The organism is Leptospira noumeaensis, assembly GCF_004770765.1.
Taxonomy (GTDB): domain Bacteria; phylum Spirochaetota; class Leptospiria; order Leptospirales; family Leptospiraceae; genus Leptospira_A; species Leptospira_A noumeaensis.
In genome coordinates this window covers 1-115343 of sequence record NZ_RQFK01000033.1, presented here as the reverse complement: position 1 = coordinate 115343, position 115343 = coordinate 1, and the positions used below count along the sequence as shown (strand labels likewise).

Below are 115343 nucleotides of genomic sequence, written 5' to 3'. Positions count from 1 at the left end.
GCTTATTTTTTCTACGAGTTCCCCTTCGGACAAATTAGAAAGTACTGCAATTTCATCGGAATAAATATGATAAACTTTTTCTTCGTTATGCAAATGAACAGATAGGAGCTGTAACAGTTTTTTAAAAATCTTGCGATAGACTTCGATTCCAAAGGTTTTGATGATACTAGGGAAACTCACAATTTTAATCAACAAGATGGAATATTGGATTTGGGAACTGCCATCACCTTTTAGTTGTTTCACTAAAGATTCAAAGTTAGGGTATTTGGAATCTCTATGAAAATATAATGTGTCTGCCAGTTCTTTGTTTTTTTCCTCTAGAGATTTTTCCTGAAAGTAGGCATCAATGGCTTGTTTGATGGTGAGTTCTAAATCATGGGCATCCCAAGGTTTCGATAGGTATCTATACAAACATCCGTGGTTGAGAGCATTTCCGATTGCTTGCGCCGGTGCTTGTCCCGTTAACATGATTTTTTTAGTGCGTGGATGGGTTTCTTGCATTTCGATTAGAAATTCATCACCCTTTTGGCCAGGCATTACATGATCACAAATCACAACGGCTAAATCTGCGGAAGAACCCTCAATTTCTTTCATAATCTCTTTGGCAGCCTCCGCGCTTTCGGCAGTTTCAATCGTGAAATTAGACCCAAATACTTTTTTTAATTGTTCTTTCAGGTTCCAGAGGATAAAGAATTCATCATCGATACAAAGAATGTAGGGTTTTTCGTTCAAAGGGCTACCTAGAGAGGAGATACAAATAATCCTCATCTTTAAGAATATGCAAGAAATATTTGATGTTGACATTTTCTTTCCATTGTATCTAATCGACCCGTTCCAAGAAGTTTGGAGCGTGCATTTCGTTTTACGAGGACAGGAATGGTTTCTAATAAAATATATGTGGGTAATTTGAAGTTTACCCTTAAGGAAGAAAATATACGCCAGATTTTCTCCGTTTACGGAGTAATTCAAGATCTGAAAATGATTCATGATCGCGAAACTGGTAATTTTAGAGGGTTTGCTTTTATCACTTACGCTAATCCAGAAGAGGCAGAGGAAGCTGTCACGCAAATGAATGGCCAACCTGTCGATGGAAGGAACCTAAAGGTGACTTTTGCTGAGGATAAAAGAAAAGAGAAACAGAATTAAAATTCACTTTTCTGGGATTACCCATCTCATAAAGAAGGAGGATGACTCCATCCTCCTCTCCTATCCATAAACTGGAAGACTACAAACCTAGCCCTTGGTTTACCCCCAGTGTTGAGTTGCGTTTTGATTTAGATTTACACCTTACCGTTGTTAGAGCGGAGTATGAGGTAGTCCTCCAAACACCAGAAAAAGAACCTTTGTTTCTCAATGGTGAGTCCTTAGATTTTTTATCCATCCGCATTGACGGTGCCATTCTGGATCCCAATGAATATCAGGTGACGCCTTTAGGAATCCTAATTCCTGATCCTCCCAAAGACAAATTCAAACTAATTGTCGAAAATAGAATTAATCCTGCAACGAACACTTCTTTGGAGGGATTGTATAAATCTGGTTCTATGCTCTGCACACAAAATGAACCGGAGGGGTTTCGTAAGATCGTTTATTCGATTGATAGACCAGATAATATGATGCAGTTCCGTGTGACCATTTCTGGTGATACTTCTCTTTTTCCCGTCATGTTATCCAATGGAAATCTGGTTGGTGAAAGCCAATTGGTGGAAGGAAAAAAGGAAGTCATTTGGGAAGACCCTTATCCAAAACCATCGTATCTGTTTGCTCTTGTTGCAGGAGAACTCGAGGAAACGAAAGATACATTCATTACAAAATCGGGAAGGGAAGTTGCCCTAAAGATTTTTGTGGAAAAGGGAAATGAAGAGAAGGTAGGTTTTGCTTTTGATTCTTTGAAAAAGGCAATGAAGTGGGATGAAGATACTTTTGGATTAGAGTATGATTTGGATCTTTTTATGATTGTGGCTGTGGAAGATTTTAATATGGGGGCCATGGAAAACAAAGGTTTGAATCTATTTAACGCCAAACTAGTGCTTGCTGATAAAAAATCTGCAACAGACGAAAGTTTTGAAGCGATCCTTGCTGTTATTGCCCATGAATACTTTCATAACTGGACAGGAAACCGGGTAACACTCCGAAATTGGTTTAACCTCACTCTCAAAGAAGGGCTCACCGTTTTTCGAGACCAATGGTTTACAGAAGATATGACAGACCCTGCGGTCAAACGCATCAAAGATGTTTTATTTCTAAAGGAATTTCAATTTCCAGAAGACCAGGGACCAATGTCTCATCCCATCCTTCCGAAATCATATAAAGAAATGAATAATTTTTATACAGTCACTGTTTATGAAAAAGGAGCAGAAGTGATTCGTTTGGTTTCGGAACTGATTGGCCGGGATCTATTTAAAAAAGGATTAAAACATTATCTTTCTAAGTACGATGGACAAGGTGTTACCTTTGAAGAGTTTGTTTCTTCGATGGAAGAGGTTACGGGTCATTCCATTCCTAATCTTCGGAATTGGTATCATAGAAGTGGGACTCCTCTTATTTCTGTCAAAGAATCTTTTTCAAAAGAATCGAATGAATGGATTTTTGACTTAACTGACACGGGAGGCGACGACTATCCATTAGTGTATTCCAATTCTCTTGCTGTTTTTAATAGAGAAGGATCTCTTCTAAAAGAGGAAAAAAGAATTATGGTTGGGGAAAGGGACCAAATCAGAGTTTCCGCCTTAGACCAGGAAGGAACAAAACCTATAGTTTCCTTTTTTCGTTCTCTCTCGAGTCCCATTCGTTTGGATTATAAACAAACAGAGGAAGAAACCATTGTTTTAGCTAAAATGGAAACGGATGGTGTCTCCCGGTTTTTTTCCTTTCAGAATTTGATTTTTGATTGGTTTCGAAAGTCTTTGGATTCAGGGAAAGGGGAAAATCTTTCTACCATTTTAGAAACCATAGCTGATTCTTTTGGCAGAGGTTGGGATAAAACATATCATAGTTTTTATCTTTCATTTCCTGGTTTAACACAGATTAGTGAAAGTATTGGTTGTTATGAGTTTCAAAAACTTGCATCCTTAAGAAGAGAAGCAGTCCAATCCATTGCTGTTAAATTTACAAGCCAGTTCCAAATCTTATTTGAAGAGAACCGAAAAACCATTCCCATCCAAACCAAAGAAGAAATCGGAAAACGAAGACTAAAAAATATAGCTCTGTATTACCTTCTTTATGACCCAAAAAACCAGTTCGAAAAACTGGCTGTTATGGAACAACGGGAGGCGAAACATATGAGTGAAGAAGTTTCCGCGATGAAATATTTGTTGGAAATTGATTCGAAAGAAAAAGAAAACTCAGTGCGTTTGTTTTTTGAGAAATGGAAACATGATGGTTTGGTTTTGGATGTCTGGTTTGCCGCCCAAGTGGCTTCCGGTGAGGATCGAAGTAAAATAGCAGAAAAATTAGAAAAACATCCACAGTTTAACATCCGTAATCCGAATAAAGTTAGAGCTTTGTACTTTAGTTTGGCTAGGAACCCACTCAGTTTTCATGCAGAAGATGGAAGTGGATATCAATTCATTGCAGAAAGGATCAAACGTTTGAATGAAATTAATCCACAAATGGCGGCTGCCCTCACAAAACTGTTTTCTCCTGTTTCCAAACAAAAAGGAGAACTTCCCAAAATTGCAAAAATAGAGTTAGAATCGATCGCCAATCTCCCCAACTTATCAAAAGAGTTAGGAGAGATTGTCGGAACCATTTTAAATTCTCTTTAATTATACATGGATTTGATTAGATCTTTGTATTTGTCGTGGATGACATTTCGTTTCATTTTGAAAAGATTTGTCAGTTCCTCTCCCACTTCCATGGCTTTTGGCAAAAACCGGAAGTCGGAAAGTTTTTCAAATGATTTGAAACCATTTTCGGAAGAAATTTGTTTTTTAATGATATTTTGAAAATACAACCTAACTTCTTTATTGTTGTTTATGTCTTCACCTTCTTTGACTTTGAGACCCGCTTCTGCCATTCGGTCTTTGTCCGGCCAAACAAGGGCTGTGAGCGATTTTTGATCTTGGCCCACCACTATTACTTGGTTGATGAGTGCATTTTCCAATAGTAAATTTTCTATCGGAACTGGTTCTACGTTTTCACCACCAAGTAATACGATGGTGTCCTTCACTCGACCACGAACGGAAAGTGTATCATTAAAAGATATAAAACCCAAATCTCCAGTATTCATCCAGCCATCATGGATGGTCTTCGAAGTTGCTTCTTCATTTTTATAATATCCTTTCATGACTTGAGGGCCTTTGATATGAATGACTCCCATTTTTCCTTTGGGAACGGATTCCCCTTGTTCATTCACAATTTTAACCACAGTTCCGTCGGGCCATTTTCCAACTGAACCTTGGACGACCTGACCAACAGACCGAACTGAAATAATAGGAGCACATTCTGTCATCCCATATCCTTCATAAACAGGAATGCCTATGACATTAAAGAATTCGTCCACATGGGCTGGAAGAGCACCACCACCTGAAATCGTTCCTGTTAGTTGGCCTCCTAAAACATCTCTGATTTTGGAAAACACAAGACCATCCAAAACTTTTGCGAGTAAAAATAAGTTCAAAACATAACCGAGTGATACTGTTGTATTTTTTGCTCGTTCAAATGGTGATTCTTCTTTGGTAAGAAGTCTGTTACCAGCAAGGTAATCTTGCCCATCCTTAAATTTTTTACATATATCATAGGCAAAGTCAAAAAGTTTCCTTTTGTTCTCTGGTGCTTTCTCTAACTTTTGTTTGATGCCAAGGTAAAGATTCTCCCAGAGCCTAGGCGCGGAAGCCATAAAACTAGGTTTGATTTTTTGAAAGTCGTCTCTTAAGTCGCGAATGTTTGTATAAGCGATGGAGGCCCCTTCGGCAATGATGGCGTAATCAATGGCACGTTCAAATATATGCCAGACAGGGAGGATCGATAGAGTTCTGTCTGAACTTTTTAAACCGACACGTGGTGGAACTTTGACCACATTGTACACCATGTTTTGGTGAGAAAGCATTACCCCTTTGGGCATTCCAGTTGTTCCGGAAGTGTAAATGATAGTAAAAAGATCGTCAGGTTTTACTTGTTTAGACCTAAGTTCCAGGGATGGCAGGTTTTTTCGTAGTGATTCACCATCCGCTATGAGTGTTTCCATTGCGATGGCCAGGGAATCTTTTGATTTGTATCCAGGATCTAAGATGATTACTTTTTCTACCTTTGTATTGGAAAGAATTGGTTTTAGAGCATCATAAAGTTTTTCATGTTCGACAAAACAATATTTGCTTTCGGAGTGGGTGAGGATGTATTCAATTTCTTGAGGAGTGGAATCAGATCCTCTTGGGACATTGACTGAACCGTTTAACAGAGTAGCAATGTCTGCAATGGCCCATTCGGTTCGGTTGTCGGCCATAAGACCCACTTTGTCTCCCGGTTGTAATCCCATTTGCAAAAGAGAGAGGGCTAGGTTTTCTGCTTTATGAAAAATATCTGAAAAAGTACGACCCTTAAAGTTTTTTCCTGCATCCTTTCCAAAGAACATCTCTTTGGAGCCATAAGCTCTATTGGCATAATAAAAAACATCATTCAGTGTCGTAAAATTTTTCATTGATTGTTTTAGTCTCCGTTGGAGCAGACTATCACTCTTTTTTCTGTTTATTCAAGTAATATTTTCTTTTGAGTGATTTCCCATTAGGAGAAAGAAAGAATGATTCAAAAATGGGATCGGAGTCCATTTTTTCTATCAAATCAAAATCAATGAGTAAGGCTTGGTTTGTCCAAAGGTTTCCTTCCTGTTCCCGATGGGTGGCAAAAGAGGCTCTTCCTAATTTATAATAAACCACAGGCAAAAACTCTTTTTCTCCTCCCAGGATTTGGGCCCTTTTTAAATTTGTATAAGCATCTTCGTAACGACCAAGACTAAGTTCACAAGACCCCCGATAATAAAAGAGGAAAAATCGTGGATAGGCAGTGAGCCTACGGCTATTTAGTTTGTCTAAGCTCACCAAACAGGCGCTAGGATCTTTGTCCATAAATTGTGAATAGGCTAAATTCAAAGAAATTTCCGGGCTGATTTCCCCATGGGTTTTGCGATATATATCTGCTGTTTTTTGATAACTATCTCTGGCAGATTTATAATCCCCTAATACGTATAAATAATAATAGGATCTATAAATCAGGACATCGAGAGAATCTGATTCACAAACTTTGTAGGAAAAGAATTCATCTAAGGTTTTGGTAAAAGAAGGAAAGTCTCTTTCGTTATACTCAATGTTGGCAATCTTTTTTAAGAGGGAACAGGTTCTTGAAGTACCGATGGATACTTCCTTTTTGTATTCGGATAAGGATTTACGATAAAACTTTAAGGCTTCAGGATACTTATGATTGGATTCTAAGAGAGTGGCTTCTCGTTCTTCTTTTTCTCCCACACCTTCACAATAAGATTCCTTTTCATTCTCGTAATGACAAATTCTTTCTCTAAATCCGTTTTCGTTGGAATCATATTCCACTCGAATCAGTTGGCAGTTTTTATAATACCACCATTCATCCATAGCTCCAAAATCATTTTTATCTTTTGTGATTTCTTTTGGGCAACCAGCTGATGAGTAATATGTGAAACTATCTTTTTTTCCATTTTTAGTTTCATCTTCTTCAGTTAAAAATAATTGCCCTTTCGAATCATAATAATCCCATCGATAAGGAAAAAATTCGTTTTCATTTAAAAAGAATGATAACTTTAATAGGGAATTACCATCCTTCCAACCGGAAAAACAGGAAAAAGAAAGTTTTCCACTTAAAAAATTTTGTGCGGGATCTCCGTATAACTCTGTTAGGTGAGATCTGATGTCTTGTTTTAATCTTGGGTAAGGGTAGTTTGCGTGGTATTTGTCTAAATACTTTTGGCAAAACCAAAAGATTTCATGGTTTAAGGATTCTTTATGTAATACACCAGGAATTTCGCCTCCAAATCGGAAACTAAATCGTTTGGGGCTATGGTCAGTGATATCGAATTTTTCCTTAGTGTTTTGGACTGCCTTCCAATAATCCTCTAAGAGATTGGCACTTAGAGGAGAATAGATTAGGAATAAAGATGGGAAAAATAAAAGTAAAAATCTCAAGATTTACTTTTCAGATACAAATCAAATAAAATGGGATTTTCATAGGGATTACCAACTTTTCTGATCGAAAAAAGTTGTAATAGAGGTGGCCCGTTTTCCAAATAAAAAGCCCCGTGCTCATTATTGTATCGTATAATGCCTGTATGTTGAGTGAGGTTTCCCCCTTTCGCAACAGTATGTTCTATGATGTCTTCTTCAAATAGGTCTTTGTCGTATTTGTCTTTTAGACCTGTAAAACTATTAACTATATAATTGTCTTCGTTTGTAATGGGTTGTCCAAATTTCAAAAGTTTCCCATCGAGGGTTAAACTAAAGCCTTTTTGAGAGAATTCTTTTTCTTGTTTGTCCCAAACTCGGAACCGAATCGTGAATGCCATAACTGAACCCAAATTACTGAAACCGAAGTCCTTTCCAAGGAAAATTCCAAAAAAAATCAGTGGCCAATGGGTGAATTATGAAAATTCTATGCCCCATGAAGGTCATCTCAGTTTCCAATATTAAGGGAGGGAGTGGAAAATCCACAACAGCCGCTCACTTGGCCTGCGCCCTGGCAAGGCGTGGAAAAACCCTCGTTGTGGACATGGACATGCAAGGAGATTTGACGGACTATTGTTTGCCTGATTTGGATCTTAGTTCCCTTGATGAATCCAATGTAATGACAGTCCTTCTGGGCATGAAACGAATGAGTGAGTGCATTCGAGTGACAAAACAATTTGATGTATTGCCTTCCACTTTAAGTTTAGCAAAACTCTCCAAATACAATCCTGATTCGAGTAGCCTCTGTTTACAATTCAAACGCGCTTTGGATGAAGTTCGAAACACCTATAAGTTTGTGATCATTGATACACCCGGATCTGCGAAACATGAATTAACAACTGCTATCTATAATTCAGAATTAATTTTGATTCCGGTCACTCCGAGTAAGTGGACCATCCGAGCTGTGAATTTACTTTTGGATGAAATCACACAAACAGAAACTATATTCAGTCAAAAGAAAAAAACTGCCTTTGTTCCTTCTTGGTTTGGGCCGTCCAAAAAACATAGGGAACTTCTTGAAAAATTAAAACAAATCGAAGAAATTCCTACACTTGGGGAAATTCCAAAATCAGAAACCATCAAAACCAAAACAGAAAAACAAGAACCGTTAAAAAAAGATAGCAATGCATGGCATGCCTTTGACAGGCTCGCTGATGAGTCCATTGCTCTCGTGGATCCTGAACACTCGATATTTTCTTTAAAACCGTAAGGAGGGGAATGAAAAACTACTGGTTACGTATGTGTGGGTGATTTGGTTTTTTTGTTTTCTTTTGACTAGTGGTTTGCGTTTTCCTACGTTCTTTGGCAATGGTTTCGATATGTTTTGCAAATCCAGGATGGTGTTTTAAAATTTCAGCGAACCGATCTTTCCCTAAAGTATACACATCACAATAAGAACCAGCTTTAATGGTTGCAGTTCGTAAGGAATCGTCAATCAAACTCATCTCTCCAAAAAAAGACCCAGAGTTTAGAGTTGCAAGTACATCTCCCGTTTTTTCTTTGATTACTTCCACATGACCTTTTGATAAAAAGTACATATTGTGCGGAACATCACCTTCTTTAAAGATGATATCCCCTTTCATATAGAAAGCAGGTTTTAATTCTAAAACCACTTCTCTTTTTAATTCTTCGGGTGCATTTTTGAAAAAAGGAACTACAGAAATCAAATGACTATGTAAAAACATGGATACATCAATTTTAATTCCAGAAGGAAGATTATCCCAAATTTCTGTTTCATCTATTCCATGTTTATTTTCCCAAAGATTGACGTAGTAGGAACGAATGCGATTTGCAAGATTGGGTGGTAGTTTTTTGTATTTAATGAAACTGTTAATTGTATTTAGTTTTTCTTGGAAGGTAACTCTTGATACATCTAAATTAGATAATAAAGTGGCTATATTACCAATGACGTATCCATAAATACCGACACCTAAAATCATAACACCCATTGTATAGATGGTTTGTTTATTCGTAACAGGTGTGATATCTCCATACCCAATGGTAGTGAGTGTGGTTACTGACCAGTAAAGTGCTCTAATGTATCTTGTTGCCATATCCTTATCTGGCAAAAATTCAGGACCTAGATGGATCCATCCGCAGGCGACCCAATGGGCAAAAAGACTTGTCCAATACACAAAGAAGATCAATCGAAAACTCATAGGATTGATCACTTCTATAAGTTTGAACCTGTCATCTGAATCGGCACCTAGGGCTAAAAGACGAAGGGATTTAAAAAGTTCAAAGACTCGAACCGAACGTAATAGTCTCAAAATTTTTAAACTATCGGTGATTCCAAAGTATTGGAAAAAAAATCCACCAAAAAGGTCAAAAGGAAAGGCTGATAAAAAATCGACGAGAAACCAAGAAGACAAATAGGATTTTGCAACAATCTTACGATTGTGAATGAGAAGTCGGTCTTTTAAAATCGCGGTATTAAAATTCAAAATGACATCGATTCCAAATACCACTTGGATGGCCCTTTCAAAATAATTAACCCCTGCAGTTAGTTTATAGTGAAAGACCAATCTTATTGGAACTTCGATGGCAAAGTAAGTAATACAAATAAAAACTAAAAGGTCCCAGATTCGTTTGTAAGGAGAATTGGGATGGATCATACTATGAGTATCGACACAGAGAAGTTTTATATTTGCCTTCTTTTTTTAGAAAAATAATCCTGAAAGGAAAAGAGGTGATTATGTTCGGTGGAGCAGGCGGAAACAAGTTTGATATGCTCAAACAGATGAAAAAGATGCGATCGCAAGTAAAAACCATGGAAAAGGAACTTGCCGGTCTCAATTTTGTAGGAATTTCTAAAAACAAACTTCTATCTGTGACTTTGGATGGAAAATTTCAGATGAAATCCATTCAAATCGAAGATGAATTGATTGATAAAAAGGATAAAAATCTTTTAGAAAAGTCGATCCAAGAAGCCTATACAAAGGCTCTGCAGGATGCACAAGCGGGTGCCGCCAAACAAATGCAAGCTATGGGTGGATTTCCAGGTTTAGGGATGTAAATCGAATTCTCCTGGATGCAAATAAAAAGCCTACAATGATCTGTAGGCTTTGGTTCGAAAAAGAAAAGGGACAAACTGTCCCTTTTTTTATGTCGTTCTAGTTTTAGGAAGCTGGAACGATTTCTACTTCTACACGTCGGTTGGATCCATCTTTTGGATCAACATTTTTAAGTGGAGTGGACGAACCAAGACCTTGGACTGTTCCAATTCGTTTGCCTTCCACACCGTTGGAAGTAAGAGCATTTTTTGCAGTCACTGCACGGTCTTGAGAAAGGCGTAGGTTTAGATCTTCTGCGCCAGTTCTGTTGGCATGCCCAGAGATGTTGATTTTAGTTTCTGGGTAAGCAGCAAGTGCTTCAGCCAATTTATCAATATTTTCTTTTCCTTTGCCTTTTAGGTCAGCCTTTCCATCTTCGAAAGCGATTCCCCCGTCCATAGTGGCAGTAAGAGCATTTGTTTCTCCACCTTCCATTTTTTTCTCTAGTTTGATTCCTTGTTTTTTCATCTCTTCGGCCATGTTGTCATACATAGTATTGAGATAAAATCCAGTTCCAAGACCGGCCAAACAACCAGCACCAAGTCCAACAATCTTACCTTTGTTTTGCGGTTTTTTCTTTTCCATTGCCAAAGATTCTTTGATTTGTCTTTGGAAATCGTTCTTTTTGTTTTTTGTATCTTTTTTTCTTTGTGATTCATCATAAACCGCACCAAGCGCAAGACCCACACCACATCCAATGGAAGTACTAAGAATTAGCCTTTTTGTGTTTTCTGATAACCCACAAGAGATTGTGGAAAGTAATGATAGGGAAAGAAGTCCCGAGATGATTTGTTTCAACGTAATGTCCTCGCTTACACGGTTGTGAAGTATAAGGACAAAGTTTGAAGAAATCCTCCCTGTTTGCAAGGAGGATTTCCGTTTCTTTTCGATCGGATTAGTATCTGTCCGTGAGGAGTTTTACTACGGATTCCGGTCGGAGGTTCGCTTGTGCAAGCATAGCCACACCTGATTTGGTAAGGATTTGGTTTTTAGAATACTCAACCATTTCCGTTGCCATATCCGCATCCCTTACTTGCGATTCAGAGGAAACAATGTTCACATAGTTGTTACTCAGTGATTTCAATGTTAAATCCAATCGGTTGTAATAGGCTCCGAGATCCGATCTCAGTCGGTTGACCTTGTTGATCGCATCATCCAAAACTTGGAGTGAATCGGAAGCCTTATTCGGAGTTGATAGGGTCAACTTGTTTCCAGCTGTTTTTAGTTTGAGAGAAGAACTTGTCATCGTATTGATGTAGAGTTCTATTTTCTCTGAACCGTTTGCACCCACTTGTAAGGTCATTGGATTTTTGGAAGCGCGAGAAAACCTTCCATCCAATGGTTTGATTTTGTTAAACTCAGCAGAAGTTCCGATTCTTTCCACTTCTTCCACAAGTTGAGATACTTCTAACTGAACCAGTTTTCTGTCTTCGTTAGAATAAATCCCGTTTGAGGATTGTACGGAAAGTTCGCGTAACCTCTGTAAGATCGAGTTTACTTGGTCTAAAGATCCTTCGGTAACTTGGATGAACGACATACCATCCTGGGTATTTCGTTCTGCTTGGCCAAGGCCCCGAATTTGTGATCTTAGTTTTTCTGACACTGCAAATCCCAGAGAGTCATCTCCTGCTCTGTTGATTCGCATACCTGTTGCTAGGTGCTCCATGGATTTGTCCATGTCGCGCCCCGTGTTTGTGAGCGCTCGTTTCGCAACTAGCGCGCTGATGTTGTGATTGATAATCATTGTCACACCCTCCTGTGTGTCCATGACCCGCTTGTTTCCCTACATGCGGAGAAAAGTCAAAACCACTGTCCCAGGTATCCGTACCCATCGGGAAGAGAAGGGGTTGCCTGCCCTTGGTTCTTCCGTGAATTTTGCCTTTCCAGAATATTCTATACCAAAAAACTTATGTCTGTAAAGAAATTTTAGCGGGTAGGAGCAGGAAATTGAAAATCTACACCAAATTTGGCGATGGTGGCCAGACCTATTTAGCATCTGGAATTAAGGTTTCCAAAACAGATCGTAGGGTTGACCTCTATGGAAGTTGTGATGAATTGAATAGTACCATTGGTCTTGCTCTTTCTTTTACTAAAGATTTACATTTGGAACCTGCTTTCCTAGATTATTTGAAAAGTATCCAGAGTTTCCTGTTTGAAATTGGATCCGAACTTGCGGGTTATGTGCCAAGAGATTCAAAAGAGGGAACTGTGGTTCACGCGTCTGATGTGGAAAGTTTAGAAAAAGAAATTGATCGTTTGATGGAGGTTCTACCGGAAATTAAATTTTTTATTTTGCCGGGAGGATCATCCATGGCTAGTGCCCTTCATATAGGTCGCACCATTTGTCGGCGTCTGGAAAGAGACCTACTTGTATACATTGAATCCGGTGGAGAGATCCATTCCGATTTGAGAATTTATCTGAATCGCCTTTCTGACTATTTATTTGCGGCTGCTCGTTTTGCGAATTTTTCTATCGGACAAGAGGAAACCATTTGGAAAAGCCGAACCAAATAGACCCAATAGAATCTCACATCCATCCCAAGGGAATCTCTCCACTGTTTCTCACAGAAATGTGGGAAAGGCTGAGTTATTATGGAATGAGGGCCCTCCTTGTTTTGTATTTAGTAAAGTCACTTGGATTTTCTGATGCAGATGCTGGGGCTGTGTATGCATTTTATACCAGTTTTGTTTACCTAACGCCTGTTCTTGGTGGGTATTTAACGGACAGATTCCTTAGTTATCAATTTTCTATTTATTTAGGAAGTTTTTTAATGTTATGCGGCCATATTTCTTTGGCGTTTTCTGATTTGTCCTTTTTTTATTTGGGCCTTGTTTTGTTAGCCTTAGGGAACGGTTTTTTTAAACCCAATATGTCTACCATCTTTGGTAGGTTATACGATGGAAAACCAGGTCTACGAGACAGTGGATTTACCATTTTTTATATGGGAATCAATTTGGGTGGTTTACTTGGTCCTATCATCTGTGGAAGTTTAGGGGAACGAGTGGATTGGCATTTGGGTTTTTTATCTGCCGGTGTGGGGATGGCCATTGGAATGGTGGTATTTTATTTCGGAAGTAAAAAGTTACCAACTTCCATTTGGCAAAAGGAAAAACATACGTTCTCCGCTCTCCCAGTAACAAATACCGCTGACTACCAAACGAAACCTAAAATTCTACTCATTGTTCTCTTATCCTTTTTTAGCATTTTCTTTTGGATGGCATTTGAACAAATGGGATCTTCTTTGAATTTATTTGCTCTTAGGAATACTGACCGGTTTCTATTTGGTTTTGAAGTTCCTGCTTCTGTTTTACAATCCATCAATCCTTTGTTCATTTTAATTCTAGGCCCAGTGGTTTCTATGATTTGGTCAACTCTTGCAAAAAAGAATAAGAATCCAAATCCCGTTTTGAAATTTGTGGTAAGCCTTGTTTTGTTAGGGATTGGATTTCTCGTGATGGTGGTTGCGGCAAAGTATGCGGAATCGGGAGTTGCTGTTTCTATTTTATTTTTAGTATTTGTTTATTTTTGGAATACCTTAAGTGAACTTTGCCTTTCTCCTGTGGGGCTATCCTTTGTTAGTTTTATGGCACCTGCAAAGTATGCCTCAGTTCTTATGGGAATTTGGTTTTTATCCAATGCCTTCGGTCATTATGCGGCAGGAATTCTTTCTGGGTACCAAAACCAATGGGGAAGTATGGCAAATTTCTATGGATTCTTTGTGATCTGTTCCTTTTCGGGTTCATTTCTTTTGTATGGAATTTATCTTCTAAAAAGGAAATCCATCTTAGTTTTGTTAACAGGAAAAGAAGTTCAAAATCCAATCCAAACAAATTAAGGAAAAATAAAAAATAAGCAGTTGAAATGGAAGGGAGAATTGGAACGAATCATCTATTAGATTAGGAAAATTTAATTCATTAGAGGATATGTTTAACCTTTCGTTTCTAAAACGAGGGCCTCAATTTCTTCATATTTTTCTTCGCCGGCAAGACCAATCACTTGTTCGGCGAGAAGTTTTGCTTTCCAAGTGGATATCTCCTGAACTTTTTCACCGACTTCTTTCATCAGTGGCAAAGCGGAACTCAGATCCCGAAATCCAAGCCCAATCAGAACAGCAGTAAACATGGGATCACTTCCAATTTCTCCGCAAATACTAATTGGTTTTTTTTGGGAATTGGCCACATCCGCAATGTTTTTAAGAAGTAAGAGAAACACAACTTGCCATGGGTTGTATAAATCTCCCACCAAATGGTTGTTACGTTCGACTGCTAGAAGGTATTGTAAAAGGTCATTGGTTCCCACGCTATAAAAATCCACATGATTTCCAAGAAAAGGTAAGTTTAAGGCACAAGCAGGTGTTTCCACCATAATTCCGATGGGAATTTTTTTGGTAATCACAAGGCCCGCAGTTTTAAGCTCTTCTAAACTTTCGGCAACGAGTGCCTTGGTCTGTAAAATTTCAGAGAGAGTTGTGATCATAGGAAGCATGATCCTCATGGTTCCAAATTCACTTGCACGGAGTAGTGCCCTTAGTTGTTCTTTAAAAAAATGAGGGTGTCTTAAGAGATAACGAATCCCACGATTTCCGAGAAATGGGTTGGCTTCTTCGTATCCATTTTCCATTTTATCGGCACCAATATCCCAAACTCGGAAAGTCACTGGGCGGCCTACCATCTTGAGTAAAATCCGTTTGTAGACAGCAAATTGTTCTTCTTCTGTGGGTTTGAATTCTATATATCTTATGAATAAAATTTCTGTTCGAACAAGACCAATCCCATCTGCTCCTTGTTCAAATGCCAAATCCACTTCGTCTTCGGAATCAATATTGGCACGGAGAGAAAACTTTTTTCCATCTTTGGTTTTGATCTCTCTTGGGCCGTCACTGATTTCACGAACTGGTTGTGTTTTATGGATTTCGCTTCTGATCCCAGCAAGTTTGATTTCATCAATCCCAGGGGAACGGTTTAAAATCCCTTTAGTGGCATCGAGTAAAATATAGTCGTCGTCTTCTACATGTGAGGTGATATTTTTCAAACCCACAATGGTGGGGATTCCGTAGTTTCTTGCAATGATGGCAGTGTGGCCCGTTTTCCCACCAAAGTCAGTGGCAATTCCCCGGAGTTTGCATTTGCCCAGTTGGATCATCTCGGACGGAGTGATTTCTTTGGCAATGAGGATGACATCATCTGGGATTTTAGTTTGGTCGGCTGCTTTGTCTGGATATAGGTTGGATTCTATCCTTTTTCCAATATCTAAAATATGGTCGGCACGTTCCCGAAAGAATTCGTCTGGGATGGATTGGAATTCATCGTATAAAGAACTAACGGCTGTTTCTAAGGCAAGTCCCGCCGATTCATTGTTTTGTGCGATCCTTTCAAAAACACGAGCGCGGAACAGAGGATCATTTAAAAATACAATTTGTGATTCTAGAATTTCGGAAAGTTCAATGTTTGATTTGGATTTTTGGACTAGGTCACTTAGGTCTTCTTCAGTTTTGAATAGTCCTTTTTTTAAAAGTTCGACTTCCTCTTTGATTTCGTCTGGAGATAAGTCCGTACGGTCTTCCCGTTTCCGTTTGAACTGTTTCCACCGGAAAACTTTGCCATAAACCGTACCTGGATAGGCTGAAATGCCTTTGAATGTGGTTTTTTCTTCCATCCGTCCCCTTGGCAAAAATACTTTTGGAAAGGGACTGTTTGGAAAGTAAAAAAAGCCGGATTCTAGCGAACGGCCTGTTTTTTAGAGAAAAGTGGGACTCTTTTGCTTTTGAATTGGGTGAGTTCGTTTCCTGTGACCTGGCTCATAATGCACTTAGCAAGGGAGATGTCTAGGGCATGACCCGCTTTGGATGCAATGAGGTGTCCTCGGAAAGGCCTTCCCATCACAGCCAAATCCCCGATGAGATCCAGAATTTTGTGGCGGACACATTCATTGTCATAACGCAAAGTTTCGTTCAAATACCCGTCATCTGTGAGAACTACCGCATTGTCGAGAGATCCACCCATAGCGAGGCCACGAGCTTGTAGGGCTTCCACATCTTTCAAAAACCCAAAGGTTCGAGCAGGAAGGATGTCAGTTCCTAAAATGGATTCGTCAAGAGTAGTGGTGTAGGATTGTCCTCTGAGGAGGGGATGGTTGAAATCGATGCTATAAGTGACTTTAAGTTCGTCGGAAGGTAACATGACGAGGTATTTGTCCCCGTCTACAACCCAAATCGGATTGGAAATGGTGATGGGTTCGATGGTTTCTTCCAGAACCCGGATTCCTGCAGAGCGAATTCCTTCCCAAAACGGCAGGGAGGAACCATCCATAATCGGAACTTCTACGGAATCAATTTCAAAAATACAATCGGTAATGCCTAGGGTGTGGACGGCTGCGAGAAGGTGCTCAATGGTTTGCACTCGGTTGGAACTTCCATCTCCAATGGTAGTGGCGTTACTTGTGTCGACTACATGGTCGAGGGAGATGGGAATGCGAATTTTTTGGATGCCCTTGTAAAGATAAAAGATAAGTCCTGTATTTGCTTCTGCCGGATGGAGCCGCAAAGTCACCATTTTCCCGGAATGAACCCCAATTCCCCGAAGTGTGATGGAGTTTTGGATCGTTTTTCTGTGTATCGCCGTTACCATAATCAGTTCCTACTTACAAATTTGTAGAAAAGGGGGTAGGGACAATTCCAAAACCGTAACCCTAAGTCAAAAAAATGTCTCCTTTTTACAACAGTGTGGTGGGAATGTGACGGCCCTTTTTTGTGCATCAAACCAAAGAATTTAACTACAAATGGATCCGTACTTTACGTGTTAGTGCTTAAAATGCACTGAGAGCAGAGCGAATGAAACTGGTGACGGGAGCTTGTTCTCTAGTATCTTCCAAACCTTCCCGGAGTTCTTTCAACACGATTTGCGCATCCCCAAGGGTCGTATTCACCGACTTATGAACATCGCTTTCATTGATGAGTTTTCCGAGAGTTCCCTGTCCTTCGTTGATTTTCCCTGTGATATTTGCTATGTTTTGCACGGTTTTACGAATGTCCGAGCGGTTTTCCGCAATCAGTTCAGAAAGAGAAACGAGTGGGTCTTGGGTGACCTTCCCTTGGATGGGTAAAAGTTTTCCTGACCGGGGGAAAATTTCCACTTTGGTGAGCGCAGGCTCTGTCATCATGTATTCTTTGGTTTTGGGATCCACAGGAAACTTGGAACCAGGATCGAGAGATACCACCCGACCGGAGAGAAGGCTTTCGTTTTTGATATTGATTTCGTAATTGGCGAAAAGTTGAACTTTGCCTTTGAGTAATAAGGTGAGTTCTACCTTAGTTCCAATCCCCGTTTCTCCTTCGGGAAGGAGATTCCCGTATTCATCGATCTGCACCAAACGAATTTTAGAAACATAACCAAAGGGAACCCCATGGATGGTGACCTTGTTTCCAATTTTGATCCCTTCGGCATCGGGAAAATAAACGGGAAGTTGGTATCCCGATTTTTGAAACGGTCCACCTTCTGTGACAATGGTAAAATAACCCACAGCCACTAGGGAAAAGATAAAAAGAAGACCGACGATGATAGCACGACCTATGGTAGGCATTCCCTAAAATTCTCCGAGAGTTAGTGGCAAAGTCAATTGGATTTTCCTTTTTTTAATTCAGAATGATCTAGAATCATCGGGCCCACCGTTTTTCCATGAATGAACTGTTGGATGACGGGGTTTGGTGAATTTTGGATTTCTTCAGATGTTCCGCAAAACAAAACTTTGCCTTCATAAAGAAAACTAATCCGATCCGCAATCCGATAAGCAGAACTCATATCATGTGTAACAACAACGGAGGTCAGTCCCAGTTCTTTTTGCAATCGGATCACCAGATCATTGATGACGTTGGACATCACAGGATCGAGCCCAGAGGTAGGTTCATCGTATAACACAATTTTGGGTTGTGAGGTAAGGGCGCGGGCAAGGCCAACACGTTTTTTCATCCCCCCGGAAATATTACTAGGTAACGTGTCTTTGGCGGGCACAAGATCGAGCCACTTTAGTTTTTCCATTACGATGCGGTCAAGTTCCGCACCGCTGGCAATTTTATGTTCTCGTAAGGGGAGTGCCACATTTTCATAAACGGTGAGCCAGTTGATAAGCGCCCCCGATTGGAAAAGGACTCCGAGTTTAGACCTTAGTTCTTCTCTTTTTTTTTCACTGGCAGTGACGATGGATTCACCAAAAATCTGACAATCTCCTTCATCCGGATCAAGAAGGCCTGTGATGTGTTTGAGACTGACAGATTTCCCCGTTCCCGAAGGCCCAAGAATGACCATCGTCTCTCCTTGTTTGACGGTAATATTCATCCCTTGTAAGATCTTTCGTTTGCCGAAAGTTTTATGGACGTTTTTCATTTCAATGGCAAAGGTTTCCATACTTTCCTTCATTTATAAAATAGAGCTGTCAGCACATAACCAGAAAAAATGACCATAAGAAAGGAGGTGACGACGGCTTGTCTTGTGGTTTGACCCACACCGATGGCTCCACCTTCTGTCCGTAATCCTTGGCTACAAGAAATGGTAGAGATGGCAATTCCAAAGACATACCCTTTGAGAAGTCCCACATATAAGTCCTTTAGTCCAGGGACAGAAGAAATGCGGTAATACACATCTTGGAAGTAACTGATCATATCGATTCCCAGTTGGAAGTGGCCCACAATCCCCCCACCTAAGATTCCTAAGGCGGCAGAATATACACAAAGCACAGGAACCATCAGAGAAAATCCTACAATCCTTGGCATCACAAGGTAACGAATCGGATTAATCGACATCACTTCTAAGGCATCAATTTCTTCAGATACTTTCATGGTTCCTATTTCTGCCGCCATGGCCGACCCAACTGATGCAGCCAAGATAAGGGACGTCATAAAGGGTGACATCTCGCGAGTGAGTGTGATGGTGAGTAATAGTCCAATTTGTCCCTCGGCCCCAAAGTCACGGAGACCGAGGCCGGTGTTGAGCCCAAGGATCATTCCTGTAAAAATAGAAACAATGGAGACTACAAAAAGAGAACCCACTCCAGCGATAAACATCTGTTCTAGAATTTCTTTTCGTTTAAAGAAAAGATGGTGGGACTGTCCAATCGATCGGAATAGAAGAAGAACCGTAAACCCAATGGCATAGAGCAGTGGTTCCAAGGTTTTTGAATAAATGAGTTTCATAGTTCCCACCAAAGGAGTTTGTATTTATTTTTTGTTTCCCTTGTATCAATACCTATGAGTCCGTAAACAAATTCATACCGAAACCCAGTCGGTGATTTTGAATACTCTACTAAAATTGGTATATGGATATGAGTTTCTTCGTCTGTCCAACGGTGTGAGTAAAGCCTAGTGATTAAGTGCAAACGTTTTTCTCCATTGGATGATCTTTTGTATTCAATGATGGAAAAAATAGGTTCCCAAACATCTTCCATGACTTCAAAACGAACCGGGATGATGGCAAGGGTATTCCATCCAAAATTTCCGTCGGGGTCTTTGTGATAACGAAACAGGGGCCAAAGTTTTACGTAATAATCTTCTCTACCTGTTTGGACATATTCACTTTTCATCTGGGAATAAAAAGGTAATAAAAAATGAGAGGTAGCTTTTAAGTGTGAGGTATTTTGCGACAAACGGATGTAAAATGGAGAGATAAATTCGGCTTCTTTATTGGCAAAATAAGAATATCCGTAAAAAGGAAAAAATACAAGTTTCTCAGTATCTTTTTTTTCCGAAGTTGTGTATTGGAAAAAGATAAATAGGGCAGTGTAGCTAGTTTGTCCTGTTTTTTTATCATAACCGTAAGAGAATAAAGAATTTAAAATCGGAAACCAAAGATAGGCCCGGCTTTTCATATTTCCATCTTTGGAATCCTTAGTGTTATAGAAGGGAAAAAAAATAGAATACGAAGTAGGTTCTTTTTTATCCAACCTTTCTTCTCCCCATTGAAAAAAAGGCCAAAGTAAAGACTGGCGTTTGTACTTTCCTTCGTGTTCTTTTTTGGAATAGAGCGGAAAGATTCTAAAATCACTTCTAGTTTCAGATCCACCCCACATCACCAAGGGCCAAAGGATGGATTTTGCTTCGTAAGTTTTGTATTTCCATTCGGAATATAAGGGAAATAAAACATAACCTAGTTCTTGGTAAGAAAGTTTGTTTCGAATCTTTCCATAGATGGGAAAAACACTGAAATAGTTTTCTCTTTGTGATTCTCCCTTACCCCAAATAAAAAGTGGGGTGAAAAGAATGTCCTCATCCTCGTCACCTTCCTCATGTTTGAATCCAGTCCCACTAAAGAAAAACAGAGATGACCAAGTATACCAGTAGTTGGTTTCTTCTTTATAATAAAAAGGGGAGAGGTAACTTTTAAAACGGAAGGCATAGGTTTTGTCTTGGAAACCGATGTAAAAGGGACGAAATGCTAAATAACTTTGGCGCCCTCGTTTTTCTGATTCATATAAAAACCAAAATTGATGGTAATCGGATTTGATATCTTCTGTAAAAGAACTGGGTAGTTTAGCGAATACTCCGGAACTGAGAAAGAAGAGACAAAAAACAATTCCGAATTGAATTTTAAAGCGGGAATCCACGTAATTTCAATATCTTCAAGTTTCAAGAAAAGGAATCAAGTGATTTCATGATCCAAACCAAAATCGCACTGCTTTTCGGAGGTATCTCCGGGGAACACACCATCTCCATTCGTTCTTCTCATTTCATTTTCAATACAATAGACCGGGACAAATACCAAGTTTGTCCGGTTTATATTGACCAAACGGGAAAATTTTGGATTGCGGATGGAAAAAATCCGGTGTATCCAGATCCTGCTGGCAAATCCGAATTAGAATTTTTGAATGAATTTTCTTCTTCGAACCAAATCACAAAATCCACATCTGGTGCGGGATTATTAGATCATGGATTTAAGGCCGCCTTTCTCGGATTACACGGTGGTGCTGGGGAAGATGGAAGGATCCAAGGATTCTTAGATGTATTAGGAATTCCTTATACTGGCTCCGGGGTCCTGGCCTCTGCTCTTGCCATGGACAAATACCGGGCCAATCTTTTATTCCAAACCATAGGAATCCCGGTGGCCCCCTTTGTGGATTTAGTTAAAGGAAAATCGGATGCAAGGAAAATTGTTTTAAACTTACCTTTTGAATTCCCTGTCTTCATCAAACCAACGCTTGGTGGCTCCAGTGTCAATACGGGAATGGCAAAAACCCCCGAAGAGGCCATGGTTCTTATCGATAAAATTTTTGTTTCAGAAGACCGAGTCCTCATCCAAAAACTGATTTCAGGAACCGAAGTTTCCATCGGAGTATTGGAACGTTTCGAAGGGGAAAAACGAATTCCATTTGCTTTAGTTCCGACAGAGATTCGTCCCAAATCGGAATTTTTTGATTTTGAAGCCAAGTATACAAAAGGTGGAAGTGAGGAGATCACGCCTGCGCCAGTGGGGGATGCAATCACAAAAAAACTCCAAGAGTATACTTTGTTATGCCACGATATTCTTGGTTGCAAAGGTTACTCGCGAACCGATTTTATCATCAGCGATGGAATTCCTTATGTTTTGGAAACCAATACACTTCCAGGAATGACAGGAACAAGTCTTATCCCCCAACAAGCAAAAGCAGTCGGGATAGAGATGAAAGAGGTCTTTACTTGGCTTCTGCGACTTGCTCTTTCTTAGGAAAAAAATACATTCCAACAAGTATGGCGATAAGGCTTGCTATGGTTCCATAAAAATGGCTTGTCATATCGTCACCGTAAACTTCCAGAATAAGCCATGTGGTGATTCCCACAAATAAAGAAAAAAGGGCGGACCTTTCATCTGCCTTTTGACTCATGAGTCCAAACACCATAGGGATAAATAAAGTCACAAGAGAAATTCCACCAGAATCCTCCACGAGAGCATAAATCGAAGGTTTTCCGACTGCTAGTAAAAAGGAAATCCCTGCAATGATAAGAACAGAAGTTCTAGAAAGTAGTAATAGTTTTTTATCATTCATATCCTTAAATGCGTATTTTAAAATATTCTCAGATAATATTGAAGATGGGGCCAGTATGGCACCTGATGCAGTGGAAAGAATGGCGGAGATAAGAGCAGAAAAAAATAATACTTGGATCCAAGGGCTTGAAAACTTGGCAATCATTGTAGGAATGAGAAGTTGTCCTGTTTCCGAATTTAAGTCAAAATCAGGGATTAAACTTTTGGCATGAAGACCTAAAAACAATGGGATGAGGGCAAAAAGTAAATACAAAACAGAAGAAAGGTAAGAGGCTCGAATCGCTACTTTTTCGGATTTGGCAGACATCACTCTTTGGAAAATATCCTGTTGGGGCAAAGATCCAAAACCAACCACCATCCAAGCAGATAAATACAAAGTCCAAGCATGGTAATTAGATTCAGGAAAAAAATTAAAAAATCCCTCGGGTTTTTCCTGGATGCTTGACCATATGGATTTAACACCATTTAACTCATAGATCACAAAAACAAGGCCAATGATGATGGAGATGGATTGGAAAAAATCGGTCATAGATACAGACCACATTCCACCAAGATAAGTGTAAAAAACAACAAGACAGGCTCCAATCACAATGGCTGTGAATTGGTTGATTCCAAATAGAATTTGCACCATGATTCCGAGTGCTACAAACTGGGCAGCGACCCAACCAAAATAGGAAAAGATAAGGCAGATCCCTGCGATAAACTCCATTTTTTTCCCATAGCGGTTTCTATAGAAGTCACCGAAGGTAAGGATTTGCATTCGGTAGAGATACTTTGCAAAAACAAGTCCTAGTAAAAATAAACAAAGTGCACCACCAAACGGGTCTTGGATGACGGCTAAAAATCCTCCTTTGGCAAACTCCACAGAAGATCCAAGAATGGTTTCACTTCCAAACCAAGTGGCAAATAAAGCAGCCGTGGAGATGGGAAGGGGGAGGCTTCTACCGGCTAAAATAAAGTCTTTTGAGTTTTTTACTCTTTTTGCCGCATAGACTCCAATGGCAATTGTGATGAGAAGGTAACCAATGATGAAAGCCGCTTGGAAATTCATTCTCTAAAATAAATCTTCTTCCACTGGTTTAGAAGGAGTTTCATCCTTCTTTTTTTTGACAGTTGTTTTTACAATTTCACCACTCGGAGCTTTAGATAAAAATTCAATTTTTGCTTCTGCATCCACAAGTCTTTCGGAACAAATTTTTTTGAGTTCCATTCCTCTTTCATAGGCTTTGATGGAATCTTCTAAAGAAAGAGTCCCTCTTTCCAATTTTTCAGCAATTTCTTCTAATTCGCGAAGGGCTTCTTCAAAACTAATCGTTTTTTTCTCTACCATTTTCGATTCCTATATTTTTTCTTTTACTTCCACTAGAAGTTTTCCATCAGAAAGAAAAACTTCCAAACTTTCATTTTCTTTGATTTTATGAATGGAGGATATCACTTGTTTTTCCTTGTTTCGAACCACGGAATATCCTCGTTGTAAAGTTCCAAGAGGAGAAAAGTGCACTAATCGTTGTTCTGCGAGCGTAAATTTATTTTGGATGCGCTCTAGATACGATTTCCAGTTTTGAGTTAGCGTATCAAATTTTTGAAATTCACTTTGTTTGCGTACCAAATAGTTTTTCCCGAGAAGGGAAATTTTTGTCATGAGTTCCTCAAGTGAGGTGGATCTTGTTTCTAAAAGAGATTTAGGATTTTGGAACACAGGCCTTCCTGTGATTCCTATCCACCTTTCTTTTCCCAAACGAACAACTGCATTTAGTGCCGATTTTAATCGATCTTCCATTTCATCCAAACGGATGAGTGTATCGGAAACATTGGGGACTGCGAGTTTTGCTGCAGCCGTTGGTGTGGGAGTTGTGGCATCAGCAGCAAGGTCAGTGAGCACACGATCAATTTCATGTCCTACAGCTGAGATGATGGGAATCTTAGAATTGTAATAGGCCATTACCACTGCTTCTTGGTTGAAAGCCATAAGATCTTCAAAAGAACCACCACCACGTCCTGCAATGATCACATCTACTTCCCACTTGGGATCATTGATTTCTTTGATGGCTTCAATGATGGAATTTTCAGCTCCGTCTCCTTGTACAAGGCAAGGGGAAACTAAAATTTGAATGGATGGATTGAGATCGGTGGCAATCCGAATGATGTCTTCGACGGCAGCACCTTTTGGCGAAGTCACAATGCCTAGGCGTTTCGGAAATTTTGGGAGAGGGCGTTTGCGGGTCACATCAAAAATGCCTTTTTCGTGAAGGGCCTTTTTTAGTTTTTCAATTTTTAAAAGGATGTCTCCTTCCCCAATCTCTTCTACTTTTTGAACAGTGATACTATAATACCCACCGGGTTCATACACAGAGACAGAACCGTAAACCAAAATCTCCATTCCATTGCGAAGGGGTGTGCCACGATAGTTTTTAGCCTGAAAAGAAAAGAAGGCACATTTGATCACACTTGCCTGATCTTTCAGAGAGAAATACATATGCCCGGAACTATTCGTTTGGGAATGGTTGGAGATCTCTCCCCGAATCCAAATGTTTTTAAATTCAGGAGAGTCCTGGAGTTTGGATTTGATGAGGCGGTTGACCTCACTGACACTGAGAGATGAATCTACTGTTTCCATTTAGGTATTTTGAAAACGAGTTTCTCTAAAAATTTTCCAAAAGTCCCAAAGGATGATGACAAGAGTTAAGGCCATTGGACCAATGATGATCCCTGCAACACCAAACTCCTGTAATCCGCCAATCAAAGAGAGAAAAATAAGAAAGGGATGTGTTTTTAGTTTTTTATCTAAAATTTTGGGTTTCACAAAGTTTTCTAAAATGAGATAACTTGCGCCGCCTGCGATCATAAAAAGTACACTACCAGTCCAGTTTTCTTGTACAAGGCCAATGTAGAGTCCAATCGGCAACCAAACCACAGAGGTTCCCACAACGGGAATCAGAGAAAAAATTGTGGCGATACTTGAAAGTAAAAACTTATTTGAAACTGAGGTAAAAAGTAACAAAACGTAGATGAGAGCTCCTTGCAATAAGGAAATAAAAAGGTTTCCCATCATCACTGTACGAATGGCTTCCTCAATTCGCCTTCCCAGTCTTTCCTCAATTTCTGTGGGAAAAGGGAGTAAAACAAAAAGTGCATGTTCCATTCGACTTCCTTCTTTGTATAAAAAGAAAAGCAAAATGAAGGTAAAAAATGCATTGAAGATAATGGCACCAGGTACTTCAAAAGATCCGAGTAAAAATCCAGATGAGTTTTTGAGTAAACTGTAGATGGAATCTAAATTGAGAATGTCCATATGTTGGCCCACATATTCGCGGTACATCAGAGGAAGTTTGATCCAAAAAAATTCATTCTCTGTAAAAAAGTCAGTAAGCATCGGACTATTTAATAAAAGAGAAACAATTGATTCTTCTGTGAGTTGGTTTCGGATATAACTCACTAAATTTAAGGATTCTCTGATTAAGGTAGAAAGAATTAAATAGGAGGGAACAAAAACTCCGGCAAGCATCAGTATCACCATGATGTAAGGTGACAGGCCATGGAATTTGATACCCAAAACATTCTTTAGTTTTTTATGAATTTTCCTTGTTGTGAGGTAAAATAACAATGCTAGAAAACTTGCCCAAAGAAATGGTTTGAAAACAAAAAATAACGTAAGACAAGTGCCTATAAAAATCGCCCCAAGTAGTAAGTAGACGATAGTTTCGTTTTTATTTTTAATCCAACTCATAATTAATAACTAGAATGTTTTCTAAAATAAAAGCGAATGTAATTGGAACTGCCTCCCGATTCTGAGACAATGATAGAGAGGGATTTTTTGATAAAACCTTCGAGTAGATAAGAAACCTCTCCGTTTTTTTCCGTTTTTTCTATGAGTTTCCAATCCCCTTGGGCTGCTCTTGTTTCGATTCTTTTTTGAATCGCTTGAAAACTTTCTTCTGATTCTAAAAGGAGAGAGGCTTCCTTGGTATGGATATGACTTGTTTTGAATTCGCTAGACTGAAGAAGATTTACTTTATCAGGAAAAAATGACTGAGGGAAGGCTGGCGGTGGATTCGTTGGGTATTTGGTAACCACAATATTGTCGAAGCGATAGATTTCAGTTTGGTGAATGGGTTGGCATCCCCAGAGAATCAGAAGAAAAATAGGCAAAAATCGAAGCATTACGGAAAGCAAACGCTGGAGTATCGATTCCTTCCATTCATTTTTTTAAATCTTTGTTGCCAACTGGTTTGTAAGCATTTCCTTTTCTCCTGTGCTCGATTTCCTACAGTTTGATGCTTTCTTGGCTCGGATCTTAGAGTTGCCCCCACTTGTTCTTTGGATTTTTTTCTGTTTCTCTAATTTTCTGGAGAATGTTTTTCCCCCTTGGCCTGGGGATACGGTCACAGTATTTTCAGGATTTTTATCCTCTTCACCAGGCTCTCCGCTTTCTTTGATTTCTATTGTAGCAGCGACTTACTTGGGGAATCTATTGGGAGCTCTCGTTATGTATTTTTTTGGAGAGAGATTCCTCTATTTTCTAAAACGATCACGGTTCCTTTTTTTGTCTGCATTCTACCAAGAGGAAAACTTACACAAAACTTTGGATTGGTTTCGAAAATATGAGATTGTAGTAGTGCTTTTGTCTCGGTTCTCAGCTGGGATTCGTTTTTTCGTATCCATTGTTGCCGGTATGTCCAAAATGAACGTCATTAAATTTATTACTTTATACTCTATTGCGATTTCTTTATGGTGCGGGCTTCTTCTTTTCGGCGGTTCTCTACTTGGGTCGAACTGGAACCAAATCATTGTTATATTATCTTATTATAACCAAACGATTGGAATTGTTCTCATTTGTATATTTTTGTGCTTTCTATACCAAATTTGGAAGAAAAGAAATACAAAGTTGACATGATTTCCTTATATGTTAGGGTTTTCTCGCATGAACTCTTGGGGAAATATAGCGTTTGATTTTTATACATTCGGCTCACTCGTCGGTGTCATTTTTGCTTTTTACAATGCACAATTTTTTTTGACGGTTAAAGAAAAATCCGAGGCAACATATCGATTGGGAATGGGGACTCTTTGGCTGGGTATATTCCACTTTGGCTATATGATTAACTTTTCCTTTATGGGACCTGCTGCCGCATACATGCGATGGCTTGTGATCATAGGAGCCATGGCCGGAGCTTCTTACCTAACTAGTTTTTTCTTAAGTTATCCAGAGGTTTATTTTCCTAGGTTAAAAAAATACCTCTTCTGGATTATGAATTTTATCGTTGTGACGGTAACAGGTTATTTTGTATTCATTAGTCTAACAGCCGGTAGATTGTTTTTCTTTAGTGGGCATTATTGGGATTTTCCGGTTCCTGTGTTTTATAAAGTATATGCCCTGATTGTGTTGGTATTTTTTGTTACTTTTTCTCTCGTTGCCATATTTCAGATTTTTAAAATGCCAAAGGAATCTCGGTTTGCCACAGCAAGCATTCTGATTGCTTTTAGTGCCCTAACGATCCTACCAGGAATTATGAATGCACAATCAAGAGATGGTGCCATTGGTCGTGGGCTCTACCAGACAATTACAGATCTTGTGTTGGTAGTCGGTTTATTTGTCGCAAACGTTGTTTATATCAATAATACAAAAGATAAAACAACAATCATCTCACGTATCATCGGAATCTCTCTTGCATCGTTTTTACTCGTTTTACAACTTGTAGCTTATTCCGTAATCCAACAGTCTGAATCTAACTACGATATGGTGCGTACAGCTCGGGCCAAAAACTTTATCGCAGGACTTGAAACAGACCAAACTCCGAGTTTCCATTACACGTATGATATAAATCAAAAAGAATTTGTCCGTAAAAAAGGGATGGATGAAACCTCCGTCGATCCATTCAGTTATGAATCTGAATATTGGAATTCCTGGGCGTTAGAAACCATTCTTTCTTATAAGACAAAAAGTGATTGGAAAGGAAAAACAGAGAATTTATTGCCAAAATTACCTGATACAAGCAAAGGTTATGCGGCAGAAATCAAACGACTTTTGTCCTTAGATAAAATTTCGAATCCAGAAGCTCTCATTCATGAACTGGAGTCTGAAAAACGTAAAATTCTTTACACAAGAAACAAATTACGAGAAATTCCTGCGAAGAATTTTTCCGAAGGTGCATTGTCCCTCGTTTCAAAAACAGAAGGGCCACTTTCGGGGTTTTACGGTGCTGCTCGTTCTGTTTTGGAAACCGATCTTCCTGAGGAAAAAAAGGCCGAAGTTCTAGACCAAATGTTTTCTCCTATGCCTAATCATGGAGATAGAAATTACCGAGGTCGTGTTAAGTTTGCCGAAGACAATCCTGAATATTCGTTTTACATAAGTTATCTCGTTGTAGACAAAGAAAAGGGTCTTATCCATGAAGTAGGGTATCCTTATCTAGATTATAGAGAATTCCAAGAAGAGGTCACTCTCCCTTGGATCATTGGTGTTTTGTCACTGGCAGTGCTTGTGATTTTTGGATACCGTTTGTTTTTCCTAATCGCACTTTTACGGCCTATCGAACAAATCATTGAAGGTTTGACAGAGGTAAACTCTGGAAACTTAGAACATAGGCTGACAGTTCATGTAGAAGATGATATTGGTTTTATGGCCCGTTCCTTCAACCGAATGGTGCGTTCCATCCAAGCGGCACGTAAAAAATTGGAACAATATGCAGACCAATTGGAAGTAAAAGTACAAGAACGTACGAAGGAATTAGAAAATTCCTTAAAAGAAGTCCAATCGCTCAAACACCAACAAGATGGGGATTATTTTTTGACCTCGCTTCTTTTGCAGCCATTTAACGCGAATAATGCGAATCATGACAATGTCCAAGTGGATTTTTTATTAGAACAAAAGAAAAAATTTACCTTCCGCCAATATGAAAAAGAAATTGGTGGAGATTTGAATATTGCCAACCAAATTTTTCTAAACAACCGTTCATATACAGTGTTTTTAAATGCTGATGCTATGGGTAAGTCCATGCAGGGCGCTGGAGGCGCTCTGGTGCTTGGTTCGGTTTTTGAGTCCATCATCACTCGTACGCAACTCCTAAGTGAAGCAAGGAACACTTACCCAGAACGTTGGATCAAAAATACATTTTTAGAACTGCATAAAATCTTTGAGGGTTTTGATGGTTCCATGTTAGTTTCCTTAGTCCTTGGCTTAATTGATAACGAAACAGGTTTGTTGTATTTTATCAACGCGGAACACCCTTGGATGGTTTTGTACCGAGATGGAATTGCGAGTTTTATCGAAAACGAATTGATGTTTCGAAAATTAGGAACTTCAGGAGTCCAAGGAAATTTATACATCAAAACCTTTCAGTTAGAGGTGGGTGATGTTTTACTTGCCGGATCTGACGGACGAGATGATTTACTCATTTCCCACACGGAAGATGGGAAACGTGTGATTAACGAAGATGAAAGGCTTTTCCTTCGAGTTGTGGAAGCAGGAAAGGGAGAACTCGATGGAATCTATGAAGAACTTCGAAAGTATGGAAGTTTGACAGATGATTTATCGATTTTACGAGTTTCCTTTATTGAAGAAAAAGAACGTTATAAAATCGAAAAAGAAAGGCTAAAGGAAATCCAATCGCTTTTACACAAAGCAAAAGAAGCGAGCGAATCTGCGGATCTCCAGGAAGCAGTTTCGTATTTGGAACAGGCGAATTCATTGGAAGAAAACATTCCAGAGATCAAAAAGAAATTCATCCAACTCTATTTGAAACTCAAAGACTATGGGAATGCCAAAAAAATGGCCAAAGACTATAGTTTGTTAAAACCAATGGACACGGAAATTATGTACATCACTGCTTTTTGTGCAAGAAAAGTGGCTGATATCAAAACTGCCATCGATTTTGGGGAAAGGGTGCGCCTTCGTGATCCAAACCATGTCAAAAACTTGATCAATTTGGGCCAGACCTACCTGGCAGATAAAAATCTGTCTCGGGCGGAGAACATTCTCAGTTCAGCCTTGGAGCTTGACCCAGAAAATCCTAGCTTGCAAAGGCTCCTTGATCACATTCGCAAAAAACAAAACAAACAAGATGTCGTGAATTAGAGTCTAAAGTCTACATTGAATGAAACGTTTGAGATAAAAATTTCCGATACCTTTCGGGACTTTACAAAGGAAGAATGGAATCTTTTGGTTCACCCAGATTCCGTCTTCCAGGAGTATGAATTCCTTTCGGGTTTAGAAAATACAGGTTGTATTGGAAATTCTGATTGGATACCGGTTTTAATCTCTGCTAGGCGAGAGGGGATTTTGTTCGGAGTCCTTCCGGCTTATCTTCGGAGTGATTCCTATGGCGAGTATATTTTTGATTTCCAATGGGCCAATGCCTTTCATCGGGCAGGGATTCCATATTATCCAAAACTGACTGTAGCGGTTCCCTTCACTCCAGTGACGGGGGCTCGGATTTTACTCCATCCTAATTTAAAACCTGAAGAAAGAGATATCCTTGTTTCCTCACTTTTACAGACCCTTTTAGAATTTGGAAAAGAAAAAGATACTTCTTCCGTTCATATTTTATTTTGCAAAGAAAATGAACAAAGTTTAGGGATTCAAAATTCCTTTGCTCCTAGGTTGTCTCACCAATACCATTGGTTTAACAAAGGTTTTGCGAATTTTGAAGAGTTTTTATCCACTCTTGTCAAAGACCGGAGAAAAACAATCCGCCAAGAAAGGAGAAAAATTTCTGAATCGGGACTTACCATCCAAACCCTTACGGGTGACGAGATCACAGAAGACCATGCTCATATCTTTTATCAATTTTATCAAGACACCCATTCCAAAAAATGGGGACAGCCCTATCTGAATCGGAAATTCTTTTTGGAAATGCATCAGACCTTTCGCCATCGTTTGGTTCTTGTTTTGGCAAGCGACTCTTTAGGGAAACCTGTGGGTGGGAGTTGGAATGTATTTCGGGAAGGCTTTCTTTTTGGAAGGTATTGGGGAGCATTGGAACATGTTCCCAACTTGCATTTTGAATGTTGTTATTACCGATTGATTGATTTTGCAATCGAACATAAAATGGAACGAGTGGAAGCAGGTGCACAAGGGGAACATAAATTCCTAAGGGGTTATGAAGCCGTTCCCATGTATAGTTTACATCATATTTATAATGAACAGGGAAGAGCGGCCATTGAGTCCTATTTGGAACGAGAGATTGTGATGGAAAGGGAAAATATTTCCGCTTATAATTCTCAGTCTCCTATCAAATCGCTCCGGGAGGGATAATGTCAGATCCAAAAAGAAAATCTTATACCGATATGAATGTGGAACTTCTCGAAAGGGAAAAACAGAAAAAGAAATTAAAAAAACCGGATCGGTATAAGGTGATATTGATCAATGATGATTACACGCCTCAGGAATTTGTAGTTTTTGTACTAGCCAATGTATTTCGGAAATCAATGGAAGAATCTCGTCAGATTATGTGGAAGGCGCATACTTCTGGATCAGCCGTTTGTGGGGTCTACTCCTTGGACATTGCGAGGACGAAAGTAGCAGAAGTACATAAACTCGCGGACGATGCGGGACATCCATTACAATGCCAATTGGCGAAAGAGGAGGACGAATGAACCTTTCCCTAGATTTAGAAAAAACCTTAGAACTTGCAGGTAACGAAGCAAGTAAATACCATCATGAATTTATCACCTTAGAACATTTATTATATGGTCTTACTTATAACGAAAAAACAAAAGAAGTCCTAATTAGTGTAGGTTGTGACTTGGATTTACTTAGAAAGGAACTGACCGAATACTTTGAAGAAGATCTTTCTACCATTGCCGTTCCTGATTTAAAAATCCAACCACGTTATACTGTAGGTGTACAGTTTGTAATTCAGTTTGCCGCCTTTCATGTCCAAAATTCAGGGAAAGAAGAAGTGGATGGAAACAATGTACTTGTGGCACTCTTTAGAGAAGAGGACAGCCAAGCCTATTATTTACTCGCCAAACAAGAAGTAAACCGTCTGGACGTGATCAAATACATGTCTCATGGAATTAAAAAAGAAACGGAATCTGAAGAACCTAATTTTACAGAAGAAGCAGATCCTGAAGAAGGCGAAGGAAACTCTCGTAAATCTGCACTGGAAAAATTTTGTGTCAATCTTACGGAAAGAGCAAGGTTAGGGAAATTAGATCCTTGTATTGGCCGGGAAGTTGAAATTGAAAGAACCATTCATATCTTATCTCGTCGTCGTAAAAATAATCCTATTTTTGTAGGGGAAGCAGGTGTCGGAAAAACTTCTATTGTAGAAGGAATCGCCGAACGAGTTGTTAAGGGGCTCGTCCCAAAAAGTTTGCTGGATTTAGAAATTTATTCTTTGGATATGGGGCTTGTGATGGCGGGAACCAAATTCCGTGGTGAGTTTGAGGAACGTTTGAAGGCCATCTTACAAGAAGTAGTCGGGAAACCAGAACGAATCATCTTTGTAGACGAAATCCATACCATTGTGGGAGCTGGTGCCGTATCCGGTGGGAGTTTGGATGCTTCTAATTTGATGAAACCGGCCCTTGCCAATGGAGAACTCAAGTGCATTGGAACAACCACTTACAAAGAATATAAATCAATATTTGAAAAAGATCATGCCCTTTCCAGAAGGTTCCAAAAGATTGAAGTCTCAGAACCCTCCAGGGAAGATGCGATCGAAATCTTAAAAGGCCTCAAACCCAAATATGAATCCTTCCACGGAGTCACCTACAGTGCCAAAGCCATTGAGGCTTGTGTGGATTTATCTAGCTTACATCTAAGAGATCGTTTTTTGCCAGACAAAGCCATAGATTTAATGGACGAATCAGGCGCCTATGTTAAGTTACGTGATGAGAAAAAAGAAAAGGCCAAAAAACAGGTAGGGATTTTGGAAATCGAATCACTTGTTGCTAAAATTGCCAAAATACCAGAAAAAACCGTCAAGGCCGATGATAAAAAGAAATTAGAAAATTTAGATTCTGAAATCAAATCCATTGTTTTTGGGCAAGACCATGCCATTGAACAAGTGGTAGATGCCATCCATTATTCTCGCTCTGGCCTCAGTGACGAAGGAAAACCAATTGGTAGTTTTCTTTTTGTTGGACCTACTGGTGTGGGTAAAACCGAAGTGGCAAAAACTTTGGCAGAAAAAATGGGAGTGGAGTTTCTTAGGTTTGATATGAGTGAGTACATGGAAAAACATTCCGTATCAAGACTCATTGGAAGTCCGCCGGGTTATGTGGGTTATGACCAAGGTGGCCAACTCACCGATGCCATAAATAAAAATCCCCACTGTGTTCTATTATTCGATGAAATCGAAAAAGCACATGAAGATATTTACAACATCCTTTTGCAAGTGATGGATCATGCGACGCTTACTGATAGCACGGGAAAAAAAGCAGATTTTCGTAATGTGATCCTAATCCTAACCACCAACACGGGAGCTCAGGAAAGTTCGAAACCACTTCTTGGTTTTGATACCGACAGATATGATGACCGGTCTATGAAGGCAATTGAGAGGACATTCACTCCCGAATTTCGCAATCGACTCACTGCTGTTGTGGAATTTGGTGCTCTATCAATTCAGGTAGTGCAGTTAGTTGTTAAACGAATGTTCCGCACTTTGCAAACCAAAGCCAATGAAAAAGGGATTCATTTGGAATTGTCTGAAAAAGCAGTTAGACATTTGGCAGAAACTGGTTATGACAAAACCATGGGAGCAAGGCCCATCCAAAGAATCCTCAATTCAGAAATCGGAAAACCTCTTTCTAAAAAAATCCTATTCCAAAAAGACAAAGGCTCTAAGTATATTGTGGATGTGATAGAAAAAGATGGAAAAAATGTTTTGGAAATTCTGGAAGTGAATGAGTGAAAGTATTTTTAGTTAACCGTGAGGGGATTGTATTCTCACGGTTTTTCTGACAAACTCGCAATTCGCAAGGGAAAGGATCGAAATTTGTAGATGAATGGAAAGTTTTCCAAACTTTCGTTTGGTGATCCAAGTCCATTCAAATGATTTACAATCTTCCTAAAACCTCATCTTCTTTTTTAAAGGTGAAAAATCCAAAGACAAATGCTCCTAGAACCGATCCTAAAAACAAATAGAAGGAAAGTCCAAGGCCCACTTCTTCTGGTTTGACGAAGTCATAAAAATATCGTTTAGGATCTAAATAACCCCAAATCACAAATACAATTGCAATCATTTGGCATGTAAAAAACCAAATCCTTGTCCAAGATGATTTCCAAAATCCCAAAAAGAAAAAATTAAGTAGGCTAAGTAAAATAAAAACTGAGTTTAACTTAGGGCCGAGAGAGATGGATTCTTCCGTATCAAAAAAACGAATTTGGTATGAAAACCAAGGAAGGACTGAAAAGAGAAGTTGCAAAAATAAAAAAATAAAAAATATTTTATCAAATAATAGTTTTGTATTCCAATAACTATATAACGCTAAGAAAATTCTCTTAGTTAGGTGCCACCAAGCGAAAATTAACTCTGGAACGAACAAAAACGATTCTTTTAAAAATTGAACTAAATTAAAAAATTTAGAAATAAACGAATTTGTCATTCTACTTCTGCTACCATTTCCAATTCCACACTAGCATCAAGCGGAAGAGAACTCACACCAATGGCAAAACGCGCATGTTTTCCTTTTTCGCCAAAAATGGCTGCGAGTAGTTCAGATGCACCATTGGCAACTAAGTGTTGTTCGGTGAATTCTGGAGTTCCGGCCACAAACACTCCTAATTTGACAATCGATTTGATTTTGTCTAGGGAATCGATATGTAGTAGTAATGCAGCCAAAGCATTGAGGACACATTGTTTTGCCTCTTCTTTTGCTTCTTCAAGACTTAAATCTTTTCCCACCTTTCCCGTTTTTCTTAATTTCCCGCTAACAAGAGGAAGTTGTCCGGAAGTAAAAATTAGGTTTCCGGACCTTTTCGAAGGGATATAAGCGGCAAGGGCGGCAGGAACTGGGGGAATTTCTAAACCCAGTTGTTTCAGGGTATCTTGTATGAGCATTGGATTCCAGGCTAGAGAGGAAGGCCTTTCGGGACAAAATTTTTTTTGGAAAATTGTTTAAATTAGAAAACATTCTTGACGATTGGCAGTCAAAGATGTAGATTGCTAATAAAAATAGCAGTCTATAGATACGAGTGCTAAAGAGGAGAATGAGCATGTTGTTCCGAATTCTAGACCCACAAACCAAAGCAAATCAGTTCTGGAGAGATTTTGACAGACTGAACGATGAGTTGACTCGTTCCATTTTGGACAGTCAATTTGGATCTCCGTCCAATTTCCCTCCAGTCAACGTTTATACGAAGGAAGACGAGGCCCTAGTGACTTGTTTGCTTCCTGGACTCGAACCAGACCAAATCGAAATCAATGTGAAGGACAATTTACTTTCAATCCACGGAAAGAAAAAATCAGAAGAACTCGCAGAGGGAACAGAAGTACTTCGCCGTGAAATCTTCAATGGAGAATTCCGTAGAACCTTGGAACTTCCATTCCGAGTGGATGGGGAACATGTCCTTGCTAAATTCACAAATGGAATTTTAAACATCCACCTTCCTCGTAGAGAAGAAGATAAACCTAAAAAAGTATCCATCACCATCGGGTAAGGAGATTCGATATGAATACACTCACAAAAGAAAACAAACAAGAAGTTACAGAAACAGTTGAAGGTAAAGATCAAAAATCGGCAACGAATGTTCGTGTCTATTCACCTAACGTAGATGTAATGGAAACAGAGGATGCATTTTATTTCCATGTGGAAATGCCTGGGGTAGACCAATCATCGGTAGATATCTCCATTGAAAAAGACCAACTAATTTTGGAAGGTAAGTTTGTAATGCCACAGGAATCTCGCGGCCAAGTGCGACTTGCCGAATACAAAGAAGGAAGTTACTTCCGAAAATTTACAATTGGCAAAGCAATCCATTCGGACAAAGCCACTGCCAAAATGAAAAACGGAATTTTGGAATTAACCATTCCAAAAATGGAGCCTAAAAAAACAAAAATCGAAATTCAGAAATAAATTCCCTTTTGTGTTTGGTAAATCTAAAGTGAATTTAATTTCGGACCCGGTTCATCTCTTACAGGTGTGCCGGGTTTTTTTAGATTAGGGAACGAATGGTTTCTAGTAGTTTCGTATTTTCTTCTGCTGTTCCAATCGTGATACGAATATAGTCTTTTGAAATTCCCGTAGAAAAATACCGAATGAGAATGTTTTTATTTTTTAATTGTAAATACAAACTCTCTGGTGAAACACCTGACTTAGGTTTGCAAAATAAAAAATTTGTAGAGGAGGTGGGGATAAAAAAACCGAGAGATTCCAATTCTTTTTTTAGTTTGTTTCTTTCTGAAATGACAAGAGTTCGTTTTTCCAAAAAGTATTCTTTGTCTGCATAAGAGGCTTCCGCCACAACTTGTTCCAAAATTCCTACATTATAGGAATCTTTGAGTTTACGAATCCACGATATCACTTCGAGTGATCCCACTAGATACCCCACTCGGAGTCCAGCAAGAGCATAGGATTTGGAAAAGGTGCGAGAAACCACTAGGTTCGGATGGTTTCCTATTTCTGTCATCAAACTAGAGTTTGGTTCTGTGAAATCAATATACGCTTCGTCGGAAAGAACAACCCCTTCAAAATTTTTAACTAAATTTAAAAGTTTATCCTTTGGTTCTTCCACACCAGTCGGAGCATTGGGATGAGCAAAACAAAGTAATTTTCCTTGTTCTTTTCCCAAAGAGTCAAAATCAAAATGTAAGTCTGATTTTAGTGGAACCGCTTTGTAAGTAGCTCCGACCATCATTTGTTCTGTTAACACAGGATAAAAGGAATAGGTTGGGTCTGGTGCCACAACCACATCGCCAGGACCTACTAGGGCTTGGAATAACAAACGTAAGGCTTCATCAGACCCATTTGTCACCAAAATTTGGTCCGGGTCTAAGTCATAATCTTTTGCTATGAGTTCTTGTAATTTCCGGGAGTGGTAGTTTGGGTATTTTCGCAAAACACCTGTTTGTAAGACCTTTTCCACAGCCTCTTTGATTTTAGGAGAAGGTGGGTATGGGTTTTCGTTTGTATTCAGTTTGATGGTGGAGGCACTAAGGCCTGGTTGTTCGCCAGGTGTATAGGGTTTAAACGCTGGTAGTTCCTTACGCACCAGTGCTTCCATTGAAAATTTTGTATTTGGATTAGTCACTGGGTTACAACCGGTTCAAGGCATTGATATAGGCTTTGGCACAGGCTTCAATGATGTCTGTGGAATCACCTTTCCCAACCACTCGGCGTTCCCCGTCTTCTAAAGTAACGGATGCCTCAGCCATCGCATCCGTTCCCTCTGTAACAGGAGAAATCACAAGCCTGGAAAGGAGAGGAGAAAGTCCTGTGACTTGGCCAATGGCTTTAAAGATACTGTCCACTGGACCGTCGCCATGCGCTTCGCCTTCTTTGACCTCTCCCTTGATTTGGAGAGAAATTTTGGAACTTGGAGTTTGGTTGGATCCTGTATTTTGTTCAAATGAAATAAGTCGATATTTTTCGTCCACTTGCGATCTACTGATCTCTGCTTGGAAAAGGGCTGCGATGTCCTCATCAAAGACTTCCTTTTTTTTATCAGCAATCTCAAGGAATCTGTTATAGGCATTGTCGATTTCTTCTGGTTTGGGATCAAAACCCATACGAATGACACGGTCTTTAAAACCGGCCCGACCGGAATGGCGTCCAAGAACCATACGGTTGGATTTCAGTCCCACGGATTCAGGAGTCATGATTTCATAGGTTTGTCTATTTTTGATCACACCATCTTGGTGGATTCCAGATTCATGAGCAAAGGCATTGGCACCCACAATGGCTTTGTTAGGTTGGACTACCATTCCTGTGATGGTTTTTACCAAATGGGAACCACGAGTGATGAGTGTGGAATCAATTTTTGTTTCCACACCGAAAGCATCCTTTCTAGTTTTGAGAGCCATCACCACTTCTTCCATAGCAGTGTTCCCCGCTCTTTCGCCGATCCCGTTGATTGTACATTCAATCTGACGACCACCAGCAAGAACAGTGGCGAGTGAGTTGGCAACAGCAAGTCCTAGATCGTTGTGGCAATGTGCAGAAAATATGACTTTGTCAGCACCTTTCACTTCCTTTTTTAAGAAGCGAAAGAGATCCATATATTCTTGTGGTGTGGTATATCCCACTGTGTCCGGGATATTGATGGTGGTAGCACCTTCTTCGATGACAGCTTCGACTAACTCGCGTAAGAATTCCCATTCGGAGCGAGTGGCATCTTCTGGTGAAAATTCTACATCGGTAACAAAGTCCCTTGCCATCTTTACGGCAAGTCTAGCCATCTCTAAAACTTCTGCCGGAGACTTGCCTAACTTGTGTTTCATGTGGATGGGAGAAGAGGCAATAAAAGTATGAATGCGTTTTTGTTTGGCAGGTTTTAAAGCATCGCGGGCCGCCTCTAAATCAGGACGAAGGGCACGGGCCAGTCCACAAATGACCGGGCCTTCAATTTCACGAGCGATTCGTTCGACTGCTTTGAATTGTACAGGTGAGGAAACTGGGAATCCAGCTTCAATGATATCTACCTTCATCCGGGCTAGGTGTTGGGCAATTTCCACCTTCTCATCTTCGCTCATAGCGGCCCCAGGGCACTGTTCCCCGTCCCTTAAGGTAGTATCAAATATGCGTACGTAATCTTCCATCTACTTCCAGATCATAGGTTCCCCTGACTCTGTCAAGTGCGTATGGAATGCCCCTGTGATCCAGTGGTAGGGTTTCCCATCTTTGTCTACAGGAATTGGAGTCAAGCTGCCTTCTGACCAAAACCGGATGGGTTTTTCTAAGTCATAAGGAACTTCTGTCTGGAGGATTCTAGAAAAATAGGTCTTGGTTTTCTCTCTAGGAAATGGCAACGACCAAAGAATCCCCGTAAGTAAAAAAAGGAGGGTTGTGAGAACTTTGGGATTTACGATTTTTGTGCGAGTGCCTAGAGTCCAGGTGGTTCCGAGAAGTCCGAAAAACAAAAGAGGAAACAAATACCGGATGGGGTAAGGATGGAGGTAAGTGAACCTTCCTACAAGGAGTAAAAGTCCAACAAGGACTGGAAAAAACACAATGACCAAATGGCGATTCAGTTTGGGAAACTTAGGGAATAAAAGAAGGACTAGTCCCATTAAAACAAGAATGGATTTTCCTTGGTAAAAAATATGTTTCGAAAAATCCCAAAGGTAAGTCCCCGAAAGTTGTAAGATATCCGAGACCTTTAGTCCAGTGAGATAGGCAAACAAAATCTGAAAACTGCTGGGAATGGATACGATGGTTTTTAGCCCGTGTATTAGAAGTTCAGAAAGCAGAAGAAAAAAGAAAGTGAGGATCCAAAACTTTCGATTCCGAAAGTACGAAATTCTTTCTGTGAATGGTAAGTCTCCATCCCAAATCCGAACCACAAAGAAAGATATCACCCCGACGAGAAAAGAAAATCGATCTGAAATATAAAGGAAAAGAAAACTAGTGAAAAAAAAGAAAACCAATGGGAGTGGTAAAAAGGAATTTGGATAACGATTTTTTTTATCTTTATCAATTAACAAGGAGTAAAGACAAAGAGTGAGTAGGAGTGAAAAAAAGAATCCAGTGCTATGATGAGCCCCTGTTAAAAAATATACCAAGGGGAGCGGTTTGTCTTCTGCAAAATATCCAAGGAGAGAGAAAAAAATAAAAAGGATTTCTAAGAGATAAAGAAATTGAAATGACCTTGTTTGGTCTGTATACTTTGATAGAAAAATAAAAATTCCAAAGAAAACCAAAATCATTTGTAAGGTTCCATAAACGCTCGGTAAATACAAAAAAGGAACCACTGGAAAAAGAATTAAGTAGATCAAAAGATCAGGAAAAAAATAGGGAGAGGGGGGAAGATACCAATGTCTAATCCCAAGACCTGAGACTAAATCCTTTAGAAACAAAGGAAGATACAATTGGTCTGCCGAATGAAGTAGTTCAAAATAGATAGTTTCGCATAACAAAAAATTGGCGAAACTGGAGATGAAAAAAAATATAAAATAGGAAAGAATCGATGGCGGACGGGGAAACATTGGATTTACAATTTTACTCTATCAACTTAGACGGAGGGGAAAATACTAGCCTTCCCGCTCAGTTTTACCAATCGTTTTTTGGGGGTAGACTCCTTAAAGAAAGTTTTGGTCACTCGGAATTACAACTGGATTCAGGAGAAACCATTGTATTCTCTAAAAACACCGAACATTGTCCTGTGCGCCCAGGAACCATCACCATTCGCTGTGATCACAAGGTAAAAAACCATCCGCAATTTTCCAATTTGAAGTTAGTCGAGCAAGTCCCCGGCAAAAATTATTCCTTATACGAGGATCCTTGGGGGAATTGGGTTTGGATTTATTTTACAGATTCTAAATAAGAGGCCAATTGGTCAGGAAAGTCTGTGATGAGTCCGGCCACTCCTGCTGCTAGTAACTCTTTCCATTCTTCTTCCGTATTGGTAGTGTAAGGAATCACTAGAAGGGATTTTTCTTTTAATCCTTCCACAAATTCTTTGGAACAGGCAGAAAGATGTGGCAGGATCAAATCCGGTTCATAGTCCATATAATTCTTGTTTAGTGAATCTCCCTTTTCAATGAGAAGACCTCGTAAAACTTCTGGTTCTTCCTGTCTGATGAGATCCACAAGATCCCAATCAAAACTACTCACCCAAATTCGATTGGTTAGTTTGTATTTCCGAATCAGTTTCACAAGTTCCAGAGCGAGAGCCTTTCTCTCTTCAGGGTCCCCTTCACTCTTCATCTCAATGTCAAAGACTGTGGTTTCAGGAAGGGTTTGGATCACTTGGGAAAGAGTGGGAATTTGTTCGCCTTCAAAGGCTTCCTCAAAAAAACTCCCCGCATCGAGTTCCGCTAAATCTCTATATTTATAATCTGAAACTTTTCCTTCACCGTCTGTCGTGCGATCTACTGTAAAGTCATGGATGATAACAAGTTCACCCGAAGCACAAAGCATCGTATCCAATTCAAAAAAACTTGTGAATTCTGCTCCCACTAAAAAAGAAACAAGGGTGTTTTCGGGAGCAAGGCCACGTGCACCACGGTGACCAATATTTGCCGGTTTATTTCCTAAAATGGATTTGAGTCTTTCGATTCTTGGTTGGAACATTTTGTATTACCCTGGTTGGATGGTGGATTCCAAACCTTCCTCTTCCATTGCAGCTTGAAACATTTGTTTTTTTAAACTTTCTCCTAAATAACGATCAATGTAGATATGGATGGCATAGAGAAGAGGTGTGATGAGAATGGCCACTCCCAATTTATAAAGAAAGTTGGTGTTGGCAATTGATACAAGTTTAGAAACAGGATGGTATTTTCCAAGAGCGATAAAAATCACCACATAAGAATCGATGAGTTGGGAGATGACAGTAGAACCTGTGGCTCGTAGCCAAATATGTTTTCCTCCCGTTTTTTTACGTAGGAAGTGAAAGGTATTTAGGTCAATCATTTGACCAATTACATAGGCAATGATAGAACCAAGGATCACAAGACCCGAATTGGCAAAAACACGTTCGAAGGAGGCATCATCGATGGGCGACTCAGGGCTTGCGGGAATTTGGATATCGATCACAATGAGGAGATAGGCAAAACCAATCATCACCATCCCCAGAAAGGTTGTGGCCCGAACCACTTTGCGACCATAATATTCATTCAAAAGATCCGTGATGATAAAGGTAACTGGAAAAGGGATAACCCCCATTGTCATTGTGAATCCGAAGGCAAAAAATAATTTACTACCTGTGAGTTCCGCAAGCAGAAGAAAGGTGAGAAAAAAACTGAGTAGAACCGTATAAAGAATCACCGGTTTTTGTTTGAGAAGGTGCATTGTATCTTTTTCCTTTCTTTTTAATTTCGACTAGGAGAGAATCCCTCCTAAAAAATTATGGGATGAGAAATAGGTAGTGAGTTCTTTTAATAATCTCTACTCTTTTTTTATCATACGATCGATAATCATACTAGAAGTAATTTATGTCCGAAAAAGAAAACCCATCCATACCCAAACGTCCGCTGTCGAATGCAGCTAAATACACACTACTATTTGCCTCCTGGGTATTTCTTTCCGCAATCTCCTTTTATTTAGGAATGAACTTAATCCAAAATGATGGAACTGCTCTTGTTTTAAAAGACACTGCGAAAGCGGGAAATGCCAATCCTAGCGTTGTGGAAGCATCCACTCCTTCTCTCGGAACTCCATCTGAGATGGAAACCAAGGAAAACGGAGAAACCCAAACGAACACAGAAAATCTAGAGGAATCTGTGGAACTACCAGGTTTTGTTCCTGATGATAACGTGAGTTTTCGTTCTTCCGCTTGGTCTACCGATTGGACAGCCATGAAAAAAACGGTTCATCTCTATAACGAAATCCATCCGTTTATTTATACGATGAAAGGTGGGCTTTCTAATAATGGAGAACTCATTTCAAGTTGGTCGAGTACTTCTAGAAAGGAACGAGTCCAAGAACTTCGTGTTTTGAACCCCAAAGTAAAAATCATACCTACCATCTTTCGTTGGGAAAATCCAAAAGAAAAAATCCAAGAGAACATCGGGATGGGGGGACGAAACGACATTCGTGACCACCACATCCAAGTCATTGTAAACGAAATTATGACTTATGGTTATGATGGGATTGATATCGATTACGAAGGAATGTCCTGCGACAAAAAAGAAAAGTTTGAAGAGTTCTTTGTTCTCCTCGCACGTGAAGTTCATAAAAAAGGAAAACTCATTTCTGTGGCGGTTCATCCCAAAACTCCAGCAGAGAAAAGCAAAAAGAAAGAACTCCAATGCCGTGGTTTATCGAAACCAATCGCCCTTGATTTTCGTGAAAATTGGAGAGGGCCAACCACTCATGACTATGCCTTCCTTGCCAAACATGCTGACCGCGTGAAGATTATGGCCTACGAACTCCATCCAAGAAAGTACCATAACCCAGGACCTGGTCCCCAAGCTCCCAATGTTTGGTTGAAAGACATCATCACTTACGCGAAAAAAAGAGTTCCAACTCACAAACTTTATATGGCGATCCCAACTTACGGATATGACTGGGCTCTCAATTGTAAGGCATCAGCTAAGGCCATTTACCATTCCGATGCACAAAGGATCAAAGCTGGGACTCATAAAAATCGCCAACCAACTGACATCAATCGCATCTTAAACGAAGAAAACAAAGTGGCGAATTGGAAAAACTTATCTAAGTTTGCTGACATCCATAAAAACCGTGCGTATGAAGATCCATCTCTTTGGTACACCAGTGGTGGTTGTGATCGTGTTGCTTTTTATATGAACCGCAAAGCCTTCGAAGAGAAAATGACACTTCTACGCAAATACGATTTAGGTGGATTTTCTTTTTGGCAACTTGTGACAGACAATGATCCTGAAATCAATATTTATTTGAGTAAACTTGTCCAAGGCCAACTTCCTCCTGTAGAAAAAGCAAAAGAGGAAGAAGAACCAAAAGAAGATACGGCAGTTCCTGCCAATGATACAAAAGAATCATTGAAAGTATCCGAATCGAAATCCAAATCCAAAACAAAAAAGTTTTAAAATGAAGACCTTAATCTCTTCGGATGTACGTTTGCTTGCGAACCTCATCCAAGAGGGAAAGGTGGTGATTTTTCCAACAGAAACCGTTTATGGGATTGGAGCCTCTACAAAAAACGAAGCGGCCTGTTTACGTGTTTATGAAATCAAAGGCAGACCCAAAGACAATCCCCTCATTGCCCATTTTCATTCGATTGAATCCATTGAAGAGGTTTGTACATTAAGTGAAATTGGTAAAAAATTATTAGAGAAATTTTCACCAGGACCTCTTACTCTCATCCTTCCTAAAAAAGACAAATCGTTATTCCCCAAAGACTTGGAAACACTCGCTGTACGAATTCCTAAAAATCCAGAGATTCGGGAATGGATTAGGCTTACCGGTGGGCCAGTTTCTGCGCCTTCTGCCAATTTATCTGGTAGACCTTCGCTGACTAAACTAGCGGATGTTGTGCGATATTTTGATGGGAAGGTAGAAGGGATCCTAATCGCAGAAGAACCAAGTTATGGAATTGAATCCACTGTGGTAAGCCTTGTAGGTGAACATCCCAGTTTACTTCGGCCAGGATCCATTGAATCCGAAGAGTTAAAAACTCTCCTTCCCGACCTTGTGGTTCCGAATCCTTTCGAATCTTCACCCACACTATCTATGTCTTCTGTCCCATTAAGTCCAGGAACCAAATACAAACATTACGCACCGTCAGCCCAAGTGATTTTAGCTTCGACGGAGGAATTCATTTATAGTTTAGAAACTGGCTTTGATTCCAAAGACACTGCTTGGATTGGTTTTTCCTTCTCGCAAAAAGCTCTGAATGGAAAGTTAGCACAAAATACGGAGAAAACTTCCACTAAAGAAGAAGAAGGTTTCTCGGAATTCGATCATTTCTCTATTGTTTCGACAAACGAAGAGTATGCGTCCAAACTTTATGCCTTTTTTGAATCATGTGACCTTTCGAAAATCCAAACCATCATCTGCGAAGCACCAAAACTCGGCCAGGGATGGGAAGGTTTACGAAATCGTTTGGAAAAGGCAGCCCTTAAAAAATAACGATTCGTTTACTTTCGGTTTTTCCAAACAAGGCGCACAGGGCTTAGGAGAGACACTTCGTTTAAGGATTCCAATAATTTCAGTTCTGTGAGTAGTCCTCCAAGGAGAGGAATTTTATTTTTTAAATTATAAGTTGGGAGTTCTTCGGTTAAGATGATGGGTTTTCCACCTAACCTTTTTTTGACTTCAAGAACGGCATCCAAAAGTCCACCAAGGGAATCTACAATTTTGTTTTCCACAGTGGGTAAATACACCCGGCCCATTCCAATCTTTGGAACATCTTCTAAAGGAATCTTTCGGCCTTCGGATACGCGGCGGTAAAACAAACCTTCAATTTTTTTGATCTGGGATTCCAAATACTGAACACTTTGTTTGGAGAGAGGTTGGAATTCGGAGTGGATGTCTCGGAAAGGGTAAAATCCAACGGCTTCTTTATTTAATTGGAATTTTTTATATAACTTTTGTAAGTTGGCACGAATACTCACTGCGCCAATGGAACCTGTGATACAAACAGGGGAAGCAGTGATATGGTCTGCTGCCGAACCGATGTAATATCCACCGCTTGCTACCGTATCTTTGAAGTAGGCAGTGACTATTTTGGTTTTTTTGAGCTCCATAATTTCCTGATGGATTTGTTCAGAGTAGAAGGCAGATCCACCGGGTGAGGAAATTTCCAAAATGACAGCTTTTATTTTTTTATCTTCGGCCAGGGCTTTTAAATTGGGAATGAGGGAAAAGGCTTCGATTTTACCGTTCTCTCTATTTTTATGCAAATAGTCTCCGCCGGTAATTCCTCCTTCTAAGGGAAGGATGACCACTTCGACTTTCCGTTTGGGAAAAATGCGGAATTCTTTGATGGAATGGTGTAGGCTTGGATAGTTTCCAGAAAACAACTTTCTATCTTCAGAGAAAAATTCATTTTCTGATTTGATCCCTGTAATGACACCAGCTGACAATAGTTCGTCTGCCGAAAGCATTGGTTTGTAAAATAAAGATTCTAAAGTTTTTTGTCCATTGGTAAGGGCAGAAATTAAAACTTTTCTTAAATCTAAAATAAGCGTTTCTAAATTCTTTTTTGCCTCTTTGGAAAATTCCCCTCTTGTAAAACTCTCTGCAAATGATTTGTAGGGGCCAGAGGCAAAGGCTTGGACTTCGATTCCCCAGGTTTTTAAAAATTTACCAAAAAACATTGGTTCGGCGCTCGGAAGTAAAACCATAAATTCTGATTCGGGAGCCAAATACTTTTCTGTGGCTGCTGTGAGGAGTAGCAAAGATCCAACTCCACCTTCCTTGGCAAAGATCCGCACTTTTTTTCCTGACTCTTTAATGGCGAGGATTTGGTTTCTTACTTCATAAAATTCCGAAAGAGTCCATTCGAGTGGGGGTAAAGAAATATCTAGAGTTTTGATTTTCCCATTTTTTTGGATGAGTTTTAAGAGGATGAGAAGTTCCAATCTAGTGACTGTTTCTTCTTTCCCTTGTAATTTTTTGACAAAATAGGATTTATAAGAATCTTCAAAAACTGCAGGAAATTCAATTTCATACACTTCTCGGCGTGATTGGAAGGCGAGGCTTAGACGTAGGTAAATCTGGTACAGAAGCCGGAAGGGTAGAAAAATTACCAAAAAAAGAATTCGAAACACGTGAGATCCTCTTCCGTCATTTCTTAAAATTCTTTCCAGAATGAAAGAGGAAAACAAGCTATCCGATGTGGATTCCTTTATTCGTATTCGTGGCGCTCGTGAACATAACCTTAAAAACGTAAACCTTGATATCCCCAGGGACAAACTTGTGGTCATCACTGGTCTTTCTGGTTCGGGAAAATCTTCCCTAGCTTTTGATACCATTTATGCAGAGGGGCAAAGACGGTATGTAGAATCCCTTTCCAGTTATGCCCGCCAATTCCTCGGGCAAATGGAAAAACCAGAGGTGGACCAAATTGAGGGCCTAAGCCCTGCCATCTCCATCGAACAAAAAACAACCCATAGAAACCCTCGTTCGACGGTCGGAACGGTGACCGAAATTTATGATTATTTACGACTGTTATATGCTCGTGTTGGAAAACCACATTGCCCCAAATGCGGAACCCCGATCTCTAGCCTTTCTGTAGACCAAATTACTGACAGGATCAATTTATTTCCCGAAGGAACCAAACTCCAGATTATGGCTCCTGTCATCCAAGGGAAAAAAGGGGAACACAAAGAAGTTCTCGAACGATTTAAAAAAGAAGGATTCAACCGGGTTCGTGTCAATGGGGAAGTGTATTCTTTGGAAGATGAAATTCCTTTAAAGAAAAACTTCAAAGCCGATATCGACATTGTTGTAGATCGGATTGTGATGAAACCAGGAATCCAATCTCGGTTGTCAGATTCTGTGGAAACTGCTTTAAAAACTGCCGAAGGGATTGTGGTTGTGGAAGACGGCGAAAAGGATCATCTTTTTTCTCAAAAATTATCCTGCCCCAAATGTGATGATGTCAGTATTCCGGAGCTCACTCCTAGACTTTTTTCTTTTAACTCGCCGTTTGGTGCTTGTTCTAATTGTGATGGTCTTGGTGCACTACTTGAATTTGATGAATCCCTTCTTGTGACTGACCGGGAAGCATCTCTTGCAGAAGGTTGTATCGAGGCTTGGGGTGGTTCCAAATCCAACTCTTATTGGTATATGGCCACCATACAAGCGTTATCCAAAAAACTAAAATTCAACTTAAATACAGCATGGAAGGATTTGCCGGATAAAGTAAGGAATACCATTTTACATGGAGATTCTTCCATTCATATTGATTATGATTTTCGCGGTGCCAATTCCCATTATGAATTTTCTCGTAATTATGAAGGGGTGATTCCTAACCTCAAACGCCGCTACAAAGAAACCAAATCGGATTCCATGCGCCAATGGTTTGAATCCTTTATGACCAATCATGATTGTGACGAATGTCATGGCAAACGACTTCGTCCAGAAGCACTGGCCGTGAAAGTCCAAGGTGTTGGAATCGATGCTTATACAGGATTTTCCATTGAAAAGGCATTGGCCTTTACTAAGTCTTCTGAGTACAAAGGTGCGGAAGATACCATCTCCAAACCCATCTTAAAGGAGATTTTACAAAGACTTCATTTTTTGAACGATGTGGGTGTCGGGTATTTGAATTTAAGCCGGGCCGCTGGAACTCTTTCCGGTGGAGAAATGCAAAGGATTCGGCTTGCTACCCAAATTGGTTCTCGCCTAATGGGTGTTTTGTACATTTTAGATGAACCTTCCATTGGTCTTCACCAAAGAGACAATACCAAACTCGTACAAACCTTAAAAGGCCTTCGTAACTTAGGAAATACCGTCCTTGTAGTGGAACATGACAAAGAAACCATGGAAGAGGCAGATTTCATTGTAGATATGGGGCCTGGGGCCGGAGTCCACGGGGGAGAGATTGTTTCTTTTGGAACTCCAGAACAAATCAAAAAGGACAAACATTCTGTTACAGGAAAGTTCCTTTCTGGGGAAAAACGGATTTCTATGCCGGAAACTCGCCGGGTCGGAAATGGCAAGTTTTTAAAGATCACGGGAGCCACACATAACAACCTAAAGAATGTGGAAGTGTCCATTCCTCTAGGAACACTAACGGTGGTTACGGGAGTGTCTGGTTCTGGGAAATCCACTCTTATTAATGAAATTCTTTATAAGGAACTCGCAAGTTCTGTGATGGGAATGAAACTGGTTCCGGGAAAACACAAAAAAATCCTAGGAAAAGACCAAATTGATAAAGTCATTAACATTGACCAGTCGGCAATTGGAAGGACTCCTCGTTCCAATCCAGCCACTTACACCGGTTTGTTTACCTTTGTCAGAGATTTATTTAGCGGACTGGAAGAAGCAAAGGTTCGGGGTTATGGCCCGGGACGGTTTAGTTTTAACGTAGCCGGAGGACGCTGTGAAAAATGTGAAGGGGACGGAATCCTAAAGATTGAAATGCATTTCCTTCCAGATATTTATGTGGAATGCGAAGTTTGTAAGGGAAAAAGATACAACCGTGAAACCTTAGAGGTCAAATACAAAGGAAAACATATTTCTGATATTTTGGACATGACTGTAGAGGAAGCTGTAGTTTTCTTCGAAAATATTCCGAACCTCAAACGAAAACTAGACACATTGATGGATGTTGGTCTTGGATATATCAAACTGGGACAAGCGGCCACAACCTTTTCCGGGGGAGAAGCGCAAAGGATCAAACTATCCACAGAACTTTCCAAAAGGCCAACGGGCAAAACTCTTTATATTTTGGATGAACCGACCACTGGTCTTCATTTTGAAGACATAGAAAAACTTCTCTCCGTTTTACAAGTGCTTGTGGACAAGGGGAATTCTATGGTCATTATCGAACACAACTTAGATGTCATCAAAGCCGCTGATTACATCATCGACATTGGACCGGAAGGTGGGGACGGAGGTGGCGAAGTCATTGCAAAGGGAACACCGGAAGAAGTTGTCACCGTAAAACGTTCGTTTACTGGTCAATACTTGAAAAAAGTATTGGAAGAAGAAAAGGCGCTAAATGTTAAATTTTCCAAAAAAAAATCTAAGTAAGTTTTCGTGAGTGGAACAAATGAGAATTTAATTTTAAAGTATGGGGAGCCTGGTTCGATATATCCTAGGAATTTTACTCAAAGTGCAGCCGTTGGGTTCTATCGGAGTTGGAAACCCATCCTCATTCAGGAAGGTTACTACGATTTCCTTCTTGGTTTTGAATCTTATTTAGAATTTCAAAAGAAACTTTCTGTTCTCGCAGAAGAGCCAGTCGGTGTTTCTTTGGCTCTGTCTTGTATGGTGGAAGTGAACGTGGCCGGTGGGATTTTATCCCATGCAACACGAATCCAACGGGAAGAACAAAGCGAAAACCTAAACCCAAACGCAGTTGGGGTTTTAGATTCCCTTTGGCAGGCTTTTCGCGCTGGAGGTTCTACAAAAATTTTTGCCGTCGGAGTGAGTGAACCTGGTTGGGAAACAAAACTCCGTAAGCTGAGTTCCACTGTAAAAGATGAGAAACTATCCGGAACCAAATCCTTTATCACCAATGGAGCGGAAGCGGATATCATCTTTTGGGTGATTAAATCAGAGGAAAAAAATCCTGTTTATTTGGTCCGGAGGTATCAAAACCAAACGAATCCAAACTTAAACAGCGACGCATCCGACATTTCCAACCAAATGATAGAGGAATCTTTCCATACTGATTTTACTCCCTTAGTGACTCATCTCAAACTGACGTTATGCGAATATCCGATTTCCCCAGAGGATCTAGTCTTAGAGAACTATGGAAAATTGGGAATGGAACTTAGGCTAAAAGAACTCCTTTCGCTTGTTTCCTTACTGATTGGAAAAATCAAAAAAGTTTCATTGGAAAATAAATTGGTAAATGATGAGAGGGAGAAACTTAAACTTTGGCGAGATAACTTTCTTGGCAACTGCCAAGGAAATCCCGATGCCGATTTTTTACTCTCTGGTTTTCCCTTTCCGACGGAAGACCTTCTTCTTGCGCTATGTAAACATTGGAATTTAGATTCTCCAAAAGACTTAAAGTCAATGGATCCAGATTACCAACTTTTTGTTTGGGAAGACCAGTTCACACAAATGTTGATCCAAAAGAAAAAACGAAAACTCTCTTAGTGGTGGTGGTCGTGCGCATGACCGTGGCTATGCCCATGGTGACCAAATTCACGTTCCGTTTCTCTAACAGAGATATCTTCCAATTGGCTTTTTAAGGACGAGGAAAGGATTTCTACAGAAACAAAAGGAACTCCAAATTCGGACTTAAGGACTTTATGGATTTCTAATACAATTTTGTCCCGATCTGCATCTTTTCCCACTAAAATTAAAAGTTCCACAGAAAACACACCCGAAGTGAGTTTACGAACGGTGATCCCAGGAACAGAATCAATTCCTTTTAAACTCCGAATGTGTTCTAAAAGATGTTCTTTATCAAATTCACTTGTGTCTGCTTCGATAAGGATTTCGATCGATTCTTTGACAATACCATAAGAGGTTTTTAAAATAAAAATCCCTAGGATCACACTGAGGAAACTGTCCACTTCACGAAATCCGGTAAACCGGATGATAAGAGCTCCCACAACAACCGCAAGGGTTCCTAATAAATCGCTAAGAACATGTAAATAAGCCGATTTTAAGTTGAGACTTGTTTTACTCACACCAACGAGTAAAGCTGCTGATACCAAATTGATTCCAAATCCGATGAGTGCATAGGCCAACATGGAGTTTGGTTCCACATGTGCTGTTCCCGAAAATCGTAAGTAACTTTCATACAAAATGAAAATAGCAATTCCAATCAGGAGTAAACCATTCAAAAAAGCAGCAAGCACCTCGAAACGGTGGAACCCAAACGGATGTTTGGCGGTTGGTTTTTTAGAAGCAATGAGAAGGGCAAATAAGGAAATGATATGAGCAAATACGTCTGTAAAGATATGGCCTGCATCGGCAAACAGGGCCAAACTTCCGCTCTCTCTAGAACCGATCCATTCGATAAAAAATATACCAATCGATAAAAGTCCCGAAAGGCTTAAGAAAAATACCAATCGGGATCGTTTGGGTCTTGTTGGCTTAGTCATTATTTGTGTTCAGTGACCCTGTGGCTCTTGGTACCACAACAATATCTACCCGACGATTGAGAGCTTTATTTTCTTTAGTTGAATTAGGAACAATGGGTTGATACTCACCATATCCAGCACTTGAAAAGTTCTTTGGGTTTAGGTTTCTATTTTGTAACATATATTCCAAAACAGATAAGGCTCGTTCGCTGGAGAGATGCCAATTGTTTCTGAATTTTGTTTTGATCGGAACATTGTCAGTATGTCCTTCCACAATGATATAGTTTTCAGGATAAGAAGCGAGAATATCTCGGATCTTTTCAATTGCGGGAAGGATGGCTGGTTTTAATTCAGAAGAACCACTATCGAATGAAATTTTATCATCAATATTGATGATGAGTTTGTTGTGAAACCGTTTGAGTCGAATTTGGCCCGAGGTAATTTCTTTTGCCAGTTTTTCTTCGAACTCTTTTGTTTGTTCCGCAAGCCTTTCTAATTCTCTTTTTTGCTCTTTTGTGAGTTTGCGAAGGTTTGCCAGTTCTTCTTCTAAATTACGAATCCTTTCTTTTAGTTCATCAATTTTAGATTCATAAGATTCACGAAGTTTTTGTTCCTTTTGCAAGCATTCACGTTCTTTATCTTCGAGTTTTTTCTTATAAGCATCTAAATCCGCTCGGTCTTTTTCTTCTCGTTTTCGGTTTTCGTCCGCGAGTAATCGTTCCTTATCTGTTCCTTTTTTTTCCAAACTCCGCAGGCGCATATCATAATCGCGCATTTTGTCTGAGTATTCGTTTTGTTCTTTGGCACGGTTTCGTTTTTCAAGTTCCAGATCTTCTGTAAGATTTCGATTTTGAGTTTGTAGGTCTTTTTTTTCTTCTTCCAAACGATTCAATTCGTTTTGGTGTTGTTTGCGAATGTCCGCAAGCTCCAATTCCAAAGCGTATTTTTCTTTGTAGATTTGGTTGTATTCATATGGGAAATAAACCCAGTCCGCCGAGAGAGAGGAGAACGAAAGAAATCCAAATAGAAAAAGGAAACTAAGAGATAGGAACTTATTTCGCATCGTCAAAACTATCCTCTAAATTGACTTTGGGTAAACTTGGCGCTTCCGCTTTTACCCTTTCAAAATCAGAAACACGACGACGGGCGTCCGATTTTTTCTCTGCATATTGGGTTTCATAGATTTCTTTTTTTACATATTCAGGATCTGCGGGAGTTTTTCCTTGGGACTCTTGGAACTTCACCGCAATTTCAGAGCGCACTAATTCCAGTTCGGCGATGAGTTCTCCGAGGGCTGCTTCTTTCATTTCCAAATAGGCTTTGTCTTCTTTTTCCTTTTGTACCCAAGTTTTGTATCTGGTTTCTTCTTTGGCTCTTTCTAATTCATGGGATTGGCTTTCTTCCAAATACCGTTTGGAGGCTGATGAGTCCTCTTTCAAAACGAAATATGTTTCTTTGGTACGAGCCAGTTCCTTTTGTGCACTATGTTTTGTGACTTTCGCTTGAGAGATTTTGATGGCCTGACCCGTTAGGGCATTGGCCTTTCTTTGCATGGAAACTTCGTTATTTAATTTGATGATTTTATCTGTGAGTACCCTTGTGGCATTTTTTTGTTCCGCATTCATCACTTCATCGCGGACATAGGCATCAGGAACCTTGCTGATTTTAGGTTCGAAAAGCACACATTGGGAAAAAACTAGGAGAAGAAAAAGATTCGTTTTCAAAATTCGAACTCGTGCCGACATAGGATATAGCCTATGCTCCACGTGACATAACCGTCAATTGTAAATTTCAGGAAATCCGCTGAATTATGGAAGAAGAAAGAAAGAAAGAGTCCGAATTCCGTATCAAAATCGACAGAGAAAGCGATTCCTATGATGAGTTCCTCGCTGAGATCAAAAACCTAGTTTCCTTAGAAGATTCTAAAAGACTAAAGGAAATGTTGGATGGGGCTCACCCCGCAGACATTGTTACATTATTTCGCGATTTAGAAAGAGAAGAAGAACTCTATCTTTTTCGTATCCTTCCTAAAGAAGACCAAGCCTATGCTCTCGTCAAAATGGAAGAAGAGACCTTAGAGTCTTTTTTAGAAGAACTTTCTGTTGATGAAATTTCAAATACACTCAATCATATTGAAACAGATGAAACTACTTATCTGCTCTCCTATTTACCAAGCGCCAAACGTGAGTTAGTTTTAGCTAATTTAAGTAAAACTGATAGTTTTGAAATTCGATCCCAACTTGGATTTCGGGAATCATCTGCAGGACGACTGATGTCCAAAGATTTTGCTACTGTGTCTATCACAGATAATGTCCGTAAAGGAATCATCAATGTACGAAAAAAAGCCAAAGAAATCGAAGATATTTACCAAGTCTATGTGACCGATGATGCGGGAGTTTTGGAAGGATTTATCCCTTTAAAAGATTTATTTCTCACTCCTATTAATACCAAGGTAGCAAAGATTACTAATTTCTCTGTGTTCGCCTTTCATTATGATGTGGACCAGGAAGAGGTTGCCAATACCTTTAAAAAATACGATTTATTCAGTGCAGCTGTCACAGATGATTTGGGCCGGATCATCGGTCGGATTACGGTGGATGATGTTTTAGAAATCGTAGAAGAAGAAGCATCGGAAGATATCCTCCTCATGGCGGGGGTTTCGGAAGACGAAAGGTTGTCCACACCCATTTTACAATCAGTCAAACGCCGTATTATATGGCTCAATGTCAATTTACTGACTGCCTTTGTGAGTTCCACAGTAGTTGCTTTTTTTGAAGATACCATTTCACAAATTGTTGTTCTCGCGACACTGATGCCCATTGTGGCAGGCCTTGGAGGAAATGCGGGAACTCAATCTGTAACAGTTGTGATTCGGAATATTGCTACGGGAGATCTATCTTTTTCCAATTGGTGGGAGGCCGTAAGAAAGGAAGTTACCATTGGTGTATTGAATGGCCTCGTACTTGGGACAGTCACAGGTTGTATGATTTTTTTTGTGAAGGGGAACCCTGTCCTTGGTCTTGTGGTTGGAACAGCTATGTTTGTGAATATGATTGTAGCTTCACTCACTGGTTCCCTTGTTCCCATTGTACTCAAAGCCATGCGAGTTGACCCTGCCATTGCTTCTTCAATATTTGTTACAGCAACTACAGATGTTTGTGGATTTTTCTTTTTCCTCGGACTAGCCACAGTGTTTGCGAAATATTTAATTTAGGGATTCTCCTTTTTATTTTAAATTCTTGCCAGGGCGGTAAACTGCCAAAAACTGATGTCGAAATGAAATTTTTGCATTTGTTTGTATCGGTTGTATCAGTTTCCGTTTTTCTTTTTTGTCAGTCCACACCCCAAACCAATACAAATCTTAACTCCGAATCCAATTCGGAAACACTTCCCTCAAAAGATTTACTCGCAGCACCGGGTGGCGAAGGTGAAATCATCTTAAATGAAAAAGGGGAAGAGGTGCAAAACAACACAGGAGAGATTCCCTTTTTCCAAAAAAAGAGCGATCTACCTACCGAACTATTTCGTGTTTATATAGCTTCTGATTCTTATATGGTGCGGCAAATCCGTCATACGGATAAAATCCGCAGAAAACCAGACCCAGGTGGAGATGAACTTTCCAAAGAAGAAATGAAGAAGTTCGATCTTCTTAGTTTTGTGGATGATGGAATGATTACCATTGGACTGAATACCATCACTGGTAAATTGGAATCCATTGCCTTTGATCGCAGGGTTCCAAGAATCAATGATGTGGCTAAGATCATTCAAAATGATGCTTCCCGATTTAACTATGAACATTCTTCCAAAGATGGAACACCCATCATCACAAAGTTTTTGATTAGTTACCAAATTCGACTTTATCCCGGCAAAACCAGAGACGAAATCAAACAGATGTTACAGAAGAAAAAGTAAATCGAAAATCCTCGGTTTACTTTTCCCTCTAAAAATCTACTTTTCGATTACCACTTAAAGTTTCCCTGTTTTTCATATTGGAAAGGAATGGTTTCTGCTATTGTTGGAACTTTTAGTCCCGAATTACCCTTTAAATCAAACTGTGCCGATTTGGATTGGATGGTTTTGTATAAAGAGGAACTAATGGAAGTTATGGGAAACTTTGTTGCCACTTTAACGGTAGAGGTTTTTCCGGAATTGATGATTTCTTTTGGGGTTCCGTTTAAAAACTTTTCCCCTCCTAAGTTTAAATCATAATTAAGGTTTGTTAGGTTTAAGTTGGACGCGGCTTGGTTTGCAAAAACAAAGTCAAACTCTGTATTCAAATCTAGGTTGAGGCCGGAGAGTCCCGCTTTTGCCGCAGATGTTGCCGTTTGTTTGGTGCCTCCAAGAAGTCCTTTTAAGAAACCGGTAGCTGTGTCAGCCAAGGCACCTGTATTTGAGGCACTGAGAATGTCAGCTTCCGTAGGCATTAAAATTTTGAAATTTTGAATCTCCACATTGGGGAGGACTGCCGGTATTTCTCTTTTTTTCATAAAAGGAAAACTGAGCGAATCTTTTCCCAAAAGTTGCCATTGTTTTGGAATCGGAATTTTCATATTTCCCTCTGCACTCACCTCTAACAATGGTTTGTCTGGAAATTTTTTGTAAAGATTGAGTAGATCCGTATATTTTAGTTTTACTTCCAAAGGAAGTTTTTTTGTTTTTTTTCCTTCAATGGCGCCGAGATCAGTTTTGATTTGAATGAGTTTTAATCCTTCGATTTTAATGTCCATATCCAGTAAGGAACTGGGGAGAGTGACCGGGTATGGATTTTCTACAGAGGTAACCACATTTAAAGTGATGTCTGTAAAGGTAATACTTTTGATTGAGAGAGAATCAAAATCAAAATTTGGAGTGGGGATTTTGTCTTGGATCACACCAAGGACAGAACATTGGAAAGTAAAAATAGAAAGGAGGAGAGGAAAAACCAATTTCATCCCAGAAATTTCTCCTGGAGTGAATCCTTTGTCAAGTGAATTGGAGATCCAACACTACAGGTGCATGATCAGAAAGGACAGGTTCCTTTTTGATAGAAACAGATTCTAGTTTGTATTTAGTCGATTTTGTAATGAAAAAGTAATCGATCCTCCAGCCCTTATTGTTCTTCCGAGCTTGGAACCTGTAGGTCCACCACGAGTAATCATCTCTTGTTTCTGGTTGCAAAACACGGTAACAATCTAAAAATCCAGAATCTAAAAACTTGGAAACCCAAGCTCTTTCTTCCGGGAGGAATCCAGAACTCTTTTGGTTTCCTTTGGGGTTGTGGATATCGAGATCCGTATGTGCAATGTTCACATCTCCACAAACGATGAGAGGTTTTTTCTTCTTAGTATAGGGTTTTGCTAGTTCCATGAAGGAATCTAAGAACTTGTATTTTACTTTTTGTCTTTCTTCTCCACTGGTGCCGGAAGGGAAATAGAGATTCCAAAGAAAAAAATCAGGGTATTCGATAAGAATGGACCTTCCTTCGCTGGCATAAATTCCATCTCCAAAACCCACAGAGACAGATTTTGGTTTCAGTTTGGTAAGAACTGCCGTGCCGCTGTATCCCGGTTTTTCAGCGATGCAGGTATGAACAGCATATCCTAAATTTCGAAACTCTTCTCGATCAATTTCTGATACGGGGGCCTTCGTTTCTTGGAAACAAATAATGTCAGGATTTTCGTGACGTATAAATTCGAGTAAACCTTTGCTCAAACTGGAGCGAATTCCGTTGCAATTTAACGTAATGATTTTCATCTAGAATTGAGATCGATTGAATGACGTAATTAGTCGATACTAAAATTGGTATGATAGAAATTTCCGCAGAAATACCGTTCCTACGAACGTCCAAACTAGTCTTTCTTCTCTGGGACGAATCCTTGGAGAGTTTAGAGACTTGGGATTGGAACGAGGGACTCTCTATATTTTTTCAAACGAGGCGTGCCGGGGAACTCGAGTTTCGATTTGGGCCACCACTCTGGGGAATTCCTACCGATACTAACCGTATCGAATTTCCATTTGTCTCCATTCATAATATATCCACTAATAAATACTTGGCTTCCGAATTAGCAAAGTTAGGGGAAGATAAAACCATCTATGTTTTAATCCCAAGAAGTCTTGAATTAGAAGCTCGTTCTGTTTTTGCCCGTTTGGAATACCTTTGGGATGATAAAATTTCACCAGATCGAATCACACATAAATTTGGTCTTACAGGCAAAACAAGTTCTGTTCCCGAAGTCGTTCATTCTAATGGAAATGGAATCAAAAAAAATTCAGTAAGTTTACCTCCCTTAGAAATTTTGGGGGCATTAGGTCGGAAGAAAGAAAGTGTTTTAGTTGCTTCTGGCAGTATTGGTTCAAATTTCATCGAAGAAAATGAAACTTTAGAAGATGAAAAAAGTGAAGAACCCGATTCGGAAGATGATTCACCTAACCATCCTTATGATTTGATCGAATCTTCATTTTCGGAAGCAGAAACCAATGGAAAAGAAAATTCTAAATCAGACAAAGTTTCCGAATCAAAACCAGCCGAAATAGTGGCTTCACCGAAATCGGATGAAGTTGTATCTGGATCTGAAGATCCGAGTTTAGATGGATCGTCTCATACAAAGTTTTCCCTCCAACTAAAAATGATGGGAGTGATTAGTTTTCTATTTGCTTTATCTGTTGGGGTCATTATCTTTTTTGCTTCTTTTTATTTTAAAAGATCCATCGAACTACAGTTACGTGCTAATAATATCCGAATTGCTGAAATCATTGGTTCAAAAGTAAAATCCGATATATTGGGAGTTGTGGAAAAGGGTAGACAAATTGCCATTACTCTCACTACCCAAGGTCTACCCGAAGCAGAAAGAAAACTTCTGATCAAAACTTTTTTTCAAAACGATCAAGAATTTATCTATTTAGGTATTTTTGAACGCAAAGAAAACACACTCATCATGAAACGTGAAGTTTTTAATGAGGAAGAACTTAAAAAAAGTTCCGTTACCGAAGAAGACTTTCATAATGTTGTTAACCGTAACCGCGATGCTCTTGCCGAAGCCTTCAATGGCCAAGCTGTTCTTTTAAATTCAAGCCCTGGATTCCAAGAACCATCTTTTGCGATTGCCATTCCCACATCGGAAAATGGGGAACTAGACAACGCACTTGTAATGATTGTTAAGTTAAATAAAATCATTGGTGCTTTTTCGAAAAAAGGAATCGAAACAACTTTTATGGTGAACGGGAATGGAATCGCTTTAGCTCACCCAAAAGAAGATCTAATTTTAGCCGCAACTGACCTAGCTTCTATGCCCATTGTAAAGTCGATGTTAACAAATGCATCTAATACGGGTCAGATGAGTTATTTGGATGAAGAGCTAGGTGGTTCTTATCTTGGATCCTTTCAAAAAATTGGATTTGCTGATGCTGGAGTCATAACCATCGTTTCTGAAGAAAAGGCTTTTGCCGATGTTTATAAAAGCCAAAAAACAAATCTTTATATTGCCGGGATTGGACTATGTTCGGCACTGATTTTTGTATTTTTCTTTTCCAAAACAATTACCAAACCTGTGTTACAACTTTTAACTGCTACTTTAGAAATTGCTAAAGGGAATTTTAAAATTGGGATCAAACCTACCACACAAGACGAAGTTGGACTTCTCACCAAATATTTCATCGATATGGGACAAGGTTTGGAAGAAAGAGAAAAGGTAAAAAATATCCTCGGAAGTATGATTGATCCTGTTGTGGTTCAAGAAGCCATGGTGGATCTAGCAGCTTTAAAAAGAGGTTCAGAAACTCATATCACCGCCTTTTTTTCTGATGTGGCAAGTTTTTCCACAATATCTGAACAATTAAAATCTGCTGATTTAGCAGCACTTTTGAATGAATATCTTTCTGCTATGACCCTATTACTCAAAAAACACGAAGGTGTTTTGGATAAATACATTGGGGATGCGATTGTTGGAATTTTTAACGCACCTGTTCCCGTTGTGGATCATGAACTAAAAGCAGCGCGTGCCAGTGTGGATATGGTGATGAAACTTGCGGAGTTACGAGAGTATTGGACAAACAATAATCTTTATTCGAAAGAAGCGCAAGTAATGGATGCAAGGATTGGCCTTAATTCAGGACCAGCTAAGGTTGGTTTTATGGGAACTGACGCACTCGCATCATATACAATGATGGGGGATACAGTAAACCTTGCTGCCAGATTGGAAGCCGCCGGTAAAGATTATGGGGTAAACATCCTCATTACTGACCCAATCCGTGATTCCATCCAAGGGGAAATGGTCACTCGGTATTTGGATTTAGTTCGCGTGAAAGGAAAAAACGAACCAGTTAAAATTCACGAACTCATTGCTTATCGTTCCCTCATCACTCCGAGTCAATTAGAAGCAGCTGAAATTTATGAATCCGGATTTAAAGCTTACTTAAATCGAGATTGGGCAAAAGCCATCCAATTATTTTCAAGTTCAGAAAAGGCAAAAGGACAAAAAGACAAGTCGAGCCGAATGCTCATCGAACGTTGTGAAGAGTACCAAACAAACCCACCAGATCCAAGTTGGGACGGTGTGTTCACTAGGACACATAAATAAACGATATGAGATGGTTAAACGATACAAGATTTGTAGTTTCTTTACTGATCCTTCTTATTTTTGTATTCTCATATCTTCTTTATCGAAATCTAAACAATCGTTTTAATGATTCCACAAGCCCAACCATTGGGGTCATTACTTTCAAAAATAAAACTGTACTTCGTAAATACAATGATGCAGTCGTTTGGGATTTAATTGAATCCAAAACAGAAGTAAAAAATAGAGATACAATTCGTACAGAAGGTTTATCGGACGCCGTACTCACGTTAAATGACGGTACAAAAATTAACATATCAGAGAATTCTATGATTCTTTTGGATATTTCTGATAAAAACATCAATATTAATTTTGCCTATGGATCTTTTGAAGCGGCTCGCGAAGGAACGATTTCTGGCGATATGAAGATGAACATCACTGCTGGTGACAAAACAGTCGAAGTGGCAAAAGGTGATGTGAAACTTGATAAAACTAAGTCGGAACTCAATATCAAGGTAGACCAAGGGGAAGCAAAACTCACTTCGAATGGAAAGGAAGAAACCATTGCCAAAGACCAGATTGCGAACGTAACTGAATCGGGAGTCAGAGTTGGGAAACCAGTGTATCGATTGGTTTTACCTGAGGATAGAAAAAATATACTTTCCGAATCTGGATCTGAAAAAATTCAATTTTCCGTCTCTGGTTGGAAACCCGATTCAGCAAAACAAACAAGTCCCACAATTGAAATATCCCTGTTTCCAGATTTTTCAAAATCACTAATTAAAGAAAAATTAACAACTGCTACTATTTCTAAAAAATTAAATTCTGGTTCTTATTATTGGCGCCTTTCTTATGAAGATCCAAACAACAAATCCAAACTCACTACAGAAGTCTTTCAGTTTAGGATTTTGAATGATCCGGGGCTTCGATTTTTTAGTCCAAAACCAAATGAAGTTTTTTCTTTCACAAGAGAAAATCCTGTAGTTCGATTTGTATGGAATCCTTTGGATCTTTACTCTTCTTATACCATACAAATAGCAAAAGATAACGATTTTACAGAAGGTTTAGTTTCGAAACAAACTCAAAACCAATCGTTGGCTTTTGATTCCCTAAAAGAAGGAAGTTATTTTGCAAGGATCCAAGCAAAATCAAATCTCCCGGGAATCGCCGAAAAATCTTCATCGATTCTTAGTTTTCAGGTTTTGAAAAAAACAGATACCTCACCGCCGGAATTATTGGAACCAACGAGTGGCAAAACGTTTGCAGAAGAACAAATCAAATCGCAGCTTTTCTTTTCTTGGAAAGATGATAAAGACTTTAACGGATATGAATGGGAGCTAAGTTCTGATTCAAATTTTAGATCCAAATTAAAATCAGAAAATACAAAAAATAATTTTTTAAAACTCACTGGTGGACTCGGTTTAGGCACTTACTTTTGGAGAGTAAAAGGTTTGATTGGTAATGGAAATTCCCTTGATTCAAAATCAGGTTCCTTTACCGTCATTGCCAAAGAAGAGATGGAATTAGTGGCACCAGCAAACGGAGCCGAGGTGGAAGTGGATGAACGGTCAACTGCCATCCTAAAGTGGAAAAAACTAACAGGTAAAACTAATTATGAATTGGAGATCGCAAGAGAAGCCGATTTCCAACCACTTTTGATAAAAGAAAACGTAACTGGAAATTATTTTGAATTTAAATCTAAGGATTTAGGCCGTTTCTATTGGCGAGTTCGACCTACCGGTTCGGAATCAGATACAAGTGCCTCCCGCAATTTCCAATTGATTTCCAATATGGAACCACCAAGTCTTACTTCGCCGACTAGAAATGAAACTATCGATTTGTTTACTAGAAACTCCATTCTTTTCACTTGGAAATCTGTGGATAAGGTTTCAGGATATAGGATTCGTTTGATTGATATCTCCGGAATTCGAGAGAAACAGATTTTAAATGACCGTGTCAGTGCCACCAAACTACAGTTTAGTGATATCCAGAAACTCAACGTGGGTAGGTTCCGTTGGGAAGTGGCAGCTTTATACAAACAATCAGATGGGTCGGAAAAAGAATCAGCCTACAACAAACAGGATTTTTTCATTTCTGTTCCGGAACTAAAGGTTCCGAAAATCCTCACTCCAGGAAAGATTTATGTGGAATAAATATCTCTCCAATGTAATGATTTTCTTCTTCATTATTTCTCCTGTATTCGGAGAAAATACAGGAGAGGAAGTAACCCAACACCAACTACGTTGGATGGATGTGGATGGAGCTACTGGTTATGTTTTAGAAATTAAAAATTCGAGTGGTTATCTTGTTCTTTCAGAAAGAGTCAGTGGCACTAGTTATGATTTAGTCAATTATACTTCTGGAATCTATGAACATCGAGTGGCAGTTGTGAATAAACTCGGTAAAGTAGGAAGTTATTCTGACTGGGTCAAGTTTGAGGTTGTGGTTTCCAAGGTTCCTACATTGACTAAAGATTCCGTATTTTCTGTATCGAAAGAAGAAAAGGAAAAAGTTTTTTTACTTGAGGGAAAAGATTTTATCCACCCCATGAAGGTGTATATGGTGACCGGTGGGAAAAGAATCCCAGCTAAAAAAGTGACCATAGAATCTGATTCCATAGCGAAAGCCACATTCGCCGTGGATGCTGATACAGATACAGGGATTTATGATTTAGTTTTAGAGAATCCAAGGAATAAAGTGCTTACCGCAAAACAACGAGTTGTTTTGTCTGATTCTAAAGAAAAGGCTGCGATTTTTGCAGCAAGACAAGAACGAATTGTTAGAAAGGAAATCCCCGAAGACTATTATGAAACTCCATACTATTCGACTCTTTGGCGTTCGACGGTAATGCCAGGTTGGGGTCAAAAATACATAGATGGAAAAAATTGGAAACTGTATGTATATCCCCTTGTAGCCGTGTCTGCGGTTGCTGTTTATGCGAGCTCTTATAGCAAATTTATCGCTGCTCGTTCAGATTACCAATCGGCTGTCCTTCTTGGAGCAGTCCTTGCAGAAAGACAAGATGCGCAAACTCTATGGTTAGTCAATCGATCCAATGCAGAATCTAAGTTCAATGCCGCTAAAACTGAGTTAGGTGTGATCCAGGCGGGAGCTGGGGTTTTAGGAGTGTTTTTACTCTATAACATTGTAGACTCTTATTTTTCGGCCAAACGTAACGTAGCTAATATAGAACCTGGGTTCCCTTTAGGTGAGTCAACAAAACGGATCCAAGCAAATGTAACTTCTGAAGCAGGTTGGAACCAATCCAAATTTGCCTATGAATACGGGTCAAGATACCAAATCGAATTCTCTTCTCGTTTCTGACAAAAAGCTTGTTTAGGGAAGGACTTCCCTCCAAGCTGATTTTATGCCGATTCCCATCCTTCGTTGTGACAAAAACACAAACAAAACCTTCGATCGTTTTCTTGCGGGAGCCAAAGAGGACTTAAGTTCTGCTACAGAAAAAATCCTTCCGATTTTGGAAGCTGTACGAACCAAAGGGGATAAAGCACTCGTTGAACTCACTGAAAAGTTTGACGGCATCAAACTAAGTTCGGTAACTCTCGATCCGCATTCCATCCAAACCAATCTTGATCCAAAAATCAAAGAAGCCTTCCTTCGGGCTAAAGCGAATATCGAAACCTTTCATGAAGCTCAAAAAAGAGAATCCTGGTTCAAGACTATTGATGGAAACCGGTTAGGTGTTAAATACACCGCCATTCCTTCGCTTTCTGTTTATGCACCAGGTGGTAAGGCATTATATCCATCCAGTGTCCTTATGGGAGTGATTCCTGCAAAAATTGCTGGTGTAAAAAATATCCAACTCATCACTCCACCACAAAAAGATGGACTTCCTGAAATTCTCATCTGGCTTTGTCAAATTCTGGGAGTAAACCGAATTGTAACCGTTGGTGGAGCTCAAGGGATTGCTGCTGCTGCTTACGGGACAGAAAGTATACCCAAATCAGAATTCATTGTAGGACCAGGAAACGCCTATGTAGCCGCCGCCAAATCTTATTTAGCTGGTAGTGGACTCATTGGAATTGATAGTCCAGCAGGTCCAAGCGAAGTTTGTATCATAGCCGATTCTAGTGCCAATCCGAAGTGGATTGCTTGTGATATGTTATCACAAGCAGAACATGGAGAAGATTCGTCTGCGATTTTACTAACTACAGACGAGAGTTTTGCCAAACAAGTCAGCGAGGAATTGGAAAAGGCTTTTATAGAACGTCCGAAACGTTTAGAGATGAAACAAAATTCAATCTATAAAAATTCTGCCATTTTGATTTTTGAAAGTTTGGAAGATTGTATTTGGTTTTCGAATGAACTGGCCCCAGAACATTTAGAAATTCAAACAAGGGACAATGAATTAGTTTTTTCCAAAATCGAACATGCGGGTAGTGTTTTTATTGGCCCATATTCTCCCGTGGCTATGGGTGATTATATCAGTGGAACCAACCATATTCTTCCCACTGCACGTGGAAGCCGAATCTATTCTTCGTTAGGTGTGGATACTTTTTTAAAACGAGTTACTTTTCAAGAAGTCACAAAAGAATCATTAGAAACTTTGTATCCTTTTGTTAAGTTAATGTCTGAATTGGAAGGTTTGGATGAAGAACACGGGACTAGTGTTAAAGTTCGAACTGAGGATTCTGTATGATCGTTATATCGGATATCATAGAATTAAAAAATCAAATTACCTCTTGGAAGAGGGATGGTTTGTCCATTGGATTTTGTCCCACTATGGGAAGTTTACATTCTGGTCATTTGGATTTAGTTAAAACTTCCAAAAAACAAACAGACAAAACCATTGTCTCTATCTTTGTCAATCCAACTCAATTTAATGATCCAAAAGATTTTGAAAATTACCCAATTAATACGAACACCGATTTAAAGTTATGCGAAGAGAAGGGCGTGGATCTTGTTTTTTTACCTGATGTAAAAACGATGTACCCTGAAACAAAAACTCCTATATTTTTAAGTATTCCAGAATTACAAAAAAATCTTTGTGGTCGGACAAGGCCTGGGCATTTTGAAGGTGTATTACAAATAGTTTCTAAACTTTTTCATTTAACGGAACCAACAAAGGCTTTCTTTGGACTCAAAGACTACCAACAATTCCGAGTCATTTCTGCTATGGTGGAAAATTTAAATTTCCCCATTGAAATTGTGGGAGTCCCTACAAAACGCGAAAGTGACGGCCTTGCGATGAGTTCCAGAAATGTAAGACTGTCTGAAAAAAACAGGGAAACTGCTAGCCTCATTCCTCGTATGTTTGCGCTCGCAAAAAAAACAATTTTGGGTGGTGAAAGAGATATCAATCTACTGAAGGAAATACTTCGAGATTTTTTACTCACAGGGGCTTCTCTTCGCATTGATTACTTGGAAGTAGTTGATCCAATCGACCTTCAATCCAAAGAAAAATTAACTGGTGAGATTCTACTCGCCTTGGCTGTATTTGTTGGTGAGGTGCGCCTCATTGACAACCAAATCATAACCATTCCTAATTAATCATCCATGACAAAAGAAATCGAAGATCGTAAATTCAATACTAAACAGGTAATCTCTGATTCCAAAACTTCTTTAGTAAATTTAAGCGGAATTCCGGAATCGGCTCATTCCTTTGTTGTTGGATCTTTATATGATTCACTCAAAACAGATTCTACCTTTTTAATTGTACTTCCGACAAACCAGGATGCGGAAAGTTTTTCCCGGGAACTTCTTAGTTTTTTACCACAGGATGAGATTTTTTATTTTCCCGGACCGGAAAACATTCCTTACGAATATACAAAATGGCAGGTTGAATGGAAAAGAGACCGGATCCTTACCATCAACCGAATCCTTTCTGGAAATCGTTCTCTTGTGGTTACCTCTGTATCGGCGTTATTGCGTAAACTCCCTGTTAGTGGCAGTTTAAAAGGAAAATCCATTTCTTTAAAATTAGGAAAGGATTTTCCTTTAGAAAAATTATTATCGGAACTTGTCCATTTAGGATACCACAGAGAAGAAGTTTGTGAACAATTTGGACACTTCAGTTTAAAAGGTGGAATTTTAGATATTTACACTCCTTATTTGGCAAACCCGGTACGGATTGATTTTTTTGGAGATACTGTCGATGAAATCAGAACCTTCGATCCCAATACTCAAAAATCGATAACAAAAATTGATGAGATCATCATTACCGCCGCGAATGAAACAATTGTAAGTCGAGAAGAAAAACTAAAATACAAAGAAGAGTTAGAAAAACACAAAGACAAACGACTTCCGATTGATTCAGAGTTAGAGATTATCGAAGAACATTTGCCTTTGGTTCGTGAACACGAAGGTTTTCTTAATTTTTTTAATAGAAAACCTGTTGTTATTTATCCTAGGTTTTTTGACACCAAGGAACGTTCTTATGGAATGGAGAGAGAATACAACACTCTCTATGAGAAAAAGAAGGAAGAATCTCTTTGTTTGAAACCAGAGGATTTACTTTCTTTTGGAGAAGAGTGGAGCACTCTTACTTCTGACGATACACCAGGAATTCGTTTTTCTCTTTTGCCAGATAATCAAAGAAATTATTCTTATGAACCAATCACGGAAGTGAAAGGATTTCGGGGCAAAATCCGTGAGGCAAAGGAATACTTTTTAGAGTTACTCGCAGAAGATCCAAAAAACAAAATCCTAATCACTTCCTCCTTTTCTGCCCAGATGATGCGTCTGAAAGGTTTATTTACCGAAGATGAAGTGGAAACAGTACATTCCGATTCAGAAGAACCACTTCCCATTCCCTTCGATACAATGAATCCAGGGGTTCATTTAGTAATTTCTGACCTCAAACGTGGGTTTCACGTTTTAGAAGACAACCTTTATATTTTTACGGACAATGATTTATTTGGTCGTCAGTACAAAAGAAAAACTCGTTATAAAAAACAAGCCTCTCAAATGATCGAATCTTTCATTGATTTGAAAGAAGGTGATTATGTAGTCCATGTGAATCATGGTGTGGGTCGATTTGTTAAAATTGAAAGAACTAAGGCTGATGGAAAGGAAAGGGATTTTCTAAAATTAGAATATGCTGGTGGAGATAGTTTATTTGTTCCCTTGGATCAAATTTCTCTCGTTCAAAAATACATTGGGGGTACTGATTCTCCCAAACTCGACACTCTAGGAAAAAATTCCTGGAAAAAGGCAAAAGATCGGGTTCAAGAATCTGTTGATAAGTTAGCCGAAGAACTAGTGTTACTCTATTCTAACCGTATGAAGTTGAATGGTTTTGCATTTCCGCCTGATACCATTTGGCAAGAAGAGTTTGAAGCGGCCTTTGAGTTTGAAGAAACTCCTGACCAAATTACAGCCATCGAGTCTGTGAAACAAGATTTAGAATCGGTTCGACCCATGGATCGTTTGGTTTGTGGTGACGTAGGATATGGGAAAACAGAAGTAGCCATTCGTGCAGCTTTTAAGGTGATTATGGCAGGGAAACAAGTAATGCTTCTTACGCCCACGACCATCCTTTCCTTACAACATTTTAATACATTCAAACAAAGGTATGAAAACTATCCGGTAAAAATTGCCTTTGTTTCCAGGTTTCGTTCGGCTGCTGAGATTCGGGAAGATCTAAAGAATTTTTCCGAAGGCAAAATTGATATGCTTATCGGAACTCATGCTATTCTATCATCTAAGGTGAAACCAAAAAATTTAGGTCTTCTTGTCATTGACGAAGAACAAAAGTTTGGTGTTACACATAAAGAGGCCATAAAGAAGTTTAAAAACCTTGTCGATGTTTTAACTCTAACAGCAACTCCTATTCCAAGAACTTTACATATGGCACTTACTGGAATCAGAGAACTTTCAATCATTTCCACTCCACCAAAAAACAGACAAAGTGTAGAAACTTATGTTTTAGAAGAAGATGATACTTTGATCCAAGAGGCCATCCGAAAGGAAATGGAACGAGGAGGACAAATTTTTTATCTTTACAACCGTGTGGAATCAATTGAAGAAGAGGCCGCTTATGTTCGTTCGTTGGTTCCTGAAATTTCGGTAGGGATTCTACATGGACAATTAACAGAAGATGAAATTGAGGAAACCCTTGTTGATTTTTACGAACGTAAATACGATATTTTAGTGACTACCACAATCATTGAATCAGGCATTGATATGCCTAATGTCAATACCCTAATTGTCAAACGAGCCGATATGTTTGGACTTTCGCAACTCTATCAAATCAGAGGTCGTGTTGGTCGATCTGATAGAAAGGCATATGCTTATATGTTTTATCCTTCTAAAAAACTGATGACGGAACTTGCAGAAAAAAGATTAAACACCATTTTCGAATATCAGGAGTTAGGTTCTGGGTTTAAAGTGGCCATGCGCGATTTAGAAATTCGTGGAGCCGGGAATCTACTAGGAAAAGAACAATCAGGCGATATCATGGAAGTCGGTTTTGACCTCTATGTAAAAATGTTAGAAGAAGCTATTTCTCGGATCAAAGGAGAAGATGTGCGAGTGGAAGTTCGCACAGCTGTTAATTTAAAAACAAACTTTTATCTTCCTGATGATTATATCCCTGACACAAAACAAAAAATCGAATTTTACAAACGGTTTGAGGGTTCTGCTAATTTGGACGAAATCGAGGAACTTTCTCTGGAAATGGAAGACCGGTTTGGAGAACTCCCGCAAATCGCCAAAACCTTTGTAGAATTAGAGAAAATCCGAACTCTGGCATCCAACTTAGGATTCGAATTTGTGACCGAAAAACCCGAGGAAATCTTATTCAAATGTGGAACCTATTTTCGGGGAAATCCAGACCGTGTGATCCAAGCTATGGCTAAATTCAAAGGGCTTGTTATCTCCCCGCAAGAGCCATCTGTATTGCGTTATACGATTCCGGAAAGGGAGGATTTGCAAAAAATCAAAAAACTGCTTTCCCTATTGGAATTTTTGGCCGCTTAATTTTTAAGCAGGGGAATCAAACTGGTTCCGTCAAAAAAGGATAGACATTGCGGGAATTGGCGAAACCATCATCACAAATCCTTTCAGGCACTAAAATAATATGACTAAAATCCTTCCTTTGTTTGTTTTTTTGGCATCACTTTTCCTCGTTCAGTGTTCGGACTCCTCTCCGGTCATCGAAACGTTGGATAACCATAAAATTACCGTAAAAGACTTTGAAGCGGCTTATGATACAGCTCTTGATTCTATCAGCCGATTGCAAAATATCGAAAAAAAGACCCTCTTGGAATTCATTGAAAAAGACATCGCAGAAGTTCCTCAAAACTTCCAAGATTTGAATTACCAACTCCAAAAGAAAAATTTTTACCAAACTTACAGGCAAATGATCATGACTCGCCTTGTGGCTGAGAAAAATGGTTATATTTCTCGTCCAGACGTTGCGGAAGTGATCAAACAAGTTGAGATGCAAACCATTGCTCAAATGTATGTTTCCGAACAAGTTGAGAAAAAAATCCAAATCACTGACGAGCAAGCAAAAGCAGAATGCGAAAGACTTCGCGGTTTGGATCGTAATATTGCAAACCTAACAATTGATAAATGTCTTACTTTTGCTAAGGCACAAATTAAACAATTACAAACTAGAGAACAACTTCCTTTAGTAGTAGAAAGAATCAAAGAAGAAGTAACCATCAAACGTAATGACAAATTTGATTTAGACGCATACCTTGCTCCTAAGAAAAAAGTGGAAGAACCAGCTGACGAGAAAAAATAAGTCGGAATGGACAATACTTTAAATGCGTTTCTCCGTGGCATCATCGAAGCTGCCACGGAATTCCTTCCCGTTTCTTCTACGGGACACCTTTTCCTCTTCAGTTACTTTTTCCCCTTTCAAAATCTAACAGTCGACCATGAAGCCTTTGAAGATTTATTCGATATCTTCATCCAAACTGGAGCCATCCTTTCTGTTGTTGTTTTGTATTTCCAACTACTTTGGAAAGAAACAAAGGGAGCCATTCTTTTTCTAACAAATCAATCAACTGATAAAACGGGATTTGAATTCTATCGTAATTTACTGGTAGGTATCCTTCCCATTTTGATTTTAGGTTTTGTTTTTAAAAGTAGTTTGGATCAAATCAAAATGAGATCTGATTTACTTTTGATTTTAGGTCTTTCTTGGTTAGTGGGTGGACTCGTTATGGTTTTTGTCGAATGGAAACATTACGATGAAGGTGAGGGAAAAAAAATTGGGATTAAAGAATCAATTTTCGTGGGGATTTTTCAATGTTTTGCCCTCATTCCTGGTGTATCCAGATCAGCGGCAACCATCATCACAGCACGGACTTTGGGAGTATCTAAAAAAGACTCAGCAGAGTTTTCGTTTTTTCTAGCGATTCCCGTCTTGACATTGGCTGGGATTTACAAACTCTATAAACACCGCACCATCTTAAATTCAGAAACTATCGGCCTTCTTTTGTTTGGAAGTATTGTTTCTTTTGTGATTTGTTATTTTATCATTCGACTCTTTATGGCTTTTATCCGCAGAAGGAGTTTTTTATCTTTTGGAATTTATCGAATTTTCCTTGGTCTTCTTGTGACTTTATATTTCTTTCGTGGTTAAAAAACCTAAGTAAAACTCTTTTTTATCCACATGATTCGTTTGATCAAGCAGATGCATAAATAACGTTGTGTTCTGCTTGTGGAATTTGTTTCGCAAAAATAACCTTTCAGACCATATCACAGAATCGGTATACTGTCCATTTTTGTATAATGCTCTTGCTGTCATAAAAAGATAATCTTCGCGGACAGGATTTTTCTTCGATGCTAACTTTAGATTTTCTATGGCATCCATCCAATTTTTTAATTGGTAATGAAGTTTTCCTGCCAAAGCATAGAAAGTTGGATGGGAATAGTTTTGCATCAAAGAAACCAATCGTTCTAAGGCTTCCTGATAAGCTCCTTGTTTGGTTGTCTGTTTGATTTCTAAATATTCTTTCCTTATCGTATCAGGTAGTGACATTCTTGGATATTCTGGAGAGAATTCTATTTTTAAAAAAGAAAGGTCGTCTGTAATCTCCCCGCTATTTTTTATTTCCTGAACTAGACCGGGAAGGATTGCTTCTGATCGTTCGACTAATCGTAAGATTAAGGTTTCGTCTTCATTGATGGAACGAAACTCTTCTTCTTCCTGACCAAGTCCCAAATCATCTCTCCCATCAGACCCAATGAGTAAAACATCTCCAGCTAACAAAGAAAAAGTTTTGATTTGGAAGTAATGATCGTTTTTAGGAAAACCAAGTTTTCTCATGGAAAGTTCGGTTTCAATAAAAGAGGCAACTCCATCTCGGTAAAGGATACTCCAAGGATGTTCAGCATTGATATAATAAACAAAACCATCTTTTCCTACCATACCCAGAACAACGCTCGATAACATGGAACCATCAAAACTAACAAAAACCGATTGTAGTTCTACATATAAATCTTTTAACCAAAGCTCGGGAGGCCTAGACTTTGTATAACTAGATTTTGCCCTTGAAAGAACAGCTTGAAACACAACTCCAAATACCAAGGCACCACCTGCACCTTGGATGGATTTTCCCATGGCATCTCCATTGGCAAAAACAGTATAATCACCATATTCCAATTGGACAGTACCAACAACGCAGATATCTCCTCCAATTTCGCCATCCTTTCCACGGAACTGGAATTTTTTCTTTTGGTTCACATAGGTTTCAATTTTGATTTCAGGAATGCGATTGTCGATTCTGGCTAGGGGATGGATGAGAAGTGATGTTAAAAAATAATCTCCATCTTGTTTTTCTTTTAGAATTTGTAGTTGATTGAGTGATTCGTTTAATGCATCAGTCCTTTCTTCTACCTTCTTCTCTAAGTTTTTATTTAAGTCTTCCACTTGTTCATTTAGTTTTACAAATGAGTTTGCTAATATGATGGCAAGCGAGATATTAAATACAAGAAAGGTATACCCCATAATTCTTGGGAACACCCAGTAGTTACGGTTGGTAGCTAAATCAACAATTGCAGCCATTAGAACAATGGTGATGCCTATGGTAATGTAAAAAGCTCTCCTTTCTTTCTTTCGTAAGTGTTTGATTAAAATTGCAAAAATTAATATTACATAAATCAACCAAGTAGGTTGTACAAAATTGGAAAGTAAAAAACTGAAACTTTCTATGTTCTCGGTGAATGCAAAATATAAAAAAAATCCGAGTTGTAATCCATCTAGAATTTTTCCAAAAATACTGTATCTTTCATCAAACAAAGTTCTTAGAAAATGATACATAAAAGGAATCAAAAGTAATATCGTCATGTATTCCAGTTTCTTCATTTCTAAAAATGGAAACCCAAACTCATATTTTAGTTGGTTTCTTAGAAAATTATAAACTACGAATGAAAAAGAAAATAATGCAAAAAATAGGTTTTCTCTGTCCTTTCTTCTACGAATGAACAAAAAGAGAAAATAACCTCCCACAGTGGAATAAATTGTTAAAAACAGTAGTTTTATAAATTCATCTTTATAAAACCTAGAAGTAATTTTATCTGTGGGCCCAAGGAGAGTTTCATCTTGTTCAATACCACCTGAGTTTCCGAAATAGGGTTGGATTTTTACTATGAGTAGATTTTTTTTGTCATGTTGGATGAAGTTTGATGGAACATTATAAATTCTTAATTTGTCGTAGGCCTGCGGATCTGTTGCATTCCATAATCCGGTTTGACCAATCAAATGACCATTCAGGTAAGTTATATCCCGATCATTGATGATACCGAGTCTAAGTGAATATTGTGTGGACTGGTCGTTTGGAAATTGAATCCACTTTGCTAATGTTACAATTTTTTTAGAGGAATAATCTTCCTTTTTGGCATATAAACTTCCAGGGATAAAAACCCGTGTCCATTGAAACTTAGAGAAGTTAGATTCTGAAATGGATTTGATTTCTACTTCATTCAAATCTTCTTCCAACATAAACCAAAGGGTTTCTGGATCGTTTCCCTTTGAATCGAGGGAAACCACTTCCATTACTTTTGTAGTAGAATTTGTGATTGTTTGCGAATGGAGTAGGGAAAAAGAAAAGACAAGAAAAATGAGGATCGGTTTTATCATATATAAACGGACGTTGATCTTCCTAACTCTGTAATGTTTCCAAATGGATTCAAAATGGTCATTCGATTAAAAAAGAATAAAGAAAAAGCATTATTAAATTTTCATCCTTGGATTTTCTCTGGAGCTATTGCTTCAGAAGGAGCGGGCATAAATCCAGGCTCCATCGTAAAAGTTGAATCCTCAGAACAGAAATTTTTAGGTTGGGGACATTATGATCCGAAAAGCCAAATTCGAGTTCGTGTGTTCTCTTTTGTTTTAGAAGAAGATGGAAGTGAGGAATCCTTTTGGGTGAATCGATGGAATTCTATCTTTGAATCAAAAATGAAACTACTTCCAAAAGACACAACAGGATTTCGGCTCTTCCATTCAGAGGGAGATCATGTTCCTGGAATCGTAGTTGATTGTTATGATAAAACGGCTGTTATGCAACTCAAAACTCCCGGAGCTTTGGGTTTAAAGAATTTTCTAGTTTCTTTTTTGGATAACAAAGGTTTTGAAACCATTTTTGAAAAGAGTGAGAAATCAGAAGGGAAACCCGACGTTAATTCTATATTTCATAAGGGAAATAATGACGAGCCAGTTTTTTCTGAATATGGAATCAAATTTTTCGCAGATATCACCAAAGGACAAAAAACAGGTTTTTTTCTAGACCAAAGAGAAAATCGAGCACTTCTTTCTCGTTATGCGAAAGATAAATCCATCTTAAATACATTCTCGTATTCGGGTGCCTTTTCTATTTATGCATTGCTCGCGGATGCTAAGTCTGTCCATAGTTTGGACATTTCAAAACAAGCAATCGAACTCTGTGAGAAAAATTTAAAACTGAATGGCCTGACTTCTGAAGGTGAAAATTCCAGGCATAAGGGCCTTGTTTTGGATAGTTTTGATTATTTAAAAACAATGGAATCTGGACTTTATGATTTGATTGTTTTAGACCCTCCTGCTTTTTCCAAAAGTGCGGCTACCGTCCTTCAGGCAAGCCGTGGTTATAAAGACATCAATATGCGTGCAATGGCGAAGATACAAACCGGTGGTCTCATTTTTACCTTTTCCTGTTCCCAACATATTTCATTTGATTTGTTTAAAAAAATTGTATTCGGTGCGGCAAAGGATGCGAAAAAAAGAGTAAGAATTCTGCACCATCTAACCCAGAGTCCTGACCACGGTTATTCTGTCTTTCATCCCGAAGGAGAATACCTAAAAGGACTTGTGATTCAGGTTGATGGAGATACATGATCTCATACATTGGTGAAATCTTAGAATGAAATTTACATCCCTTGGTTTTCTATTATTTTTTGTAATCGTATATTGTTTACACTGGATCTTCCGTGGCAGACTTCGATTGGGTTTTTTATTTTTGGCTTCCTTGGCGTTTTACGCAGCCTGGTCAATTCCCTTTGCCTTCCATTTTTTAGCGATTGTTGTTTTAAATCATTTTTTTAATAAACAAATTCTAAAGAACAAATCTTCCTACTGGTATCCCATTTCCTTATTTGTTAACTTTGGAAATTTATTTCTATTTAAGTATTTTTATTTTCTATGGGGAACACTTTTTCAAATTACAGGTTCTTTCTTTTTTGCGCCAGAATCCATCCAAACTTTTCTAAATTCACAGTTCGGTGTTGATTCGATTACCTTACCACTAGCGATAAGTTTTTATACCTTTCAAATGGTTGCATACACCATTGATATCAAACGAGGGAATGCAGAAGAAAATCCAAGTTTTTTGAAGTATGCACTTTTTATCTTTTTCTTTCCACAATTAGTAGCAGGTCCGATTGTCCGACATGGGGAATTTTTTTATCAGCTAGAAGTTTGGAATGCAAAAAAGGAACAATTATTTGAAGGTTATTATTTAGTTTTTTTAGGACTCTTTAAAAAAGTAGTCCTTGCTGATAACTTATCTCCAGTCATCGAACCTGTGTTTCAAAATCCGAACCAGTATGATGGAGTGACAAACCTAATCGCAATTTTCGGTTATGCGGCAAGAGTATTTTGTGATTTTAGTGGGTATACCGATTTAGCCAGAGGACTTGGTAAATTACTCGGAATCAACTTACCTGAGAACTTCCATGCACCTTATCTATCCACTTCTGTTCGTGAACTTTGGACAAGATGGCATATGACACTTGCCACTTGGATCAAGGATTATATTTACTTCCCATTAGGGGGATCTCGTGTTTCTGAATACCGAGGTTATTTTAATTTAATCGTAACTTTTACTTTGGCTGGATTTTGGCACGGTGCCAATTTTACCTTTGTCATTTGGGGATTTTTACATGGATTTATGTTGAGTTTAGAAAGAAAAATTGAACTCATTCGTAAACCAGACAAAACCATCCAAATCCCGAGATGGAAAAAAATATCGGGATTTGTTTATACATTTTTATTTTTTGTCGCATCCATTCCGTTTTTTAACGCCCCCTCTGTTCAGAATGCTTTTTCAATGTATGTAAATGTGGTCACTGGTTCTTCTGGCGAAAGGACAAATAAATCCGAACTTGTTCTTTATACATTAATTTTAACATTTTTATTAAATTACTTACAAACCAAACCTAGTTTTCCAAGAGAAAGTTGGTCTACAAAATTTTCTTTTATTTTTCTTTTGGGATTTTCCTTAATCGTAACTATTTTGTTAGGTTATCTTGCGCCAGGAGGAACGGAATTTATTTATTTCCAATTCTAATATGAACCAAAAATTTAAATTTCCTGTAGTTTTATATCCTATCGTTCTTGCTGTATCTCTTTTTCTTTTGGATAAAATCTTCTTTTTGCCAATCATAGTAGAGAACACTTACAGTTGGAAAAAAATTGAACGAAAGTTTTATGAATTAAAAGAAGATCTTTTCGAAGTGATGTTGGAGGAAAGAAAAAAGAATCCTTCAAAGGAAATTGGACTCATTCTTGGAAGTTCAAGGTCTGGAGAATTTGATTCCGAAATGTTGGAATTATTTTTTCCAAACACAAATTCCTTTAATTTTGCAGCTCCCTTTGGTCCACCTAGTTTTCAAGCCTATTGGTTAGAAAGGACATTAAATTCAAAACTTCCGCTCCGTTATGTATTGATTGAGGTAGACCCACTTCTTTTTTCACAAGCAGCCATTGATTATTCACTCAACGGTTCTTATGACAATGAATATGTACTCAGCCAAATTGATTTTTACCGAGTAAGGTCCAAAGATCCTTGGGAAAGTAATGCAAAAGGTTTTTCTACAGATGAGGTCGAGATTTATTTATTAAAAAAGTTATTCGCTCTCTATAAATATCCCTTAGATCCAACAGCTATCAAAGCCAATAACAAAGAAATTGAAGTTGGTTTTTTTCCTGGTATGTCTGTTGGAATCACTGGGAAAGATCACAAACGAAATTACATCGATAAAATCAAACATGTAAACCGAGTGAAGTTTGGAGCCTTACCAAACGAAATCAAATTTGCGAATATGGATGTTTTTTTAGAAAGAGATGCAGAAGCCATGTACAACCAGTATTTAAGAGGACAGGCACTTGCACCGACACAAATCTATTTCTTTAAAAAGATGTTAGAATTACTTAAAGGAACGGGCATTCCTGTGATTGTCTATTTTCCTGCAGTTTCTGATGCACTTCGGAGAAGGATGTCGACAGATGGCCTTTTAGATAAGTTTAACTTAGAAATCAAAAAGGCAGTTTCTATTGCTGCAGAATCTCCCCATTCGAAATTCACAGTCGTAGACCCGAATACGGATCCTCGTTGGGTTTGTAAGGATTTTGTGGACTCTCTCCATTTGAGTGGAGCTTGTTTCCCAAACTTACTACCGATTCTTTTTCCAAAAACGGTTCGTTAGGTTAGGATCTCTTTTCTTTCCGTTTTTCTAATTCTTTCTTTAGAAAGCGGAAACGAAAGACCAAATATCCTACGGCACTCAAAATAAGGAAAATTCCGGATCCCCATCCAGAGGCTGCGTCCATCCATTTTTTCTCCTGATCAGTATTTGTATTCCAAAGAGAATGGATTAAAATTAAGGCTGAATACAAAAGAAGGTTGAGAACCATATAGACCGTGGTTTTTTTTAAAACCCAAAGTGTGTCTCCCATCTCCTCGCGAAAATTAGAGAACTCAACTAAGATTTCTTGGTAGGTTTTGTTATGACCCAATCGGTACACATCATAGGCTTCTTCCATTTCAGGATCTTTTGCCTTTCCATCCAGTAAGACAAATTCAAAATCCATTTGAGAATCGTATTCCTTTCGTTTGATCGGGTCGGATAAGGTGAGATAGGCCCGCGTTAGTTCTAGGATTTTTTCCTTGGCCTCAAAGATTCCGGCGGTGTCCAGCCTCTGCCAAAACTCCAATTCCTTTAGGTAAATGGCTTCGATGGTTGCGTTCGTGGACTCTTTGGTGACCCCTAAAATCCCGTAATAAGTTTCCCGTTTTGTCCAGGCCATATACCCTTTTTAGTCCCTATCTTCTTTGCTTTACAAGGAAATTTTCTGGAAAAACATATCATTATGAACCCATCTTTGACAGAAAATCCAATTACAGAAAACCCCATCCAATTGGGAAAGGTCTATGTGGAGACCTATGGCTGTCAAATGAACGAATACGATTCGGGAATTGTGAAAGAACTATTCCGGAAAGAAAATTACGAATCAGCCGAAACAATTGAAGATAGCGACATTATATTCTTAAATACCTGTGCTGTGAGAGAAAACGCACATGCCAAAATTTATGGTAGGTTACAATCTCTCGGATACTTAAAGAAAAAAAATCCGAACCTAGTCATAGGTGTCCTTGGTTGTATGGCTCAGAACCTAGGAGATGATTTATTCCACCAAGAGCTTCCTTTGGATTTAATTGTAGGTCCTGACAACTATAGAACTCTACCTGAACTCATTCAAAAAATTAGAGGGGGAGAAAGGGATGTTCAACTAACACGTCTTTCTCGAACAGAAACTTACGATGAATTAGAACCAAAAGTGGTAAATGGAATTCAGGCTTTTGTAACCATCATGCGTGGTTGTAATAATTTTTGTACATTCTGCGTTGTTCCTTACACAAGAGGTCGGGAACGAAGTAGGGAACCGGAATCCATAGTTGCAGAAATTCTTAAATTGGAAGCAATGGGTGTGAAACAAGTCACACTACTTGGTCAAAACGTAAATAGTTATTCTTATGAAAGTACCGACTTCTGTGCATTAGTCGAAAAAATTCTCGCTGAGACAACTGTCGAAAGAGTGAGGTTTACAAGTCCCCATCCAAAAGATTTCCCTGACCATCTGATTTCGCTTATGGCAAAAGAAGAACGTTTTTCTTCCCAAATCCACATGCCTTTACAAGCAGGAAGTTCCAAAGTTTTAAGGGATATGAAACGTAGTTATACGAAAGAAGAATATTTGGATTTAGTCGCAAGTATCCAAAGCCGAATTCCTGACATTGGCATCACTTCCGATATCATAGTCGGTTTTCCAGGCGAAACAGAAGAAGAGTTCCAGGAAACCTTGGAAGTCGTTAAAAAAGTAAAGTTTGATATGTCTTATATGTTTAAATATTCGGAACGCGAAGGGACAATCGCAAAACGAAAATTCATTGATGATGTAACAGAAGAAACAAAAAGCAAACGTTTGATTGAACTTGTGGAACTTCAAACAAAAATTTCTCACGAAAAAAACCAATCCAAGATTGGGCATGAGTTTTCTGTTCTGATTGAAAATACTTCTAAAAAGTCAAAACTAGAGTTATGTGGTCGTTCCCATTGCGGTCGAATGGTTGTTTTCCCAATTCCAGAAGGAACGTCCACAAATCCTTCTGATTGGATTGGAAAAACTGTCACTGTTAAAATAGAATCAGCAACCAGTGCCACCTTAAAAGGAAAACTAGTTGTCTAAACCCGTTGATTTACGAACTGTAAGAGTTCATTCAAAATCAGACTTACCACCAGGTTTTATGGTGGATACGGATCGTTTGGGAAAGTGGAAACGTTTCAAACCATCCATTCTTCGGATTTACATTCTAAAAGAAATTTTAAGCCCCTTTCTTGTGGCTTTATCCTTTTTTACCATGATTTATATGGCAGTGGCCATCCAAAAGATGATAGGTCTCTTTGTGGGTAAGGGTGTTGATTTTTTCCGTCTCCTAGACTATATGGGTTATGTTTTTGGTAACACTTTGCCTATGACGATTCCCATGGCCTGCCTTATGTCTGGGATTATGGCTGCGGGTCGTTTGTCGGGTGATTCCGAAATTACGGCCATGCGTGCTTCTGGTGTATCTTTTCCCTATATCTATTCCAACTTCCTTGTTTTTGGTTTTTTAATGACCCTAATTGTGGGGTATTTGAATTTTTATTTAGGACCAGAAAACACTCGTAAGATGAAGGATTTTGATAACTGGATTGCCACCTACAATCCGTTACTTGCCATTCAGCCTGGCCAATTTTCAGGAGATAAAACTCAGGATTTTTTTTCAGAGAAAGGTCGTACGATGTACTCTGGTGGAATCGATGAGGACGGCAATCTGAGTAATGTCCAAATTCGAGAATGGGCAATTTCTGCCGATGGAACAGATATCATTATGGTAAACAATTTGGCAGTACCCATGGGTGGATCCAGAATGTTGCAGATCATTAACGCCAAAGAGGGACTGTTAGTTGAGAAAAAGAATTTAAGTGGTGAATACGAAAAGTCTGTTCGTTTGCGAAAGGGGTATGTGATCGAGTGGGATCCGGAAACAAGTGCCATCGGTATCACAAACTTTATGGATGGGGAAATGGATTATAATACCCCAGCGAAAAAAGATACAAAAACCATGAGTATCAACGTAAAACCGGATACCTTTTCTTTACCTATGTTGTTTGAAATTCGAAATGCAATTGAATCCGAAGGACTGGAAAAAATTCCCGGTTTGGAAATTTTGAAAGAATACGGTCTTTCCATCAAAGGTGTCGGTGGATTGAAACAAATGGTCGAGCAGTTTAAGTATGAGCTTATCGTTGGAGCCACATCAGGCAACCAAGAAGATATGGCCCAGAAATTTGCCCTTTTCACACAGCTTTCGGAACTCCTAAATGAATCAAAAAAAACACTCACCGGATTTAATGTAGAAATTCACAAACGATTCGCGACTCCTATCTCCTGCCAAATTTTCTTTTTTCTCTCATTCCCACTTGGTCTTGTTGTCAAACGATCCGGAAAAGGAATGAGTTTCACCTTGGCCGTTATCTTTCTTTTGATTTATTATACTTTTTTTATATTTGGATCTGGAATTTCCTACAAAGAAAATGTTCCCGATTGGGTGGGACCATGGTCCGCAAATATTGTGATTGCCACACTTTCCATATACATTATGATTTCACGCACTGATGCTAAGTTGCCTGAGTCCATTCGGAGTCGTTTGGGCTTTTATTACCGGTTTCTGGACAGGCTTGAAGAGAGAATTGAAATTGTAAAAAATCGGTTCCGAAAAGACAAATGAGACAAAATTTGCTAGAAAATTCCTCTTACTACAGTCATATAGAATCAGTTGGAAATACAGGAGAACTGGTTTGAAAACATCTTATATTTGGAATCTTTCGCACGGGCGCCCATTTCCGGTTGAGCTCTGGAAACATTCAAAAATCAAGATCCAAGTCAACCAAATGGACTTGAACGAGCTTGATCGCATTGCGATCACTCCCAATGATATACATATATTGTTTGTGCAAGTTACGCTAGCGGAATGGAAACAAATACAACAAACCATTACTTCTTTTGAAGGAAGTCCTTTTGTATCTCTAATTCTTGTTTCTTCTCCCGATGGAGCAGAACAAATTCAGGAACTAGTACAATCTCATTCTAAATATTTGGTTTTAGAAAATCCCCTTCATGTTCGTGAACTAAGGATGATTTTAGACAGAACCATCCAATCAGAATCTTATAAAGCAGCTGCTTTAGACATTGGTAATTCTTGTTTGGAGAACGTTGGATTTTTTGAAGGTGTATTTTCATTGGCCCACCAAGAATACGAAGAATCCAAAAAAGAAAATGAAGCCTTACGTTCTATTTTACAATACGAAGAACTAGTGAAACGTTCCCAAGCTGGAATCAGCACTGCTTTGGAAAAAGTAAACGACATGAAAAACCAAGAGTTGATTGAACTTCACGAACGAGTGAAAGCAAGCCAACAATTGGATGAACTCCGTGAAAAAGAATTGAAACAAGCTCTTGAACTACAAAAAGCAACAGAAGAAGTTTTAAACTATTCACGAATCGAAGAAATGAACTTAGACAAAATTCTACGTGCTCAAGACAGATTGTTTGAATACACGGAACAAGAGATTAAAGAACTTGTAGAAGAAAACAGATCTCTCAAAAAGAAACTTGGTTTAATCTAAAAATCCCTTCCAACCTTTTCTGCTATGGCAGTGTATTCTTTGGAATCCTGCCCATAGTGGATTTCTGCAAATCGTAATAAGTGTTTTTTCTTTAGTTCTTTAAATTCGTAATAGAGTTCTTGGTTCTTTGATTTAATGGCTGTTTGTTCCATTTTTTCATACGACAAAGCAAGGAGTCTATGAGGTTCCGCTTCCGATTCGTTTTTCGAAGATAGTTCCATATAACGATGTGTAAAATCAATGACTTGTAAGTAATTTTTAAAGGCTTCTTGGTGTTTGATATATTCTCTATAGATTCCAGATTTTAAATCTAAGTAGGGAGCACTTTCTTTTACCTTTGGATTTTCGATTTTATCCAGAAGGTTCATCCCTTTCACAAGTTTACCAACGGTTTGTGATCTTAAGTCAAAGATTTGTTTTTGAAATTCCTTTTCTTTGTTTTCCCTTCGAATCTGTTTTTGCCATTCGTAACGATCTTCGTAATACACATCTTTTTTTGAATCTTCTCTATTTTTTTCGATGTTTTTTTTTCCCAATTCAAACTGATCGATGGCACTCGCGTATTCTTTATTTGCATCTTGCCAACGTTTCTGAGAATTCTTTTCATCAATCAGATTTAAGATGGGAATGGTTTCCAGTTTTTTTGAATCTTCCCCCCAAGGTGATCCTGATTCCGGTGTGGATGGCAAAATTGATTCCACACGGGTTTCTGTGGAAACGGTTTGTTTTGTATCTTTGGAACTAAGAGAATAAGATCCTAGGAAAATCAAAGAAATCGATAAAAATAAACTAGGAAATTTCATTTACAGGGAAACTTTCCTTGAATCCTAGATATTGGCAAGAACTATCAATCTATGGTACTAATTCAACGTAAAATGGAAATCACCAAAAAGATCGTATTAATTGCTCACGACAACAGAAAGGAAGATCTATTAGATTGGGTGAAATATAATAAAGGAACCTTAAGCAAACACCATCTATCCGCCACAGGAACGACTGGAAAGTTGATTCATGAACAAATTGGCCTTCCTGTCTTTCGATTCATTTCCGGTCCACTCGGTGGGGACCAACAAATTGGTTCAAAGATTGTAGAAGACGGAATTGATTTTATGGTTTTTTTCTGGGATCCACTTTCTGCACAACCGCATGATCCAGATGTAAAAGCATTACTTCGAATTGCTGTTTTATATAATATTCCGATGGCATGTAACAGATCCAGTGCTGACTTTTTAATTTCATCGCCGTTAATGGAAACAGAATATAACAGACAACTGATTGATTATGGATCAAGAATACCTGCAAAAAATTAGAGTTTCTTTGACTCCGAAATGTTTTGCTGTTAGTCTATGTCTTCTTTTGAACATAAAGTAAAGAATGGGGAATAGAAAGTATTTGGATATTGGCCAAAGGAAAAATTGGATCTGAATTTCATCGGAAAGGATACTCGAAGTACCACCATTCTGACCGTCTAAAAAGAGATGTAAGTGTTGGAATTTATTAAAAGGTCCTTTTTCTTGTAGGTCTTGAAAGTAGTTATTTTTGCTGTAGGAAATATGTTTTGCCACCCAAACCGTTTTCCAAAAGGGAAGAACCTTCATTTCTAAAATTACTTCTTCTCCAATTTGAATGGAATTAGGAGCTTTAATGACTTTGATTCCTTTTTGTCCGCCTACCAAGGTTTGGAATCCTATTGGATTTTCATGGAACTGGAATAGAAGTTCTTTCGGAATAGGAAAACTGGATCTGTAAACAAACGTATTCATACTAATTAGAAGGAATTTAAAACAAAAGATGTGGCATCCGTTTCAAAAAAAAAGACAGAGTTTAAAGATTTCTGAAGAAACCATTGAAAAAATTAATGAAGAATCGGCTCGCATCGGGATAACACAAGTTCTTTATTTAAAAGTTTCCAGAGACAATGTAGGAATGGGTTACGTAAATATTGATTTTACAGAGAAAACAAAATTAGACAAGGGACCGATACGTTTTGCAAACAAAAACGATGAAATTCTACTTTCTCGTGGAGAACTAAGATTTGAATTTGGGAAATTTTATTTTTACCCAAATGTAGATTTAGAATGGAAAAGGACACCTAGGCCAGAAATTCATCAATTGCTTTCCAATTATACTTTTACAGAAGAACCAATTTATTTAGAATCAGAAAACTTCCTAAGTTTACGCCCGATTCTTAAGAATTGTTTTCAGAAAGAAAAAGTGGTTTCGGTATACTTTAAAAAGAACATCTGCCAGTTGGAAATTCCAATTCTAACAAAAGAAAAAGAAGTAAGGATTTCTGATGAGATCCTTACTTATCTTTCTTCTCTTTATTTAACTCCATTGGCAAAATGACATCGTCACCAGTAGCCAGTTCTTTTTCCCACCCGCGAACATTTGGTTTAACCGATGAAATTGATTTCCCAAGTTCCGTAATTTCGCCTTGAAATAAAGTTTTTCCTCTTCTTTGAAATTCTAATTTAGAATTTTTTTGCAAACCATCATCTTTTCCCAAAGAAACAATCACTTCATCTTTTTTGATCTTTAAGATTCTCCCTTCTTTGGGAAGTAAGTTCTTAATTCGTTCTCCCATACGGTGGATGACAGTTGGCAAACTATCGCGTCCCTTTTGGTTTGTTGACCAAGTGGCAATGTCTCGCAAACTATCTCTATCATACAAAGATATATCTAAACGAATGTCCCCATCTTTCAATTGGTATTTCCCATGTACAACATAGCGTATTTTGACTGCATTTCTACGTTTCGAATCTAATAAGTGCAGGTTATCCACTGTAAACGGTAAGGTTTGTGAAAAAGGATGGTAGTTAGTTTCCTTTAATAATCCTCGGATATGGCTTAATTCATTTCCATCCACAACTCGGACTGACTGTATTTGTTTAAGATTGTATCGTAATGCTTCCGCTAACAGTCTTCCGGCTTGTAAATGGTAAGGAAAAGGTAAACTGGATTCCAAATCAAATACATATACTTCTGGGCTAAAACGTATGGTATTTTCTTGGATTAAGTTAGGTTCGATTTGAAGATATCCTTCTTTAAATTCCAAAGATTCTTTGAGGTTTTTGATCGAAAATTCCAATTTGTTTTGGAGTTTAAAAGAGTTGGGATCTTCTTCTCGTAAACGTAATAGTAGATTTGTATATTTAACTGCTTCCCCTGTTTGGTTATAAAATTCAAGTAATTCCTTTCGGATAACAGGGGTTTGTGGGCTTAAATCCTTAGCTCTTTTTAAATGGAATAGGGAACTTTTGTGATAAAACGAATGTTTTTCAGAATAAAACCGATCTCTTCTATAATCTCCAAGTTCCCTTCGAAGTTTTGATTCTTCCTTTTCAGAGTTAATCGAAAATTCTTCTGCTTCAAAACGCAATATTTCATCCAAATCATCCAATTGCAAGGCGCGCCGATAGTGGTAGGTTGCAAATTTTGTTTCTCCCAATTCCCAAGCTAAGTTTGCTTCCAAACTATGGTATAATTGGTTCTCTGGAAATTCCCTGGCCAATTCATAAATGGTACGAAGTGCACGTTTTTTAATTTCTTTGTCAGTTAGAAAATTGGATAAAATGATATCATGATAAACCGAGTAAAATCTAGCTTGTTCTCCTTTGGGATCAAGATTGAGAGAATTTGACAGTGTTTCCTCAATCGCTGGTAAAGTGGATTTCAACTGGTTTGGGTAAAAATAATTTTGATACAATAACACTTTTGCTTTGAATGCAAAACCCTCTGGGTCATTTGGTTCCTTCTTAGTATAAGAATCAATAGCACTAAAGGAATCATTGTAATTTTGTTTAGTAAAATAGAGTTCAGCTAACATCCGTAATAAATCAGATGGATCACCTAATCTAGTTCCTAAAGTTTTTATTTTATAGATTGCTGAATCCAATTTACCCTGTTTTTGCAAGGACTTTGCTTCTGTGATTCGTAAGGCTGTGTGGTTTGGAAATTCGACAAGAAGTGGATCGATTAGTTTGGAAATCGAATTAAAATCAGAATCCAATAAATAAATTTCAGAAAGTCCAGTCACTGCAGCGATGTGTTTTGGCTCACGATCTAAAATTTCCAAGTAAAACTTTTTACTTTCTCGGTAGGCCCCAAGTTTAAAACTACAATCGGCAACCCCGAGTTTGGCCTCGATAGAGTTGCGATTTTTTTGTAAGGCAGATTGAAACAACTGAATGGCCTTTCTACAATTGTTTTCTGATTGGAATTGTTTTCCATCAGCAATATCTTCTAATGCATTTGGCTCGGATTTGAGTAGATTGTTTGGCAAAAAAAATCCAATCCAAATGATAAAAATGAAAATAGATTTAACGAGGTTCTGGAACAAAATATCCTCCTTCATCTCTACCTTTGACTCCTCTATGTTCCACACCAATGGCTAGTTTAATGTAACGATTGATAAGTTCCGGATTCGTATCAGTTTTGTAGGAGAGGATGTATCTATAATCTATATGAGATTTTAAAGTTTTATATAATTCTCTTTCTTCACCTTCACCATCTAATACTATGTATCTACCGTTTGTTGGTGCAGTCATGTCAGACCAAGATTCTTCAAGGGAAAGATTGGGGTTTACTGTTAAAACATAAATGGGAATTGAGTGAGCCTTCGCAAAAGCAACAATCCGCGATTTTTGGTATTGTAAAAAACTTTCTTCTTTGCTTTCTCCAGAAACTAAATAAACAAGTGCTTTTGGCCCTGTTTCTATGGATAATTTTTGCAAAGCGGCTATACTAGCCTTACCGAAGTTATATTTTTCTTCAGACACACTGTCTCGGATTTTTGCTAAGATATCTCTCAGTGAAACCGTTTCTGGTAAAATTAAATTACTATCTTTACCCGCTCGGTATAAGGAAATTTTATCTGTATCATGTAAGGAACGAAAAAATGGAAATAGTCCGTCTTCTAGAGAAAGTTTTCCCTTTTTTAATCCTTCACTATTTTCATAAACCATTGCTACTGTTAGTTTTTCGTTTAACTTATTTTTTCTAGCTAATGAAAATAGGGGTGTCATGTTATCGTTTTCGAAAATTCTAAAACTTAATCTGTCGATCCCAACAATCTCTTTTCCTGCACGATTCCGAACACGAGCATAAATGTGAATGTCTGGAAATCCAGATGTATCTACTGATTCAATTTTTAAATCCAAATTAGAAAGTAAGTGGTTCTTTTGGGAAAAAATATCAATTCGATGTTTTCCAAAATCAACAAAATACAAACTACCTGTAGAATCCATATTAGTTGCAAATGGGCGAAATAAAACTCGATACACACCTTTTTTGTCTCGGAATTTACTTTGTTTGTTCCATTCACCTTGTAACAGGGAATACGTCCAAATTCCCGTTAGCTCATCCGTTAAAAAAATTTGATTATCTAAAATTCGAATGCTTCGTGGTTTTTTCCATTCTGGTTTTTCGATTGTATTTAAAGTATTCCCATCACCATCAAAGATAACCACTCGTAAGTTGTCTTTATCCACTACATAAATTTTGCCATCATGAACAGTAATTCCTGAAGGGTTACTTAGTTTTGAATTACCTGATCCTTGAATTTCTAATACAAACTTTCCTGTAGGATTAAATTTTTGAATTCTAGCATTGCCTGAATCAGCTACATAAAGATTTCCACTTTGATCAATAAAAATAGAAGAGGGGCCTCGGAATTGGCCGTGGCCTTTTCCTGATCCGCCAAACGAAGATATGAAACTTCCAGACAAATCAAAAATTAGAACTTCATCCCGAGAAAAATCGGCAACATAGATTTTTTGATTATAATATGCTAATGAAACTGGTCTGTCTAACTTTCTAGTGATCCCACCTCTCCAATTGGAAATTGGTGTTCCAGCAGCATTAAATTTAATAATGTTCGAAGTATCGAATCCTGCTACGTAAAAATTCCCATCTTCATCAAAGGTAATGTCTACCGGATTTCGAAACCGGTAACCTCGCATCGAATCCCCTTCAATGGTTTTAAAATATACTTTTTCCTTATCAGTCACACCACCAGCAATGGCTAGTCGAAGAGCTTCAATTTTATTGATGATGAGTAGGTCATTTTTTGCTTTAGAAGTAAGAATTTCTAATTCATCCAAAGCTTCTTCCCATTCACCTAACAAATAGTAGTTATTTGCAAGTTCCAGGCGGGCTAAATGGAAATCTTTCTTTAAATTGACAGCTTTTTGAAATCGTTCCTTGGCTGCGGAATACTCTCTTAAATTTTTATAAGTAAGACCACGTTTGAATTCTTCCTTGGCATTCTCTTCGCCCAGAGAAAAATTGGGAAAGTCCAGAGGGAAAACTTGTGTGCTCACCAATAGAAAGAAAAACGATAGTAACTTTCTCAAAGACATTCCCTCCGCTCCCAATCTAATGGGACATAATCTACGAGTCAACCCCTTCCTTGGGATTCGGTCCTCTAGTTTTCTCTTTATTCTCGACAGAATGTTAAATTTAGACAACATGGAACTTAAGTTATGTCTCCTGAACTGATAGAACGCGAAGTCCGCCGCAGAAAGACCTTTGCCATCATTGCTCACCCTGATGCGGGGAAAACAACCCTCACAGAAAAACTCCTTCTTTACGGGGGTGCGATCCAACTTGCTGGGGCTGTAAAGGCCAAAAAGGAAGGAAAATCTGCCACCTCTGACTGGATGGCCATGGAGAAGGAAAGGGGAATTTCGATCACTTCTGCTGCCCTCCAATTCGAATATAAAAATAACATTTTAAACCTCCTAGACACTCCAGGTCACGAGGACTTTTCGGAAGACACATACCGCACCTTAATGGCAGCAGACACTGCCGTGATGGTTTTGGATGCCGGAAAAGGGGTCGAACCCCAAACTATCAAACTTTTCCGTGTTTGCCGTGACCGTGGAATTCCCATCATCACCTTTATCAATAAAATGGACAGGCCCACTAAGGACCTTTACGCTCTTCTAGATGAAATTGAAAAAGTCCTTGGGATCAAAGCAGTTCCTGACGTTTGGCCACTGGGAACTGGTTTTGATTTTAAGGGAGTGTATGACCTTCGCGACCAACAATTGTTTTTATTTGACCGAACTCCTGGTGGAAAACAAAAAGCTGTCTTTCGTATGGCTGGACCAAATGATCCAAGTTTAGATGAACAGTTTGATGCAGAAATTGTAACAGCTTTTCGGGAACAAATTGATCTGGTTGAAAATGGGATTGGCCAGGTTGACAAAAACAATTTTTTACTGGGAAAGGAAACGCCAGTTTACTTTGGTTCGGCGGTTAATAATTTCGGAATCGAACTGTTTCTAAATAAGTTTTTAGAACTTGCACCAGGTCCTGACCATATCCCGCTTAGGGATGGAAATTATTTAGATCCCATCAATGCGCCTTTTAGTGCCTTTGTATTCAAAGTACAGGCCAATATGAACAAGGCACATAGAGACCGAATTGCCTTTCTTCGGATATGTTCCGGTGTTTTTGAAAGAGGTTTAAACGTAAATCATAACCGCTTAGACAAACCAGTAAAACTTTCATCTAGTTTTGCTTTTTTTGGACAAGATCGTAATACAGTAGATACAGCTTTTCCAGGTGATATCATTGGGCTTGTGAATCCGGGGACTTATAAAATTGGCGATGTTCTGTCTACAGGGAACACACCACCACTTCGTCCACTCCCTAGTTTTGCTCCTGAACTTTTTGCAACCATCTCTTGTAAAGACACCTTACAATTAAAATCTTTTAAGAAGGGTCTTGACCAATTGGCTGAAGAGGGGATTTTACATCTTTTCACCTCACGAACGATTGGTGGTGGTGTTCCCATCATTGGCGCTATGGGAAAACTCCAATTTGAAGTTTTCCAACGCCGCCTTAAAGATGAATATGGATCAGATACCTCTATTCATATCCTTCCTTATGGAATTTCTCGATGGGTAAAAAAGGAAGATCGTTCCAAGATACCATCTAACGCTAATTTGGTAGAAGATTTGTTTGGAAATATGGCACTTCTTTTTGATACAGAGTGGGATATGAACTATTTTCACAAAAACAACGAAGGAATCGAACTTTTAGATAATCCTCCTTTGGAAGATTAAATAACTTGAATCCCAATCCAGGTGATATCATCTAGGAATGGGATTCCTTCGGAATAGGCTTTGATTTTAAGCTCTAACTCTTGTTTAATGAGGGACATATGTTTTGTTTCCACAGAACTAAAAAAATGAAGTAAATCAGGCTCATATAACTTTTCTCTCTTCGAATTTTCTACGTCTTTTAACCCATCCGTAAAGAGATAAAAACGGTCACCTTTTTCAAGAGGAAGTTCTAATATTTTCGGTTCTCTGTTTAATAACATCCCAAACATAGGGTTTAATTTTTCATAACATTCTATTTTTTGTTTCGAATGATGTAACATACCGGGATGGCCTGCATTACCATATTGGATTGTGTTTTTATTAAAATCAAAAAGTAAAAATAGAAAGGGAACAAAGGCGTATGGATCTGGAAAATTGGCAGATACTCCTTCATTCATTTTTTTTAAAATGAGTTTGGGATCGGATTCTGTTTTCACAATCTGATGAAATAAAACTCTTAACACTGTCATCATCATCGCCGCTTTGACACCATGGCCAATCACATCACCAAGTGCAAAAATACAACGATTGTTGCCCAAATCAATATAGTCATAGTAGTCACCTCCGACTTGGATCAGAGGTTTGTATAAAACTTCGTAATCTAGATGTGGGAGTATAATGATTTGGTTTGGGAGGTATTTTTTTTGTAAATCTTTTGCATAAGCCATTTCCATTTCAAATTCTAAACGTTTTTTGGTGATGTTTTGAATTAAAACAAGAGCGCCGCTAGCAAATTTATACTTTTGTTCCAAAAACCAAAGTTGGTATGTGATCTCGAGTGAATATACAGAACCATCCTCAGAATAAAACTCAGATTCATCTTTCCTAAGGTTCTGCGTATCACTTTGTAATTTTGAATCGTATTTTAAAAATAAACTGACTTCCTTTTCAATCCATTCTTTCACAGAGAGTTGGTCCCGGTAAAGATTCGATACAAAAAGGTTGGGTTCAATTTCTTGGTTTTCTAATAGGATTTTTCCCTTGGAATCAAAGAGTATTGCTGCATAGGGATATTCTTGTAGAAGAAGTCTAAGTTTTTGTTTTGATTCGATTTCTCGGAGAGAGATGACCGTTGAAAATAGAAAAGATAATACAAATAAAGAAATCAGTATCAAAATATTTCTATTTAAGGATTCTTTAATCGGAACTAAAACCAAATCCTTGGGACTGACAATGAATAGGTGGAGTGGTAGTTCATACATGGGAAAACTTACTACAAAATATGCCATTTCATCTTTTAAGGATTCGTGAAGAGAAGGTAAATTGGAATGAGTTTGGAGAAAGGAGCTGACATCAGACTTCCAAAAATCAGAAACCAGAAAATCATCTTCTATAAATCCTGATATTCCAAAATCTCCCGAGCTATTTAAGACAAAAAGACCTTCATTGGAATCACTATAGGGTGAATCAAGCAAAGCATCTTCCAAAAATTTTGCTGAATGGATCGAGAGAAATTTACCGTTGGATACAATTAAGTAAGAATTGATTTCCGACTCCCATTTACAACGAACAAGAATCAATTCCTGTGTTTCTAAACTATCTTTTGTGATCGGGGAACAATGAGACTGGATTTGAGGAAACTCTGATATAGGGAGGTATCCAATATTTTTTTTGTTGGTAAGGTCTGAATTGATTTGTTCCCGGATTTGGTTTTCTAAATCGATTGTCAAAAGTTGGATTCGGATGAGTTGGAATCTTTGGTTCCAGTCCAATGCTTCTCTGTACCTGGAATAAATCATCGATGAAATCAAAAGGAAATAGGGAATGATGAGAAATGCAATGATCGAAAGAAATAATTTAAGAAAGGATTTTGTTTTGACTACGTATAAGAAATTATTAGACAACTCACGGATTCTATGTCCCAAATACACGGATTAGTTTCCTTGGTTGGTTCGTTTCAGATAAATTTTATTAGGAACCTCTTCATTACCCAATCGATCGATTGCGGAAATTTCAATTTCCAAGTCATTCGGACAAGAATGGATGATACCCATCCAGGAATTTTTTGGATCCCATTCGAACCATTCTGATTGTGGATTTTTTCCACAGACTGTGCGAAACCGAATGGTATCAAGCCCCGAACCCTCATCGATAGCTTTCAGTTGTAGATTTGTATTTTTTGAAACGTATTGAATGGATGACTTTTTATATATTTCTGGCTGCCAGTGGAACTCAGTTTTTGGTGGAGTGTTGTCCACACTAAATTCCCAAACTTGCATAGAATCAGAAACTCCTAGTTCATTGGTTACTTGGTATTCTAATTTATAATCACCATCTTTGGAAAAACTGAGTTCAGGTAGTTTGGTTACCTTCCATGCACCACCGTTCAAGCGGTATCGCACTGATGTTTTCATTGGATGTGTTAGAATTGGTTTTACTTGGATTTTGTTTTCAGTCAAAAAGAAATGATTGGTTCCTTCTGAATTGCTAATCGGAACAAGCACATCCGCTGTATTGGGTTTACGTGAAACAATTTTTGTTGGTTCTTTTGGTTTGGGTTTTCCAAAAGACTTAACTGCATATAAATCCGTCCAAAATCCGCGCACTTGGCGTTTGGCGACGGCACGAATTCGAAAGTATTCGTATCCATTGGGAATAAACAGTTGGATTTTACCTGGATTGGATAGAACACGAAATGGAATTTCTAAATCAAATGAAGTTTGTTTCCATAACTCAAATTCATATTGAATGATATCCTCTCTGTCTGGTTCCAGAGAGAATTTGAGGTTTTTTGATTCGGAAAGTATAGGACTGCTAGTCACGATTAGTAAGGAGAGAACTAAAGAAAACCTCAAACGTAACAACGGATTCATTCTTCTTTTGGTTTCGGTGGGTCCGGCAAAGTAAATGGTTTTAACGGAGGTTTTCCCTTTTCTACAAAGGTAGCAAATCCCGAATTTACATTTACTGTTACATTTTCGGCAGTTACCGCCACAAGTCCCTCGTAACAACTTAAAGTTGTGTTTCCAGAAGCATCAACCTCAGTCACAAAGTCAGTTCCCCTGACTTCGGAAACTGCGGCATCTGTTTTTAATAGAAACATACGTTGGTTTGTTGATGGTTTTTTCTGAATGAGAGAACGAATTCGCCCTCTTCGTAAGTAGAGCTCATCTGGTTCCGTATCTGATTTTCCTTTTTCCATAATCACGTGGCTGTTTTCTGTGATTTCAAATCGTGATCCTGATAACAAAAGGAACTGTGCTTCTGATTCTTTGAAGGTTCTAACTTCATCCTTAGCATAAAGTCCTTCCCCAAGAGTTGCCGAAGTCCAATCAGATTTTTTTTGAGATACTTTTAGAACTTCAGTTTTTCCCGAATACCTTTGGATGTCCGCTAAGGGTTTTTTACCTAAACTTTTGGGAATCCATAACTTCATCCCAGGAATGATGAGATTGGGATTATCGATTTGGTTGGATTTGAGTAGTTCCTTCCATTTTCTCGGATCATCCAAATAAGTTTTAGAGATGATACTGAGAGTTTGGCCTTTTTCTACAACTATCGTGATCCCGTCACCTTCTGGTGGTTGGATGATTGGTTTCGATTCAGCAGAAACTGATATAGGAGAGAAATTTGCTAAAATGATAAAAAGAAAAAGATAAAAAGAGAAAGGGTAGCGGGGTGGTTCTTCAATAAAAAAGGCGGAAGTTTCCTTCCACCTTTTCCTTCTATACAGACTACTAAAGATGAGGAAATTTTGAAAATTCATACAATCCTCATCTTTAGACCTGTTAGTCGATGTTTTCGGCAACTAATTCTGCAATGTCTTTTACTTTGACAGAGTCAATTTTTTCAGCCGCTTTGACACCATCTGTAATCATCGTGATACAGAATGGACAAGCTGTTGCGATGGTTGTGGCTCCCGTATCCAGAAGTTGTCCTGTACGTTTGCTATTCACACGTGTACTTTCTGGGTTGGATTCATCCACATGTTCTTCCATCCAGTACTGCGCACCACCGGCACCACAACAAAGTCCTTTGGAGTGATGGTCGACTGCTTCTTCGATTTTACCACCGGATACTTTTTTCACAACATCACGAGGGTTGTCGTAATTGTTGTTATAACGACCGATGTAACAAGAGTCGTGGTAAGTGTATTTTCCTGTGTTTGCATCATCAGCCACTTTCACATCAATTTTACCATCTTTGGAAAGTTGGTTGATGTATTCCGAGTGGTGGATGACTTCGAAATTTCCACCAAATTGTGGATATTCGTTTTTGATTGTGTTGTAGCAGTGTGGACAAGCAGTCACGATTTTTTTAATTCCGTAACCGTTGATTGTGTCTACGTTTGTTTGTGCTAGAGTTTGGTAAAGGTATTCATTACCACCGCGGCGAGCCGAGTCTCCAGAACAACCTTCTTCGGTTCCAAGGATTCCAAAGTTCACTTCTGCTTTTTGCATGATTTTGACAAAGTCACGAGAGATCTTTTTGTTTCTTTCATCAAAAGCACCCGCACAACCTACCCAGTAGAGTACGTCGACGTTTTTGTCTTCTGCTTCTGAAAGAACTTTAACACCAAGTCCATCAGCCCAATCTGCTCTTGTATGAGCTCCCACACCCCATGGATTGGAATTGTTTTCCATGTTTGTGAAGGCTTTTTGTAGTTCTGGACTCATTTTTGATTCAGCAAGAACTAAGTGACGGCGCATTTCAATGATGGCGTTTACTTGGTTGTTTCCAACAGGACATGCTTCCACGCACGCATAACAAGTAGTACATCCCCAAAGTGCTTCTTCACTTAAACCTTCATGTGAGTTGATGACTCCTGTGTCTAAAGCAGCAACTGCTTCTGCACCTTCTTCAGGAGTTTTGCCTGCACGAGCAGCCGCAACTTCTGGCATCTTCTCTAACATTTGGTGTTTGAGTTCTACAATGATAGCTTTTGGATTTAATACTTTACCTGTTCTATTGGCAGGGCATTCCACTTGGCAACGACCACATTCGATACAAGACATACCATCAAGTAAGTTTGGCCAAGGGAAATCTTCTACGCGGTTTGATCCCCAAACGGCATTTTCATCATCTAAATTGAGTTTAGATAGTTGGCCTTTAGGAGTGTCTGTCGCAAGGAAGTAGTTAAACGGAGCAAAAATTAAGTGAGCGTGTTTTGATGTAGGAACATACAACATAAACGAGAACACAGTGATGATATGTCCCCACCACATAATTTGAAAAACGATATCTGCAGAAGAGTTCGCAACACCAATGGATTCCCAAACGGATCCGATGGCTCCATCAATGAGACCGGCATGAGTGAAGTAAGTTGCCGCAACCGTTTTGGCACCATTTCCAAGTAAGGTGGTGACCATAAGAGTGGCAATCATACTAATCACAATCGCAGAAGCTGGAGAGTGAACATCAAGGCCCTTTGCCTTTTTGATCCAACGTCTCCAAGCAAAGAATCCAAGACCTGTTAATACAAGGATGGAAACATAGTTAACTGCTTGTTCATAGATATGGTTTGCCGCTTCTCCGAATAAAAAATCAGGTAGAGCAAATTTGTATGGATCGTCCATAACATAACCAAACACACCAGCAACCATTTGGCTTGTTGTGTGGATGGTATACACGAGGAATCCGTAGAATACAAACGCGTGCATGATACCGCGCACTGGTTCTCGGAAGTTTTTCTTTTGAAGGACAACGTTTATTAAAAAACTTTTTAAACGAAATCCGATATTTAGGTTCTTTTTTGCATCTTCATTGAAGAAAGCAGGACGACCATTGAAGATCAGTCCGAGCCTGTAAAGGATGGCGCGGACAAACACAATGTTTGCTACGACGAAAAATGCTGTGAATAATAGGTGAAAGAGTATTCTTCCGATATCCATTTATGTTTATGCCCTTAAGGTGTTTGGTATTTCCTAGGATTTGTATAGAAAAATGAATGTCCAGGAAAATTCGGTTTTTACAGGGATCTATCAGGAGATTTCCTGTCCAAGTAGGTAGAGATCATGAACTTAGACTCGTTTTCATTTAGCTCAAATGACCCCGCAGATGCTGTCCTTTTGAACGCCGTAGCAGGCAAACGCATCTCTCCTGCCGAGGCCCTCATCCTCTATAAAACAGGAGATTTTTTAAAGATCCAAATGGTGGCCCGGTACCTTCGGGAGAAGGTAAGGCCACACACCCAAGCCAGTTACACGATGTTCCGGGTTGTGAATTATACCAATTATTGTAATGTGGAATGTAGTTTTTGTTCCTTTATGGATGAGATCGGGAATGGAAAAGGTTACGTCCTCTCCAAAGAAGATATCCTCCAGAAAATGGATTATGCCGTAGAAGAAGGAGCTGACCAAATGTTCCTCCAAGGTGGTGTGTATCCAAACCTTCCTTTTGAATACTATTTGGATGTGATTCGCACTGTGAAATCCAAATACCCGAAGATGCATATCCGTGCCTTTTCCCCTGTAGAAATCATCAATTTAGAAACCATCACGGGAAAACCTTTACGAGAAGTATTACTGATTTTAAAAGAAGCTGGCCTTGATTCGGTTCCAGGTGCAGGTGCGGAAATTCTTACGGAACGAATGCGCCAAATCATCTCTCCCAAAAAAGCCACAGTATCAGAATGGGTGCGAGCGATGGAAACCTGCCACGAAGTGGGACTACTCGGATCAGCAAACGTCGTTTTTGGATCGGAAGAAACGGAAGAAGAGGTGATTGAACACCTAAGTGTGGTTCGTGACCTGCAAGATCGTACAGGTGGATTTTTATCCTTCATTCCTTGGACCTTCCAACCACAAACAAAACGCTTCAAAGTGAGGCCCGTTCCAACGCATGAGTATTTAAAGGTTCTGGGAATCTGTCGGATTTTCTTAGACAATATCAAACATATTGAAACATCCGTCATGGTGCTCGGAAAAGGCGTTGGGCAACTGGCACTTTATTCTGGTGCTGATGATATTTCTTCTGTTGTGATTGAAGAAAATGTCCTCCGTTCCTTTGGATTGAAAACAGAAAAAGAAGCACGAAAATTTCTGACAGAAGGTGGGTTCCAACCAATCCGACGGAATTTACTTTATACCGAAGAATATGACTGCAACCAAGTGGGAGTGGATCTGGGCTAATCGCCAGATTAGCTTTGGTGTCCTTTCCGTTCAGTACTGGGCACAGGGCAAAAAAAAAGATGGGGGATATGCTCCCCATCTTTCGAAATTTTACACCTTATCCGTAATGGACATAAACTGAGAATCAGTCTCAATTTCAATGCTTTTGATTTTCTTTAAACTTGTCGATCATTTTTTTAAGATTCGATCAGGGTAATTCGGTTTCTGCCCTCATTTTTTGAGGTGTAAAGGGCCGTATCAATTTTGTGGTAGAGTTCGTCAAAACTTGGGTCGTCTTCGGGACGGAATAGTGTCGCACCGATGGAGACGGTTAAGGTCAGAGATTCCCCTGGTTGGTTGTGGATCGGAATTTGCAAACGTTCCAATTTTTCCCGAATGGATTCTGTAAGTATCTCCAAACCTTCTTTATCGATAGGAGATACTAATAAACAAAACTCATCTCCACCAATCCTTGCTGCAATGTCAGTGATTCTCGTTCTCGATTTTACAGTTTTGGCAAAGGCTTGGATGGCAAGGTCACCTTGTTTGTGGCCATACTTATCATTGATGGCTTTCAATCGGTCCAAATCTAAAATCACAAGTCCAATGATGAATCCTTCCCGGTTGGATCTTTTTTTATAGAGATCAAATTGTTCTAACAGATGACGCCTGTTAAAGAGTTCGGTCATAGAATCCACTCGGGAAAGGTCTTCGATTTTTTGATTGATACGAAGTAATTTACCTACGGTGATTCGTAACCTAGCTTTCACTCTGTATTCTTCGAAACGCCAATAGTTGATGAGAAGGTTTGCAACAAACCCAAAGGCAAGTAAAAAGGATACTATCAAAACATCTTGGTAAAAGATAAACCGATCAAATCCTTGGATACGTGAAAAATTTAAATGTAAGGGAATGAATACAGCTATGTACAAAGTAGAGAGTAATAAAATCCGAAAGGGCTCAATCCACAATAGAATGGATGCACTCGCAATGACAATGGCAGACCCGAACAAATAATACGCATGGTTTGGTTTATCATAAACCATCATTGGAATGTAAAGCAGGATGAGACCGATCAGAACTAAACTAGTAATTCCATAAATATGCCTTTGGAACAATCGGACTTTTTTTTTCCCGAATAAGTAGACAAAGAAACAAAGCGCAAGGGAGGAAATTCGAAAAAAAGCGATCCAGAAACTGGCTTCTTTCGTGCGAACAAGGGAATCCACAAAAAGTAATGAAATGATAGACGTAACCGCCGTCATCACACTGAAAATTTGTAAAGAAGAACCAATATCAGAAATATTTGTGGCGGTAAAGGTTGGATGGTAGATTCGTAAAAACATTTTACGAAAAACAAAAAAATACCTTTTGAATGTATGCCTACGCATATGGAACCAGTGCTAAGGATACAGAAAATCTAAGATCTGTAAACCATTTCCCGAATCAGAAAATGATTACCTTTCTTTGGGATTTGGCAAGAACCTCAGGGATGGTCAGACCGTCACTTCCTAAGGTACGAATCCTTTCTCCATTGGTATAAAGAATGACCCCTTTGATTCCAAAATTACCAACCATGGTAAAAGAAATTTGGTCCAACCTATCCTTTAAGATTTCGATACTTCCACCGTAATTTATGTCTTCGGAAACAGAAATGTGTAGGATTCCATTTTCCAATCGGTAGTTAGGTTCCATGCGAACTCGTTTGGATAGGGCTGACAATACACCCTTTCCTTTTTCCTCTGCATTCGGACCTTTTGTAAGTTCTTGGAATAAAAATGGAATGGGGTCTCCACCTGGAAATTCTCGAGAAAGTTTCACAAGTTGTGATTGGCTATTTTTACCAGTACCATAAAATTTTAAAAAATATACAGGTAAATAACCCGCCTCCGCTTGCAGGCGTTTGCCGGCGCCAGGAAACCTGTCTTCTGGAAGAGTGATTTCTGGAATGGTATCATCCACAAATTTTGACTTAGTCGTTTGTTTGGGAGCGGTTTCTGGAAAGGTTTGGGTGAGGACTTCTTCTTCCCAGTTTAAGTCATCTTCCCAAGATTGCTTGTTGTTAAAAGGATCTGAGGGTTCTGCAAATTTTGTTTTTTCTTGGGTTTTTCCAATGTTACGAAAACCCTGTTTGGGAAAGATATTTCCCGAAGTTTTGGGATCAAACCCCATTGATTTTTCTATGAGAACGAGTACAAGGAAAATCCCGCCAAGCAAATAGCGTAAAGATTTCCATTTATCTTCTTGGATTTGGGGAAGTACCGCCACACTATCAATGTCGGAGAAGTAGAGAATTTCGAATTTAAAAAAACTCTTTTAAAGTAGGTAAATCGTCGAATTTCCAATGGAAATCCGGGATTTCGCCGGGAAGGCCATGGCCATAGGTACAAAATCCAAAAGGACATCCATTTTCTTTGGCAGCTTCCCAATCGCTAAACCTGTCACCAATCATAGCAATTGCCTTGGGCTCTAAATTGTATTTACGAACGTATTCAGCAAGGATCTCTCCTTTGGTATGGATGGTGTCTTGGTTGATCACTACAATGGGTTCGAAGTATTGTAATACACCTGCCGTGTCTAAAACGGTTTCGATATAGGCTTTCCTTCCATTGGAAGCGCAAGTGATGGTATAACCTTTTTCTTTTAGGTAGTGAATGGTAGAACCAACACCAGCGTAAAAATCACCACCGCCACTTCGAATCGAGTCACAAAGCAGGTCTAGAACCCTTGCGGAAATTCCATCTCTTTCCACTTCAGGCAAACTGGGGAGAAGGTTGGCAAAAATGGTTCGCACTGGTTTCCCAATTTCATTCATGATTTGGTCATGGGTTGGTAAGGACGCAATTTTTCCTGTCTTGGAAGCAAACTCTTCGATTGCCTGCACGTACGTCTTAAAGATTATGGATTCTGAGGAAAATAAGGTTCCATCGACATCGAAGGCGACCATGCGGATTTCCCCCAGGCGGTTTTTTTGCATTACCACCAGAAAAGAATTTGGTGGTCTCTTGGCAAGTAAGGAATTGGAAGTTATGCTCGTGCAAAGCAGTTTATCAGAAGTTCTTCGGGCGCGCGAAGAGTTGTATTCCCGGACAAATTGGACGGATTATACCTCGCAGTTACAAAACCGAGTGAAGGGGGAAGACCTTTCTAGGTATTTTGTACTAACTGAATCAGAAGAAATTGGAATCCGTGAAACCATTCGTTTGCATGTTTCCACCACTCCTTATTATCTTTCTTTGTCGAGTCCCACTGACCCTAATTGTCCCATTCGAAGGATGATTGTTCCTAGGTCCGAAGAAGCGGTGTTTTCCTCGGAAGAAAGTGCAGATCCTTTGGATGAAGAAAGACTAAGTCCTGTTCGTGGGTTAACCCATATGTATCCCAATCGGGTACTTTTATTCTCCAATCATTCCTGTAGTGTGTATTGCCGTCATTGTATGCGAGGTCGCAAAGTTTCTTCAAATGAAGAACGAATGGAAAAAGGGGATTTAGAAAAGGCATTTGAATACATACGGAATCATCCCGAAATTGAAGATGTAGTAGTTAGCGGTGGTGACCCTTTAAACTTAGCAGATTCTAGACTGGAGTGGATCCTTTCGGAATTAAATTCCATCCCTCATGTTAAAATCTGTCGTTTGGGTACAAGAAATCCTGTCACTTTGCCATTTCGTATCACAGATGCACTTTGCAAAATCATAGAAACTTATAACAACGACAAACTTTCTATATTTTGTAATACCCAGTTCAATCACCCCAATGAATGTACAAAGGAAGCAAAAGAAGCCATCCTACGTTTGTTAAAAGTAGGTGTTTCTGTGGGGAACCAGTCCGTTCTTTTGAAAGGGATCAATGACAACGAAGAAACCATGCTGACTCTTCATAAAAAACTTCTGGAGATGAGAGTTCGTGCTTATTATCTTTATGACCCAGAGCTCATCCCTGGATCCCGTGGGTTTCGCACTCCTCTCGCACGAGGGATTGAAATTGTAGAGTATATGCGAGGAAAAATTGGCGGGATGGGGATCCCACAATTTGTGAATGACCTTCCAGGTGGTGGCGGAAAAATCACTATTGCACCTAACTGGTATTTGGGGTACATTCCAAAAACTCGCCAACATGTATTCCGTTCGGCGGTCACAAAAAAAATTCATTTTTCTTTTGAACCAGTAGATTCGGAAAAAGAATCCTATTATCCTGTTTTGAGTGATGAGGACTTGAGGAAACTGGGTATATGAAACGCACTGTCATTCTTGCTTGTGATGTATATGACCCAAATACACCAGAACTCTCTCAGGAATGGGAATCTTTAGACACCATTCAAAAAATGGAAACTACCATTCAAAATTTGGGTTATGAAGTTGCCGTTTTATCAAATCCTTCTGAAATTGCTTCAGTTCTATCGGGAATTCCAGTAAATGAAAGAGACCAATGGATGGTTTGGAATCTAGTAGAAGGTTATCATTCCCCAAATCGCGAGGCATACATACCAGCGTTATGCGAATATTTGGCAGTTCCTCATACAGGAAGTTCCGCATCCGTCCAAACCCTCACATTAGATAAATACAAAACCAAACTATTATTAAAATCCTTTGGAATTCCCACTGCAGATTTTTGGCTCGTGGACGCGGGGACAGAAAAACCACCGGCAGCTTTACCCTTGTTTGTGAAACCAAATGGAGAAGGTTCAAGCCTAGGCATTGGGGAAGAAAACCTCATCCAAACGCATAAAGGTTGGGAAAAAGTTGTACCAACACTCCTTAAGAAATTCCACTTGGTTCTTGTCGAATCTTACCTCTCGGGAAGGGAACTCACCATTGGAGTTCTTGGAAATAAAGGAAATTACTCGGCTACTGCTCCGGCTTACGTGGACTATCCTGGATTCGTTTATAGTAACCTTGTCAAATCCAAGGAAAGTTTTGTTGAATCCTTAGATTTTGCAGTACCAACTGAACTGACAATTTCCCTTCAAACTTATGCCATCCAAATTGCAAACATCCTTGGAAGTTCCGGTTACCTTCGCATTGATTTTAAATTAGAAAATGGATTTCCTTATTTATTGGAAGTGAATGCAACACCAGGATTTTCTCCGGTATATTCCACATTGCCTTTGTTATGGGAAAAAGCCGGAAGATCATATTCCGAACTCCTAAACCACTGTTTGGAATTAGGATTTTCAGAATACGAGCACCATCATCGTTACAATTATGCAAAGGAAAAAAACCTATGAAGATCACTGAAATCTTAAAAACGGATGTAGAAACACATCCAGTTCTCCGCTCCCAGTGGTTGTTAGAACGAAATGTAACCATGAGTTTTAATGACTTAATTTTATGGTTAAGCCAGGAATACTTTGTATCCATTGGTTTTGTGGATTGGTTTTTATTAGTAGCCGCTAAAACAAGGGATCAAAATGCAAAGATTGTCCTTGTGGAAAATATTTGGGGAGAACTCGGAGAAGGGAAAATAGAAGACACCCATGTTTCTATTTTAACGGAATTTTTAACAAAACTTAATTTTGATTTTTTGAACCATCATTTATTACCAGAAACAAAAACCTATTTAGATAAAATGGAATCCATTATTGAAAAAGGATTTTTTTATGGACTTGGTGCCTTAGGTCCGGCAAACGAATACCTTCTCAAATTAGAATATTCTCAGATTGCTCTTGCTTACAAAAAACTTAAATCGGAAATGGCTTTGCCTGAGGGGAAATTTTTTCAAGTGAATTTGGATGCGGATGAAGGCCATAGCCAACGGATGTTTGAACTCATTGAAGAAACAGCCAAATCAGAAGAATCTAAAAAACAAGTGATGGAAGGAAATTTACTCGCACTTGTAGCCCGGGAAGATTTTTACAGAGGCCTTTCCCGTTTGGACAAAGAAAGTGTTTTAAGATAGTTTCTTTCGAAATCGTTTCAACAAATACATCGTTGCCATTCCAAGAAAGGGTACAAGGGGCAAATACAAAAGAATACCAAAGTATTTGTAGATGTCCATTTTCCAGACTAGTTGTCTGACAGCAAAAAAACCTGGGTAACGATTCCCTGATGTTATGAACTGCACTTCGCCGGCACACAAATCTCGACTCAACTGTTTGTGGAGGACTTGAAGTTCATTGTCTGTGAGTTGGTGGTAGGAAACAATGGCAATTTGGTCCCTTGTTTTTTCACGAATGGATTTAGCAAGGCGAGTGCAAAACTCACAATTTCCATCATACACTAAAACTGAAGTTTGAGGTTGCATCTCTATGGTTACTTTGGAAAAAAATCTTCCGGTTGAGACTTTAAAGTTTGGATGGTTGCAGGAATGAGAGACTGACCTAGCCCAAGCCAATAATAATACCAACTATCATCTTTTTCTATCCCTTGTGCCACAGACATATACCATTTGTTGATATTATTGTCTGGTTTACTGCGCCAAAAAAGAGGTCGGCAATGTTCTAAAATTTGATCCCAAATGTCTCGACCGACACCGGCACCTCTTGCCACTCCATTGACGGCAAACTTAGAAAGTAAAAACCCTTGTTCTGTTTTTTGTAACCAAGCGCAGGCCCTATAGGATTCTTCTAAAAATAACACATCAAATTTAGTTTTGTAAAATTCAGGTTTTAAAGGTTTTCCAAAGGATTCTTCAATGAGTTGGAAAACTCTTGGCATATCAACTTCATCAGTGGAATGGCAAACTCGGATTTTGTTTTTTCGCTTAACGAGTGTTCCGCTACCTTTGACGGTAAAAAGTTCTGTAAGCAAAGTAAATGGGGAAGTGAGAACAATACTAAATTTTGGATCTTCAATTTTTGACAAAAGATCCTCAGAAAGTTGGATGAATTCATTCTGTGATCTAGATAAAGCAGTGCCCTCGGGTAAAGATAACCTAGAATCACTTTGTAAAATGGATTTTACCTTGTTTGTATTTGGATCTTTCAGTGGTCCATCAATAGAAACATAAATTACTTTTGAGGAATGGAGGATGGAACGACAACGGTCCAAAAGAGAGGAAAGTTTTTCTGAGTCATCGTCCCAAAGTAGAATCGGAATTTTTTTCTGACGAATGCTATTTGCGACTTCTTCTTTGAGTGGTTTGTTTCGGTCCACAACTTGGTAAGAAAAACCAAGACTTCTTTCTCCATCTAAATTCATTTGTTCGAGTGGGAAAAAAACTTTTAAATATTGAAAACTGTCAACCTCTAAAACAACAAAGGGAAAAAGATCCAGTTGGTAGAGAAGTTTTAAGTCAGAAAATAAGGCTTCGGAACTATTAAAAATGGTTTCTGAGTCTGCATAAAGGATGGCAAACGATTCAGGAGAAAGAGATTGGAATTCCTTTAAGAAAAGAAGTCCATCTCTTGGATCTCTAGTGATTTCAAAGACTCGGCTGAGTACGTCTTTGGAATTCATTTCCCCCCACGGATCTCATAATCCACAATTTTTGCTTTTAGGTTTGCATGTTTCAAACTTAAATGTGCATTTTCTTTCAGACCAAATTTTCCTAGAAGGGAAAAGTCACCGCTAAGGACTGTAAACTTCCAACCACCAAATTCATTTTTGATGACCTTTCCAAATTGAAAGTACATCTCTTTTAGATCTTCCATTGGCTTTCCAATCCGATCTCCATACGGAGGATTGGTAACCACATGGCCTTGGCTTCCAAAATTGTTTTTTAAGTCCAAACAGTTGCCGACTTCAAAGGTAACAAAATCTTCGACACCTGCCTCATAAGCATTTTCCTTTGCGATACGAACGGCTTCTGGGTCCACATCAAATCCAAAAAGATGGGGAGCATTTGGTTTTTCCATTTTCCTTTCAGAAAATACATAGGTAGGAAAAAGGATTTGAAAGACGGGGGATTCAGCAAATAGAAACCGATTGATTTCTCCATACAATCGTTCCCTAAGCGCCGCCTCAATGAGGATGGTTCCTGACCCACACATGGGATCTACCAAAGTATTTCCTTCTTTCCATCCGGAAATTTCGAGCATGGCCTGTGCGATCGGTTCTCTGACTGGGGCGTTTCCAGCAAAAAGTCGATATCCACGTCTTCCTACTGGATCTCCCGAGAGAGAAAGTTCAATGCTGAATTTGTCTGTATGGGATCTGACAACAATAGTTACATCTGCCATACGTTTTTCAATTTCAGGAAGGGGGATCTTTTTACTTCGCAGTCGATCTAACACCGCATCTTTCATACGATGCATAGTAAATTCTGAGTTTTTTAATTTGTCTTTGGTTTCAGCATCAATCCGAAAACTAATTTCTGGACAGATGTATTTTTCCCAAGGTAACTCGCAAGCTTTGGCGTAAAACTCGTCATAAGTATCTGCATTTTCATGTAGCAACTGTAAGTTGATGCGAGAAGCAAATTTTGTATGAATGGCAAACTGAATGACATCTTCTTTTTTTCCAGAGAAGAAAACACCACCTCGGTTGGAACTGTTAATTTTGAGATGGTGTGTTTTTAATTCAGATTCCAAAAGCGAAGAAAGACCTTCTCCGCAAATGGCATGGTAAGTGGGGTGAGTAGGTTTTATTCCGAGTCTCCTAGTTTTTGTGACAAGTAGTTTGGAAGGCTGATGGAATCAATGATGGATTTTTGTGTTTCAATCCAATCGATATGTTCTTCTTCGGAAACTAAGATTTTTTCTAGGAGTTCACGAGTTCCATTGTCTTTCGCTGCTACACAGATATCAATCCCACGGTTGAGTCTTTCCACCGCATTGTATTCCAATTGTAAATCATGATCCAACATTTCGGGAACTGTTTGGCCTACGTTTATTTTTAGATACTTTTGTAAATCAGGGATCCCATCAAAAAACAGAATCCTTTCGATGATTTCATCTGCATGTTTCATTTCTTCAATGGATTCTTTTCTAAGGTAATCGGCAAGTTCCAAATACCCCCAATTTTTACAGAGTTTTGCATGTATAAAATACTGATTGATGGCTGTGAGTTCAGCCGCTAGAACTTCCGCTAAAATGTCGATTACTTCTTTCTTTCCCTTCATATGGGTAGCCTCATTTTCTCTCTTCAATTGGAAAGATAATTGGTTTTCATAGAATAGGCAAGCCTAAACTATATTCTAATGAAGAAAGTTTACATTCACAATCCATCATTGAGTGTATTCGGAAAACACAAAGGATCACAACTAAATTTGTCCTTTGCGACCGCAAAACAATCTGTACATGAGTTTCAATCTCACAAAATTCAGTTCATTATTTACGCTAGTTTTTCGCCTGATTCTTATAACAAAGAATACCATCTTTCTGCTAAACTCCCTGGATTACTTGGCCTTCGTGATGTATATTCCATTCGTATGGAAACTGCATCTTCATCTGGTGCTTCTGCCTTTCAATTGGGAGTGAATTTGATTCTCAGTGGAAGATACGACCATGGACTCGTTGTGGCAACAGAACTTATGAGCCAGTTGAATCGGGAAGAAAGTAATCTTTTGTTAGGTTCTGTTCTTTCTGATACACAACGAAATTTGGGGATGTCCATGGCACAAGGTGGAGCCATGATCACTCGTAAGTATTTAAATGATTACGGATATAAAGATGAGGATCTTTTTGCCATCGCAAAGAAACTCCATGACAATGGTCTCTTAAATCCTAAAGCACATATCAAAAAGAATTTAACTTTGGAAGAATACCAAAACCAAACGAAAATTGCAAGTCCCTTAGGTTTGTATGATATCTCACCTTTGTCGGATGGATCGGCAGCCCTTATCCTTTCCAAAGACCCAAGTTCCATTTCAGTCAAAGGAATGGGTTCAGGAACCGCACCGTTTCTCACCTCAGCCGACCCGAGTTTTCTTGCCAATCGAATCGCTTTTGAAAAAGCCTATGCGGAGGCAGGTGTGAGTCCCAATGATATCGATTTTGCAGAATTACACGACGCATTCACTCCCTTTGAACTTGTGGGAGCCGAAGATGCGGGATTTTTCAAACGAGGAGAGGCCTTGTTTCAGGTAAAGGCTGGTCTAACACATCCCAAAGGAAAAATACCTATCAATTCCTCTGGTGGGCTTAAATCACGAGGCCATCCAGTTGGTGCTTCTGGCCTCGCACAAATTGTCGAACTTTGCCGGTTCTTTGAGGAATGGCCTGAAAAGCGGTTGGCAGTAGCACAAAGTATAGGTGGACTTGCTACAAACAACTTTGTGTCGATATTAGAACGAGACTGATGCCCGAAAAAATACTGATCATCCAAACTGCCTTCCTCGGAGATTTAATCCTATCTACTTCGTTTTTCCATGCGGTAAAAACGGAACATCCAGGAGCAGAAGTCCATGTACTTGTGAATGCAGGTACAGAATCTGTATTGGAAAACAATCCTGATTTAACTAAAGTTTGGTCATTAGATAAAAAACGGGTGAAAAAGAATTTTTTTGCGTTTTTGCATTTTGCAAATTCCTTAAAAAAAGAAAATTTTAGTAAGGTATACTCTGCGCATTTTTCCTTTCGTTCTAGTTTACTTTCTTACTTAAGTCGTGCCCCCATTCGGATTGGATATAAGGAATCAGGATTCTCATTTTTACATACAAAAACAGTTTCGCGACCAAAACAAGGTCCACATGAAGTGGAAAAACTTTTTTCCTTATTATTTGATGAATATGATTTTCCAAAAGGTAGAGAACGAAGGCCTTATTTATTTCCAGGGATACTCGAAGAAGAATCCTTTTTATCCAAAAAAAAGGGAATCCTTTCGAATGAAGAAGGATACATTTTAATTGCACCATCATCCCTTTGGGAAACCAAACGAATGCCGGAAGAAAAATTTGTAAGTGTCATCACTCAAATTTTACGCAAAAGAAAAGAAACTGTGATTCTCATCGGTAGTAAGGCAGATTTGGAAATTGAAAATACAATCTTTCGACTGATGAAAACAGAACCATTGGAACTAAAGGAAAGAGACCGATTGTTTTCTCTCGTGGGAAAAACAAATTTGAAAGAACTTATGGTTTGGATTCGAAATGCAAATGCCATCATTTCTAACGACTCTAGTCCCATTCATTTTGCCTCCGCATTTAATACTCCGACCGTGATGCTCTACGGGGCAACCATCCCAGCCTTTGGATATGGAAGCCTTTCCGATAGACATAAAATCATGGAGGTAAAAGGTTTAAATTGTAGGCCTTGTGGAATCCATGGCGGACGAATTTGTCCAGAGGGACATTTCCGCTGTATGTTGGACCAAAACCCTGTGCGGATTTTTGAAGCTTTAGAGGAAGTCATCTCAAATGAAATTACCTGATAAAAAAACAAAAGAATACAACAATAAATTATACCGCAGTCGGATTGTTAACATTCAAAAAAAGTTAAAATCTGGTGAGATCTTTCTTTTATTTGCGGCAAACCATAAAATTAGAAATAGAGATGTAGAATATAAATTTCGCCAGAATTCTGATTTTTATTATCTAACAGGGATTACAGAAGAAGATTCTATCCTTGTCATTACAAAAGATGTGTCTGGGATGTTTTGTTTGCCCAAAGACAAAGAAAGGGAAATTTGGACAGGGATCAGGCTTGGAAAAGAAAAAATCAAATCTATGTTAGGTTTGGATTTTTCTTATGACTTAACTGATTGGGAAAAAGAAAGACCTGCCATTCTGATTGGTAACCATACCTTGTATTATTTTTTCGGTGAAAATCCCGACCGCGACCGGGAACTCATCACCGAATGCCGAAATCTTTCCGAAAGGGCAAGGGAAGGAAAGTTCGGACCTCATCGCATAGAACACCCCAATTTTTTACATGAAGAAAGACTCACTAAATCCAAAGAAGAAATTGCCATTTTAAAAAATGCAGCCGAAGTCACAAAACTTGGCCATATGCGCATTATGCGAGAAAGTAAACCTGGAATGTATGAATACGAATTGGAAGCACTCCTCGACAATGAGTATTTGAAATACGGATCGATTGGTGGTGGTTATGGCCATATTGTGGCTTCTGGAAAAAATGCCTGTATCCTTCACTATGTCAGTAATGATGATATTTTAAAAGATGGTGATTTGGTTCTTGTGGATTCGGGTGCAGAGTGGAATTATTATACTGCCGATGTGACTCGTGTTTTTCCTGTAGGTAAAAAATTTACCGAGGCCCAAAAAACTATCTATGAAATTGTTTTGTATGCGCAAAAAAATGCCATTCGTAATTCGATTGCCGGAACTCCCTTCAATGAAGTTCACGAAAAAACAGTAAAATTTCTCAGTGATTGTTTAAGAGAAATGGGGTTTTTAAAAGGAAGTTTGGAAGAAATCATAGAGAAGGGTACTTACCGAAAATTTTATATGCATCGTACGGGACATTACCTGGGGATGGATGTACATGATGTGGGAAGGTATTTTTTAGAAGGAAAGTCAAGGCCACTTAAGGATGGTCAGGTGGTTACTGTAGAACCTGGGCTATATTTTGATCCAACGGACGAATCCATTCCGAAGGAATTTCGTGGAATTGGAATCCGTATCGAAGATGACATTCTCATTCATGGAAAAACACCTATCAATTTGACCGAGTCCATTCCGAAAGAAATTTCAGAAATTGAAGCATTAAAGGCATAATGTTTTTCGTTTTATTCTGTTTGCCGAAATTTTATGAGTAGAGAACTTCCCAAACGGTTTCGTTCGGTTCGGTATTTCGATCGGATTAGTTCGGAAATTGCAGAGATTGTTCGGTTGGAAATGGAAAAGTTAGGATACCCGGGACTCACCACTTCCCATTTTGAAATCCTCACATTTCTATTGCGTAGTAAAATTCCTATCAATATGACACAAATTGCCAAAACCATTGAAAAAACAAAACCGACTTGTACAGTGCTTGTGAATAGGTTAGTGAAAGAAGGTCTTGTGGAACGAAATCCTTCCCCGAGTGATGGAAGGGAGTGGGCTCTCCTTTTGTCAAAGGATGGGAAAAAAATACGAAAAAAAATTGTGACTATCTCTGCGAAACTTCTTTCATTACAAACTTGGGGAATTTCTAAAGAAAACGAGGATACTTTATATCCTATCCTCGAAGTCATTTACAAACACATTCGGAATAAAAAAGAAAATTAATCCAAAGATAGCTTATGTTTAAGAAGTAAAAACAGGCCTTCTCACTTGAACGGATGCAGAAATTCCTTCTTGTGCATCTTTTGATTGGATACTTTGAATGGTTGCTTCGATATCAGGTTTGATCAAAGCCAATATGTTTTTTTGAACATTCAAAATTCCTGATTTTGTATCCTTCATTGCAGACAAAGAATTTTTCTTTAATTTTGTTTGGAGGGATTTTGATTTTTTCTTCAAATCTTCTTCTGTTCCCGCGATTTCTTCAAACAAACTAGGCATTTCTTTTGCTTTGAATGCATCTCCAAGGAGCACATGGCGTTTGGCCGCGTCATATCCTATTGCTTCACCAAGAAGTGCATAAATAAAGGAAGGAACTTGGATTCCAATTTTAACTTCCGGTAATCCAAATCGGATGTCTTCCGTCGCATAACGGTAATCACAAACAAGAGCAAGCATAGCACCATAACCCAAAGCATGTCCGGAGATTTCTGCGATTGTGGGCACGGGAAGTGTGAATAAACTTTCTAAGTTTTCATAGAATAAACCGAGGAAAGCCGCAAGGTCTTTTGACATATCCATTGTACTGACAGTGGTAAGGTCAAGACCAAGCGAAAAACTTCCAGGAGAATCACTTTTTAAAACAATGGCTTTGGAGTTTGATTCTTTTGCTGTTTGGATGGTTTTTTTCAATTCCAAAAACGATTCGTTAGAAAAACTGTTCTTGTCATTGATGCCCAATCGGATAAATCCGATTCCGTCTATTTGTTCGAATGAAATCATTGGAATCCTCTGGAAAATGGTTAGATATCTAACTATTAAAATTGGTCAAAAAACAGGCAAGATTATTTTTTATTATTTGGAATTTAATAGGTAGGTTCTAATGACTTCTTTCATTACGGAAAGACCAACAGGAAGGGCATCTTCGTCAAAATCAAAAAAAGAACTGTGGTGAGAGTGGACAAAACCTTTGGCTTCGTTCCGAGATCCAATAAAAAAATAACAACCAGGCCGTTCCATAAGAAAGGCTGAAAAATCTTCCCCACCCATGGTTCTTGTATTTTCTTCTGTAAGACAATTTTCACCCAAAACATTTTTTGCAGCAGTTCTCACAATGTCCGCCATAGCTGGGTCATTGATGGTTGGTTTGTCAACGCGGTTGTATTCGAAATCGATACTTGCTCCAAATCCAGCTGCCACTTGGCTCACAAGGGATTCCATTCGTTTCGGAATCATTTCATAAACAGATTTTGAATAGGTTCTAACGGTTCCGTGTAGAACTGCCGTTTCAGGAATGACATTAAAAGCATTTCCCGAATGAAAGGAACCCACAGTCACCACACAAGGCTCAAGTGGATCTACATTTCTGGAAACTAAAGTTTGTAAGGAAGTCACTAAATGAGAACCAACTACAATCGGATCCACCGTATGTTGCGGGATGGCTCCATGTCCAGAAGTTCCTTTGACAGTGATTTTGAATTCATCAACGGATGCCATCATGGTTCCGTTCACAACACCAACTTTCCCTAAATCAATATGGTTCCAAACATGGAGTGCAAAAACAGAATCCACTTGGTATCTTTCTAAAATCCCGGAGGCAATCATTTTGTCTGCCCCGGAACCACCTTCTTCTGCAGGTTGGAAACAAAGTAGAACTCGACCTTTAGGAACAAAGTCAGAGAAAGCTGCTTTTAGCTCGGACGAAAGAGCCATAAGGATGCTTGTATGTCCATCATGGCCACAGGCATGCATCTTTCCTGGGTTTTTACTTTTGTATTCGTGATTGTTTTCTTCGTGGATCGGCAGGGCATCCATATCTGCGCGGACGAGGATGGTTTTTCCGGGAATCCCAGAATCAAATAAAGCCACAAGCCCAGTTTCTGCAATCCCTGATTCCACTTGGAATCCTAAAGATTCTAAATGTTCCTTCACAAATGAAGCAGTTTCCTTTTCCTCATATTTGAGTTCCGGAAACTGGTGGAAGGTTCTTCTGTAACGAACCATCTCTTCTTTTCTGTGTGAAGGAAGGGCTTTCATAATTTATCGGTTTCTAATTTGGCTCTTTTTTCGACCTCTTCCAAAATGGAATAGAGATCGAGTCCATACTTCTCAAAGAGAGAATTTTTTGCCAACTCGTAACGAACTAAATTGATATTAAAATTAATTTTTGCCTGTGTTACCGCAAGTTCCGCATTCGCCAAACTATCGAGGGCATTCTTTACGTTAACAGCCGTGTAGCGACCTTGACGAAACCTTTCCATAAGCCCATTGTAAAAAATTTCAGTTTCTTTTCTTGTTTTGATCAGATCCTTTAGGAGGGCGTGACTTGAGACAAGGGCTTCATAACGGTTGTCAATTTCTTGGGAAATTTCTTGTTCCAAGTTTTGGATTTTCATCTCGTTTACTTTGAGATTGGTTTCCGCATCCCGAATTCCTGCTTTGATTCCTAAATCCCAAAGGGGATAAGACATCTTTAGTTCAGCAAGAATTTGTGGGTAATTCCAAGATGTAATTCCTCTTTGGCGAGCAATGAAATTGTCCTGAGGAGAAATGAAATTTTGACCAATGGAACTATAAGAGAATGTAGCAAGAAGTGATGGATCGTCTTCCGCAAGGGCTGTGTTTAAAGCCAATTTTGCTATTTCCCTTTCTCGTTTTAAAATGAGATAATCGGTTCTTCTAGAAAGTGCATACTCTTTGTCTGCCTTCAGATTGATTCCAGTTGGTAAAGTTTCACTAAGATCAGTGACACCCTCAATAGAAGATCCAGTGTCTACATTGAGAATACGCACTAAATTTCTTTCTGCTTCAATCCGATCTACTTTTGATTTTGCTAAAAGAGATTGGGTTTTAAGATAAGCTTGGTTCCATTGGTTGACTTCAAATCCTTCTGAAAGGCCAAGACCTGTCTTGCGTAAGGTCAATCTACGAATTTCTTCAGTGTTTTTAGATACTTTTTCGTAAGTAGCAATTTGCGAGTCTACGATGCTAAGTGACCAATAATCCACTAGAATCTTTACCACTAGTTGCGTTAGGATATTGATATAGTTTTCACGAACAAGAAGGGTTTGGTTTTTTAAAAGTTTTTCCTTATCTTCTTCGTTTTTACCAAAACCATATTTAAGCAATTCTTGCGACAGAGTGACAGAGAGTGCTCCAGTGTACATCGGTGGAGCTGCAAGTAAACTTCCAAATCCACTTTGTGAAGCAGGATCTTCAAAGGCATTTACGTCATAACGAATCGTACTGATTTCTGTTTTGAAATAGGTTCCCGTTTTGAACTGTTTCTCAACACCTGCTGAGATTTTATCTTGGGATCGAATCGTTCCGGCAAAGATGTTGTTCCGGTTATTTGGAAAAAGTTGTTTGGAAGACTGGATACTGGCAAGAGCCTTCCAAGTGTATTTGGATTCATTTTTCCATTCGGGACTGTCTGCTTTGACAATTTCCAGTTTGGCATTTTGAACAATCGTATTGTTCTCGATGACTTGCTCAATGGCTTGGGAGATGGTGAGTCGTAGTTTTTTCGGACCATTCGCCGCCTGGAGCGATTCGGGAATGGTGTTGCCGTTTTCCCACTGGGAAAGCTGCATCCGTTTGACATCCTCTTCAAAGTCTGATTCCGCAAAAATAGGGAAACTTAAAAGACTAAAAGATATTAACCAGCTGGTCAACTTTCGAGGACTTATAAAAAAATACGGGGTAGAAATATTGTGACTGTTCAATGGAAACTTCTTAAACCCCTTACAGAAACAAGATGAAAAAATCAATCTTGTCAAGCAACCTAAAATGTAAAAAGCTACGTGGAGAAACCTTAGTTTCTGGGAGAACATTGTGGCAAATCTGTCGAAAAAACCGAATCGTCTGGTTCATGAAAAAAGTCCTTATCTGTTACAACATGCACACAATCCCGTAGATTGGTTTCCCTGGGGCACGGAAGCTTTCGAAAAAGCCAAAAAAGAAGATAAAATCATCCTTTTGTCCATTGGGTATTCGACTTGTCACTGGTGCCATGTGATGGAACGGGAATCCTTTGAAGATGATTCCACAGCAGAAGTCTTAAACCGTGATTTCGTATGCATCAAGTTAGACAGGGAAGAACGACCAGACATAGATAAAATTTATATGGACGCACTGCACGCTATGGGAACCCAAGGGGGTTGGCCTCTCAATATGTTTCTCACCCCGACAAAGGAACCTATCCTTGGGGGAACATACTTTCCTCCGGAAAATCGCTACGGAAAACGCAGTTTCAAAGAGGTTCTCCGTTTGGTATCTGAGGCTTGGAAGAACCAAAGAGAGGAACTGATTACAGCTGCTGGCGACTTGACACAGTATTTACGTGACAATGAAACAAGACCCAATGAAGGAAAAGTCCCAGCCCAAGACATTATAGATAAAAATTTTGAACGATACCTCCAAGTGTACGATAAAGAGTTTTTTGGGTTCAAAACCAATTCTGTAAATAAATTTCCACCCAGTATGGCTCTTAGTTTCCTTACGGAATTCTACTTACTTAAAAAAGATCCAAGGGCCCTCGAGATGGCTTTTAACACAGCTTATGCCATGAAATCCGGTGGGATTTATGACCAAGTGGGCGGAGGGATTTGCCGTTATGCGACAGACCATGAGTGGCTTGTGCCACATTTCGAAAAGATGTTGTATGACAATTCCCTCTATGTAGAAGCACTTTCTTTATTGTACAAGGCAACGGGAGAACCTTTCTTTTTAGAAGTGATCCGGGAGATTGTGAACTATATCCGTAGGGATATGACCTTAGAATCGGGCGGGATTGCCAGTGCAGAAGATGCGGATTCCGAAGGGGAAGAAGGAAAATTCTACATTTGGAACCACGACGAATTTTTATCTCTCGTGGCCTCAGAAGAAATCCAAGGGTTTTGGAATGTCACTGAAGAAGGAAATTTTGAACACCAAAACATTTTAAACGTGTATTGGAAGGGAAAAAATCCATATGCAGAAGGAATCCAATTCACTCCTGAATTTTTAACCAAACTTACGGATGCCAAAAATAAATTACTCGTCCATAGAAACCAAAGGATTCGTCCACTTCGGGATGATAAAGTTCTCACTTCCTGGAATTGTCTTTGGATTCGTGCTCTTTTGTCAGCTTATGAGGTTTCGGGGGAGGATGAGTATTTAAACGACGCCAAAAAGATTTATCAATTTATCGTAAAACAACTTGTAGGTGATGATGGATCTATCCTTCGAAGATTCAGAGAAGGAGAAGCCAAATACTTTGGTACCCTTCCGGATTACGCAGAATTCATTTGGGTTTCGATGAAACTCTTTCAATTGGATGGAGATTTGTCTGCATACCAAAAAGGAAAAAAATCATTGGATTATGTTTTTTCCAATTTTGAATCAAAGGTTGGACCTTTTTACGAATCCTTTCATGGAAACGAAGATTTAATAGTCAGAACCATCGAAGGTTATGATGGGGTGGAACCATCAGGAAATTCTACCATCTTACATCTGTTTCATCTTTTGTTTTCTTTCGGATTCAAAAACTACGATTTGGAAAAAAAGGCAAATTCCATTTTTTCCTATTTTCTTCCTGAACTCACACAAAATTCACTCAGTTATCCTTCGATGATTTCGGCATTCCAAAAATTCCAATACCCCTCCAAGGAAGTTCTAGTGGTGTATAGAGACAAAGACCCTAAGGAAGTTGGATCCATTCGAAAAAAATTGGCAGCTTTAAAGGA

General features: G+C 38.9%; 98 protein-coding genes (1 of these 98 running past the window's edge). 47 read left to right on the top strand and 51 right to left on the bottom strand.

Annotated features, from left to right (window positions below; translation table 11 throughout):
* Positions 1 to 732: the beginning of an EAL domain-containing response regulator gene (locus EHQ24_RS17270; protein WP_135602874.1), read on the bottom strand. It extends 939 nt beyond the left edge of the window; 732 of the gene's 1671 nt are visible here — the first part of the coding sequence; the start codon lies at positions 730 to 732; the stop codon falls past the left edge of the window.
* A gap of 144 nt (positions 733 to 876) precedes the next feature.
* On the opposite strand from EHQ24_RS17270, the gene EHQ24_RS17265 reads away from it, so the two are divergent.
* Both EHQ24_RS17265 and pepN read left to right on the top strand, forming a co-directional pair.
* Positions 877 to 1146, top strand: a complete 270-nt coding sequence (locus EHQ24_RS17265) for an RNA recognition motif domain-containing protein (protein ID WP_135602873.1) — start codon at positions 877 to 879, stop codon at positions 1144 to 1146.
* 41 nt (positions 1147 to 1187) lie between these two features.
* Positions 1188 to 3764 (top strand): aminopeptidase N, encoded by a 2577-nt coding sequence (gene pepN / locus EHQ24_RS17260; protein WP_135602872.1) that lies wholly within the window; start codon positions 1188 to 1190, stop codon positions 3762 to 3764.
* On the opposite strand, the gene EHQ24_RS17255 is transcribed toward pepN, so the two are convergent.
* Genes EHQ24_RS17255 through EHQ24_RS17245 form a run of 3 tightly spaced genes read right to left on the bottom strand, consistent with a single transcriptional unit; the run spans position 3761 to position 7522 of the window.
* Positions 3761 to 5635: an AMP-dependent synthetase/ligase gene (locus tag EHQ24_RS17255; protein ID WP_135602871.1), complete on the bottom strand. Its 1875-nt coding sequence runs from the start codon at positions 5633 to 5635 to the stop codon at positions 3761 to 3763. The two genes, pepN and EHQ24_RS17255, sit on opposite strands and share 4 nt — an antisense overlap.
* A gap of 31 nt (positions 5636 to 5666) precedes the next feature.
* Positions 5667 to 7106: a tetratricopeptide repeat protein gene (locus EHQ24_RS17250; protein ID WP_135603126.1), complete on the bottom strand. Its 1440-nt coding sequence runs from the start codon at positions 7104 to 7106 to the stop codon at positions 5667 to 5669.
* Between the two features lie 35 nt (positions 7107 to 7141).
* Entirely contained in the window at positions 7142 to 7522 is a 381-nt protein-coding gene (locus EHQ24_RS17245; protein WP_135602870.1) for a YopX family protein, read from the bottom strand.
* A gap of 95 nt (positions 7523 to 7617) precedes the next feature.
* On the opposite strand from EHQ24_RS17245, the gene EHQ24_RS17240 reads away from it, so the two are divergent.
* Positions 7618 to 8391, top strand: coding sequence for a ParA family protein (locus EHQ24_RS17240; RefSeq protein WP_135602869.1), 774 nt, complete (start codon positions 7618 to 7620; stop codon positions 8389 to 8391).
* 16 nt (positions 8392 to 8407) lie between these two features.
* Here EHQ24_RS17240 and EHQ24_RS17235 read toward each other — a convergent pair whose 3' ends face one another.
* Complete coding sequence (locus EHQ24_RS17235) at positions 8408 to 9796, bottom strand: ion transporter (RefSeq protein ID WP_135602868.1); 1389 nt, start codon at positions 9794 to 9796, stop codon at positions 8408 to 8410.
* An 80-nt stretch (positions 9797 to 9876) separates the two neighbouring features.
* Between EHQ24_RS17235 and EHQ24_RS17230 the strand changes: the two genes are divergently transcribed.
* Positions 9877 to 10197 carry a YbaB/EbfC family nucleoid-associated protein gene (locus EHQ24_RS17230; protein WP_002982683.1) on the top strand — a complete coding sequence of 107 codons (321 nt, stop codon included), beginning with the start codon at positions 9877 to 9879 and terminating at the stop codon, positions 10195 to 10197.
* A 103-nt stretch (positions 10198 to 10300) separates the two neighbouring features.
* On the opposite strand, the gene EHQ24_RS17225 is transcribed toward EHQ24_RS17230, so the two are convergent.
* Both EHQ24_RS17225 and EHQ24_RS17220 read right to left on the bottom strand, forming a co-directional pair.
* Positions 10301 to 11032 carry an OmpA family protein gene (locus EHQ24_RS17225; RefSeq protein ID WP_135602867.1) on the bottom strand — a complete coding sequence of 244 codons (732 nt, stop codon included), beginning with the start codon at positions 11030 to 11032 and terminating at the stop codon, positions 10301 to 10303.
* Between the two features lie 97 nt (positions 11033 to 11129).
* Entirely contained in the window at positions 11130 to 11978 is an 849-nt protein-coding gene (locus tag EHQ24_RS17220) for a flagellin N-terminal helical domain-containing protein (protein ID WP_135603125.1), read from the bottom strand.
* A 203-nt stretch (positions 11979 to 12181) separates the two neighbouring features.
* Between EHQ24_RS17220 and EHQ24_RS17215 the strand changes: the two genes are divergently transcribed.
* Positions 12182 to 12748 (top strand): cob(I)yrinic acid a,c-diamide adenosyltransferase, encoded by a 567-nt coding sequence (locus EHQ24_RS17215; RefSeq protein WP_135602866.1) that lies wholly within the window; start codon positions 12182 to 12184, stop codon positions 12746 to 12748.
* Entirely contained in the window at positions 12727 to 14070 is a 1344-nt protein-coding gene (locus EHQ24_RS17210) for a peptide MFS transporter (RefSeq protein ID WP_135602865.1), read from the top strand. The genes EHQ24_RS17215 and EHQ24_RS17210 overlap by 22 nt, the downstream gene beginning before the upstream one ends.
* Positions 14071 to 14162: 92 nt before the next feature.
* Here EHQ24_RS17210 and ptsP read toward each other — a convergent pair whose 3' ends face one another.
* The 6 genes from ptsP to EHQ24_RS17180 all read right to left on the bottom strand — a co-directional run bounded on the left by ptsP (position 14163) and on the right by EHQ24_RS17180 (position 20825).
* Positions 14163 to 15890 carry a phosphoenolpyruvate--protein phosphotransferase gene (gene ptsP / locus EHQ24_RS17205; protein WP_135602864.1) on the bottom strand — a complete coding sequence of 576 codons (1728 nt, stop codon included), beginning with the start codon at positions 15888 to 15890 and terminating at the stop codon, positions 14163 to 14165.
* A 62-nt stretch (positions 15891 to 15952) separates the two neighbouring features.
* Complete coding sequence (gene lpxC, locus EHQ24_RS17200) at positions 15953 to 16861, bottom strand: UDP-3-O-acyl-N-acetylglucosamine deacetylase (protein WP_135602863.1); 909 nt, start codon at positions 16859 to 16861, stop codon at positions 15953 to 15955.
* Positions 16862 to 17039: 178 nt separating this feature from the next.
* Positions 17040 to 17813, bottom strand: a complete 774-nt coding sequence (gene mce, locus EHQ24_RS17195) for a mammalian cell entry protein Mce (RefSeq protein WP_135602862.1) — start codon at positions 17811 to 17813, stop codon at positions 17040 to 17042.
* A gap of 32 nt (positions 17814 to 17845) precedes the next feature.
* A complete protein-coding gene (locus tag EHQ24_RS17190; RefSeq protein WP_135602861.1) occupies positions 17846 to 18634 on the bottom strand; it encodes an ABC transporter ATP-binding protein in 789 nt (262 codons plus the stop codon).
* A gap of 8 nt (positions 18635 to 18642) precedes the next feature.
* Complete coding sequence (locus tag EHQ24_RS17185; RefSeq protein WP_135602860.1) at positions 18643 to 19419, bottom strand: MlaE family ABC transporter permease; 777 nt, start codon at positions 19417 to 19419, stop codon at positions 18643 to 18645.
* A complete protein-coding gene (locus EHQ24_RS17180; protein WP_135602859.1) occupies positions 19416 to 20825 on the bottom strand; it encodes a hypothetical protein in 1410 nt (469 codons plus the stop codon). Before EHQ24_RS17180 ends, EHQ24_RS17185 begins: the two co-directional genes overlap by 4 nt.
* Positions 20826 to 20872: 47 nt before the next feature.
* Between EHQ24_RS17180 and EHQ24_RS17175 the strand changes: the two genes are divergently transcribed.
* Entirely contained in the window at positions 20873 to 21922 is a 1050-nt protein-coding gene (locus EHQ24_RS17175) for a D-alanine--D-alanine ligase (protein ID WP_135602858.1), read from the top strand.
* Here EHQ24_RS17175 and EHQ24_RS17170 read toward each other — a convergent pair.
* Genes EHQ24_RS17170 through EHQ24_RS17150 form a run of 5 tightly spaced genes read right to left on the bottom strand, consistent with a single transcriptional unit; the run spans position 21891 to position 26401 of the window.
* On the bottom strand, positions 21891 to 23291 hold the full coding sequence (locus EHQ24_RS17170) for a high affinity choline transporter 1 (RefSeq protein ID WP_135602857.1): 1401 nt from the start codon (positions 23289 to 23291) through the stop codon (positions 21891 to 21893). The two genes, EHQ24_RS17175 and EHQ24_RS17170, sit on opposite strands and share 32 nt — an antisense overlap.
* A 3-nt stretch (positions 23292 to 23294) precedes the next feature.
* Complete coding sequence (locus EHQ24_RS17165; RefSeq protein ID WP_135602856.1) at positions 23295 to 23570, bottom strand: exodeoxyribonuclease VII small subunit; 276 nt, start codon at positions 23568 to 23570, stop codon at positions 23295 to 23297.
* 9 nt (positions 23571 to 23579) lie between these two features.
* Entirely contained in the window at positions 23580 to 24857 is a 1278-nt protein-coding gene (xseA, locus tag EHQ24_RS17160) for an exodeoxyribonuclease VII large subunit (RefSeq protein ID WP_135602855.1), read from the bottom strand.
* A complete protein-coding gene (locus EHQ24_RS17155; protein WP_135602854.1) occupies positions 24858 to 25967 on the bottom strand; it encodes an AI-2E family transporter in 1110 nt (369 codons plus the stop codon).
* Positions 25968 to 25969: 2 nt separating this feature from the next.
* On the bottom strand, positions 25970 to 26401 hold the full coding sequence (locus tag EHQ24_RS17150; protein ID WP_135603124.1) for a hypothetical protein: 432 nt from the start codon (positions 26399 to 26401) through the stop codon (positions 25970 to 25972).
* Between the two features lie 91 nt (positions 26402 to 26492).
* On the opposite strand from EHQ24_RS17150, the gene EHQ24_RS17145 reads away from it, so the two are divergent.
* Genes EHQ24_RS17145 through clpA form a run of 5 tightly spaced genes read left to right on the top strand, consistent with a single transcriptional unit; the run spans position 26493 to position 34095 of the window.
* Positions 26493 to 27134: a DedA family protein gene (locus EHQ24_RS17145; protein WP_135602853.1), complete on the top strand. Its 642-nt coding sequence runs from the start codon at positions 26493 to 26495 to the stop codon at positions 27132 to 27134.
* Between the two features lie 27 nt (positions 27135 to 27161).
* Positions 27162 to 30311, top strand: coding sequence for a SpoIIE family protein phosphatase (locus EHQ24_RS17140; protein ID WP_135602852.1), 3150 nt, complete (start codon positions 27162 to 27164; stop codon positions 30309 to 30311).
* Positions 30312 to 30326: 15 nt separating this feature from the next.
* Positions 30327 to 31490, top strand: a complete 1164-nt coding sequence (locus tag EHQ24_RS17135) for a GNAT family N-acetyltransferase (protein WP_135602851.1) — start codon at positions 30327 to 30329, stop codon at positions 31488 to 31490.
* On the top strand, positions 31490 to 31831 hold the full coding sequence (gene clpS, locus EHQ24_RS17130; RefSeq protein ID WP_135569287.1) for an ATP-dependent Clp protease adapter ClpS: 342 nt from the start codon (positions 31490 to 31492) through the stop codon (positions 31829 to 31831). Before EHQ24_RS17135 ends, clpS begins: the two co-directional genes overlap by 1 nt.
* Positions 31828 to 34095 (top strand): ATP-dependent Clp protease ATP-binding subunit ClpA, encoded by a 2268-nt coding sequence (gene clpA / locus EHQ24_RS17125; RefSeq protein ID WP_135602850.1) that lies wholly within the window; start codon positions 31828 to 31830, stop codon positions 34093 to 34095. Before clpS ends, clpA begins: the two co-directional genes overlap by 4 nt.
* A gap of 145 nt (positions 34096 to 34240) precedes the next feature.
* On the opposite strand, the gene EHQ24_RS17120 is transcribed toward clpA, so the two are convergent.
* Together EHQ24_RS17120 and EHQ24_RS17115 are read right to left on the bottom strand one after the other, a co-directional pair.
* Positions 34241 to 34789 (bottom strand): hypothetical protein, encoded by a 549-nt coding sequence (locus EHQ24_RS17120; RefSeq protein WP_135602849.1) that lies wholly within the window; start codon positions 34787 to 34789, stop codon positions 34241 to 34243.
* The gene (locus EHQ24_RS17115; RefSeq protein ID WP_135602848.1) at positions 34786 to 35244 is read right to left on the bottom strand and encodes a RidA family protein; all 459 of its coding nucleotides are present in this window, start codon (positions 35242 to 35244) and stop codon (positions 34786 to 34788) included. Before EHQ24_RS17115 ends, EHQ24_RS17120 begins: the two co-directional genes overlap by 4 nt.
* A 155-nt stretch (positions 35245 to 35399) precedes the next feature.
* Here EHQ24_RS17115 and EHQ24_RS17110 point away from each other — a divergent pair, with 155 nt between their 5' ends.
* Together EHQ24_RS17110 and EHQ24_RS17105 are read left to right on the top strand one after the other, a co-directional pair.
* Positions 35400 to 35843, top strand: a complete 444-nt coding sequence (locus tag EHQ24_RS17110) for an Hsp20/alpha crystallin family protein (RefSeq protein WP_135603123.1) — start codon at positions 35400 to 35402, stop codon at positions 35841 to 35843.
* 11 nt (positions 35844 to 35854) lie between these two features.
* On the top strand, positions 35855 to 36259 hold the full coding sequence (locus tag EHQ24_RS17105) for an Hsp20/alpha crystallin family protein (protein ID WP_135602847.1): 405 nt from the start codon (positions 35855 to 35857) through the stop codon (positions 36257 to 36259).
* A gap of 79 nt (positions 36260 to 36338) precedes the next feature.
* Here EHQ24_RS17105 and hisC read toward each other — a convergent pair whose 3' ends face one another.
* Genes hisC through EHQ24_RS17090 form a run of 3 tightly spaced genes read right to left on the bottom strand, consistent with a single transcriptional unit; the run spans position 36339 to position 40326 of the window.
* Positions 36339 to 37406 (bottom strand): histidinol-phosphate transaminase, encoded by a 1068-nt coding sequence (gene hisC / locus EHQ24_RS17100; protein ID WP_135603122.1) that lies wholly within the window; start codon positions 37404 to 37406, stop codon positions 36339 to 36341.
* Positions 37407 to 37437: 31 nt separating this feature from the next.
* The gene (locus EHQ24_RS17095) at positions 37438 to 38940 is read right to left on the bottom strand and encodes a 2-isopropylmalate synthase (protein ID WP_135602846.1); all 1503 of its coding nucleotides are present in this window, start codon (positions 38938 to 38940) and stop codon (positions 37438 to 37440) included.
* Positions 38941 to 40326: a hypothetical protein gene (locus EHQ24_RS17090; protein ID WP_135602845.1), complete on the bottom strand. Its 1386-nt coding sequence runs from the start codon at positions 40324 to 40326 to the stop codon at positions 38941 to 38943.
* On the opposite strand from EHQ24_RS17090, the gene EHQ24_RS17085 reads away from it, so the two are divergent.
* The gene (locus tag EHQ24_RS17085; RefSeq protein ID WP_135602844.1) at positions 40308 to 40664 is read left to right on the top strand and encodes a VOC family protein; all 357 of its coding nucleotides are present in this window, start codon (positions 40308 to 40310) and stop codon (positions 40662 to 40664) included. The genes EHQ24_RS17090 and EHQ24_RS17085 overlap by 19 nt on opposite strands.
* On the opposite strand, the gene EHQ24_RS17080 is transcribed toward EHQ24_RS17085, so the two are convergent.
* Together EHQ24_RS17080 and EHQ24_RS17075 are read right to left on the bottom strand one after the other, a co-directional pair.
* Positions 40643 to 41413 (bottom strand): glycerophosphodiester phosphodiesterase, encoded by a 771-nt coding sequence (locus tag EHQ24_RS17080; protein ID WP_135602843.1) that lies wholly within the window; start codon positions 41411 to 41413, stop codon positions 40643 to 40645. The two genes, EHQ24_RS17085 and EHQ24_RS17080, sit on opposite strands and share 22 nt — an antisense overlap.
* Positions 41414 to 41419: 6 nt before the next feature.
* Positions 41420 to 42130: a queuosine precursor transporter gene (locus tag EHQ24_RS17075; protein WP_135602842.1), complete on the bottom strand. Its 711-nt coding sequence runs from the start codon at positions 42128 to 42130 to the stop codon at positions 41420 to 41422.
* Positions 42131 to 42273: 143 nt separating this feature from the next.
* Between EHQ24_RS17075 and EHQ24_RS17070 the strand changes: the two genes are divergently transcribed.
* The gene (locus EHQ24_RS17070) at positions 42274 to 43848 is read left to right on the top strand and encodes a glycosyl hydrolase family 18 protein (protein ID WP_135602841.1); all 1575 of its coding nucleotides are present in this window, start codon (positions 42274 to 42276) and stop codon (positions 43846 to 43848) included.
* Position 43849: 1 nt separating this feature from the next.
* Positions 43850 to 44890 (top strand): L-threonylcarbamoyladenylate synthase, encoded by a 1041-nt coding sequence (locus EHQ24_RS17065; RefSeq protein WP_135602840.1) that lies wholly within the window; start codon positions 43850 to 43852, stop codon positions 44888 to 44890.
* Positions 44891 to 44898: 8 nt separating this feature from the next.
* Here the strand turns inward: EHQ24_RS17065 and EHQ24_RS17060 are convergent, their stop codons facing one another.
* A complete protein-coding gene (locus tag EHQ24_RS17060) occupies positions 44899 to 46533 on the bottom strand; it encodes a S49 family peptidase (protein WP_135602839.1) in 1635 nt (544 codons plus the stop codon).
* 40 nt (positions 46534 to 46573) lie between these two features.
* Between EHQ24_RS17060 and uvrA the strand changes: the two genes are divergently transcribed.
* Both uvrA and EHQ24_RS17050 read left to right on the top strand, forming a co-directional pair.
* Positions 46574 to 49465 carry an excinuclease ABC subunit UvrA gene (gene uvrA, locus EHQ24_RS17055; protein ID WP_135602838.1) on the top strand — a complete coding sequence of 964 codons (2892 nt, stop codon included), beginning with the start codon at positions 46574 to 46576 and terminating at the stop codon, positions 49463 to 49465.
* Between the two features lie 6 nt (positions 49466 to 49471).
* Positions 49472 to 50542 (top strand): acyl-CoA dehydrogenase family protein, encoded by a 1071-nt coding sequence (locus EHQ24_RS17050; protein WP_135602837.1) that lies wholly within the window; start codon positions 49472 to 49474, stop codon positions 50540 to 50542.
* Here EHQ24_RS17050 and EHQ24_RS17045 read toward each other — a convergent pair.
* From EHQ24_RS17045 to EHQ24_RS17035, 3 genes are read right to left on the bottom strand one after another with little or no spacing between them, the layout of a single operon-like run.
* Positions 50539 to 51498, bottom strand: coding sequence for a cation diffusion facilitator family transporter (locus EHQ24_RS17045; RefSeq protein WP_135602836.1), 960 nt, complete (start codon positions 51496 to 51498; stop codon positions 50539 to 50541). The two genes, EHQ24_RS17050 and EHQ24_RS17045, sit on opposite strands and share 4 nt — an antisense overlap.
* A complete protein-coding gene (locus EHQ24_RS17040) occupies positions 51491 to 52540 on the bottom strand; it encodes an OmpA/MotB family protein (RefSeq protein ID WP_135602835.1) in 1050 nt (349 codons plus the stop codon). Before EHQ24_RS17040 ends, EHQ24_RS17045 begins: the two co-directional genes overlap by 8 nt.
* Positions 52530 to 53222 (bottom strand): hypothetical protein, encoded by a 693-nt coding sequence (locus EHQ24_RS17035; protein ID WP_135602834.1) that lies wholly within the window; start codon positions 53220 to 53222, stop codon positions 52530 to 52532. The genes EHQ24_RS17040 and EHQ24_RS17035 overlap by 11 nt, the downstream gene beginning before the upstream one ends.
* A 65-nt stretch (positions 53223 to 53287) precedes the next feature.
* On the opposite strand from EHQ24_RS17035, the gene mgtE reads away from it, so the two are divergent.
* Together mgtE and EHQ24_RS17025 are read left to right on the top strand one after the other, a co-directional pair.
* A complete protein-coding gene (gene mgtE, locus EHQ24_RS17030; RefSeq protein ID WP_135602833.1) occupies positions 53288 to 54691 on the top strand; it encodes a magnesium transporter in 1404 nt (467 codons plus the stop codon).
* Between the two features lie 62 nt (positions 54692 to 54753).
* Positions 54754 to 55389 carry a hypothetical protein gene (locus tag EHQ24_RS17025; protein WP_135602832.1) on the top strand — a complete coding sequence of 212 codons (636 nt, stop codon included), beginning with the start codon at positions 54754 to 54756 and terminating at the stop codon, positions 55387 to 55389.
* 47 nt (positions 55390 to 55436) lie between these two features.
* Here the strand turns inward: EHQ24_RS17025 and EHQ24_RS17020 are convergent, their stop codons facing one another.
* Together EHQ24_RS17020 and EHQ24_RS17015 are read right to left on the bottom strand one after the other, a co-directional pair.
* A complete protein-coding gene (locus EHQ24_RS17020) occupies positions 55437 to 56408 on the bottom strand; it encodes an LEA/WHy family protein (protein ID WP_135602831.1) in 972 nt (323 codons plus the stop codon).
* 31 nt (positions 56409 to 56439) lie between these two features.
* Positions 56440 to 57210: an exodeoxyribonuclease III gene (locus tag EHQ24_RS17015; RefSeq protein ID WP_135602830.1), complete on the bottom strand. Its 771-nt coding sequence runs from the start codon at positions 57208 to 57210 to the stop codon at positions 56440 to 56442.
* Positions 57211 to 57260: 50 nt separating this feature from the next.
* Here EHQ24_RS17015 and EHQ24_RS17010 point away from each other — a divergent pair, with 50 nt between their 5' ends.
* The 8 genes from EHQ24_RS17010 to EHQ24_RS16975 all read left to right on the top strand — a co-directional run bounded on the left by EHQ24_RS17010 (position 57261) and on the right by EHQ24_RS16975 (position 70566).
* Complete coding sequence (locus tag EHQ24_RS17010) at positions 57261 to 60032, top strand: adenylate/guanylate cyclase domain-containing protein (protein WP_135602829.1); 2772 nt, start codon at positions 57261 to 57263, stop codon at positions 60030 to 60032.
* A 5-nt stretch (positions 60033 to 60037) separates the two neighbouring features.
* Entirely contained in the window at positions 60038 to 62161 is a 2124-nt protein-coding gene (locus EHQ24_RS17005) for a FecR domain-containing protein (RefSeq protein ID WP_135602828.1), read from the top strand.
* Positions 62151 to 63332, top strand: coding sequence for an LIC11435 family protein (locus EHQ24_RS17000; RefSeq protein ID WP_135602827.1), 1182 nt, complete (start codon positions 62151 to 62153; stop codon positions 63330 to 63332). Before EHQ24_RS17005 ends, EHQ24_RS17000 begins: the two co-directional genes overlap by 11 nt.
* A gap of 43 nt (positions 63333 to 63375) precedes the next feature.
* Positions 63376 to 64668, top strand: a complete 1293-nt coding sequence (gene hisD, locus EHQ24_RS16995; protein ID WP_135602826.1) for a histidinol dehydrogenase — start codon at positions 63376 to 63378, stop codon at positions 64666 to 64668.
* Positions 64665 to 65519 (top strand): pantoate--beta-alanine ligase, encoded by an 855-nt coding sequence (panC, locus tag EHQ24_RS16990; protein ID WP_135602825.1) that lies wholly within the window; start codon positions 64665 to 64667, stop codon positions 65517 to 65519. The genes hisD and panC overlap by 4 nt, the downstream gene beginning before the upstream one ends.
* Positions 65520 to 65525: 6 nt before the next feature.
* The gene (gene mfd / locus EHQ24_RS16985; protein ID WP_135602824.1) at positions 65526 to 68948 is read left to right on the top strand and encodes a transcription-repair coupling factor; all 3423 of its coding nucleotides are present in this window, start codon (positions 65526 to 65528) and stop codon (positions 68946 to 68948) included.
* A 100-nt stretch (positions 68949 to 69048) separates the two neighbouring features.
* Complete coding sequence (locus EHQ24_RS16980; protein ID WP_135602823.1) at positions 69049 to 69720, top strand: lipoprotein LipL31; 672 nt, start codon at positions 69049 to 69051, stop codon at positions 69718 to 69720.
* 6 nt (positions 69721 to 69726) lie between these two features.
* The gene (locus tag EHQ24_RS16975; protein WP_135602822.1) at positions 69727 to 70566 is read left to right on the top strand and encodes an undecaprenyl-diphosphate phosphatase; all 840 of its coding nucleotides are present in this window, start codon (positions 69727 to 69729) and stop codon (positions 70564 to 70566) included.
* Here the strand turns inward: EHQ24_RS16975 and EHQ24_RS16970 are convergent.
* Positions 70546 to 73065, bottom strand: a complete 2520-nt coding sequence (locus tag EHQ24_RS16970) for a SpoIIE family protein phosphatase (RefSeq protein ID WP_135602821.1) — start codon at positions 73063 to 73065, stop codon at positions 70546 to 70548. The two genes, EHQ24_RS16975 and EHQ24_RS16970, sit on opposite strands and share 21 nt — an antisense overlap.
* Positions 73066 to 73119: 54 nt before the next feature.
* On the opposite strand from EHQ24_RS16970, the gene EHQ24_RS16965 reads away from it, so the two are divergent.
* From EHQ24_RS16965 to EHQ24_RS16955, 3 genes are read left to right on the top strand one after another with little or no spacing between them, the layout of a single operon-like run.
* On the top strand, positions 73120 to 74301 hold the full coding sequence (locus EHQ24_RS16965) for a class I SAM-dependent rRNA methyltransferase (RefSeq protein WP_135602820.1): 1182 nt from the start codon (positions 73120 to 73122) through the stop codon (positions 74299 to 74301).
* Between the two features lie 25 nt (positions 74302 to 74326).
* Positions 74327 to 75751, top strand: a complete 1425-nt coding sequence (locus EHQ24_RS16960; protein ID WP_135602819.1) for an MBOAT family O-acyltransferase — start codon at positions 74327 to 74329, stop codon at positions 75749 to 75751.
* Position 75752: 1 nt separating this feature from the next.
* Complete coding sequence (locus tag EHQ24_RS16955) at positions 75753 to 76889, top strand: DUF1574 domain-containing protein (protein ID WP_135602818.1); 1137 nt, start codon at positions 75753 to 75755, stop codon at positions 76887 to 76889.
* A 1-nt stretch (position 76890) separates the two neighbouring features.
* Here EHQ24_RS16955 and EHQ24_RS16950 read toward each other — a convergent pair whose 3' ends face one another.
* Complete coding sequence (locus EHQ24_RS16950) at positions 76891 to 77490, bottom strand: J domain-containing protein (RefSeq protein ID WP_135602817.1); 600 nt, start codon at positions 77488 to 77490, stop codon at positions 76891 to 76893.
* Between the two features lie 63 nt (positions 77491 to 77553).
* On the opposite strand from EHQ24_RS16950, the gene miaB reads away from it, so the two are divergent.
* The 3 genes from miaB to EHQ24_RS16935 all read left to right on the top strand — a co-directional run bounded on the left by miaB (position 77554) and on the right by EHQ24_RS16935 (position 81413).
* The gene (miaB, locus tag EHQ24_RS16945; RefSeq protein WP_135602816.1) at positions 77554 to 78930 is read left to right on the top strand and encodes a tRNA (N6-isopentenyl adenosine(37)-C2)-methylthiotransferase MiaB; all 1377 of its coding nucleotides are present in this window, start codon (positions 77554 to 77556) and stop codon (positions 78928 to 78930) included.
* Entirely contained in the window at positions 78923 to 80515 is a 1593-nt protein-coding gene (locus tag EHQ24_RS16940; protein ID WP_135602815.1) for an LptF/LptG family permease, read from the top strand. Before miaB ends, EHQ24_RS16940 begins: the two co-directional genes overlap by 8 nt.
* Positions 80516 to 80585: 70 nt before the next feature.
* Entirely contained in the window at positions 80586 to 81413 is an 828-nt protein-coding gene (locus EHQ24_RS16935; RefSeq protein WP_135602814.1) for a hypothetical protein, read from the top strand.
* On the opposite strand, the gene EHQ24_RS16930 is transcribed toward EHQ24_RS16935, so the two are convergent.
* The gene (locus EHQ24_RS16930; RefSeq protein ID WP_135602813.1) at positions 81410 to 82216 is read right to left on the bottom strand and encodes an FcpA-related putative periplasmic flagellar protein; all 807 of its coding nucleotides are present in this window, start codon (positions 82214 to 82216) and stop codon (positions 81410 to 81412) included. The genes EHQ24_RS16935 and EHQ24_RS16930 overlap by 4 nt on opposite strands.
* Before the next feature lie 51 nt (positions 82217 to 82267).
* Here EHQ24_RS16930 and EHQ24_RS16925 point away from each other — a divergent pair, with 51 nt between their 5' ends.
* Complete coding sequence (locus EHQ24_RS16925) at positions 82268 to 82723, top strand: methylglyoxal synthase (RefSeq protein WP_232227652.1); 456 nt, start codon at positions 82268 to 82270, stop codon at positions 82721 to 82723.
* Here the strand turns inward: EHQ24_RS16925 and EHQ24_RS16920 are convergent.
* Complete coding sequence (locus EHQ24_RS16920) at positions 82700 to 83176, bottom strand: SRPBCC family protein (RefSeq protein ID WP_135602812.1); 477 nt, start codon at positions 83174 to 83176, stop codon at positions 82700 to 82702. The two genes, EHQ24_RS16925 and EHQ24_RS16920, sit on opposite strands and share 24 nt — an antisense overlap.
* Before the next feature lie 28 nt (positions 83177 to 83204).
* Here EHQ24_RS16920 and EHQ24_RS16915 point away from each other — a divergent pair, with 28 nt between their 5' ends.
* Positions 83205 to 83762, top strand: a complete 558-nt coding sequence (locus EHQ24_RS16915; protein ID WP_135602811.1) for a hypothetical protein — start codon at positions 83205 to 83207, stop codon at positions 83760 to 83762.
* Here EHQ24_RS16915 and EHQ24_RS16910 read toward each other — a convergent pair.
* Together EHQ24_RS16910 and EHQ24_RS16905 are read right to left on the bottom strand one after the other, a co-directional pair.
* A complete protein-coding gene (locus EHQ24_RS16910) occupies positions 83719 to 85755 on the bottom strand; it encodes a tetratricopeptide repeat protein (RefSeq protein WP_135602810.1) in 2037 nt (678 codons plus the stop codon). The genes EHQ24_RS16915 and EHQ24_RS16910 overlap by 44 nt on opposite strands.
* On the bottom strand, positions 85736 to 87775 hold the full coding sequence (locus tag EHQ24_RS16905) for a 6-bladed beta-propeller (RefSeq protein WP_244310495.1): 2040 nt from the start codon (positions 87773 to 87775) through the stop codon (positions 85736 to 85738). The genes EHQ24_RS16910 and EHQ24_RS16905 overlap by 20 nt, the downstream gene beginning before the upstream one ends.
* 123 nt (positions 87776 to 87898) lie before the next feature.
* Between EHQ24_RS16905 and EHQ24_RS16900 the strand changes: the two genes are divergently transcribed.
* A complete protein-coding gene (locus EHQ24_RS16900) occupies positions 87899 to 89488 on the top strand; it encodes a peptide chain release factor 3 (protein ID WP_135602808.1) in 1590 nt (529 codons plus the stop codon).
* Here the strand turns inward: EHQ24_RS16900 and EHQ24_RS16895 are convergent.
* The 4 genes from EHQ24_RS16895 to EHQ24_RS16880 are packed head-to-tail and all read right to left on the bottom strand — an operon-like array spanning position 89485 to position 95358.
* Positions 89485 to 91392, bottom strand: coding sequence for a PP2C family protein-serine/threonine phosphatase (locus EHQ24_RS16895; RefSeq protein WP_425270097.1), 1908 nt, complete (start codon positions 91390 to 91392; stop codon positions 89485 to 89487). The two genes, EHQ24_RS16900 and EHQ24_RS16895, sit on opposite strands and share 4 nt — an antisense overlap.
* A gap of 9 nt (positions 91393 to 91401) precedes the next feature.
* Entirely contained in the window at positions 91402 to 92340 is a 939-nt protein-coding gene (locus tag EHQ24_RS16890; protein WP_135602806.1) for an LBF_2017 N-terminal domain-containing protein, read from the bottom strand.
* Positions 92337 to 93233 (bottom strand): FecR family protein, encoded by an 897-nt coding sequence (locus EHQ24_RS16885; RefSeq protein WP_135602805.1) that lies wholly within the window; start codon positions 93231 to 93233, stop codon positions 92337 to 92339. Before EHQ24_RS16885 ends, EHQ24_RS16890 begins: the two co-directional genes overlap by 4 nt.
* 22 nt (positions 93234 to 93255) lie before the next feature.
* A complete protein-coding gene (locus tag EHQ24_RS16880; RefSeq protein WP_135602804.1) occupies positions 93256 to 95358 on the bottom strand; it encodes a (Fe-S)-binding protein in 2103 nt (700 codons plus the stop codon).
* A 123-nt stretch (positions 95359 to 95481) separates the two neighbouring features.
* Between EHQ24_RS16880 and mqnC the strand changes: the two genes are divergently transcribed.
* On the top strand, positions 95482 to 96597 hold the full coding sequence (gene mqnC / locus EHQ24_RS16875; RefSeq protein ID WP_135602803.1) for a cyclic dehypoxanthinyl futalosine synthase: 1116 nt from the start codon (positions 95482 to 95484) through the stop codon (positions 96595 to 96597).
* A gap of 176 nt (positions 96598 to 96773) precedes the next feature.
* Here mqnC and EHQ24_RS16870 read toward each other — a convergent pair whose 3' ends face one another.
* The 3 genes from EHQ24_RS16870 to EHQ24_RS16860 all read right to left on the bottom strand — a co-directional run bounded on the left by EHQ24_RS16870 (position 96774) and on the right by EHQ24_RS16860 (position 99523).
* Positions 96774 to 97922, bottom strand: coding sequence for a GGDEF domain-containing protein (locus tag EHQ24_RS16870; RefSeq protein WP_244310494.1), 1149 nt, complete (start codon positions 97920 to 97922; stop codon positions 96774 to 96776).
* Positions 97923 to 98022: 100 nt separating this feature from the next.
* The gene (locus EHQ24_RS16865) at positions 98023 to 98844 is read right to left on the bottom strand and encodes a GerMN domain-containing protein (RefSeq protein WP_135602801.1); all 822 of its coding nucleotides are present in this window, start codon (positions 98842 to 98844) and stop codon (positions 98023 to 98025) included.
* Positions 98845 to 98878: 34 nt separating this feature from the next.
* Positions 98879 to 99523 carry an HAD family hydrolase gene (locus tag EHQ24_RS16860; protein WP_244310493.1) on the bottom strand — a complete coding sequence of 215 codons (645 nt, stop codon included), beginning with the start codon at positions 99521 to 99523 and terminating at the stop codon, positions 98879 to 98881.
* 82 nt (positions 99524 to 99605) lie between these two features.
* Here EHQ24_RS16860 and EHQ24_RS16855 point away from each other — a divergent pair, with 82 nt between their 5' ends.
* Genes EHQ24_RS16855 through EHQ24_RS16845 form a run of 3 tightly spaced genes read left to right on the top strand, consistent with a single transcriptional unit; the run spans position 99606 to position 102474 of the window.
* Positions 99606 to 100811 carry a KamA family radical SAM protein gene (locus EHQ24_RS16855; protein ID WP_135602799.1) on the top strand — a complete coding sequence of 402 codons (1206 nt, stop codon included), beginning with the start codon at positions 99606 to 99608 and terminating at the stop codon, positions 100809 to 100811.
* The gene (locus EHQ24_RS16850; protein WP_135602798.1) at positions 100808 to 101803 is read left to right on the top strand and encodes a D-alanine--D-alanine ligase family protein; all 996 of its coding nucleotides are present in this window, start codon (positions 100808 to 100810) and stop codon (positions 101801 to 101803) included. The genes EHQ24_RS16855 and EHQ24_RS16850 overlap by 4 nt, the downstream gene beginning before the upstream one ends.
* Entirely contained in the window at positions 101800 to 102474 is a 675-nt protein-coding gene (locus EHQ24_RS16845; RefSeq protein ID WP_135602797.1) for an iron-containing redox enzyme family protein, read from the top strand. The genes EHQ24_RS16850 and EHQ24_RS16845 overlap by 4 nt, the downstream gene beginning before the upstream one ends.
* Here the strand turns inward: EHQ24_RS16845 and EHQ24_RS16840 are convergent.
* Genes EHQ24_RS16840 through bfr form a run of 4 tightly spaced genes read right to left on the bottom strand, consistent with a single transcriptional unit; the run spans position 102466 to position 105576 of the window.
* Positions 102466 to 102819: a DCC1-like thiol-disulfide oxidoreductase family protein gene (locus tag EHQ24_RS16840; RefSeq protein ID WP_135602796.1), complete on the bottom strand. Its 354-nt coding sequence runs from the start codon at positions 102817 to 102819 to the stop codon at positions 102466 to 102468. The two genes, EHQ24_RS16845 and EHQ24_RS16840, sit on opposite strands and share 9 nt — an antisense overlap.
* 8 nt (positions 102820 to 102827) lie before the next feature.
* A complete protein-coding gene (locus EHQ24_RS16835) occupies positions 102828 to 103973 on the bottom strand; it encodes an acetylglutamate kinase (RefSeq protein WP_135602795.1) in 1146 nt (381 codons plus the stop codon).
* Positions 103970 to 105073, bottom strand: a complete 1104-nt coding sequence (locus tag EHQ24_RS16830; RefSeq protein ID WP_425270100.1) for a THUMP domain-containing class I SAM-dependent RNA methyltransferase — start codon at positions 105071 to 105073, stop codon at positions 103970 to 103972. Before EHQ24_RS16830 ends, EHQ24_RS16835 begins: the two co-directional genes overlap by 4 nt.
* 26 nt (positions 105074 to 105099) lie before the next feature.
* A complete protein-coding gene (gene bfr, locus EHQ24_RS16825) occupies positions 105100 to 105576 on the bottom strand; it encodes a bacterioferritin (RefSeq protein WP_135602793.1) in 477 nt (158 codons plus the stop codon).
* Positions 105577 to 105654: 78 nt separating this feature from the next.
* On the opposite strand from bfr, the gene EHQ24_RS16820 reads away from it, so the two are divergent.
* From EHQ24_RS16820 to EHQ24_RS16805, 4 genes are read left to right on the top strand one after another with little or no spacing between them, the layout of a single operon-like run.
* Entirely contained in the window at positions 105655 to 106755 is a 1101-nt protein-coding gene (locus tag EHQ24_RS16820; protein ID WP_135602792.1) for a thiolase family protein, read from the top strand.
* Positions 106755 to 107825 (top strand): lipopolysaccharide heptosyltransferase II, encoded by a 1071-nt coding sequence (gene waaF, locus EHQ24_RS16815; RefSeq protein WP_135602791.1) that lies wholly within the window; start codon positions 106755 to 106757, stop codon positions 107823 to 107825. The genes EHQ24_RS16820 and waaF overlap by 1 nt, the downstream gene beginning before the upstream one ends.
* Positions 107812 to 109131, top strand: a complete 1320-nt coding sequence (locus EHQ24_RS16810; protein WP_135602790.1) for an aminopeptidase P N-terminal domain-containing protein — start codon at positions 107812 to 107814, stop codon at positions 109129 to 109131. Before waaF ends, EHQ24_RS16810 begins: the two co-directional genes overlap by 14 nt.
* Positions 109132 to 109164: 33 nt before the next feature.
* Positions 109165 to 109623, top strand: a complete 459-nt coding sequence (locus EHQ24_RS16805) for a MarR family winged helix-turn-helix transcriptional regulator (protein ID WP_135602789.1) — start codon at positions 109165 to 109167, stop codon at positions 109621 to 109623.
* An 18-nt stretch (positions 109624 to 109641) separates the two neighbouring features.
* Here the strand turns inward: EHQ24_RS16805 and EHQ24_RS16800 are convergent, their stop codons facing one another.
* From EHQ24_RS16800 to EHQ24_RS16790, 3 genes are all read right to left on the bottom strand, one after another.
* Positions 109642 to 110400 (bottom strand): enoyl-CoA hydratase/isomerase family protein, encoded by a 759-nt coding sequence (locus EHQ24_RS16800; RefSeq protein ID WP_135602788.1) that lies wholly within the window; start codon positions 110398 to 110400, stop codon positions 109642 to 109644.
* 72 nt (positions 110401 to 110472) lie between these two features.
* Positions 110473 to 111657 carry a M20 metallopeptidase family protein gene (locus EHQ24_RS16795; RefSeq protein ID WP_208725852.1) on the bottom strand — a complete coding sequence of 395 codons (1185 nt, stop codon included), beginning with the start codon at positions 111655 to 111657 and terminating at the stop codon, positions 110473 to 110475.
* Positions 111651 to 113210, bottom strand: a complete 1560-nt coding sequence (locus tag EHQ24_RS16790) for a TolC family protein (RefSeq protein WP_135603121.1) — start codon at positions 113208 to 113210, stop codon at positions 111651 to 111653. The genes EHQ24_RS16795 and EHQ24_RS16790 overlap by 7 nt, the downstream gene beginning before the upstream one ends.
* A gap of 241 nt (positions 113211 to 113451) precedes the next feature.
* On the opposite strand from EHQ24_RS16790, the gene EHQ24_RS16785 reads away from it, so the two are divergent.
* Positions 113452 to 115343: thioredoxin domain-containing protein (locus EHQ24_RS16785; protein WP_135602786.1), on the top strand; the 1892-nt coding region annotated here is incomplete at its 3' end.

What these genes read in the sequence shown, in the direction of transcription:
- EHQ24_RS17265 (WP_135602873.1), top strand. Translation starts at nt 877, where the DNA reads ATGGTTTCTAATAAAATATATGTGGGTAATTTGAAGTTTACCCTTAAG.
- pepN (WP_135602872.1), top strand. Translation starts at nt 1,188, where the DNA reads ATGACTCCATCCTCCTCTCCTATCCATAAACTGGAAGACTACAAACCT.
- EHQ24_RS17255 (WP_135602871.1), bottom strand. Translation starts at nt 5,635, where the DNA reads ATGAAAAATTTTACGACACTGAATGATGTTTTTTATTATGCCAATAGA.
- EHQ24_RS17245 (WP_135602870.1), bottom strand. Translation starts at nt 7,522, where the DNA reads ATGGCATTCACGATTCGGTTCCGAGTTTGGGACAAACAAGAAAAAGAA.
- EHQ24_RS17240 (WP_135602869.1), top strand. Translation starts at nt 7,618, where the DNA reads ATGAAGGTCATCTCAGTTTCCAATATTAAGGGAGGGAGTGGAAAATCC.
- EHQ24_RS17235 (WP_135602868.1), bottom strand. Translation starts at nt 9,796, where the DNA reads ATGATCCATCCCAATTCTCCTTACAAACGAATCTGGGACCTTTTAGTT.
- EHQ24_RS17230 (WP_002982683.1), top strand. Translation starts at nt 9,877, where the DNA reads ATGTTCGGTGGAGCAGGCGGAAACAAGTTTGATATGCTCAAACAGATG.
- EHQ24_RS17220 (WP_135603125.1), bottom strand. Translation starts at nt 11,978, where the DNA reads ATGATTATCAATCACAACATCAGCGCGCTAGTTGCGAAACGAGCGCTC.
- ptsP (WP_135602864.1), bottom strand. Translation starts at nt 15,890, where the DNA reads ATGGAAGAAAAAACCACATTCAAAGGCATTTCAGCCTATCCAGGTACG.
- lpxC (WP_135602863.1), bottom strand. Translation starts at nt 16,861, where the DNA reads ATGGTAACGGCGATACACAGAAAAACGATCCAAAACTCCATCACACTT.
- mce (WP_135602862.1), bottom strand. Translation starts at nt 17,813, where the DNA reads ATGCCTACCATAGGTCGTGCTATCATCGTCGGTCTTCTTTTTATCTTT.
- EHQ24_RS17190 (WP_135602861.1), bottom strand. Translation starts at nt 18,634, where the DNA reads ATGGAAACCTTTGCCATTGAAATGAAAAACGTCCATAAAACTTTCGGC.
- EHQ24_RS17185 (WP_135602860.1), bottom strand. Translation starts at nt 19,419, where the DNA reads ATGAAACTCATTTATTCAAAAACCTTGGAACCACTGCTCTATGCCATT.
- EHQ24_RS17175 (WP_135602858.1), top strand. Translation starts at nt 20,873, where the DNA reads ATGATCCAAACCAAAATCGCACTGCTTTTCGGAGGTATCTCCGGGGAA.
- EHQ24_RS17170 (WP_135602857.1), bottom strand. Translation starts at nt 23,291, where the DNA reads ATGAATTTCCAAGCGGCTTTCATCATTGGTTACCTTCTCATCACAATT.
- EHQ24_RS17165 (WP_135602856.1), bottom strand. Translation starts at nt 23,570, where the DNA reads ATGGTAGAGAAAAAAACGATTAGTTTTGAAGAAGCCCTTCGCGAATTA.
- xseA (WP_135602855.1), bottom strand. Translation starts at nt 24,857, where the DNA reads ATGGAAACAGTAGATTCATCTCTCAGTGTCAGTGAGGTCAACCGCCTC.
- EHQ24_RS17155 (WP_135602854.1), bottom strand. Translation starts at nt 25,967, where the DNA reads ATGAGTTGGATTAAAAATAAAAACGAAACTATCGTCTACTTACTACTT.
- EHQ24_RS17150 (WP_135603124.1), bottom strand. Translation starts at nt 26,401, where the DNA reads ATGCTTCGATTTTTGCCTATTTTTCTTCTGATTCTCTGGGGATGCCAA.
- EHQ24_RS17140 (WP_135602852.1), top strand. Translation starts at nt 27,162, where the DNA reads ATGAACTCTTGGGGAAATATAGCGTTTGATTTTTATACATTCGGCTCA.
- clpS (WP_135569287.1), top strand. Translation starts at nt 31,490, where the DNA reads ATGTCAGATCCAAAAAGAAAATCTTATACCGATATGAATGTGGAACTT.
- clpA (WP_135602850.1), top strand. Translation starts at nt 31,828, where the DNA reads ATGAACCTTTCCCTAGATTTAGAAAAAACCTTAGAACTTGCAGGTAAC.
- EHQ24_RS17120 (WP_135602849.1), bottom strand. Translation starts at nt 34,789, where the DNA reads ATGACAAATTCGTTTATTTCTAAATTTTTTAATTTAGTTCAATTTTTA.
- EHQ24_RS17115 (WP_135602848.1), bottom strand. Translation starts at nt 35,244, where the DNA reads ATGCTCATACAAGATACCCTGAAACAACTGGGTTTAGAAATTCCCCCA.
- EHQ24_RS17110 (WP_135603123.1), top strand. Translation starts at nt 35,400, where the DNA reads ATGTTGTTCCGAATTCTAGACCCACAAACCAAAGCAAATCAGTTCTGG.
- EHQ24_RS17105 (WP_135602847.1), top strand. Translation starts at nt 35,855, where the DNA reads ATGAATACACTCACAAAAGAAAACAAACAAGAAGTTACAGAAACAGTT.
- hisC (WP_135603122.1), bottom strand. Translation starts at nt 37,406, where the DNA reads ATGGAAGCACTGGTGCGTAAGGAACTACCAGCGTTTAAACCCTATACA.
- EHQ24_RS17095 (WP_135602846.1), bottom strand. Translation starts at nt 38,940, where the DNA reads ATGGAAGATTACGTACGCATATTTGATACTACCTTAAGGGACGGGGAA.
- EHQ24_RS17085 (WP_135602844.1), top strand. Translation starts at nt 40,308, where the DNA reads ATGGCGGACGGGGAAACATTGGATTTACAATTTTACTCTATCAACTTA.
- EHQ24_RS17090 (WP_135602845.1), bottom strand. Translation starts at nt 40,326, where the DNA reads ATGTTTCCCCGTCCGCCATCGATTCTTTCCTATTTTATATTTTTTTTC.
- EHQ24_RS17080 (WP_135602843.1), bottom strand. Translation starts at nt 41,413, where the DNA reads ATGTTCCAACCAAGAATCGAAAGACTCAAATCCATTTTAGGAAATAAA.
- EHQ24_RS17075 (WP_135602842.1), bottom strand. Translation starts at nt 42,130, where the DNA reads ATGCACCTTCTCAAACAAAAACCGGTGATTCTTTATACGGTTCTACTC.
- EHQ24_RS17070 (WP_135602841.1), top strand. Translation starts at nt 42,274, where the DNA reads ATGTCCGAAAAAGAAAACCCATCCATACCCAAACGTCCGCTGTCGAAT.
- EHQ24_RS17065 (WP_135602840.1), top strand. Translation starts at nt 43,850, where the DNA reads ATGAAGACCTTAATCTCTTCGGATGTACGTTTGCTTGCGAACCTCATC.
- uvrA (WP_135602838.1), top strand. Translation starts at nt 46,574, where the DNA reads ATGAAAGAGGAAAACAAGCTATCCGATGTGGATTCCTTTATTCGTATT.
- EHQ24_RS17045 (WP_135602836.1), bottom strand. Translation starts at nt 51,498, where the DNA reads ATGACTAAGCCAACAAGACCCAAACGATCCCGATTGGTATTTTTCTTA.
- EHQ24_RS17040 (WP_135602835.1), bottom strand. Translation starts at nt 52,540, where the DNA reads ATGCGAAATAAGTTCCTATCTCTTAGTTTCCTTTTTCTATTTGGATTT.
- EHQ24_RS17035 (WP_135602834.1), bottom strand. Translation starts at nt 53,222, where the DNA reads ATGTCGGCACGAGTTCGAATTTTGAAAACGAATCTTTTTCTTCTCCTA.
- mgtE (WP_135602833.1), top strand. Translation starts at nt 53,288, where the DNA reads ATGGAAGAAGAAAGAAAGAAAGAGTCCGAATTCCGTATCAAAATCGAC.
- EHQ24_RS17025 (WP_135602832.1), top strand. Translation starts at nt 54,754, where the DNA reads ATGAAATTTTTGCATTTGTTTGTATCGGTTGTATCAGTTTCCGTTTTT.
- EHQ24_RS17020 (WP_135602831.1), bottom strand. Translation starts at nt 56,408, where the DNA reads ATGAAATTGGTTTTTCCTCTCCTCCTTTCTATTTTTACTTTCCAATGT.
- EHQ24_RS17015 (WP_135602830.1), bottom strand. Translation starts at nt 57,210, where the DNA reads ATGAAAATCATTACGTTAAATTGCAACGGAATTCGCTCCAGTTTGAGC.
- EHQ24_RS17010 (WP_135602829.1), top strand. Translation starts at nt 57,261, where the DNA reads ATGATAGAAATTTCCGCAGAAATACCGTTCCTACGAACGTCCAAACTA.
- EHQ24_RS17005 (WP_135602828.1), top strand. Translation starts at nt 60,038, where the DNA reads ATGAGATGGTTAAACGATACAAGATTTGTAGTTTCTTTACTGATCCTT.
- EHQ24_RS17000 (WP_135602827.1), top strand. Translation starts at nt 62,151, where the DNA reads ATGTGGAATAAATATCTCTCCAATGTAATGATTTTCTTCTTCATTATT.
- hisD (WP_135602826.1), top strand. Translation starts at nt 63,376, where the DNA reads ATGCCGATTCCCATCCTTCGTTGTGACAAAAACACAAACAAAACCTTC.
- panC (WP_135602825.1), top strand. Translation starts at nt 64,665, where the DNA reads ATGATCGTTATATCGGATATCATAGAATTAAAAAATCAAATTACCTCT.
- mfd (WP_135602824.1), top strand. Translation starts at nt 65,526, where the DNA reads ATGACAAAAGAAATCGAAGATCGTAAATTCAATACTAAACAGGTAATC.
- EHQ24_RS16980 (WP_135602823.1), top strand. Translation starts at nt 69,049, where the DNA reads ATGACTAAAATCCTTCCTTTGTTTGTTTTTTTGGCATCACTTTTCCTC.
- EHQ24_RS16975 (WP_135602822.1), top strand. Translation starts at nt 69,727, where the DNA reads ATGGACAATACTTTAAATGCGTTTCTCCGTGGCATCATCGAAGCTGCC.
- EHQ24_RS16970 (WP_135602821.1), bottom strand. Translation starts at nt 73,065, where the DNA reads ATGATAAAACCGATCCTCATTTTTCTTGTCTTTTCTTTTTCCCTACTC.
- EHQ24_RS16965 (WP_135602820.1), top strand. Translation starts at nt 73,120, where the DNA reads ATGGTCATTCGATTAAAAAAGAATAAAGAAAAAGCATTATTAAATTTT.
- EHQ24_RS16960 (WP_135602819.1), top strand. Translation starts at nt 74,327, where the DNA reads ATGAAATTTACATCCCTTGGTTTTCTATTATTTTTTGTAATCGTATAT.
- EHQ24_RS16955 (WP_135602818.1), top strand. Translation starts at nt 75,753, where the DNA reads ATGAACCAAAAATTTAAATTTCCTGTAGTTTTATATCCTATCGTTCTT.
- EHQ24_RS16950 (WP_135602817.1), bottom strand. Translation starts at nt 77,490, where the DNA reads ATGGCCTGGACAAAACGGGAAACTTATTACGGGATTTTAGGGGTCACC.
- miaB (WP_135602816.1), top strand. Translation starts at nt 77,554, where the DNA reads ATGAACCCATCTTTGACAGAAAATCCAATTACAGAAAACCCCATCCAA.
- EHQ24_RS16930 (WP_135602813.1), bottom strand. Translation starts at nt 82,216, where the DNA reads ATGAAATTTCCTAGTTTATTTTTATCGATTTCTTTGATTTTCCTAGGA.
- EHQ24_RS16925 (WP_232227652.1), top strand. Translation starts at nt 82,268, where the DNA reads ATGGTACTAATTCAACGTAAAATGGAAATCACCAAAAAGATCGTATTA.
- EHQ24_RS16920 (WP_135602812.1), bottom strand. Translation starts at nt 83,176, where the DNA reads ATGAATACGTTTGTTTACAGATCCAGTTTTCCTATTCCGAAAGAACTT.
- EHQ24_RS16915 (WP_135602811.1), top strand. Translation starts at nt 83,205, where the DNA reads ATGTGGCATCCGTTTCAAAAAAAAAGACAGAGTTTAAAGATTTCTGAA.
- EHQ24_RS16905 (WP_244310495.1), bottom strand. Translation starts at nt 87,775, where the DNA reads ATGTCTTTGAGAAAGTTACTATCGTTTTTCTTTCTATTGGTGAGCACA.
- EHQ24_RS16900 (WP_135602808.1), top strand. Translation starts at nt 87,899, where the DNA reads ATGTCTCCTGAACTGATAGAACGCGAAGTCCGCCGCAGAAAGACCTTT.
- EHQ24_RS16890 (WP_135602806.1), bottom strand. Translation starts at nt 92,340, where the DNA reads ATGAATCCGTTGTTACGTTTGAGGTTTTCTTTAGTTCTCTCCTTACTA.
- EHQ24_RS16885 (WP_135602805.1), bottom strand. Translation starts at nt 93,233, where the DNA reads ATGAATTTTCAAAATTTCCTCATCTTTAGTAGTCTGTATAGAAGGAAA.
- EHQ24_RS16880 (WP_135602804.1), bottom strand. Translation starts at nt 95,358, where the DNA reads ATGGATATCGGAAGAATACTCTTTCACCTATTATTCACAGCATTTTTC.
- mqnC (WP_135602803.1), top strand. Translation starts at nt 95,482, where the DNA reads ATGAACTTAGACTCGTTTTCATTTAGCTCAAATGACCCCGCAGATGCT.
- EHQ24_RS16870 (WP_244310494.1), bottom strand. Translation starts at nt 97,922, where the DNA reads ATGTTTTTACGAATCTACCATCCAACCTTTACCGCCACAAATATTTCT.
- EHQ24_RS16860 (WP_244310493.1), bottom strand. Translation starts at nt 99,523, where the DNA reads ATGGTCGCCTTCGATGTCGATGGAACCTTATTTTCCTCAGAATCCATA.
- EHQ24_RS16855 (WP_135602799.1), top strand. Translation starts at nt 99,606, where the DNA reads ATGCTCGTGCAAAGCAGTTTATCAGAAGTTCTTCGGGCGCGCGAAGAG.
- EHQ24_RS16850 (WP_135602798.1), top strand. Translation starts at nt 100,808, where the DNA reads ATGAAACGCACTGTCATTCTTGCTTGTGATGTATATGACCCAAATACA.
- EHQ24_RS16845 (WP_135602797.1), top strand. Translation starts at nt 101,800, where the DNA reads ATGAAGATCACTGAAATCTTAAAAACGGATGTAGAAACACATCCAGTT.
- EHQ24_RS16840 (WP_135602796.1), bottom strand. Translation starts at nt 102,819, where the DNA reads ATGCAACCTCAAACTTCAGTTTTAGTGTATGATGGAAATTGTGAGTTT.
- EHQ24_RS16835 (WP_135602795.1), bottom strand. Translation starts at nt 103,973, where the DNA reads ATGAATTCCAAAGACGTACTCAGCCGAGTCTTTGAAATCACTAGAGAT.
- bfr (WP_135602793.1), bottom strand. Translation starts at nt 105,576, where the DNA reads ATGAAGGGAAAGAAAGAAGTAATCGACATTTTAGCGGAAGTTCTAGCG.
- EHQ24_RS16820 (WP_135602792.1), top strand. Translation starts at nt 105,655, where the DNA reads ATGAAGAAAGTTTACATTCACAATCCATCATTGAGTGTATTCGGAAAA.
- waaF (WP_135602791.1), top strand. Translation starts at nt 106,755, where the DNA reads ATGCCCGAAAAAATACTGATCATCCAAACTGCCTTCCTCGGAGATTTA.
- EHQ24_RS16810 (WP_135602790.1), top strand. Translation starts at nt 107,812, where the DNA reads ATGAAATTACCTGATAAAAAAACAAAAGAATACAACAATAAATTATAC.
- EHQ24_RS16805 (WP_135602789.1), top strand. Translation starts at nt 109,165, where the DNA reads ATGAGTAGAGAACTTCCCAAACGGTTTCGTTCGGTTCGGTATTTCGAT.
- EHQ24_RS16800 (WP_135602788.1), bottom strand. Translation starts at nt 110,400, where the DNA reads ATGATTTCATTCGAACAAATAGACGGAATCGGATTTATCCGATTGGGC.
- EHQ24_RS16790 (WP_135603121.1), bottom strand. Translation starts at nt 113,210, where the DNA reads ATGCAGCTTTCCCAGTGGGAAAACGGCAACACCATTCCCGAATCGCTC.